Below are 111,478 nucleotides of genomic sequence, written 5' to 3'. Positions count from 1 at the left end.
GGGGCCGAGTTCGTCCAGGAGCGTGAAGTAAAGCAGGAAGCCGGCGGCGCCCGCGACGGCGCCGAGGTACGCGAGCGCGGCGAGCGCGTTTGGCGTCCACGTCGCGGCGGCGAAGCCGTCGCCGGGGACGACGAGACCGACGGCGTGCAGGAGGACGGCGCCGACGGCCATCATCCACGCTTGCGTCGCGGCGAGCGGGAGGCCGGGGTCGCGGGCGTGCGTGCCGACGGACGCGATTGCGAACGCGAGCGCGGCGGCGAGCACGAGCGCGACCCCGGTGACGCTGTCCGCGAGGTTCGCGGGGTCGGGGTTCGCGATGACGGCGACGCCGACGAACCCGAGGGCGACGCCGACGGCGGTGCGCGCGGTGAACTCCTCGCCGGGCGAGACGACTCGGGTGAGCGCGGGCGTGACGACGGGGACGAGGCCGAGGAGGACGGCGGCGACGCCGCCGGTGACGTACTGCTGGCCGGCGAACAGGAAGGCGTGGTGGGCGGCGATGGCGAACGTCCCGCCGACGGCGACGTACGCGTAGTCCTCGCGACCGGTCGGCCGCCAGTCGGTGTCCGTGACGAACACGTACGCGAACAGGAGGACGGCGGCCACGTCGAAGCGCACCGCGGCGAACAGCACGGGCGGGAGGTCGGCGAGGCCGGCGTCCGTGGCGGGAAACGCGGTCCCCCAGACGGCGGCGAGCAGGAGAAACAGACCGGGCGTTCGGTAGCGTCCCATTCGGCTAGTCGTCGCCGGCGGACGGCAAAAGGCCCGTCGAAGCGGGCAATCCGTCAGGCGAGTGCGTCCCGGAGGCGGGCGGCGACGGCGTCCATCGCGTCGTCGGCGACGCCCACGTCGTCGGTGAGGCTGAGGAAGCCGTGGGCCATCGACGGGTAGTGCTGGTGGTCGACGGGCGTGCCGTCGTCGGCGAGCGCGTCGGCGTACGCCGCGCCTTCGTCGCGGAGCGGGTCGTGGCCCGCCGTGACGACCGTGGCGGTCGGGAGGTCGCCGTGGTCGCGCGCCCGGAGCACGCTCGCGTAGGGGTTCGCGGCGTCGACGGGACTCCGGCAGTAGTTGTCCCAGAACCACTCGACGTCCGCTCGCGTGAGCAGCGGCCCGTCGCCGTGTTCGTCGTACGAGTCCCGGGACGTGTCGCGGTCGGTCATCGGGTAGAGGAGGGCTTGGTGGGCGAGCTCGGGGCCGTCGGTCTCGCGGGCGCGGAGCGCGACGCTCGCGGCGAGGTTCCCGCCCGCGCTCGTGCCCGCGACGGCGACGCGCTCGGGGTCGCCGCCGAACGAGTCGGCGTTGTCGACGACCCACTGGAGCGCGGCGTCGGCGTCGTCGTGGGCCGCCGGGAACGGGTGTTCGGGCGCGAGGCGATAGTCCACGCTGACGACGACGCAGTCGGCGCGCGCCGCGAGTTCGCGGCAGACGCCGCCGATGGAGTCGAGCGTGCCGAGCGTCCACCCGCCGCCGTGGTAGAACACGACGACGGGCGCGGGAGACTCGGGGTAGGGGTCGTCGCGGTAGACGCGAACCGGCACGTCGCCCGCGGGCCCGGCGAACGAGAGGTCGCGAACGAACGCTACGTCGCGGGCGTCGCTGGCGGCGAACACCTCGTCCTCGACGCGGCGCGCGCTCGCGACGGACAACTGGTGCCACTCGGGCACGCCCGCCGCCTCGATGCGGTCGATTTCGGCGGCGAGGTCGGGGTCCAGGTCGGTCACGTCCGCGTTCTCGGGTGGCGGCGACGTGAATCTTCGGCTCTCGACACGCGGGCAACACTACGCTTATCGGACCGACACGCGACGTTCGGAGTATGGACGACTTCGACGCGTCCCAGTCAGCCGCCCGAATGCGGGACGCCGAAGCCTCGCTGACGGGGCTCAGGGAGCGATTCACGACGCCCGACGACGGCGTCTACATGGACGGGAACAGCCTCGGTCTGCACGGCGAGGACGCCGACCGCGCGCTCGAACGCGCAGTCGACCAGTGGCGCGAGTTGGGCATCGAGGCGTGGACGGAAGCCGACCCGCCGTGGTTCGCGTACGGCGAGCGCCTCGGCGACCGCCTCGCGGACGTCGTGGGCGCGCTCCCCGCGGAGTGTGTCGCCGCGAACTCCACGACGGTGAACATCCACGCGCTCGTCGGGAGTTTCCTCGACGCCGCCGACGGCACCGACGTCGTCGTCAACGAACTCGACTTCCCGACCGACCACTACGCGATTCGCTCGCAGTTGGCCGCCCGCGGCCTCGACCCGGACGACCACCTCGTCGTCGTGGAGAGCGACGACGGCCGCACGATTTCGACGGACGCCATCGCCGACGCCGTCGACGACGACACCGCCATCGTGTTCATGCCGTCGGTGCTCTACCGGAGCGGCCAACTGTTCGACCTCGAAGCAATCACGGAACTCGCCCACGACCACGACGCCTTCGCGGGGTTCGACCTCGCGCACTCCGTCGGCGTCGTCCCCCACGACCTCCACTTCGACGGCGTGGACTTCGCGGTCTGGTGTAGTTACAAGTACCTGAACGCCGGCCCCGGCGCAATCGGCGGGCTCTACGTCCACGAGGACAACTTCGACGTCGAGCCATCGCTCGCGGGCTGGTGGGGGAACGACGACGCGACGCAGTTCGACCTCGACACCCGCTTCGACCCCGCCGAGGACGCGAGCGCGTTCCAAATCGGCACCGTCCCCGTGTTCTCCGCGGCGCCCCTCTTCGGCACGCTCGACGTCGTCGAGGCCGCGGGCATCGACCAACTCCGCGACCACTCGCTTTCCCTCACGCGGTACCTGATTAGCCTCGTGGACGAACGCCTCCCCGAGTGCTCGGTCGGCACGCCCCGCGAGGCCGAGCGACGCGGCGGCCACGTCGCCGTCGAACACCCGGAGGCGGGACTGGTGAGTCGCGCGCTCCGCGACCGCGGTGTCGTCGTCGACTACCGGCCGCCGGACGTCGTGCGCGTCGCACCCTCGCCGTACTACGTCGGTTTCGAGGACGTGTGGACGGCGGTCGACGAACTCCGCGACATTCTCGACGCGGACGCTCACCGCGCGTACGCCGACGACGACGCGACCGTGACCTGACTACGCGGTCGACTCGTCGGTGTAGAACTCGAATCGCGCGCCCCCGTTCTCGCTCTCGGCGAGTTCGACGCGCCACCCGTGCGCGTCCGCGACGCTCTTGACGATGGCGAGGCCGAACCCGGTGCCGTCCTCGCTGTGGGTCTTGCCCGACCGGAACACCTCCTCGCGGTGGTCCGGCGGGATGCCCGGCCCGTCGTCCGCGACGTAGAACCCCGCCAAATCGCCGCCGTCGCCGTCGATGGGGCCGACCGTCACGCGCACCGCGTCGCCGCCGTGCTCGACGGCGTTCCGGAAGAGATTCTCCAGCAGCGACCCGAGCCGCGACGGGTCGGCTGCCAGCGTCGCGTCGGCGGTCACCGTCACGTCGGCTTCGGCCGTCGTCACGTTCTTCCACGCCCGGTCGACGGCGTTCTCCAGGGACACGTCGACGGTCTCCTCCAGACTGCGGCCGTGGCGGGCGAGCGTCAGCACGCTCTCGATGATGTCGTGCATGCGCTCGAGCGCGTCGTCGGCGCGCTCGAAGTGCTCCTCGGACTCCGTCTCCGCGGCGAGTTCGAGGTAGCCGCGCGCGACGTTCAGGGGGTTCCGGAGGTCGTGGCTGACGATGCCCGCGAACTCCTCCAGCCGGTCGTTCTGCCGTTCGAGTTCGCGTTCACGTTCCTTCCGGTCGGTGATGTCCGTGTACATCGCGTAGCCGTGGACGTTCGGTTCGTCGAGTCGGAACGGCACCACGTCGAGCAGGAAGTCCTTCGGGCCGTCCTCGGTGACCCGCCTGACCTCCACGTTCACGTTCTGGCCCGCCATCAGTTTCTCGTTGTACACTTCGGCCTCGGTCTGGTGGTCGGCGGGCACAATGTAGTCGTCGATGTTCTCGCCGACGAGCGTCTCCTCGTCGTAGCCGAACACGCGCTCGAAGGCGGGGTTCACCGACTTCACGACCGGTTCGCCGTGCTCGACGACGAAACTCGCGGTCGGACTCGGGATGTTCTCGAACAGCGCCGCGAGGCGGTTTCGCTCCCGGCGGAGTTCGGCCTCCCGGTCGCGGAGCATCCGCACGCGCTCCGCGCGGTCGAGGGCGGCCTCGCCGTTCGTCGCGAGGACGCTCAACAGGTCGCGGTCCGTCTTCGTCAGGACGCCGACTTCCTCGGCGCCGACGAGCAACACGCCGTGTTCGCCGAGCGGGTGGATGAACTCCTCGACGACGATGGTGTCCTCGTTGTGGACGTGGTCTCGGCTCGCCACGTCCTCGAACATCCGGGGGACGCCCGCCTCGTACACCTGCCACGCGAGGCTCGCGCCGCGGCGCAACACCGGCGGACCCTCGTCGCCGACCGGACCGGAGACCGACGCCGGGCGGAGCGTCGCGTCGCCGCCGTCGAAGTACACGCCGACGTACGGCAGGCCGAGCAGTTCCTTCGCGGCGTCCACGATGACGTCGGCTATCTCCTCGGTGCTGTTCGCGGCGAGCATCCGTCGCGTCGCGTCGTGGAGGTGGGTAAGCGTCTGCTCGCGGTGGTGTTGTTCCGTGACGTCGCTGACGACGGCGAACGCGTCCGGGCCGCCGCCGTCGAAGAACGGTTTCACCGCCACTTCGAAGACGCGGTCGTCGCCGGTGGCCGGTGCCGTCTGGAACGTCGACTCGGCGCCGCCGGGGACGAACTGCTCGGGGTCGCCCGCGAGCAGTTCGTCGAGCGAGCGCTCGCGGAGTTCCGCCTCCGTCGCGTCGAACAGTCGCTCCGCGGCGCCGTTGGCGTGTTCGACCGTTCCCGGGCGGCCGAACGGCGTGTCGTACAGCAGGAAGGCGTCGTCGGCCTCCTCGAACAGCGCGCGGAAGCGCTGTTCGCTCTCCCGGAGTTCGCGCTGGGACCGGATGCGTTCGATGGCGTGGCCCGCGTGTGACGCGAGCAGTTCCGCGATTTCGACGTCCTCGTCGTCGAACGCGCGTGGTTCGTCCCGGCCCACTTGGAACACGCCGACGTCGCCGATGGGGACGCTGATGACACACCGGGGCGCGCCCTCCGGCGGGTCGGTCACGCGGTCGTCGCTGCGGACGTCCGGAACGCGGACCGTCTCGCCGGTCTGGTACGTGCGACCGGCGATGCCTTCGTCCGTGTCGATGCCGTCTACGCCCGGCGGCCGACCGCTCCACGAGCGAACGGAGAGGACGCCGTCGTCGGCGGCTTCCACGGCCGCAGACGAGAAGTCGAAGACGGAACTGGCGGCCGCCGCCATCTCGTCGTAGACGGTCTCGACGTCGTCGGCGCTCGCGACGGCGGTGGCGTACGCGAGCAGTTCGCTCCGAGTGTCGGCGAACTCACTCGTCATCGCCGTCCTCGGAGTCGTCGAGACGCCGGAACAGCACCTCGTAGTCCTCGTCTTCGAAGTCCGCTACCACTCGGTCGAGGTCCGACCTGAGGTCGGCGAGTCTCGCTTCGAGTTCCTCGAACTCCTCGGATTCCGTGACGCGCGGGTCTTCGGAGTCGGCGAGGAGGGCGTGCTTTCGGGACGCCGAGAAGTAGTCGCGGACGGCGTCGTCGTACGTGGAGCGGCGGCGGAGCCGCTCGACCGTCTTCAGTAGCGTTTCCTTGTCGACGGGTTTGCGGAGGTAGTCGTCGAACCCGAGGTCGATGATGTCGAGTTCGGGTTCGACGGCGGTGACCATCGCCACGCGGCAGCTGAGGTCGCGCTCCCGGAGCGTGTCCAGCACTTCGTCGCCGGACACGTCGGGCATCTGCCGGTCGAGTAACACGACGTCGACAGTGTCGTCGAGCGCGTCGAGCGCGTCGTCGCCGCTGTAGGCGGTGTGGACGGCGTAGTCGTCTTCGAGCCAGATGGTGTAGAGGTCCGCGAGCCCCTGTTCGTCGTCGACGACGAGAACCGTGGGTTCGTCCCCTTCGCGTCCCTCGACCGTGTCTTCGTCACTCATGGTTGTGGCGTCCCGCGGTCTGACCCGACAATTGATTCGGACGTATTTATCACTTGTTCCCCGACCCGATTATTTTGGCAAGCCTAAAATGGCTGCGGGGGCTACCGAACGGCGATGAGCGACACCGGCGCCCCCCACACGCTCGACGACGTCACCGTCGTGATGGGGACGTACAACGAGGAGGCCGCAATCGGCACCGTCCTCGACGACATCGACGCCGCGACCGACGGTCGCGCCAGCGTCGTCTGCGTCGACGGCTCCAGCGACCGCACCCCCGAAATCGCGCGCGACCACGGCGCTCGCGTCTACGAACAGGAACCGCGCGGCTACGGCGTCGCCGTCCACGCCGCGCTCACCGCCGCCGACACGCCCGTCGTCGTCACCACGGACTGCGACGACACGTACCCGATGGAGCGCATCCCCGACTTCCTCGACCGCATCAACGAGGGCTACGACGTGGTGAGCGGCGACCGCCTCTACTGGGGCGCCGACGAGATGCCCGCCGTCAACCGCCTCGGGAACGCCGCGTTCGCCGCCGTCGCGTCCGCGCTGGTGGGCGAGCGCGTCCACGACACCACCACGGGGATGCGCGCCTACCGCCGCGACGTCATCGAGGACATCGAGTGGACGCAGAACACCGGCCTCTCCGCGGAACTGCTCGTGCGCCCGCTCTGCCGGGACTACGACGTCCTGGAGACGCCGATCGAGTACGACGAGCGCCTCGGCGAGACGAAACTCGACCCGCTCTCGGGCGGCGCCGAGATTCTCGGCTCCATCCTGAAGGTCGCCGTCGAGGAACGCCTGCGCTGACTCTGCTTCGGTTCTCCTACGCGCACCGAGAGGTCCGAGAACGCCACTCGGGGCATAAGTATATGCCGTTCGGCGTCGTCCAGAACAGTATGGTAAAGTTATCAATTAATAGCCGGGCGAACAAAATTGGGCGAGCGGGCACGCGGAGCGTCGGGTCGCTCCACCGACACCTCTCCGGGTGGTACCACGTCGGCCTGCGAGTCGGCGCGTTCTACGCCGCGTGGATTCTCCTCGGCCTCGCCGTGAACACGTACGCCAGCACGGAAGCGTTCCGGCAGATCGGCGCGATGATGTTCTGGATGGCGTGGCTGTTCGTCGCCGGCACCGTCGTCTTCGCCGCGGGGCTCGGGGCGCTCGGCGCCGTCGGCGCGTACCGGCGACGCCGGAACGCCGCGCAGTACGGCCGCTGACTCGCTCTTTCTCTCGGTAGTCAGTTCGCGCGCACGCTGACGTTCAGTGACGCGCCCTCGGGGCCGACGCCCGGCACGTAGACGGCGCTCCCCTCGCAGGTCTGGAGGTCGGTACAGAGTTCTCGGTACGGCGTGAGCGCGCGGTAGCCGTCCGCCGTCTCCTCGACGGGCAGGCGCACGCCGTACGAGAACCCCGCGCCGTAGCCGCCGTCGACGAGCGCGCGCACCTCGACGGTGCCGTTCAGCGGAATCGTCGCGTTCCCCGTCGGCGACACCGGGCCGTCGAGGCCGACGCGGCCGTCCCGAACGACGATGTCGAACGCCGCGCGCTCCCTCGTCGCCGCGCCGTCGAGCGTGTAGTACGCGCTCCGGTCGCCCGACTCGAGCGTGAGCGTGACGCCCGCCGTCCAGTCAGGCAGGCCGACTTCGACGTCCGCGGTGAGCGCGTCCCCGGAGACCATGCTGACGCGGTGGAGGTCGGGGTCGACGGGTTCGGCGGAGTACGGCGACCACGGCCCCCGGTAGACGTACCGGTAGGTCTCGCGGTCGGGGTACGCGTCCCACACCTCGAAACTGTGGTCGCGGAGCGCGTACACCGTGTCGCCGTCGAACCCGGGGTCGTTCCGGAGGTACTGGAACGGGTGGTTCAGCCAGTCGCCGTAGGGGTCCGGCAGGAGCACGACGGCGTCGTCGGGCGGCGACGGCTCGAACGGTTCGTAGGCGACCTCGTAGTGGTCCGTGAACGCGGCGTTCTCGCGCACCGGCTCGGCGGTCGCTGACGCCGCCACACCGCCGAGCGCGGCGCTCCCGACGAGCAGGACGGCGACGGCGACGGGTCGCGCTCGCGCGTCCGAGAGTCGGGCGTCGAGGACGCCGCGCAGGCCGTCGAACGCGGCGAGAATTCCGACCGCGGCGAACGCGCTCGCGGGCACGAGCAGGTCGAAGTGGTAGTACGGACCGAGTGTGTCTATCAGGCCGTCGGAGTGGTCCGCGAGGTCGCCGAGGACGTTCCGGTTCCCCCAGAAGTAGACGTTCCCGACGAGGACGCTCGCGGCGACGCCGGCGAGCACGCGCTGGCGCCACGCCCACCCGCGTCGGTGGACGGCGACGCCGCCGAGGACGGCGAGCACGGGGCCGAGCGCGCCGAACGGCCCCCACTCGGCGAGGAACTCCCACGCGACCTCGGCGTTCGACCGGAGCGCGAGCCGAACCGTGTACTGTTGCTCGTAGCCGAGAATCTCGCGGTGGCCGAACCCGAGGCCGTCCAGCGGCGCGAACGCCTGATACGGGAACACGAGCGCGTGCCCGGTGACGACGGCGTTGTACCCGAGCGCGGTGGCGACGCCCGCGAGGCCGAGGCCGGCGGTGGCGACGCGCCGGCGGAACAGGGGCGTGACGGCGCGCTCGCGGAGCGGGCCTCGGAGCGTCCAGACGGCGTGGACGACGAACGGCGCGGCGAACAGCACCGACGTGAACGGGCGCGAGAAGAACGCCGCGCCGACGGCGGCGCCCGCGATTGTGGCCCAGCGCGCGCTCCCGGTGCGCTCGGCCCGGAAGTACGCGAACGCGAACGCGAGGTTCAGCATCGTCGTCGGCGCGTACGGCAGGAAGACGCCGGACTGCACGACGAACATCGGCGAGCAGACGAGACAGACCGCTGCGAGCAGGCCGGTGCGGTGGTCGAACGCCTCGCGGACGACGCCGTACAGCAGGCCGACGTTCGCGGCGGCGACGGCGGGCAGCGCGTACCGGTAGTCTCCGGCGAGTTCGCCGAGCGCGTAGACGACGGCGGTCGGCGGCGCGTACTTCGGGTAGAGACCCTGTGCGGACTCGACGAAGAACCACGGCCGGAACGCGCCGTCGACGGGCGGCCGGAGGAACAGTTGGCCGTCCAGCAGCATCGCGGCCTGCTGGAGGTAGACGGCCTCGTCGTGGTTCGTGGAGTGGTACGGGAAGACGAGGACGGAGACGGCGTACGCGAGCGCGCCGGCGAGCGCGGCGACGGCGAGCGGGCCGACGGGAGCGGCGGCGAGCGCGTCGCGGACGCGCCGCCAGCGAGTCATCGCGTCGGATACCACGCCAGCGAGTGGTCGGAGACGAGGTCGACCGCGACCGACTCGCCGACGTCCATGTCCTCTGCGTGGTTGTGCAGACAGCGCACCACGTCGCCGTTGTCGAGTTCGACGTGGTAGATGAAGGAGGGGCCGGTGTACTGGCGTTTCACGATTTGGCCGTTCGCGGTGGCCTCGTTCGCGGGGACGGCGCGCAGGTCGTCGGGGCGAACGAGCACGTCGACCATCGCGCCGGCGTAGCCGTCCGAGAGCCCCTTCAGGAGCGTGCGGTCGTAGGAGCCGATGCAGGTGTCGACCGTCTCCTCGCCGACGCGCCCCGAGAGGAACCCCGCCTGCCCGAGGAAGGACGCGACGAACCGCGACTCGGGGTGTTCGAAGACGCCCTCGGGTTCGCCGACCTGTTCGAGGCGGCCGTCGTTCAGGACGGCGACGCGGTCCGAAATCGAGAGTGCTTCTTCCTGGTCGTGCGTGACGGAGACGGCGGTGACGCCGGCCTCCTTGAGGATGCGCCGGACCTCCTCGCGCATCTCGACGCGCAGGCGCACGTCCAGATTCGAGAACGGTTCGTCGAGCAGGAGGATGTCCGGTTCGGGCGCGAGGCTCCGGGCGAGCGCGACGCGCTGTTGCTGGCCGCCCGAGAGTTGGTCCGGCGACCGGTCGCCCATCTCGGGCATGTCCACGAGGTCGAGCAGGTCGTCGACGCGCTCGCGGGTCGCGTCGGCGTCCCACTCCTTGAGCCCGAACGCGACGTTCTCACGGACGGAGAGGTGGGGGAACAGCGCGAAGTCCTGGAAGACGATGCCGACGCCGCGGGTCTCCGGGTCGACGAACGTGTCGTCGTCCGCGACCGTCTCGCCGGCGAGCGTGATGGTGCCCTCGGTCGGGCGTTCGAGGCCGGCGAGCATCCGCAGCGTCGTCGTCTTCCCGCAGCCCGACGGCCCGAGCAGCGTGAGCAGTTCGCCGTCCCGGACGTCGAGTTCGAGGTCCGTGACCGCGTCCTCGGCGCCGTAGGCCTTCGTCACGCCGTCGAGTTCGAGGACGGTGTCGCGGTCGGTCGCGTCGGCCTCGGGCGGCGACGCGTCGTCGGTTCGCGTGTCCGTCGCGGGTGTCGGGTCAGCCATTGTATCGTTCCTGAGCGAGGATGACGACCATCGAGAGCGCGGAGACGCCCACGAGCACGAGCGCGGGAATCGCCGCCGCGCCGTACGAGCCGGCTCCTCTGACGAGCCAGATGTAGGACACGAGGGTTTCAAAGCCTATCGGACTCAGCAAGAGCGTCGCCGGGAGTTCCTTCATCGTCGTGAGGAACACGAGCGCGGCGCCGGCGGCGACGCCGGGCGCGATGAGCGGGAGCGTGACCTCGCGGAACGCCGCGAACGGCGACCGCCCGAGCGTCTGGGCGGCCTCCGTGAGCTTCGGGTCGACCTGCAGGACGGAGGACTTGACGGTGCCGACGGCCTGCGGGAGGAAGCGCACGACGTACGCGAACACGAGCAGCGGGACGGTCTTGTAGACGGACTGGAGGAGGCCCGTGACCGACTCGGCGCCGACCGGCAGCCACCACGTCAGGAGGTCAGCGCTCGTCGTCAGGTAGATGAGCGCGAGGCCGATGACGACGCCGGGAATCGCGTACCCGACGTACGTGAGGCGGTCGACGACCGTCGACGTCAGCGAGTCCGAGCGCGCGCCGTAGCCCGCGACCGGGAGCGCCATCAGGGTGGCGACGAGCGCCGCGGCGACGGCGACCTTCAGGGAGTTCCACGCGACGGCGGGGTCGAACTGGAAGACGGTCTCGCCGCCGCGGTAGAGCCACCAGCCGAGCACGCCCAGCGGCACGCCGAGACAGAGGACGGCGACGAGCGCGCAGAACGCGAGCGCCGGCCACTTCCAGGCGCCGAGTTCGATGCGGTTGGGCTGCCGGGACCCCCGAGAGATGTACGACGTCGTCGAGCCGCCGATGCGGGACTCCAGTGCGAGCACGACGGCGACGACGGCGAGCAACTGCAGGGACAGCATCGCGGGGTAGCCCTCGGGCACGCCGAGGCTGCGCTGGGCGACGTAAATCTGCTGTGTGAACACCTGGTAGCGCATCAGCGACGGCGTCCCGAAGTCAGAGAGCGCGTACAGCGACGCGAGCAGGCCGCCCGCGGTGATGCCGGGGAGAATCTGGGGGAGCGTCACGCGCTTGAACGCCTCCCAGCGGGAATGATTGAGCGTGCGCGCCGCCTCGACGAGCGTGCCGTCGAACGAGAGGAGCGCGGCCCGCGTGGTGAGGAACACGTACGGGTACGTGAACAGAACCAACACGAGCGCGGCGCCGTGCAGCCCGTAGATGGCGGGGATGCGCTCGATACCGAGGGGCGCGAGCAGGTCCGCGAGTTCGCCCCGCGGGCCGAACGCCGCGATGAACGTGAACGCGCCGATGTAACTCGGGACGACGAGGGGGAGCGCGCCGACGATGGTCCAGAACCGCCGGAACGGCAGGTCGGTCTGGACGGTGAGCACCGCGAGCGGGACGCCGACGGCAATACAGCCGACGGTCACGATGCCGGTGAGCACGAGGCTGTTGACGAGCACCTGCACGCTGCTGGGCTTCGCGACGAGCCCGAGCAGGTGGCCGAGGCCGTAGTCGGAGGCGCGCGCCAAGAGGACGACCACGGGGAGCGAGACGACCGCCGCGACGGCGCCGGCGGTGGCGGCCAGCGAGAACCCGGTGTCTTCGTCGGCGTCGTCGCTGGCGTCGTTCCGGAGCCTGTCGAGGCGGTCGCTGGTGGCCATCTACGAGAGGATGCCGACGTCCCGGAGCAGTTCGAGGGTGGGCTGGACGTTCGACAGCTTCTGGAGGTCGAGTTCCGGCGGCTGGAGTTCGCTGAGCGGCGGGAGCGGGCCGACCGGGTCGACGCCCTCGATCATCGGGTACGCGAAGCCGCGCGTGGCGAGGAACTCCTGGGCCTCCGCGGAGAGCAGGTGACGGACGAAGTTCTCGGCGAGGTCGCTCTTGTTCGACCCCTTCAGGACGGAGGCGCCGGCGGCGTTCACGAGCGACCCGGCGTCGTTCTGCGTGAACGTCACGTCGAGGGGGGCGTCGGGCCGGCCGGCGAGCACGAGCATCGTGTAGTAGTGGTTCGCGAAGCCGGCGCCGAGTTCGCCGTTCGACGTCGCCTGCGCGACGAGGTACTCGTTGTTGTAGCGGTTGACGTTCTGGTCGAGCATCCCGTTGAGCCACTCGCGGGTGGCTTCCTCGCCGCGGATGAGTCGCATCGCGGTGACGAACCCGTGGAACGCGCCGTAGGTCGGCGCCCAGCCGACGTTCCCGGCGAACCGGGACTCGGTGGTGAACGCGTCGATGCTCGTGGGCATGTCGGACTCGCTGAACTCGTCGGTGTTGTACGGGATGGCCCGCGAGCGGCCCGCGACGCCGACCCACTGGTCGTTCGGGTGGTAGCGCTCGAAGGCCGGGGAGACGGTGTCACTGGAGAGCGTGGTGGTCGCGCCGTTCTCGGAGACGTACGCCAGCGACCCGATGTCGACCGACCAGAAGACGTCGGCCTGCGTGGTGCCGCTCTCGTGTTCCTGGACGACGGTGTTCGCGAGTTGGCTGGAGGGCTGGGTGTCCCACGTCGCCTCGAAGCCGTCGTAGTAACTGTTGAACAGTTCCATGAGGTTGACGTACCGGCCGCCCTCGCCGCCGCCGAGGTAGACCGAGAGGTCGCCTTCGAGGTCCGGGAGGTCTTCGATGGAGGTGCCGCCGGGGGCGGGGCGGTCGGAGACGAACTGCCCGGAGCCCCGGAAGTCCGCGAGCGTCGGCTTGTCGCCGTCGGAGCCGTCCGAGCCGCCGCCGAGGATGCCGGTACAGCCGGAGAGACCAGTCAGCGTCGCTGCGCCCGTCGCCGCGAGGAATCGGCGTCGAGACTGTCCGAATCGTTCGCTCATACTCTGAATTAGGTCGGCCTAAAACGTTTATAATTACCGGTTCGCGGGCGACCGCGAACGCCGTCAGTCGTCTGCCGGGACCGCGACCTCGCGGTCCGCCAATGCGTCCAGACACTGCACCCAATCGAGCAGGTACTCGCCGCACTCGTTCAGGAACGCGCCGTTGTTGTACTCGCCGTAGTCGCCGTCCGTGAGCCGTCGACCGACGGCCTGCGCGACCGCCGCGTAACTCGCCTCCTCGGGGTCGACGGCCGCGACCTCCTTCCAGAAGTGCTCGTTCAGTTCGAGGCCCGCGACCTCGTTCGCGAGGTCGTCGAACGTCGACCGCGGCGCCTTGTTGTGCTCGCAGAGCGGGTCGCCGTTGTAGACGTGGCCGCCCACCACGTCGGCCGCGCGCTTCAACAGGACGCCGCTCCAGATGTCGTCGAAGCGGCCCACGTCCCACGCGTTCTCGTCCATCGGGAACTGGTAGAACGCCGGAATGACCTCGCGGCGGAACGCGAGGTTCATCGAGCAGACGGTGAGGTAGTTGCCCTCCCGGGCGACGAAGTCCCGGTCGAAGTCCCCCGTCTCGGTGCGCGTCTGGGCCTGTCCCTGCAGGTCTCCGTCCATCAGGATGCGCACCGCGTCGAGGTCCGGAACGTTCGTCCAGAGGCCCTGCGACGCGACGACGTGGTCGACCTCGGTCGGTTCCGTCTCGACGGTCTCGTCCATCGCGGAGTACGGGTAGCCCCGCGGGTAGAGGTCGGTGTCGGACTGGTAGAGGACGTTCACCCACTCCTCGTCCGAGGCGACGCCCTCGGTTTCGCCCTCGAACGCGAGGTTCTCGAGGTGCGTGCCGAAGAAGCCGTGGTCGTCGTGGGGGAGCGTGTCGTCGTCGATGAACACGCCGTACTCGAACTCGTTGGCCCACATGTACAGCAGGCCGAAGGAGGTCTGGGCGTGACTCGCCGCGGGAATCAGGTGGTCGTACTCGGCGACGCCCTGCTCGGCGAACCACTCCTCGCGGTCCGACTCGTCGAAGACGGCGCCGGCGACGCCCTCCTCGTCGAGCATCTCGCGCATCCCGTCGGTGTCACAGAAGTCCTCGGTGACGAGGGCGACGAACAGGCGATCCAGGTCGAAGCCGTGGTCGCGCGCGTTCCGGAAGTACGAGCGCATGCACTCGTACTCGCGGATGGTGGGCACGACCACGCAGACGTCTCGGGTCATCCGTTACGCCACACTATTTAGGCCACCCTAAAGTAGGTGTCGTTGTCTACGCGAGGCTCGCTACGGACTGCTGGAGCCGAATCGTCGGCGGCACCAGCAGCCCGCCCAACAGCACGAGGAAGACGTACTCCATGCTGTCCGCGACGGCGCCCGGCGCGACCAGCGCCACCAGCCCCGTCGCCGCGACGCCCGTCGCACACACCATCACGATGAGCAGGTGGCGACGCAGCGTGTCCATCGTCGTGCCGTGCGCGAGCGCCTCCAAGCGCTCGCTGAACGCCACGCCGTACGCCGCGAACCCGAGCGCGCCGACGCCGCGCAACACGGCCGTCGTCGTCGTGTCGCCGAGCCACACCACGACCACCCACTCCAGCGCGATGACGACGACGAACCCGAACTCCAGCGCGCGCAGCGTCTCCAGGGACGTCTCACGCTCCTCGGGCGGCGGCGCGAGCGCGCTGTCGAAGTACACCTCCCGCATCGAGAACGCCACGAACGCAATCGAGAACAACAGCGCCACGTCCGCGAACGCTCGCACCACGACGCCGCCGCCGGCGACGAGACCGAGGCCGCAGACGCCGAACGCCGCCACCGCCAGCCCGAGATACGTCAGGTAGCCCCAGAACTGGTCGTACCCCTCCATCCGGTCGAGCGCGTAGTTCTGGAGCGCGTAGTACGTGAACGCCGCGCCCGCCACCACGAGGATGCCGTAGCCCGTGAACGCCACGGCGTCCAGCACGTCCGCCGGCGACGCCATCAGGCCTCACCTCCGACGTCGGCCGCGACGCCGTCGAGCGCGCGCTGGAAGTCCAACACGGTGTCGAAGCGCCCCGGCTTCTCGTCGACGACGGAGAGCGCGAACAGGTCGTCGGCGGACGCCGGGAGCGCCGGGTTCTGCCGGGTCGCGGGCACCAACTCGCCGCCGGTCACGGGCCTCTCGCCGGTCAACAGGAAGTACGTCACCGCGCCGAGGCCGAACACGTCCGTCGCCTGGTCGAAGCGCCCGTACGTCTCCGGCTCGCGGTGTTCCGGCGCCGCGAACGCGTCCGGCACGGGCGGCGTGTAGACGGCGCTCGCGGCGTGCGCGAACCCCCAGCCGCCCACGACGGGCGCGTCCCAGTAGCCCGACCCGGTGTCCACGAACCGAACCGCGCCCGGGTGGAGCCCCCCGTGGACGACGCCGCGAGCGTGCGCGTGACTCACTGCCTTCGTCACCGCGCCCGCCGTCCACACCGCCGCGCGCAGCGTCTCCGGCGCGCCCCGCCGGTCGAGCGTCGCGCCGTCGTCGTACTGGGTCGCCACCCAGTCGTCGCCCCGTCCCAGCACGGGCATCACGTGGTCGTGCCCGTCGACCGCCGCCCACGCGTCCACGCCGTCGCGGAACGCCGACCGGACCGACGGGTCGTCCACGTGCAGTCGCCGGAACGTCACCAGCCCGTGCTCCAGCGTGTCCTCGTCGACGGCCGCCCGGTGGTCCGTCGTCAGCACGCCCTCGCGGAGTTCCATGTTCGGGTCGAGTTCGTCCCGCGACAGCGAGAGGTCGGGCGGCGCCGGCACGTCTTCCGGCGGGCGGTCAGCGACCGACGACTCGTCGTCGTCCACCTGCTTCGGCGCGTCCTCGCCGAACGAGACGTACACCGGCTGTGGCTGCTCGTCCTCGGTCGTCGTGACGACGGAGACGCCCTCGGGGAACAACTCGGCGTACGCCGGGTGCGCGCGAACCAGCATCGGGTAGCCGGCGTCGTCGGCGCGCTCGGCTATCGCCTTCGTCACCTCGCGGACCGCCTGCTTCGCGTACCGCCGCAACAGCGCGTCCTCGGAGCGCGTCAGCGGCGCGATACTCGTCAGCCCCGCCGTCGCGCGCGCCGGATACGACTTCGTCACGCCCGCCACGGCGACCACGCCGTTCTGCCGGACGAGCGGGTCGTCGGCGCGCGTCAACTCCACGAGGTCCGAGAACTTCACGGAGAGCGCGTCGGGTTGCTCCTCCGCGAGTTCCGCGAGCACCCACGTCGCGCCCCGGCGCACCCACACGTCGTCGTCGCTCACGCACTCGACGACGCTGTCGAGGTGCGCGCGCACCGTCGTCGGTTCGCTGGTCGCGGATTCCACGAGGCGCCACGCGGCGCCGGCGCGCACGTCGGCGTCGTCGCTGTCGAGCGCCTCGACGAGCGATTCGACGCCGTCCGCGTCGACGGCGCCCCTGAGCGCGGCGATTTGGTCCGAGTCGACCTCGCGGCCTGCTGTGTCGGGGTCCATGCGGTGCTGTGTCTCCGCGTACTCGGATGTCAGGCCTCATTGAACTTTGGGTGTCGGACGCGAAGAAAACGTAAAGGAGCGGTCCGTCGTCGGTGGCGTATGGACCGCGTAGCGATAATCGGTGCGTCGATGACGCAGTTCGGCGACCGCGACGCGTGGATACGCGAGTTGCTGGCCGAGGCCGGCGACAGCGCGCTCCGCGACGCGGGCGTCGACGGCAGCGACCTCGACCACCTCTACGTCTCGAACATGGCGAGCGGCGAGTTCGAGGGGCAGACCGGCGTCCCGAACGCGCTCGCCCACGACCTGAACGCCGTGCCGGCGTACACGGCGCGCATCGACCAGACGAGTTCCTCCGGCGGCGCCGGCATCTTCGCCGCGTGGCAGTCCGTCGCGTCGGGCGCCAGCGAGATGACGATGCTCGTCGGCGGCGAGAAGATGACCCACCGCACCACGGGCGAGGCGACGGACGTCATCGCCAGCCTCACGCACCCCGTGGAGTACAAGCACGGCGTCACGCTCCCGAGTTTCGCGGGGATGACCGCGCGCAAGTACTTAGACGAGTACGACGCGCCCCGCGAGAGCCTCGGGAAGGTCGCCGTCAAGAACCACAAGAACGGACTGGACAACCCCCACGCGCAGTTCCGGAAGGAGGTCGACCTCGACACCGTACTCGACTCGCCAATCGTCGCGGACCCCCTGCGCCTCTACGACTTCTGTCCCATCACGGACGGGAGCGCGGCGCTCGTGTTCTGCCCCGAGTCCGTCGCTCGGGAGTACACCGACGACTACGTCGTGGTGTCGGGCGTCGGCGGCGCGACGGACACGCACGTCGTCCACGAGCGCGACGACCCGACGACGATGGGCGGCGTCGTCGAGTCCTCGCAAATCGCCTACGAGATGGCCGACCGCGGCCCCGAGGACATCGACGTGGCGGAACTCCACGACATGTTCACCATCCTCGAGTTCCTCCAGAGCGAGGACCTCGGCTTCTTCGAGAAGGGCGAGGGCTGGAAGGCCGTCGAGGAGGGCGTCACCGACCGCGACGGCGACCTCCCCATCAACACCTCGGGCGGCCTCAAGTCGAAGGGCCACCCGCTCGGCGCCTCCGGCGTCGCACAGGCGTACGAACTCTACCAGCAGTTGCTCGGCGACGCCGGCGCGCGACAGGTCGACGCGGAGGTCGGCCTCGCGTGCAACGTCGGCGGGTTCGGGAACTGCGTCTCCACCACCATCCTCGAACAGCCATGACACTCGACGCATACCGCTGCGAGAACGGTCACGTCACGTACCCCGGCCACACCCGGTGTCCCGACTGCGGCGAACCCCAGACCGACACCGTGGACCTCTCCGAGGAGACGGGCGAGGTAGTCACGTGGACCACCTCGACGGCGACGCCGCCGGGCGTCCGCGAACCGAACCACCTCGCAATCGTCGAGTTCGAGGTCTCCGAGTCACACTCGGATGGCTCGTCGGACTCGTCTGCCGGTGTCGACGGCGAGACCGTGCGCGCGCTCGGCCAACTCACGACCGCCGACGGCGTCGAAATCGGCGACGAGGTCGAACCCGTCTACGTCGAGGAACTCCGCGAACCCGGCGCGGGCATCCGCGAACCCGAGAGTCAGGAGTGGGACGGCTACCGGTTCGAGCCGGTCTGAGAGCCCACCGCGCCAGACTCAACACTCGCAGGTCGGCGGGTCGGCGACGGACAGCGTCTCGCAGTCGTCGCCACAGCCACACGGCACCACGTCGGCCATCTCCTCGATGCGCAGGAGCGCGCCGACGAACTCCGCCCCTTCCTCGGTGAGTCGGTAGGTCGTCCGCGGCGGCGTCGTCGCCTCGACCTCTCGCTCGACGAGGCCGGCACACCGCAGGTCAGAGAGGCGCGCGGACAGCGCCTTCGACCGGACGCGGAGGTCGTCTTTCAGTCCGTTGAAGCCGCGGTCGCCGTCGGCGAGCGCGCGGAGCACGTGGAACGCCCACTTGTGGCCGAGCACGTCGTGAACGCGGTGCCAGGTCTCCTGCCAGTCGTCCATGTCCGACGGGTCGCGCTCCACGGGCATCAATTGTCGGGCGCGGTTTCCGCGCGGAAACCTCGTATTCGGGCGGCTACTGCGGCTTTATCGGAGTCGCGGACCGAGTGAGAGACGCGATGCCAGCCGACTGCTGTGAACCGACGGACGCCGACGAACCGACCGCGAGTGACTGCTGTTGCTGTTGTGTCTGTCGCTGTTAGGATAGGAGCGCGCCTCAGAACCCCTCTCTGAGGAGCGTCGGGCGCTCGGGGAACGCGCTCGCGAGGAAGTCGGCGGCCTCGTCGCCGCCCGCGAGGTCGCCGACCGTCGCCAACTCCTCGGCGCTCCGGTAGCCGACGTACAGTTGCGAGAGCGCGCCGACGCCGAGTTTGACCGCCGGGTCGTCTGCGGTGGGCTCGACCCGTCCCTCGCCGTCCGCCACGGAGAGGCGGAACGTCTCGTCGTTCCAGTCGGCCAGCGGGTCCGCGACCGCGAGCGTCACCGACCCGGCGACGCTCTCGGGGTACGAGAGCGCTTCGAGGGCCGCGGGCACGTCCACGAGCCGGAACATCGGCCCGACGTGCAGGGACGCCTCGACGTCGTCGGCGTCCGGAATCACGTCCATGAGGTCGGCGTCGGCGGGCGTCCAGAAGCGCACGCGGTCGACCTGCGAGTCGTGGTCAGCGTAAAACTGGAGGAGCGCGAGCATCGCGTCGTGGTCGACGGCCGCCACGTCCTGCGCGCGCAGGACCTTCCCGTCGTCCTCGCCGTCCACGTCGTAGACGACGTACGCCGCGAGGTCGCCGTCGCGCTCGAAGCCGTACGCGTACGGGTCGTCGCCCCAGCCCGTCAGCACGCGTTTGCGCCACCACTCCTCGGTCCGATCCATCGTGAGTTCGTAGCGCTCGCCGTGCGCGTCGTGGACGGCGTCCATGCGCTCCCAGTCGTCGGCGTCCAGTCGCACGAATTCGCCGCCGTCTCGGTCGCGGGCGAACGCGAGGTCGCCGGGGTCGCACTCGTGTTCGACGCCGCGGCTACACGTCGCCCAGCCGTACTGCCCGTAGAACGTGCGCTTGAACGGCCAGAGCGCCGAGAGGTGGACGTCGTTCTCGCGGGACTCGCGGAGCGCGCCCGCGAGCAGGTCGCGGACGTACCCCTGGCGCCGGGACTCGGGCGGGCTCGCGACCGCCGACAGGCCGTCGAGCGCGTGGACGTCGCCGCGGACGCGCGTCTCGAAGTCGACGAGTTTGCAGACGGTGCGGAGGTCGCCGTCGTCGTAGAGGCCGTACCGCGTGCCGACCTCCCAGGCGGCGGGCGTCTCCTCGTCCTCGTCGTCTGGCGGGCCGGCCTCCGGGCGGAACGCGTACCGCACGAGGTCGCGGAACGTCTCGGTGTCGGCCTCGGGGACGCGTCGGAACTCGGGCATACGGGAGGACGCGGCGCCGGCGTGCTTGAAGGTACCGGGAGTTCAGAATCCGCGGCGGTACTGCGGCGGGACGTCGATGGCGTCCTCGCGGCCGAGGTCGCGGGCGGCGTGCAGCGGGAAGTAGGGGTCACGCAGGAACTCGCGGCCGACGATTGCGAGGTCCGCGCGCCCGTTGCGAATCACGTCGTCGGCCTGCTCGCCGGTCGTGATGCCGCCGACGGCGCCGACGGCGATGTCGGACGCCGTCTCAGAGCCGATGCGCTCGGCGAACCGCGTCTGGTAGTTCGGGCCCACCCAGTCGATGTCCTGGTCCGGGTGGATACCGCCCGAGGAAACGTCTATCAGGTCCACGCCGAGGTCTGCGAGGCGGTCGGCGAGCCGAATCGACTGCTCGACGTCCCACGACTCCCGGTCGTCTATCCAGTCCGTCGCGGAGATGCGGACGAGCACTGGCATCCCGTCGGGCCACTCCTCGCGCACGGCCTCGGTGACCTCGCGCAGGAGTCGGGTCCGGTTCTCGAAGTTCCCGCCGTACTCGTCGTCGCGACGGTTCGCGACCGGCGACAGGAACTCGTGGAGGAGGTAGCCGTGAGCGGCGTGGATTTCCGCCACCTCGAAGCCGGCCTCGCGAGCGCGCCGCGCGCCCTCGCGGAACGAGTCGACGACGCCCGAAATCTCGTCGCGGGAGAGTTTCCGCGTCTCCGTCGGGTCGTCGTCGTACGGGTACGGGACGGCGCTCGGCGCGACCGCGTCCCAGCCGCCGTCGTCGTAGTCGAGCACGCGCCCGTCCTCCCAGGGACGCGCGGTGCCGGCTTTCCGGCCGGCGTGCGCGAGTTGGATGCCGGGCGTGGCGCCCTGTGATTTCACGAATTCGGCGACGGGCGCGAGCGCGTCGCGGTGGTCGTCGCTCCAGATGCCGAGGTCCTCCGGCGAGATGCGGCCCCGGGGCTCGACGGCGGTGGCTTCGGTCAACACGAGACCGGCGCCGCCGACGGCACGCGACCCGAGGTGGACGCGGTGCCAGTCGGTCGCGAGGCCGTCGCGGTCCTCACAGGAGTACTGGCACATCGGCGACACGGCGAACCGGTTTCGCACCGTGGTTTCGCGCAGTTCCAGCGGCGAGAAGACGTCGTCTACCATTCGTCGCTCCGTACCGCCGCCAGCGGTATAGCGGTGGTGGCGAGGGAGCGTCTCGCCGCCACCTCTCGGATTTAATCCAACAGGTTGGTTACAAAATATTTATCAGAGTGTGTGCCGTGTGTTCGCGCAGCGATGGGAGACTCTCAGTCCGATGGCGAGTGGACGACGGCGCCCGACACGTTCACCGAGGCGCTCGACGACCTGAAGGCGGACGGCTGCATGCTGCTCGTCGTCGACGGCGCGACCGACCACGTCGGCTGTGACCGGATGCTCGGGGACGCGACGACCGAAGACCGCCGTCGGTTGTTCGTCCGCGCGGACACGGCGGCGTCACCCCACGTGGACGCGGCGGCTCCCGACGCCACGGCGCGCGAAACGGTCGTCTACCGAACCGGCGCGCGCACGGCGACAGCGGCCGCGTCGAACCGCGCCGACGCGCCGACCGCGGCGGTGGGCGACGTCGACGCGCTCGCCGGTGCGACCGAAGACGCCGTCCAGTCGCTCGCGCCGCCCTCCGGGTTCGAATCCGGCCAACTCCGCGTCTGCCTCGGCGGCGTCGGGGACCTGCTCGCCGACGACGACCTCGCCGCGGTCGTCTCCTACGTGCGACGCCTCCGCGAGACCGTCACGGCCGCCGACGGCATGGGTCACGTCCACGTCGACGACCGCGTGCCCGCGACGGCAGTCGAGGCGCTCCTCAAGCAGTTCGACGCGGTCGTCGAGGTGGCAGACGCCGGCGACGCCCGCCAGCGCTGGCACCTCCCCGACGAGTCCCTGTCGACCGAGTGGCTCGACCTCTAGTCCTCCTCGTCGAGCGTCGCCGCGTCCTCCATCTCCGGGTCCTCGTACGCTTCGTCTTCCGCTGCTTCTTCGGCTTCGTCTCCGTCGTCTTCCGTTTCGCTGTCGGCGTCCGCGACGTGTACCTCGGCTTCGACCTCGATTTCGAGGCCGGGCGCGTTCAGTTCGGCCTCGAAGGCCTCGGCATCGCCGTGTTCGACTTCGAGTTCGGACGAGTCCACTTCGACCTCGATTTCGGTGTCGACGTAGACGTCTGACATCGACCGACAGTTCGCGGCCCAGATAGAAGAGTGCGGGGGCCGTGTGGAGTTCTCTTTCGCCGAACTTGGTAGTGTAGTGTGCTATCATACAGCACTATCTCGCTGCCTGGGATACGACCCGTACACTCTAAAGCGCTATACAGAATTCTCCTCGGTCGTGTTCGGGACGGTGCTTATGCGGTGGCGCGTCGAACGAACGCCCATGGTCTCACGAGGCGACAGCGCACCCCGAATCGCGGCGACAGTCGGCACCAGCGACCACGAGGACTTCGCGCTCGGCGACCACCTCGGCGACGGCCCGGTCGTCCTCGCGTTCTTCCCCGGCGCGTTCACGCCGCCGTGTACGAACGAGATGGTCGCGCTGCAGGAGCGACGCGGCGAGTTCGCCGACGCCGGTGCGGACGTGTTCGGCGTGAGCGCCGACTCCCCGTTCTGTCAGGGCGCGTTCCGGGACGAACACGGCATCGAGTTCGAGTTGGTGAGCGACACCGCGGGGGCGGCGATTCGCGACTACGGGGTCGAAATCGACATCCCCGAGCTCGGCCTGTACGGCGTCGCGAACCGCGCGGTGTTCGTACTGGACGCCGACGGCACGGTGACCTACGACTGGGTCGCCGACGACCCGACGAACGAGCCGGACTACGACGCCGTCCTCGACGCGGTCCGGGCGGCGGCCGAGTAGGCGGCGTGGCGTCCCGCAAGGACTGGCACCTACCCCGAGTTATTTGGCGACGTACCACACACCGAGACACATCTAATGACGTCAGAGGAGATGAGCGCACACCACCGCACAGTGGGGCGTGCGCTCGATACGATTCGGTCCGCAGCGACAGAACTCGGCGTACCGGCCGCCACGGAGGAGACGGCGACGACGGTGTTTCGGCGCTACCGCGACCAACGCGACGGCCCGCCGAACTCCGTGCGGACGACCGGCGCGGCCTGTCTCTACGTCGCGTGCAAGGTCGAGCGCGTCCCGCGGACGGTCGACGAGGTGGTGGCGGCGGCGGACGTGGACCGCACCCACCTCCTGCGGCGCGCGAAGGACGTGACGAGCACGCTCGGCGTTGACCTCTCGGGGTTCGCGGACGCGACCCAGTACGTCGAGCGGTACGCCGACGACCTCGAACTGCCGACTGCGGTGCGAGAGCGCGCCGTCGAAATCGTGAACTGCTGTGAGGAAGCGGGTATCGCGGGCGGGAAGTCGCCGAGCGGGTGGGCGGCGGCCGCCGTCTACAACGCCTGCGTCGAGGCCGACCTGGACGTGCGACAGGACACGCTCACCGAACTCGCGGACGTCACCCACGTCACGATTCGGAACCGCTACCAGGACCAACGCGAGGTGCTCCGCGAGCGCAATCCGCCGCCGGAGCGCGCGGTCGCGGCGCTGGACTGGTACGAGACGTACCTGTCGACGTCGGAGTACGTCCACTCGTCGGCTCGCGACCTCTTGGAGCGCGTGGCCGACGCGGAGGACGTGGACGAGGCGCCGGCGGCGTGGGCGGCCGCCGCGCTCCGGGTGGCCAGCGACCGGGCGGGCCGCCCCATCGGGATGAAGGCGCTGAAGACGCCGTCGGGCTGTTCGTCGACCGAGATTCACGACCGCACGTCGGCGCTGAGCGCCGACTGAGCCGGTCACTCTTCTGCGAGGACGGGGATGAACTCGCGCTGTTCGGCGAGGACGTCGCTGTCGAGGTCGGCGACGAGCGTGCGTTCGTCGCGGTTGAGCGCGGCGCTGACGGCGCCGTCGGGGCGGACGACCGCCGAGCGTCCCGCGTAGTCGACGGCGGGCGAGTCGGGGAGGTCGCGGCGACCCGTGCGGCCACAGCCGACGACCCAGCGCACGCCGTCGAGCGCGCGGGCGCGCAGGAGGAGTCGCCAGTTCTCGCTGTACGCGCCGGGCCACGCGCCGACGACGAACAGGGCGTCGACGCGCTCGCGGGCGAACTCGGCGCTCACGTCCACGAAGTTCAGGTCGTAACACGTCACGAGGCCGGTCTCGCCGGCGGGCGTGTCGACGGTGACGGCGTCGTCGCCGGTCGCGAGCACGCTCGCTTCGCCCGCCCAGAGGTTGCGCTTCCGGTAGAAGGTGCGGTCGCCGTCCGGGGTGACGTAGGCGACCGTGTTGTAGTGGGCGTCGTCGCCGGCTTCGACGAACCCCGCGAGAATCGCGGTGTCGTGGTCGTCGGCGTAGGTCGCGAGGCGGGCGAGTTCGTCGCCGTCGCGGTCGAGCGCGGCGTCGTGGACGCGGTCGTCGGCGACGAAGCCGGTGAGCGCGTACTCGGGGAACAGCGCGACGTCCACGCCGTCGTCGAGGGCGGCGAGGCGTTCGCCGACGGTGGCGAGGTTGGCGGCCGGGTCGAGGTCCGTGAGGTCGGTCTGGCAGGCGGCGACGGTCGGGTCTGGCACGCTCGCGGGTAGGCGTGCGGCCGACAAGAAACGCGCGAACCACGCTTATTCGTTTGTGAGTAAAATCTTTACAGTCGGGCTGCCAAGGACCGTGGTATGGGACAGAGAGCAATTCGACGCCGGGAGCGCCCCTACGTCGGCGGGGAGTGGGTGTCCGGCGGGGACGCCGTGCCCGTCACGGACCTCGCTGACGGCGGCACGTTCGCGTCCGTCGCCGGCGCCGACGAGGACGACGCCGAAGCAGCGCTCGCGGCCGCCGAAGCCGCGAAAGCGCCGCTCCGCGAGACGACGATTCCGGAGCGCGTGGCGTGGCTGGAAGCCATCGCCGAGGGCCTCCGCGCCCGCAAATCCGAACTCGCCGAGGTCATCGTGCGCGAAGCCGGGAAGCCGATTTCGAGTGCGCGCGGCGAAGTCGAGCAGGCCGCCGAGCGCTTCGAGCGCGCGGTCGGCGAGATTCGCCACCTCAAGGGCGAGTACCGCGAGGGAACCACCGGCGGCCACGAGGGCTGGAAGGCTCTCGTCAAGCACGAGCCGGTCGGCGCGGTGCTCTGTATCACGCCGTACAACTACCCGCTCGCGACAACCGCGCTGCAGGTCGCGCCCGCGCTCGCCGCGGGGAACGCCGTCGTCCTGAAGCCCGCGAGCAAGACGCCCGTGAGCGCGGCCATCCTCGCGGACGTCATCGCGAAGACCGACGTGCCGGACGGCGCGTTCAACTTCGTGCCGGGGAAGGCGAGCGTCGTCGGCGACAAACTCGCGGGCGACGACCGCGTGAACGCCATCGCGATGACGGGGTCGTCGGGCGCCGGCAAACACGTCGCCAAACAGTCCGGCATCACGCGCCTCCACATGGAACTCGGCGGAAACGCGCCCGAGGTCGTCTTCGAGGACGCCGACCTCGACGAGGCCGCCGCGGCCGCCGCCAAGGGGTCGCTGAAGTACGCCGGCCAACGCTGTTCAGCCGTCTCGCGCGTGCTCGCCCACGAGTCCGTCCACGACGACCTCGTGGAGCGCATCGACAGCGGGATGGACGACTGGACGGTCGGTGACCTCTTCGACGAGGACACCGACCTCGGCCCCCTCGTCAGCGAGGAGCAGGCCGACTGGGTCGAGGAACTGGTCGAGGACGCAATCGAGCGCGGCGCGACGGTCGTTCGCGGCGGCGAGCGCTACGAGGAAAACGGCGTCCACTTCTTCGAGCCGACGCTGCTCGCGGACGTGCCACAGGACGCGCGCATCGTCCACGAGGAGCAGTTCGGGCCGGTCTGTGCGGTGACGACGTTCAGCGACGACGCCGACGCAATCGAGTTGGCGAACGCGTCGGACCTCGCGTTGGACGCCTGCGTGTTCACGAGCGACTACGACCGCGCGCTCGACGCCGCAGAGCGCATCGACGCGGGCGCGGTCCGCATCAACGGCGCGCCGAGCCACGGCCTCGGCGACATCCCGTTCGGCGGGAACGACGCCTCCGGTATCGGCCGGGAGGGCCTCGATTCGACCATCCACGAGTTCGTGCGGAAGAAGTCCATCGTCCTCTGAATCGGCGCGGTCGACGCCGCGCCGTCGCTTGCTCCGTTCTCACGCGACGAACAGCATCGGCACCATTCCGGCCACGCCCACCGTGAGACCGGTCACGAGTTCGCGCGTGCCGTCGTTCGGGAGACGAGCGCCGACCTCGCGGGCCTCGGGGATGAACTCGTGGAGGACGAGGAACACCATCGCGCCGCCCGCGAAGCCGTAGCCGACGGGGAGGAGGGTGCGCGCGACTTGCACGAAGCCGAACGCGAGCACCGCGCCGATGGGCTGGGGGACGCTCGTGAACACGGCGACGCCGACGAGTTTCCAGCGGCGCGCGCCGTGTTCGTGGAGCGGGATGGACACCGCGAGGCCCTCGGGGATGTTGTGGATGGAGATGGCGATGGTCATGAACACCGCGAGCAGCGGCACCGAGAAGCCGAGAATCGGGTAGCCGCCGTCAAGGCCCATGTCGGCGAAGGAGACGCCGACGGCGACGCCCTCGGGGAACGAGTGGACGGTGAGGACGCCCGCGATGAGGACGAGTTTCTTGAAGTCGGCGGCCGCGATTTCTCGGGGCGCGAACTCGTAGTCGTCGATGATCCGCTCGGCGGCGACGACCAGGAGGACGCCGGCGCCGGCGCCCGCGGCGACTTCGAGAGGAGTGCCGTAGTTGAGGCCTTCGCGGAAGAGGCCGAATCCGGACGCCGAGAGCATGATGCCGGACGCGAGTCCCCAGAGGCCGACGCGCCAGCGGTCGTCCACGTCGTCGACGAAGAAGAAGGGGAGTGCGCCGAGCCCCGTGGCGAGGTCCGTCAGGAGGCCGGCGAGGAAGACGAACGCGAGCGCACCCGTGAGTTCCATGCCCGAGGCTACGAACGTCTCGACAATACTCTTTTCCATCTCGGAAAGAAATATTTGGTTAACCTAAAATCGGGCGCCTGAAGGTGGCCGACTGCGACGCTCCCCGCATGGACGAACAAGCACGCGTCGCCGCGTTCCTCGACGAGGAGAATCTCCACGCGCCGCCCGCCAACCGCGTCCTCGACCTCGCCAGCGAAGTCGGCGAACTCGCGAAGAACGTCAACGAATCCACCGACTACGGCGCCGGCGACGGCGCGGACGTCGACCGCGACGAACTCGGCGACGCGCTGTTCTGCCTGCTCGCGCTCGCCGACGAACTCGACTACGACGCCGGCGCCGCCCTCGACGAAGCGCTCGCGAAGTACGAAGAGCGCATCGCCGACTCCGGGAGCGCCGGGTCCGGCGAGTGACTGTCACGCCGGCCCACGCCGAGTGACGACGACTCCCGCACGGCCCGCGACTCGCCCGGTTTTATGCTGGCTGCCGCCGTCGGTTCGGACGTGAAGACACCAAGCGATGCCGGCGGACTGTTCGCCCCCAACGCCGTCGCCGTGGTCGGCGCGACGGAACGCGAGGGGTCGATCGGTCGCGCCATCGTCGAGAACCTCGCGGACTTCGACGGGACGGTCGTTCCGGTCAACCCTAAGCGGGAGTCCGTCCTCGGGTACGACTGCTACCCGGACCTCGGCGCCGCGCCCGACGTGGACCTCGCGGTGGTCGTGGTGCCGCCCTCTATCGCCGTCGACGCGGTGCGGGACGCGGGCGAAGCGGGCGTGACCAACGTCGTCGTCATCACCGCGGGCTTCAGCGAGACCGGCGGCGAGGGCGCCGAACGCGAGCGCGAACTCGCGGCGGTCGCCGAGGAGTACGGCCTCAACCTCGTCGGTCCGAACAGCCTCGGCGTGCTCTCCACGCCGACCGGCCTGAACGCCACGTTCGGCCCGTCGAACGCGCTCCCCGGCAACCTATCCTTCATGAGCCAGTCGGGCGCATTCATCACCGCCGTCCTCGACTGGGCGAACGACCAGGGAATCGGCTTCAAGGACGTCGTCAGCCTCGGCAACAAGGCCGTCCTCGACGAGACCGACTTCATGCGCCAGTGGCGCGACGACCCTGACACGAACGTCGTCCTCGGCTACCTCGAAGGCATCGAGGACGGCCGCGAGTTCGTCGACACCGCCCGCGACGTGACACAGGACACGCCCGCCGTCGTCGTGAAGTCCGGTCGCACCGAGGCGGGCGCGCAGGCCGCGTCCTCCCACACCGGCACCATCGCCGGGAGCGAGGCCGCCTACGAGGCCGGCTTCGAGCAGGCCGGCGTCGTGCGCGCCGAGAACGTCCAGGAACTGTTCGACTTCGCGCGCGCCCTCGACGGCCTCCCGATGCCCGACTCCGAGAACGTCGCCGTCGTCACGAACGCCGGCGGCCCCGGCGTCATGGCGACCGACGCCGTCGGCGACTCCCGGCTCTCGATGGCCTCCTTCGAGGAGGAGACCCTGGACGCGCTCCTCGACTCGATGCCCGAGGAGGCGAACGTCTACAACCCCGTGGACGTCATCGGGGACGCCGACCTCGACCGCTTCGAGACGGCCATCGACGCCGTCCTCGCCGACGACAACGTCGGCTGTGCGGTCGTCGTCTCCGCGCCCACCGCCATCATCGACTACGAGGAACTCGCCGGCGTCGTCGCCGACCTCCAGAACGAGCACGGAAAACCCGTCGTGACGTGCCTGATGGGCGGCGAACGCACCGAGAAGGCCGCCGACGTGCTCGGCGAAGCCGGCATCCCGAACTACTTCGACCCGGCGCGCGCCGTCAGCAGCCTCGACGCGCTCGCCGTCCAGCGCGCGGTCGAAGCCCGCGAGTACGAGGCGCCCCGCGAGTTCGACGTGGACCGCGAGCGCGCCCGCGAGATTCTGACCGACGCCGCCGACCGCGGGTCGACCCGCCTCGGCGTCGAAGCGATGGACCTGCTCGACGCCTACGGCATCCCCACGCCCGAGGGCGAGGTCGTCGACGACCCCGCCGACGCGCGCTGGGTCGCCAACGACATCGAGGGCGACGTCGTCATGAAAATCGTCAGCCCGGACATCCTCCACAAGTCCGACATCGGCGGCGTGAAAGTCGGCGTCCCCGACGAGGAGGTCGCCGACGCCTACGAGGACCTCGTCACGCGAGCGAAGAACTACCAGCCCGACGCCACCATTCTCGGCGTCCAAGTCCAGGAGATGGTCGACACCGACGCCGGCACGGAGACCATCCTCGGCACGAACCGCGACCCCCAGTTCGGTCCCCTGTTGCTGTTCGGACTGGGCGGCATCTTCGTCGAGATTCTGGAGGACACCAGCGTCCGCGTCGCGCCCGTCTCCGAGCGCGAAGCCGGGGAGATGATTGACGAACTCGACTCCGCGCCGCTCCTTCGGGGCGCGCGCGGCCGCGACCCGGCCGACGAGGACGCCATCGTGGAGAGCGTCCAGCGGCTCAGCCAGCTCGTCACCGACTTCCCAGCCATCCTCGAACTCGACGTGAACCCGCTGCTCGCCACCGGCGACGGCGTGCAGGCACTGGACGTCCGACTGACCATCGACCCCGACGAACTATGAACACGCTACTCGTCACCTCGACCGAAGCAGGCACCGGCAAGACCGCCGTCTCGCTCGCGCTCGCGCGCCTCGCGCAGGAACGCGACCGCTCGGTGGGCTACATGAAACCGAAGGGCACCCGACTCCAGAGCAACGTCGGGAAGACCCTCGACGCGGACCCGATGCTCGCGCGGGAACTGCTCGGCCTCGACGCCGAGATGCACGAACTCGAACCCGTCGTCTACTCGCCGACGTTCGTGAAGGGCGCGATTCAGGGCCGCGAGGACGCCGACGAACTCCGCGAGCGCGTCCGCGAGGCGTTCGACGCCCTCGCCGCCGACCGCGACCTGATGGTCGTCGAGGGCGCCGACGACCTCGCCACCGGCGGCATCGTCGACCTCACCGACCCCGAAATCGCGGACCTACTGGACGCCCGAGCCATCGTGCTCGCGCGCTACGAGGAACCCGGCGACGTCGACGACGTGCTCGCCGCCGCCGACGCGCTCGGCGACCGGTGTGCCGGCGTCGTCTTCAACGCCGTCGCGGACGCCACCTACGACGACGTTGAGAGCGAAGTCGCTCCGTTCCTCGAATCGCGTGGCGTCCCCGTCCTCGGCGTGCTCCCGAGCGACCGCAGCCTCTCGGGGGTCACCGTCGCGGACCTCGCCGACGAACTCGGCGGCGACGTGCTCACCGAGGGCGCCGACGACGACGCGGTCGTCGAACGCTTCCTCGTCGGTGCGATGAGCGGCGAGAGCGCGCTCAGTCACTTCCGGCGCACGAAAGACGCCGCGGTCATCACGGGCGGCGACCGCGCCGACGTCCAGACCGCCGCGCTCGACGCGCCCGGCGTCCGGTGTCTCGTCCTCACGGGCGGCCACCGGCCCTCGGGCGCCGTCCTCGGGAAAGCCGCGGAGAAGGGAGTGCCCGTCATCGCGGTGCAGTCCGACACGCTCACCGCCGTCGAACGCGCCGAAGGCCTCGTCCGCGGCGGCCGCGTGCGAGACGAGAAGACCGTCGACGTGATGCAGGGGCTGCTCTACGACCACGCCGACGTCGACGCCCTCCTAGACTAGGGCGTCCGGGTCGACCCAGACGACGAACCGGTCGTCGCGGCGGAGGACGCCGCGCGTCGTCTCCGACGCCGCCGAGTCGTCCAGTTCCGCCTCGGTGACGGACTCGACCTCGTGGACGTCGTCGACCAGCAGGCCGGTGGCGTCGTGCTCCGAGAGCACCACGATGCGGTTTCCGGCCGGGTCGCCGTTCACGTCGAGTCCGACCCGCGGGTCGACGACGGTCGTCGTCTCGCCGCGGAGGTCGACGACACCGACGACGTTCGCGTCCGCGTTCGGAATCGACGTGATGTCCTCGGTGGCGTCGACGATTTCGTCCACGTGCGCGATGTCGATGCAGTAGCGACCGTCACCGAGAGAGAACTCCAAGACGTCGGTCTCGTCGTCAGCCATACGGGCGAATCTACCGGGCACCGAATTAAGCGTTTGGTTGACGCCAACCCCGACACTCTTTTTTCGCTCGATTCCCACTGTCATCTCGATGGACCCGGTGGACGTGTTGCGGGTACTCGGCAACAAGTACAACGCCGAGATTCTCGAAGCAACCCACGCGCCGAAGTCTGCGCAGGAACTCAGCGAGGAACTCGACATCCCCATCGCGACCAGTTACCGCCGCATCGAGGAGTTGAGCGAACACGACCTGCTCAAACTCGAAGGCAAGGAACTCTCCGACGAGGGCCGGCGCACCAAAGTCTACCGGCGACAGGTCGACGAAATCTCCGTGCAGTTCGGCGTCGACGAGACGACCATCGAGACCACCGAGCGCACGGAAGCGAAGAACGCGCTCGTGGACGTGTGGAGCGACCTCCGGTCGGAGGGGTAGCGGGCGATTCTACGAACTAATAATCACGGGGACAATTTTATACTGAATGTCCTAGACGTCGTGTACGAACGACCCGTATGCGACTCATCGAAGCACTCTACCTCGTATTCAGCGTCACCCTCGCGGTGGCGGGTCTCAGCATGGTCGGGTTCGCGGTGCGCGCCTACCGCGACACCGGCAGAGAAGCGATGTTGCACCTGTCTCTCGGGTTCACACTCGTCGTCGCCGCCTCCATCGGGACGACGATCTCCGCGTTCCTCGTCGGCTTCGAGGACACGCGCTCGCTGCTCACGCTGAACTACCTGTTCAGTACCGCCGGCTACCTGTTCGTGATGTACAGCATCGTCACGCCCGACTGAACGCGGACTACGAGAACTTCGATTTCACGCGGTCGAACAGTTTCACGCGTCGCTCCGTCGCTTCCTCGTCGTCCTCCAGTCCCGCCTCCTGAATCATCTCCTCCAGCGAAATCTCGTACACCGGGCCGTCTTCGACTTCCTCGTCGCCATCCTCCCCCTCGCTCTCACCGGTGTCGGGGTCGACCCACTCGAATCCGCCGTCCTCGGGTTCGGGCTCGGGCGGCTCCATGCCGACGCTGTCCGCGAGTTGGGCGGCGAGCCGGTCGTACGCGCGCGCCGCCGGGCTCTCCGGTTTGATGTCCACGACCGGACGGCTCTTGCGCACCGCGAGTTTCACGGCGTCGTCGTGCGGGACGCTCACCGTCACGGCGTCCGTCGTCCCGAGCGCCGCCGCGATGCCCTCCACGTCGTCGAACCCGCCGTCGCCGGTGCGCGTAAACACCGCGCCGACCACGGGTTTCTCCAACTTCGACACGAGTTTCCCCGTCTTCGTCGCGTCCGTCAGCGACGCCAACTCCGCCGTCGTCACCAACAACACGCCGTCCGCGACGCTCATCGCCATCGCGATGTCGTAACTCAGTCCGGCGCCCGCGTCCAGCAGGACGACGTCGTTGCGGTCCCGGAGGTACTCCACCACGCGGTGGAGGGACTTCGCGTCCGCCTCCGCGAACTGCTCTAACTCCGTCGACCCCGGTACGAGCGTGAGGCCGGTCGTGTCGTAACTCGCGTCCGCCGGCGACGCCTGCCCCGCGAGCACGTCGTGAAGCGTCTCGTCCGGATTCACGCCGAGCAAGCCCGCGAGGTTCGCCATCCCGAGGTCGACGTCCACGACGGCGACGTCGAACCCGTCGTCCGCGAGCGCGACACCGAGGTTCGCCGTCGTCGTCGACTTCCCGACGCCGCCCTTCCCGCTGGCGACGGCGAACACGTACCCGTCACCTCCGACCTCGTTCATCGTGAACCACGTAGCGGGCTACGATACATAAGTGTGGCTCCGCGGTTACACCGACAGCAGCGAGCTGACCAGCTCCAGGGTCAGCGACCCGATGACCGCGGAAATCCACGTCAACACCACGAAGTGAATGTACGCGTTTATCTTGTGGCCGCCGTCCACGACCCGAATCATCAGCGCCGACAGCACGGCGTTCACGAGAATCGTCAACACGAGCAGGTACTCGATGAGTTCGAGGTCGTACACCTGCGTGTTGATGAGCGTCCCGACGTTGAACGCCGAATTCGAGAAGTCGATGCCCAGCCCCGAGATGACGTCCACGATACCGAGACCGATGAAGAACGCGAACGTCGCCGCCGCCGTGATGCCGTACAGGACGCCGACGAGCGTCGACGCCGCCTGACTGCGGCGCTGACGGAGCTGGAGGACTTCGCTCATGTTGTTCGAGATGAGTTCGCCGAGGTGTTTCGGCTCGCCACCCATCTGGCGCCCGACGAGGTACATCTCGCTGAACTTCTGGATGAGATACGAGTGGGCGTCCGACGTGAAGTGCCGCCACGCCTGCGAGGCGTCCACGCGGAGGTTCAGGCGCTTGAACAGGTCGTCGACGAGGCCGGTCAGCGACCCGAAGTTCTTGTCGCGCAGCGACTCCAACACCCGCGTCGTCGTGGTCTGGCGGGCCGTCTCGCTCGACCCGAGCGCGCGAATGAAACTCGTAAAGGCGTCGTCGCGGTCTTTCACGCGCTCCTCGGCCGACCGCGCGACGATACCGGGAATGAGCAGCGGCGTCGTCGGGAGCGCCGCGTACAGCGGGAGGGGAACCGAGTCGGACTCGATGCCCGTCCACCCGAGCATCACCGCCAGCACCACGACGACGAGCAGCGCCGACAACAGCCCGCCGACCGCCGTCGAGACGCGGAGCTTCCACTCCGTGCGCGTCGTGCGCTCCTCCGGGAAGTACCACAGCGGGTCGCTCGGCGCGAGCGTGTAGATGGCGTACAGGAACCCGATCTGGATAAAGGAGTACAGCACGACGACCGACGACACCGTCATCGTCGGATTCGTTCCGGAGAGAATCGGGAGCACCGTCGCGAACACGAGCGCGAACGTCACGGACAACACCATCGACAGGTAGAGGTCTTTCATCACCTGGAGGTTCTCCAGTTTCCCCTCGTAGGACGTGGCGTAGTTCCGGATGATGGCGTCCTGCTCGGTAACGAGGTAGGACTCCAGGCTCTCACCGGAGTTGATGGTGTACGCGAGCCGGTCGAGGAAGTCCGCGAGCAGGTCACTCGGCACCTTGTCCGCGCGCATCCGGCACGCGTCGTCGAGGCTCTGATTCCACGCGTCGATGAGTTGAACGATGCGACGCGCCTCCTCCGCGAGAGGGCCGTACTCCTCCTCGGCGCCGATGCGCCGGAACACCTCCACGCGGTCGATGTTCGTCGTCGACAGGATGGTCATATGCGTCACGAACAGGTGGAACCGGTTCTCCATGCGCGTCCGGCGCTGGTCCTGTCGAATCTTCGGGTACATCACGGCCGTCACGACCGCCAGCAGGCCGAGCATCGGAATCGGGACGGTGAGGAACGTCGGCAGCGACACCACGAACACCGTCACCACCGTCGCGAGGAAGAACACCACCGACGGCACGACGATGAACAGGATGTACTGGAACGTCGGCATCGTCATCCGACGGTAGGACGCCAGCACCGAGTCGACGAGGTCGCCTAACTCGATGTTTTCGAGCGACGAGGTCGCTTCGGCTTCCTCCGCCGCCATGCTAGAACCCGCGAGATATCGTGAACGGGAGGCCCTCGACGCCGTCCCGCTGGAACGACGCGACGGCGTCGTTGAAGTCGTGGTACTCGATCAGGTCCTCCTGGATAATGCGCTCGATGATTTCCGCGCGGAAGTCCAGTTCGTCGTAGATTTCGCGCGTGTCCGCGTACCCGAGCAGGGTCGCAATCTGCTCTTCGAGCACGTAGGAGTTGTTCCGGCCCTGGAAGACGATTTCGTCCTCGACGGGGTCCCAGTAGAACGCCTGCCGCGTGACGACGCCGCCCATCTCCTTCGAGTACCCCTCGATTTCCTGCACGGAGGTGACGCGACGCAGGACGTCGTCGCCCTGCTTCACGCGGTTCTGGAACAGCGCCACGTCGGCGTTGTCCATGAACGTCTCCGGGACGTTGATGGGCTCCCCAGTGAAGCGCTGAATCATCGAGACGATGTCGCTCGCGTGGAACGTCAGCATCACGGGGTGACCGGTCTGTGCCGCCTGGAACGCCATCCGACCCTCCTCGCCACGCACCTCACCGACGATGATGTAGTCGGGACGCGAACGCAGCGCGGCCGCGACCAGGTCGAACATGTCCACGTCCGCGGAGTTCTCGCCCTGCCCCTCCCGGGTGAGGAGTTGCTGCCACGTGTCGTGTGGCGGGATGACCTCCGCGGTGTCCTCCGCGGTGTAAATCTTCGAGTCCCGGGGGATGAACGCCATGATGGAGTTCAGCGTCGTCGTCTTCCCGGACGCCGTCTCCCCGACGACGAACACCGTCTGCTCGTTTTCGAGGCAGAGCCAGAGGTACGCCGCCAACTCGGGAGACAGCGTCCCCCACTTCGTAATCTGGCCGACGGACAGCGGCACGTCCTCGCCCTGACGGATGGTGAGCGACGGCCCCTTCAGCGACACGTCGTCGCTGTAGATGATGTTCACACGCGACCCGTCCGGGAGCGTCGAGTCCACGATGGGGTCGGAGTCGGACACCGGGTCGCCGATGCGCTCGCCCATGTTCCGGAGCCAGCCGTCGAACTCCTCGGGCGTCCCGAAGTCGACGGTGGTCTCCAGCATCCCGAACGTCCCGTGGTCGACGTAACAGCCACTCGGGCCGATGACGTGAATGTCCTCGTTGTACGGGTCGCGCATCACCGGCTCCAGCGGTCCGAACCCGACGATGTCGCGGTTCAACTGGTACCGGATGTTCTCGTACGTCGCCTGCGAGACGGGGATGCGACCGAATCCGAATGCCTCCTCCATCGCCTCGCGGAACATCGGCACGGCGCGACGGAACGACTGCGCGAAGTTCTTCGGCGCCGAGGCGACCTGTCGCGCGCCCGCCTTCACCTGCTTGGTGGAGAGGTCGCCGGAGTCCATCGACATCTGCCCGCGCTCGTCGCCGGTCATCCGGTCCGCGAGCGTCGACGAGTCGAAGTCCTTCACCAGCGACCCGAGGTTGTTCGGGAGCTGGCGGACGCGGTGGAACACGCCGTCGTCCTCGTCGCCGTCGATGCGCACCGTCTCCTGGAGCAGTTCCTCGATGCGGTCGTCGTACTCGGCCTCCTCCTCGGGCGCCGGCTTCGTCACCGACTTCTCGAGGATGCGCTCTTGGACGTTCTTGAAGACCGCGGCCTCGGGGCCCGACAGTTCGGGTTCGATGGTGTAGTACTTCGTGTCCTTCCCCAGGTCGCCGTACACGTGACAGAAGATGGGGCCGCCCACGGGGTAGAGCACGTTCGGCTTCGCGGCCTCCCAGTCGTCGGTCGGCTCGTCGATGAGCTCCGGGAACTCGCCCGTGAACTGCTTGAACCGCTGGAGGTACTCCCGGAGGTGGGTGTGGCGACTCGACGTCTCCCGGAGTTCGTGCCCGATCTGTCTGCTCCCGTGGTCTGCCATGAGGTGTCCCTGCTATGCCACGCTGCGGCTTTCGATGACGATTCCCGTGCCGGACCGCACCGAGTACCCGATCGTGTCACCCACCTGCTCGCCCATCCCGGCGAACCGGCGAACGGCGATGGAGCGCCGGACGTCGTTCCCGACCTCCACCATCTGTAACTCCAAGTACACGTCGGCGATAGACCGGAACGGCCCGATTGCCTCCTCGTCGACAGTACTGGGGTCCACGGTCAAAACGATGACCTTTCCTTGCGAGACCAAATCCCTAAAGAACGATATGATTTCGAGGGCGGCCTGCCGCTCGTCGTTCTGCCGGACCAGCGCCTCGAACTTCGGGTCGTTCCGGAGGATGGCGTCGAACGTGTCGATGACGACGGTGTCGGCCTGCCACATCTTGTCGGCCTCCATCAACCGCTTGAGCAACTGCTTGCGGTTGCCGTCCTCGTCGTCGACGGCCCCGGTACTCCGGAGCGCGCTCTTCCCCGTGTCGACGTCCGCGTGGAAGAACAACAGGTTCTCGTTCAACAGGTGCTCTTCCATGTCGTAACTCAGGGAGTGCATTTGGTCGATGAACCCACGGACGGTCAACTCCGTCGACACCAACGTCACGGAGTGTCCCTCCTCACAGAGGCCGTACGTGAACCGCTGGCTCATCGCGGACTTCCCCGCGCCGTAATCTCCCTCGATGAGGACGATGCTCCCGCCGGGAATGCCGCCCCCGAGCTCGTTGTTCAGTCGGTCGTGCTCGTCCAACCCGAGCGAGTACAGTGTGTTCGTGCTCATGTTCTGAACTCCAACACCTCACGGTCGCCGTGAACGATGACGACCGCGCGGTGGTCGCCACTCGACAGATCCACACCCGACGCCGTCACCCGGACGACGTTCCCCGGCCCCCAACTGGAGCCGTCGACCACGGACAGCGACACGTTCGTCACGTACGTCCCGTCGACGATGACGTCGACGACACTCGGGTCCGCGGCCAATCCGCCTGAGCCCGTATTCTTCACGAGCAGCGTCAGATTACCCCCGTCGTAGATGGACGACGAACTCGCGGAGTCGCTGATTATCTCCACGTCCGTCTGAATCTCCTGGCTGACGTCGACGCTCCGGTCCCCCAACGCGTCGCTCAACCGCTGGACGCCGTTCGTCATCGTCCCCGCGACGGACGCCGCCACGAGGATGCTCGCGATGAAGATGATGAGCGTCGAGGATGAGACACTGGCCACTCAGACCACCTCCGTCGCCGCCACACCCGACGACGTCACCACTTTCACGCGGTCGGGCTGGCTCGCCGTCGTCACGGTGACGCTGTACGTCTCGCCGGGGAGCCACAGCGTCGTATCCGTCTGCCCGCCGACGCTCCAGCTGTCGTAACCGCTCCGACTCCGGAACTCCCCGTCCAACAGCAAGTCGGTCTCGTTCACCGACAGCGACGTCGCCCCCGAGTTCGTCACGTTCACTGTCAGTTCGTCCGAGGTCGTGTTGTACGTTACGTTCGTCACGTCGACGACCGTGTTGCGACGCTCCAGGACGCGCTCCCCGTGTCTGTCGTCGGCGTCCTGTACGCGCTCGTACCCGTTGAACGCCGCCGAGTACAGGATACCGACACTCACGAACGCGGCGATGAACAGTATCGCCGCCGAACCACTAACGCTGAATCCCATTTCTATGGAGGTCCTCGCACCGGTCCACGATTGCTCGCTCTATGTCCTCGCTCGCCAACTCCTCGATGTAATCGAGACTCTTCAAGTGGTCGTCCATGGTCAGTTCGGTCGTCCCGAACTCCTCGCGGTAGAGGTAATCGGAGTCGGTCAACCCCTCCAAGTAGTCGAACAACTGGTCGCGGGCCGGCTCGCCGATCCACCCGATGCGCTCGTAGTAGTTCAGCGTCCGCACCGTGTTCTTCGGCCCGAACTCCGCGAGCAAGTAGTTCAGCCACTCCAACGAGACGACGTCCGCGAGGTAGCCGTTCGGGTGCTCTTCGAGGTGCGGGCCGTCTCCGCGCGTCCGCAGGCCGAGCGCGGGTGCCGTTCCGGACGACTCGTCGATGTCCGTCCCGGACTCGGCGCCGCCCGCGTCTTCGGTCTCCTCTTCCTCGAAGTCGAAGCCGTCGTCCTCGGCCACCTCGTCCGTCGCTTCCTCGTCTTCTTCGAGGTCGGAGTCGTCGAACCCGAGGTCGGGTTTCTCCTCGGCGTCTATCGCGTCGTCTCCACCCTCCTCGCCTTCCGCCCAGTCGGCCTCGCCGGATTCGTACTCCTCTTTCAACTCGTCGAAGGACGTCCCGCCACCGTCGCCGGCGGCCTCCTCGCCGCCGTCCTCGTCCTCGAAATCGCCGAATCCGTCCATCTCGTCGTCCGCCCCTTCTTCCTCTTCGAAGTCGTCGAAGCCGCCCATGTCGTCGCCTTCCTCCATCCCGTCGTCGAACGCGTCGTCCTCGAAGAAGTCGTCGGCGTCCGCGTCCGCGATGTCGGCGTCGAGGTCCTCCCCACCGCCGCCGCCGTCACCGCCGTCCTCTTCCTCGTCGTCGAAGAGCCCGAAACTCTGGCCACTGGCGCCGCCGCCCATGGCCTCGGTTTCGACGTCGTCCACGAACGGGTTCACGCCGCGCGTCACCATCTCGTAGATCTCCAGGAGCTTCCGGACGTTCTCCTCGACGTCCTCGACGCTCTCGCTGATCTGTTCGTTCTCGCTCCGGACGGTGTTCGCTTTCGACGCGACGTTCGACACCTCGGTCTCGAGTTCCTCGATTCGGTGTTCCAGTTCGTTCACCGAGGCGTCCGCACCGCCCGCCCCGCCACCGCCGTCCTCCATGTCGTCGAAGGAACCGAACTCGTCGTCGAAGTCGTCGTCGAAGTCGTCGTCCATCTCGAACTCATCGTCCCCTCCGGAGTCCCCCGACCCCTCGTCGTCGTCGAGCCAACTGGCCATACCGACGGCCAGCGCCCCGAACTGCAGGAAGACCAGGGCAGTCGGGGTGAGGTGGATAAACTTCATCGGGATAATACACGAGAGCCCCGCGTAATTAATGTTCTCCCCCAGTTCTCAATTCGATTAATCGGGTAGGCTCGCCTTACTCCATCGACGCCAGCCGTGCGATGAACACCAGACTCAGGACGTGGTCGGCCATCTCGAAGTCCGAGTGGCTCTCCTCGTCGGCCGGCCCCGCGAACCCGCGAACGTGGTTCCGAAGTTTCTCCGCTGCCTCGTCCCCGACCCAGCCGATGTTCTCGTAGTACTCGATGGCTTCCAGCGAGCGCTTCACGCCCCCGCGCTCCAGCAGGAAGTCCAGCCACTCGAACAGCGTGATTTCAGCGGCGTACTTCCCCGGCATCGACTCCAGGTACGGACGCTGGAGACGCTCCTCGTCGGCGCTCGAGTGCATGAACAGGAGCTGTTTCAGTTGCCCCGAACGAACCGCCTCGTCCGCGGTCTGCTCGTGTTCCGCCAGCCGCTCTTTCAGTTCCCGGATGTTCTCGTCGTCGCTCTTCCGGGCCGCACTGCGCAACTCCTCTGCGTCGTACTCGCGTGGATTCAGGGTCATCAGTTATCCTCCTCCGTGGTGAGTTGATCAACCCGCGAATTCAGTTCCTGGACCGCACGGGACTGCTCCTGGGTAGCGTCGACGATGCGCTCGGACGCCTCGGACGCCTCCTCGGCTTGGTCTTGGACCTCCTCGATGGTGACGATGACGTCCTCGACGGTCTCGGCCTGTTCGTCGTTCGCGCGCGCGACCTCCGTGATACCCGTCGCGGCCTCGTCGACGGCGTCGGCGATCTCTTCGAGCGCCGTGAGCGCGTCGTCGATCTCGTCGCCGGCGCGGTGAATCTGCTGGTGGGACTCCTCGACGGCGACGACGGTCTCGTTGGCCTGCTGTTGGACCTCGTCGATGCTCCCCGCGATGCGCTCGGTGTGCTCGCGGGTCTCGTTCGCGAGTTCCTTCACCTCGTCCGCGACGACCTCGAAGCCGCTGCCCGCTTCGCCCGCGCGTGCGGCCTCGATGTTCGCGTTCAACGCGAGGAGGTTCGTCTGGTCTGCCACCTCCGCGATGACCTCGACGACGCCCTCGATTTCGTCCATCTTCTCCTCCAACTCGGAGACGCTGTCAACGAGGTCGTCACTGATGTCGATGACCTCGTTCGTCGCCGTACTCGCGCCCTCGCTGGCCTCCAGGCCGTTCTCCGCGGCGGTCTGTGCCTGCTCGGCGGCCGCCGCGACCTGGTCGGAGCTCGCGGCGACCTCCTGCATGCTCGCGGAGAAGTTCTGCATCTCGCTCGCCGCGTCCGACAGCATGTCGTTTTGCTCGCCGACCACGTCGGCGATGTCGTTGGCCTCCGCCGCCGCCTTCTGAATCGAGGACGCCAACTCCTGAGTCTGGCCGTCGACCTGGCCGACGAGTCGCTCGAACTGGTCGGCCATGTCGTTCAGGTCGCTCACGACGCCGACGAGTTTGTCGTCGACGTGCGCGTTGCCCTCGAACGACGCGCGCGACTCGAGGTGTCCCGCCTGCAGCGCCTGCATCGTCGTCCGCAGTTCCGTGACGAGCGTCTCGATGGCTTCGGCGCGCTCGACGTCCTCGGTCCGGTCGTCGACGGTCTCCACGACCGCGAGGAGGTCGCCGTTGTCGTCGAATATCGGGCGCGCAGAGAACGTGATGCGGCGTTCGTTCCCGTCCCGGTCGACCATCGTACTGGAGTCCTCGTAGAGCGTGTACTCCGTGTCGGCGCGGTCCACGTCGAACTCGGCGGCGGCGTCCTCCGGCGCCTCGCAGATTTTATCGGCGAGCGTCTTGACGCGACGCCCGTCGGGGTAGAACGCCTCGCTGACGTGACTCGACCCGACGGCCTCCGACTCCGGACAGCCGGTCAGGTCGACGAGCGCTTTGTTCCACGCGACGACCTCTCCCTCCGCGTCCAGCATGAATACCGGCATCCCGATGCCGTCGAGGAGTTCGTCGTCCTCGACGTTCAGTTCGTCCTCGTCTTCCTCGCCAACGTCGTACGCTGCGACGCCCGCCGCAGCGTCCTCGACGACGGTGTCGAGACCGACGCGGAGTTCCTTCTCCGCGCGGTCCAGCGAGGACTCGTCTAACCCCTCCTCGCGGAGCCGGTCGAACACCGCGTCGACGACGGCGTCGACCGACGCACCGTGAGCAGAGACGAAGTCGGCGGGCGTCACGCCCGCACTCTGGTACGCGGGCACGTACGTCGCCGTCTCGGGCGCGTTCTCGTCGAACAGACCAGCGAAGTGTTCGCGAGCGTCGTCCGGCAGTCCCGGGTCGAGTCTCGCCGTGTCGACCTCGTACCGTTCCCGAACCGCGCTCGCGTGTCTATCGTGGTCGCCGAAGGAGAACTGGCCGGCGTCGGTACCGCCGTCCGTCGCCGCCCTCTCGGACCCCCCACCGAGTAGTTTGCGGAGCGTACCCAACATTCCTGACGTAATTCGTCCCAAGTAGGTATAAAAGGTTTCCCCCACGGTTACCAGTTCTAAGAATCAGGTAAGCGCGGATTACTCACGCGTGCGTGAAGATGAATAATTGGTCGTCGTCTCGAGCCAGGCAAAGCCGAACGCCCCCGCCCGGCGTGACCTGTCGCGACGAACACTCCGTTACTAACCCCTCGTCGAACGGCTCGTCACAGACCGGGCACGCCACGCCGTCACGATTCTCGTACAGTTTCGTCTCGCCCGAGTCCCGCACGAGTTTGACGCGGTGGCGGACCGCCTCGAAGTCGATGACAGTGGACACGTCACCCTTCGCCCGGCGGACCGGCTTAGGTGTTTGGTAAGCGACGGCTGAGAACTTTTCATCGCTGATAACCGGGGGCGTACCTTTTAGTAAAGGTCCATCAACGTTCGAGTCGAGCCCCAGGAAACCCGCTACGGGTAGGGGGGCAGCAAACCAACAATGTTCGAGTTCATCAACGACGAAGACGAGCGCGGTCAGGTGGGGATCGGGACGCTCATCGTGTTCATCGCGATGGTCCTGGTCGCCGCGATCGCCGCGGGCGTCCTCATCAACACGGCCGGCTTCCTCCAGTCCAAAGGCCAAGCGACTGGCGAAGAAGCCTCCGCGCAAGTGTCGAACCGCATCAACGTCGTCTCCGCCTACGGCAACGTTACGAACGAAAACGTTGACGAGGTGAGCCTGGTCGTGCGGCAGGCCGCGGGCGCCGACAATATCAACCTCTCGAAGACTACGATCCAGTGGATCGGCCCGGACAAAGCAAAGACGCTGACGTACAACGGTTCCGCTGATGCCGGGAACTTCACGACGAACCAAGTCAAGGGTGAGAACAACCCGGTTCTCGTCGACCAGTCCGACCGTCTTGAGGTCATTATCGACGCCAACGCGGTGACCAGTAATCTCGAAGCTGGCGACGAAGTGCAGCTGACGATTACGACGCAGTACGGTTCGAAGACCACCTACTGGGCGAACGTGCCCGAATCGCTGAAAGACAAGAACGCAGTCAAGCTGTAAATTAGTTCAATGTTCGAGTTCATCAACGACGAAGACGAGCGCGGTCAGGTGGGGATCGGGACGCTCATCGTGTTCATCGCGATGGTCCTGGTCGCCGCGATCGCCGCGGGCGTCCTCATCAACACGGCCGGCTTCCTCCAGTCCAAAGGCCAAGCGACTGGCGAAGAAGCCTCCGCGCAAGTGTCGAACCGCATCAACGTCGTCTCCGCCTACGGTAACGTCAACGACAGTGACACTACGGAAGTTGTCGACTTCGCGAATCTGACGGTGCGGCAGTCCGCGGGCGCCGACAACATCAACCTCTCGAAGAGTACGATTCAGTGGATCGGCCCGGACACCGCCACCACCCTCACCTACGACAGCTCCGCCGCGAACGGCACGGAGTTCACCACCGAGTCCATCAAGGGCGAGAACCCCGACGTGCTCGTCGACCAGTCCGACCGCATCAAAGTCGTGCTTGCTGCCGGTCAGATCACCACGGACGGTCTCTTGGCTGGCGAGGAAGTCCAGCTGACGGTCACGACGCAGTACGGCTCGAAGACCACCTACTGGGCGAACGTGCCGGAGTCCCTGAAGGATAAGCAGGCCGTCACGCTGTAACGCGGCCGCTTTTCGTTCACTTCCCGTATCGCTTTCTGAACGTCATCATTTTGTAGACGCGTACCTAGCATCTAGGTGTGCCATCGCTGTACGGACTGGAGCGCTCCGGGGACGTCGAGAAGTTAGTGGAGTTGCTCCAGGAGAGCGGGAAGGAGACGGTCCGGCAGCGGGCCGCCGAGATTCTGGGGAACCTCGACGAGCCCGGGTCGGAGGGTATCGACGCGTTGGTCGACGCGATGAGCGACGAGGACGAGGTCGTTCGGGCGGAAGCCATCGACGCGCTCACGCAACAGGAGGCCGTGGACGCGCTGATGAAGGGGCTGGGACAGGAGGTCCCGGATTCTGGCGCGACGTGGGCGCAGGCGGAGGTGTTCGTGGAGAATCTGTCGTCGGACACGCCGGAGTTGCGGATGGCGGCGGCGAACGTGTTGGGGTTGTTGGAGGTCTCGGAGTCGGCGCGGCCGCTGGCCGAGCGCTTGCAGTCCGAGCCGCACCCGGGGGTGCGGGCGCGCATCGCTCGCGCGCTCGGACGGGTGGGCGACCCGGCGGTGACGGGGATTCTCGTGGAGTGTCTGCACGGGCAACCGTTGAAGGTTCGGCGGGAGGCCGCCGAGTCGCTCGGGCGGTTGACGAACCCGGAGTCGCTCCGGGGGTTGTTGTCGGTCGTGGAGGACGACAGCGAGGCGTTGCGTCGGACGGCGGTGAGTTCGCTCGGGCAGTTCGGGAACGCGAAGCCGGTGGACGCGCTCGTGGAGCGGCTCGGCGACCAGAGCGACCTGGTGCGCCGGGCGGCGGTGTTCTCGCTCATCGAGATTCTGTCGAACGTGCCGCCGGACAAGAGCCACGAGCTCCGGGAGACCATCGTCGACCGGATGTCGGCGCGCAGCGACCCGAGTATCGTGGCGTCACTCATCGAGATCATCGAGGAGGGGACGCAGTTACACCAGCGGCGGAACGCGACGTGGATGCTGGGACGGGTGGCGGGCGACAACGCGACGAAGATGGACGCCATCGACGCGCTGTGTGACGTGCTCGGGGAGGACGACGACCTCATCTCGCAGTTCGCGGCGACCGGGCTCTCGGAGATTGGTGGGCGGTCCGTGGAGACGCGTCTGCTGGAGGTCATCGAGACCGACCAGTACGGAGAGGACGCGGTGGCGATGGCGGCGTTCGCGCTCGGGAAGGTCGGCGGCGACCGGTCCCGGCAGCGCTTGGAGAAGCTGGTGGACGAGACGGAGAACGCGGAGGTGCGTCGGCGCGCGTTCTCCGCCATCTCGAAACTCGGCGGGCACACGTAACGGACTGCCCGCCGTCGATTTCACTCGCGAGAATCGCACGCAAAGCATTAAATACGCCACCTGAATACGTAGCACAACGATGAGTCGGGACGCGTCGCGTGGGCGCGGGAATCGGGGGGACACTGCGTGCGGAACGACGGCCACAGGTGAGGAATGAGCGAGTCCGAGTACAAAGTCGCCGACGGCGCGGGGAAGTTCCTGCAGGCCGTCAAGGACGGTCGTCGCTTGAAGGACGCCGAGTGGACGAACGGTCGCATCCTCCTGTCGAACAAGCGCATCGTGCTCGCGGGCAACGACGGGAAACGCAACCTCCCGCTGTCGGAGATTGCCAGTCTGAGTGGCCGCTACGACGTGAACCAGACGGTCGCCCAGGTCAGCGACTACGTGAGCATCCAGATGAACAACGAGAGCGTCGTGTTGCTCTCGCTGGGGGAGAATACCGAGCAGTTCGAGAGCAAACTGTACGGCGCGCTCTTAGACCAGACGGAGATGCTCGTGAAACACCCCGCGGTGCAAGGCGGGGTGGTACAAGACGAGTCCTTCGAGCGCGCGCGCATCAAGGTCGACGAGGACCAGTTGAGCGTCGCGATGTCGAACGGGTCGTTCGTCTCCGTGGAGTTAGACGACGTTGGGTCCGCGGAGGCGGCGTCGCTGGAGGTGCAGGGCGAGAAGAGCCCGGTGTTGAAAGTCGAGCACACAGTCGACGACACGAGCGTGCAGACGTACTTCTCGAGTGACTCGCACACGTGTTCGATTCTCGAATCGCTGTTGAGTAAGGAGGCTCGAAAGAGCCAGGGGTCGGTCGACCTCTCGGAGACCGAAAAGCGCGTGTTGATGGCGCTGTACTCCGGTGTGTCGTCGTTCGAGATTCCGGACTTCCTCGGGATGGACGTCGACGAGGTGGAGTCAATCTTCGAGCGCCTCGTCGAAGTGGACGTCCTCGAGGAGGTGCGCAAGCGCCGCGAAGTGTCGATGAAGACGCGCGGCCGGAACATCGCGAGCGAAGCCATCAACGAGGAGTAGCGAGCGCTACTCGGGAGGCGTTTTTCGAGAGTGGAGTCGACGCCGACGTCAGACGTTGACGTCTTCGATGTGTTCGCTGACGGCGGCTCGCCCCATCGACGTGAGGTGGAGGCCGTCCTCGTCTTTCACGAGGTCCTTGTCGATGAGGTCGTTGAGGAACATCGTGACGCGGGAGGCGTCGACGCCGAGGACGGCCGCGAGACTGGCGTTCGGGCCACTGGAGTAGATGGCGACGAGCGCCTCGATCTCCTCCTCGGTGAGGTCGACGTCCTTGAGGTTCTGTTTGAGATGCGTGTACTTCAGGCGGATGTAGCGCCCGAGGAGATTCATCTTCCGCCCGGAGTCGAGGACGAGTTCGGTGGTGACGGCGCCGGCGTCGCCCATGTGTCGGACGGAGAGGAGCGGTCGCGTGGAGCCGTTGACGTCGCGTTCGACGCGTTCGAAGTGCGTGACCGTCGAGAGGTCGATGCGGCCGCCGACGTCGCCCCGGAGTTCGACCGCGCCGGGGACGAGAAAGAGGCTCCCGGACTCGAACGATTGGTCGGTGACTCTGCCGCCGCGTCGCGCCGGGTCTTTGGCGTAGACGGTGGTGCCGTTCAGCAAGCCCTTGAACACGAGCGTGACGAACTTGTCCACCGTGCTGCCGGCGCCCTCGATGACGGCGACGCGTTTCTCGCCGTCGCGTTCGTAGGCGACCGTGACGGTGTCGTCGAAGAACTCCGCGAGGTCGCCGGGCGCGGTGTCGTGTTGGACGTCGAAGACGCCGCCGAGGGGGATGGTTGTCTTAGCGTCGTCCGTCGCGAGGACGATGCGGCGTTTGCTCATCACCACGCGTCCGCGTACCGGTTCGACGTGCGTGGCTGTGTTCGGGATGAACGACGTGACGAAGTCCGCGATGGCTGATTCCGACATGGTCCCCCTCAGGTACGAGCGTGAATGGTCGGCGGGAGCGAATAAGCGTTACTCCTCGCGAACCCGATTCAGTCCTCGGGTTGGCGGCGGTAGACGCGGATTCGGGGGTCGGCGGCTTCGAAGCGCTCCTTGACTTCGCCGGGCAGCGTCTCGGTCTGTCCGAGCACGAGGTGGCCGCCCGTCTTGACGGACGCGCTGACGGTGTCGAGAATCGGTCGCTTGTACTGTTTGTCGATGTAGATGCAGACGTTCCGGCAGGCGACGACGTCGAACCCGGACTTCGGGTCGTCCGTGATGAGGTCGTGGCGCTCGAAGGTGACGAGGTCTTTGACGTGGTCGGCGACGACGAACCCGCGGTCGCCGTCCTTGTCGACGTACGCGCCGGGATCGTCGAGGAAGTCGAGTTGTTCGCGGATGTCCGCGGTGCGCGTGCTCTCGTAGCGCCCGGCTCGCGCGCGAGCGAGCGCGTCCTCGTCGATGTCGGTCGCGAGGATGTCGATGCGGCGCGCGGGGATGCCGGCGTCGAGCGCGAGCATCGCGATGGAGTAGGGCTCTCGGCCGTCGGCACAGGCCGCCGACCAGACGTTCAGCGACCGCGTCTCCTCGGCCGCTTCGAGGAGGACGTCCCTGAGCGCCGTCCAGACCTTCGTATCGCGGAAGAACTGCGTGACGTTCACGCTGAGCGTGTCCAGCAGTTCCGCCCGCTCGTCCTCGTCGTCGCGGAGCACGTCGAGGTACGCTTCGTAGGTCTCGGTGCCACAGCGACGCATTCGCGCGGAGATGCGGCGGTCGAGGTAGTCGTCGTCGTAGTAACTGCTCGCGAACGTCGTTTCGCGTTCGACGAACCGCAGTAAATCCTCGAACGCAGTCAAATTACTTGCACCTCGGAGTCCACCCGGTCTATGGTAACGTCGCCGCTCGTGGGACTAAAGGACACCGACCGGCCGTTGTTCCCGCCGGTCTCGGCGGCGACGAGGTCGACGTCCGCGTCGGCGAGCGCGCGCTCGGCGGCGGCGACGTTCCGGTCGCCGATTGCGTCGCCGACGGAGATGTCGAGCATCGAACTGCCGCCGGCGAGTTTCCCCGAGAGGTTCTCGGGGTCGGCGCCGAGCCCAGAGAGCGCTTCGCGCATCTCGTCGAACCCCGAGTCGACGTACTTCGCGGGCGTGTCGACTGGCGCGGGGGCCTCCGGGAGCATCGCGTGGAGTAGCCCCCCGATGCCGGCGTCGGGGTCGTAGACGACCACGGCGACACACGACCCGAGGCCGCTGGTGACGAGAATCGAGTCGTCGTCGGCGACTCGCCAGTCGGCGACGCCGACGCGGACCGTGGACGTGTCGGCGGTCACTCCGTCTCACCCGCGTTCGCGTCGAGCGCCGCCGCGATTTCGCCGAGCGTGTCGGCGTCCTCGGGGTTCGGGAACGCACACACCCGGCAGACGAGGTCGTCGCCGAGCGCGACAGTGGTGTTGACGACGGCGATGGTGTCGGCGTGTCGGCCGTAGGCCGCCGCGACCGTGTCGAGGACGGCGCGCCCGTCGTCCCGGACATGAGACGGCGTGGACACGTCGATGGTGGTGTCGAGGGCGTTGGCCCACTCGTCGAGGAAGCCACTCGCGGTGACGTTGCCGAGTTCGGCGACCGCGCTCTCGGCGAGGTCGGGGTCCGGGTCGTCGCCGAGCATCGCGCCCGCGACGGCGCCCGGTTCGGCCTCGTCGAAGAGGATGGCGATGACGCTCTCGACGGCGCCCTCGCTCTCGAAGACGGCACCCTCGTAGGCAGCATCGTCCAACAGCGACGGCACGCGCTCGACGGGCACGAAGTCGACGTGGGACTCCACCAGCTCGGCGTCCACGCCCGTCATCGCGGCGAGGTGGGACTGGACGTTCGCCGCGCTCTCTGACGCCAACCGGAGGTACGCCGAGAGGCCATCCCACGACATCGCGTCGTCGTCGGCGGCGAGGAACTCGGCGAAGGATTCGGCGTCGGGTACGACGGCGAACCGGCACTCGCCGGCGCCCGCGAACGTCACCTGGCTCTCGAAGACGAACGCCGCGCCGTCGACGACGCTGGCGTCCGGCGCGAGCGACTCGTCGTCCTCGACTTCGACGGGCGGGTGGATATCGATGGTGTCCGGGGCGCGTTCCGCCCACACGTCCACGAACCCGCTGGTGAGGATGTTCGCGATCTCCGGGAGCGCCGCCTCTCCCATCGCCAGTTCGTCGGCGACGTTCCGGGCGAACGCGCCGTCGAAAGAGACGTACGCGCGCCCGGAGAGCGCGCCGCCGAACTCGACCTCGAATCTGGTCGGTTCGTCGCCGAGAAACGCTTCGAGGCCGTCCGCGTCCACGAGCGTCGTGCGCGTCAAATCGCAGTTCGCGGCCACGCCGGTCATCGTCTCCAGCGACTCGGCGGCCCGGCGGCCGCCCTCGTCGCCGGTCTCGCTGAACGACGCGACGGCGTCGAGGTCGACTCGCATCAGATGTCGTTGATCATCGCGACGAACTCCTCGACGTCGGGGAACGAGTAGATTTTCGCCTCGACGTCGGCGTCCGGCGCGTGGAGCGTCGCGTCGAACACCATCGCTATCTCGTGTTCGCCGGGGTCGACGCAGTGGTCGGCGATTTCGTGGCCGTCCGCGCGGATGAGTTGTGGCGTCGAGATGTCGATGGTGCGCCCGAGGACGTTCGCCCAGCCGTCGATGAAGCCGCTGGTCATGATGTTCCCGACCTCGCGGATGGCCGAGCGCTCCATGTCACTGTACCCGCCGCCGCTGCTCTCGATGCCGCCCATCATCGTGGACGCGACGCGGCGCGCGCTCTCGTCGTCGAACAACACGAGCACGGAGCCGTAGGGCTGTTCCTGCAGGGGGACGTTCACGCCGACCTGTTTCTGGTCGCCGAGGTGAGCGCCGAGGTCTTCGACGTCGATGACGTTGATTTTCGTAATCTGCATCTCCGTCTCGACGCCCGTGAGCTGGCTGAGGTTGTCCGCGACCGTCGTCGCGCCCGCTCGGGCGAGTTCGTTCACCGTCTGTAATCGCCGGATGTCGATCATCGTACTCATGCTTTTAGAGCGTCGCAACGTCCAGAATCGTGACCACGTCGCCTTCGCCGAGCACCGCCGCGCCGGACAGGCCGGGGATGCCCGAGAGGATGCCCTCGAATGGCTTGACGACGACTTCCTCCTGTCCGCGGACGTCGTCGCAGTGAATCGCGACCTGCCGCTCGGAGTCGCGGATGCGCACGAGCATCCCGTCGCCGTTTTTCGTCTCGCCGGGGACGTTCAGCGCGCCGCCGAGACGCACGAGCGGGTAGACCGTCTCGTCGTAGGTGATGACTTCCTCGCCGTCGACGGTCTTCACGGGCTTCATCCGCGAAATCTCGTCGACGGTCTTGATGGGGATGCCGTACTCCTCGCCGCCGCTCTCCACGAACAGCACCTTCACGATGGCGACGGTCACCGGGAGCGTCATCGTGAACGTCGTCCCCTCGCCGGGGACGCTGGAGACGGAGACGGAGCCGTCGAGGCGGGTCACGGTGTCGCGCACGACGTCCATCCCGACGCCGCGCCCGGAGACGTCCGTGACCTCCTCGTTCGTGGAGAAGCCGGGGTGGAAGACGAGGTCCTCGACTTCCCCGTCGGGCATCTCTTCGACTTCCTCGCGGCTCTTGACGCCCTTCTCGACGGCTTTCTCCCGCATCGTCTCGTGGTCGATTCCGGCGCCGTCGTCCTCGACCTGGATGAGCACGCGGTCGCGGTCGCGCTCCGCCGAGAGCGTGATGGTCCCCTCGGGGTCTTTGCCGTTCGCCTCGCGGACTTCGGGCGGTTCGATGCCGTGGTCGACCGCGTTCCGGAGCAGGTGCATCAGCGGGTCGCTGATTTCGGTGAGGATGGTGCGGTCGAGTTCCACGTCGTCGCCCTCCACGACGAAGTCGATCTGTTTGTCCTGCTCGCGCGCGAGGTCGCGGACGAGCCGCGGGAACTTCCCGACGATTTTCTTCATCGGGACCAGCCGCATGTCCATCACGGTGTCCTGCAGACTCGACGTAATCTTGTCGAGTTCGTCGAGTTCGTCGAGGACCTGTCGCTCGCTGTCCTCGACGCCGCGCCGGAGTTTGATGCGCGTCGTCACCAGTTGCTCGACGAGGCCGTGGAGTTCGTCGAGTTGGTCGACGTCCACGCGCACGGACTGAATCTCCGTGTCGGTGGACTGCACCGCAGACTCGTCGTCCCCGCTGCCGTCGTCGCTGGCGGGCGCACTCTCGTCTGCGTCCGGCGTCGCGTCGGTCGCGTCGTCGGTGTCGACGGTGTCGTCCGCGTCCTCGCCGTCCTCCTCGTCGGTCGCGCCGTCGAAATCGGTGACCTCGGTGACTGACGCGCCCGTGAGTTTCGGGAACGACTCGACGGTCGCTTTCACGTCCGTCATCTCGGTGGCGACCACGAGGTCGAAGCCGTCCTCGAACTCGCCGTCGTTGATGGCGTCCGGTTCGGGGTCGGCGCCGAGCAGGTCGAAGGACTCGGTCGCCGCCTCCAACACGAACATCCCGTCGACGCCCTTCATCTCGGAGTCGGACATGTCCACGCGAACGTGGTAGACGCCGGCGTCGACGTCCGCGACCGTCGCTTCGTCGACGACCGAGAGGGGGTCGAATCCGGCGGCGGTGTCCTCGTCGTCGCTGGCGGCGGCATCCGCTTCGGCTTCGGCCGCCGCCTCGTCGAGGACGGCGCGCACGGACTCGATGGTGTCTGTCACGTCCCGCTGGACTTCGCCGTTCGCCTCGATTTCGTCGAGGCAGGCTTCGATGGCGTCGATGCCCTCGAAGATGCGGTCCATGCGGTCCGCGGTCACTTCGAGTTCCCCCTGTCGCATCTCGTCTAAGAGGTCCTCGACGGCGTGCGCGAGGTCGCTCGCGCCCTCGAACCCCATCGCGCCGAAGTTCCCCTTCAGCGTGTGGGCCGTCCGGAATATCTCGTCCATCGCCTCCTCGTTGCCCGGGTCCGACTCCAGTTCGAGCAAGGCGTTGTTCAGGTTCGTGACGTGCTCTTCGCCCTCGCGCACGAATGCTTCAAGATAGTCGTCCATTCACGTACTCCTCCGTATCGAGTCGGTGATCGCTTCGGTCAGCCGTTCGGCCGGCAACACCTCGTCCACGCACCCCGTCTCGATGGCGCGCTCCGGGATGCCGAACACGGCGCTGGTCTCCTCGTCCTGTGCGAACGTGTGGCCGCCCGCGTCCTTGATTGCGCGAACGCCCGCGGCGCCGTCCGTCCCCATCCCGGTGAGGACGGCCGCGACCGTCGGGTCGGTCACGCGCTCGGCCGCGCTCTCCATCGTCACGTCGATGGCGGGTCGCACGCTGTGGCGTCGCTCGCTCTGGTCGAGGCGCACGCGCAGGCGGCCGTTCGAGTAGCCCGAGACGCGCATGTGGTAGTCGCCGCGCGCGACCAACCCCTCGCCGCCGCCGATGCGCGCGCCGTCCGCCGCTTCCTTGATGTCGTAGTCGCTGGACTCGTCCAGTCGCTTCGCGAACCGCGACGTGAACTGGTCGGGCATGTGCTGGACGACGAGAATCCGGAAGTCCGCCTCCCGCGGGAGCGACGCCAGAATCGACTCCACGACGTTCGGCCCGCCCGTGGACGCGCCGACGAGCAGCGTCGGGTCGTCCACGAAATCGTCCCCGCCGGCCGTGGACGTCGTCTGTTGGACGTCGTGGCCCGCCGTCGGGTCCGCGGCGGCGACGTCCTCGACGGCCGCCACGAGTTCCTCGCTGTGGCCGGAGAGCTCCGTCGAGATGGTGCCGCCGGGCTTCGCGAACGTGTCCACGGCGCCCTTCTCCATCGCTTCGAGGGTGGCGTCCGCGTCCTCGGTGGTGAGCGCGGACAGCATCAGAATCGGCACCGGGTGGTCGTCCATGATGGCTTCGACCGCTTCGATGCCGTTCATCTCCGGCATCTCCACGTCCATCGTCACCACGTCCGGGTCCACGTCGGCGACTTTGTCGACCGCCTTCGCGCCGTTCGACGCGGTGTCGACGACGTCGATGCCTCCGGTCTCCAAGATGTCGCTGATGACCGTTCGCATGAAATGCGAGTCGTCGACCACCAGCGCACGCGTCATGCCGTGAGCACGTCCGAGATGGCGTCCATGACGCTGGGCTTCTGGAACGGCTTCGTGATGTAGCCGTCGGCGCCAGCCTTCACCGCCTTCTTCATCTTCTCCTCCTGCCCGATGCTCGTACACATGATGATGTGGGCGCTGCCGTCGTACTCCTTGATTTCGGAGGTCGCTTCGATGCCGTCCCGAATCGGCATCACGATGTCCATCATCACGAGGTCCGGCTCGTACTCCTTGTACATCTCTACGGCTTCGACTCCGTTCTCGGCTTCGTCCGCGATCTCGAACTCCTCTTCGAGAATCTCGCGGAGCAAGTTCCGCATAAACTCGGAGTCGTCCACCAGTAGGACCTGCTTCGCCATGCTAAGCGTCTTTGGCAAAGGGGCTAATAAAGTCTCCTGACCGATTATCAGCGCTGATTGTCGCCGTTTTCGCCCGCAGACACCGACTCGATGAGCCGGTCGATGTCGAGCCACAACACCAACTCGACGTCGTGGTCTTCGTCCTCGTCGTCCTCGGTCGCGCCCTTCCGGATGACGCCCTCGACGAGTTCGCGCTCGATGGCCGACGTGCCGATGCGAGACACGCGGTCACCGCGGTCGATCTGGTGGTCCGCGTAGCCCGACACTTCCGTCACTTCGGCGACTCGGAGGCCGATCTTCTGTTTGTCGTCGGCGCGGTCCAACACGAGGATGTTGTCCGAGTCGTGGTCGCCGCCGATGGCGAGGAACTCCCGCGGGTCGACGATGGCGGTCGTCTCGCCGCGCAGGTCCATCACGCCCTCGACGGCCTCGGGGGCGCGCGGAACGCGAGTCACTTGCTTCGACTCGACGATGCTGTCAACGGCGTCGATGTCGATGGCGCAGACCTCGTCGCCGAGTTGGAACTCGACGACGTGCGCGGCGTTCTCGGCCACGCGGTCCGCGTCTTCGAGGTTCATCACTGCCGGAACCACGGACGACCACGACTAAAACTGTTTCGCGGCTACCGCCGGCGCGGGAACGCGAGGCCGTCCTCCTCGGAGACCGCCGACACGAGGTCCGAAATCGAGTCGTCGGGGCCGAGGTCGTGGGCTTCGAGATACGCGACGAGCCGCGAGGTCGGGTACCGCACCTGCACGCTGGACTCGCCGAGGAGGATGCCGAGGGCTTCGTCGACGGGCGTGTTGCCCGCGAGTTGGCGCGCGTACCAGACGAGCAGGCCGTCGAACGCGGCGCCGACGTCGTCTGTCGCGAGTTGCTGATGGGTGACGTCGTCGCCGTACTTCGCGGCGATGTGGTAGGCGTACTCGCTGTCGTGGCTCGCCAGTTCCTCGCCGAGCCACTCCTTGACGTCGCGGCCCGTCACGGTCGGTTCGGGCTCCGGTTCGGGTTCGGCCGCGGGCTCGGCTTCGGGGGCTGGACCGGGGTCGGCTGCCGGTTTGCGCGTGGGGTCGGGCTGTTCGGGTTCGGGCGGCGCGTCGCCCGATTCGTTCGACTCGCTGGCCGCTGGGGGGCCGTCGGAGCCGATGACGTACCGGCCGTCGCCGATGGACGCCACGTCCTCCTCGTCCTCGATGTCGAGTTCGTCCGGAGAGAGAACGCGCTCGTCGCCGTCCTGGCTCCCGTCGCCGCTCATGGTCGCCCGTTCGCCGGCCCCGTTCTAAAGTCTATCGCGGCGGTTCGGGCGGCTTCCACGCTATCGACAGCCGACAAACAGTGTATCTACAAGTAGAATCCAGTTGGAAAGAAATATGTGCGCACGAGTGGTGTGTGGTACCACGCCATGGCGAGATTCGACAGGCGGACGTTTCTGAAGGGTACAGGTGCGGCGCTCGGGGGACTGGCATTCGGCACGGGGGCCGGAGTCGCGTCGGCGTCGGGGGACGCCGAGCGGTTCCTCGTCGACCTGCGACAGGTCGACCGGAGTGCGCTCCCGGACGACGCGACGGTCGTCCACGACATCTCGGAGATCGACGCGCTCGTCGTGCGCGGCGACCCGGACGCGGTGCCGAGTGGAACAGCGGTGGTCCCCGACGTGGCGGTGTTCCAAGACGACGCCGGGCCGGCGGCCGAACACGCCGGTCCGAGCGCGAACGGCGCGGACAACCACAACTTCGACGGGCCGGCGTCCAACGCCGAACTCCAGTGGGACAAGCGCGTTCAGGACGTCGAGAACCTCACCGACAAGCCCGGCAACGGCCGCGTCGTCCACGACACCACGGAGGGCGAGGGGACGCGAATCGCGGTCGTGGACTCCGGCGTCTACGACGCCCACCCGGACCTCGAAGCCGTCGTGAACGAGGACCTCTCCGAGAACTTCACCACCGACGGCTACGACTTCCGGCCGAACGGCGCGGGGAGCCACGGCACGCACGTCGCCGGCACCATCGCCGCGACGAACGACAACGACGGCGAGGCCGGCGGCGTCCTCGGCACCGCGCCGAAGACCGAAATCGTCGCGCTCCGCGTGTTCTCCGGCGTGAGCGGAGCGACCGGCGACACCATCGCCGCGCTCGTCGACGCGGCGAACAAGGGCTGTGACGCGGCGAACATCAGTCTCGGCTACCCGCGACCGTACATCGACCCGGCGGAGTACCCGTGGCTGTTGCTCGTTCGCGAGATGTACCGGCGCGCCGCTGAGTACGCGCGCGAGAACGACATGGTCATCGTGAACTCCGCGGGCAACGGCGCACTCGACATGGACCGCGAGGGCGTGCTCAGCCTCCCGACGGAGGTCGAGGGCATCTTCGGCGTGAGCGCCACCGGTCCTATCGGGTACGGCTGGGGCGACAAGCACGACGACAACGAGGAGAAGTGGCTGACCGGCAACCGACTCGAAGAGCCGACCACGCAGCCAGCGAACTACACGAACTACGGGTCGGCCGTGGACGTGAGCGCGGGCGGCGGGAACTACGACCCCGAGGCGCTGGCGTCGGGGCAGGCGAAGTGGTACTACGACCTCGTGTTCTCGACGACCGTCACGACGTACTACGAGGACGGCCCGGACGAGGACGACACGGGCGACAAGCCCAGCGAAATCGTCGACACAGAGCCGTCCTACGGCTGGAAGGCGGGGACGTCGATGGCGGCGCCGCAGGTGTCGGGCGCGGTCGCGCTCGTGCGGTCGCTCCGCCCGGACGCCAGCGCCGCGGAAGTCGAGGACCTGATTCGCGAAACCGCGAGCCAGCCCGAGGAGGGAGAGCGGTACCACGGCGCCGGCCACCTCGACCTCGAAGCGCTCGTGAAGGCGGCGAGCCGCGGCGCCTGACCCGATTCCGCGGGCAGACACGCCACACCCTGTTTTTATCGCGCGTCGTGTCGAACAGTCGACCATGAGTTGGTACGCCGTCGACGCGCTGGACCGCGCCCTCTCGGAGACCAAGGAGTTGCTGTTGCCCTTCGACCTCGGGACGTGGGTACGGCTCGCAGTCATCACCGCGTTCGCCGGGCTCTCGGCGCCCCAGACGCCGACGTTCTCGTGGGAGTCGTCGCCGAACGCGGCCGTCGAGACGGCCCGAGAGGTGTCGTTCTCGGAGTTCCTCGCGGTGTTCGCCGTCGTCGCTGTCGCCGTCCTCCTCGTCGGCTTGGTCGTGGCGGTCATCGGCGCCGTGATGGAGTTCGTGCTCGTGGACGCCGTGCGCTCGCGGGATGTCCGCATTCTCGGGCCGTTCCGGGAGCGACTCGGCGTCGGCCTGCGACTGTTCGGATTCCGCCTCGCGGTGATTCTCGCGGTGCTCGTCGCCGTCGCCGGCGTCCTCGCGCCCGTCGGTCTCGCCGTCGCGTTCGACGCGCCGCTGGCGCTGCTCGCGTTGCTCGTGACGCTCCCGTTGCTCCTCGTCGTCGGGTTCGTGGCCGCTCTCGTTTCGGAGTTCACGACGGCGTTCGTCGTCCCGCTCGTCGCCGAGGAAGGCGGCGGCATCGTCGCGACGTGGCGCGAGTTCTGGCCGCAGGTACGCGCCGACTGGAAGCAGTTCGCGGTCTACGCGCTCGTGAAGGCGGTGTTGCTGTTCGCGGCGAGCGTCGTCTTCGGGTTCGCCGTCGCCGTCGTCGCGGTGCCACTCGGCCTGTTCGGCATTCTCGCCGGCGCGCTGTCGGGCGCGGCGCTGGTAGCCGTCGCGGTCGCCGCCGTTGTCGGACTGGTGGTCGTCGGCGCGGTGAGCGTTCCCGTCGTGACGTTCCTCCGATACCACTCGCTGTGTACGCTCGACGCCGCCGAGGTGCCGTTCAGTCTCCGGTGAGCGCGGCGAGCAGGGTTATCGCGAGGCCCTTGTCCAGCGGGTCGTTTGCGTTCCCGCACTGCGGGGACTGCACGCACGCCGGACAGCCCGCCTCGCAGTCACACGACCGGAGCATCGAGAGCGTCGTCTCGGCGAGACTCCCGATGGCGTCGAACCCCTCGCGCACGAGGCCGACGCCGCCCGGGTAGCCGTCGTAGATGAATATTGTCGGGCGTCCCGTGTGCGGGTGGACGGGGGTCGACAGGCCGCCGATGTCGCCGCGGTCACAGAGGAACTCGGTCGGGAACATCGAAATCATCGCGTGCTCGGCGGCGTGAATCGCGCCCGGCAGGTCGCCCGCCTCGCGCAGTTCGGTCTCCACGTCGGGCGGGACGGTGTAGTAGAGCGCTCGCGTGTCGAGGGTCTGCTCGGGCAGGTCCAGCGAGAGCGTGTCCATCGTCTCGCCGCGCTCGGCGTCCCGTCGCTGGTAGCCGGTGACGGCGGTCGTGAGCGTGATGTCCGCGAACCGAACGGGCACGTCGCCGGCGAACGGCCAGCGCTCCTCGTGGTCGGCCTCCACGTCGATTGTCTTGTCCGTGAGGACGCGCGTGTAGTAGTCGGCCCACGTCGGCTGGAGGCGCGCCGTCAGGCGGTCCACGTCGAGGTCCGACACCTCGTAGCGCTGGCCCTGGTGGTGGTAGATTGCGCCCGGGTGGGCGTCCCGCAGGGCGTCGTCCAGTTCGAGCGTCGCGAGCGTGTCGTTCGACGAGTCCAGCAACCGTACCTCCCGGTCGTCGATGGTGCGCAGGCTCATCTCGTGTTGGGGGCTGCCGTCGCCACCGTCCACCCAGCGCGTGCCGTAGTCGGTGTCGCGGCGCTCCAACAACCCTCGGTCTTCGAGTGCTTCGACGCGCTCGTCGAACCGCGGGAAGTACGCGTCGTCGTCGGGGTTCAGCCAGTTCTCGCTGGCGGCACAGCGCAGGTGGTCGTCGAGCAGGTGTTCGTTCGCGGGGTCGACGATAGCGCGCTCGGGGTCGCCGTCGAACAGTTCTTCGGGGTGGTCCATCACGTACTGGTCGAGTTGGTCCTCGCCCGCGACGAGGACGACGGCGGCGTCGTCGGTGCCGCGTCCCGCGCGCCCGGCGCGCTGGAACGTGTTCATCCGGGTGCCCGGATAGCCGTCGAGCAGGACGGCGTCGAGGCCGCCCACGTCGACGCCGAGTTCGAGCGCGCTCGTCGACCAGACGCCGCGCGCGTCGCCGTCGTGGAGGTCGGCTTCGAGGTCGCGTCGGCGGTCGTCGGTGAGCGACGCCTGGTACGCCGCAATCGAGTCCGCGAGGTCGGCGTTTCCGCGCTCCCGTAGGTAGTCGGCGGTCTCGGTGGCGTTGCGTTCGGCGCCCTGCCGGGAGCGCGTGAACGCCAGCGTCTGGTGGTCGTCCGCCACGAGGTCGGCCATCAGGTGGCGCGTCTCCACGTGTGAGGAGCGCCGCCGGCCCTCGCCGCCGCCCTGCTCGGGCGGATTCCAGAGCGCCCAGTGCGTGTCTCCGGTGGCGCTCCGGTCGTCGTCCACGAGCGCGAAGCCGTCCTCGGGCCGGCCCGTGACCCGGGACGCGTGCTCGACCGGATTCCCGATGGTCGCCGAGCAGCAGACGAACTGCGGGTCGGCGTCCCAGCGCTCGCAGACCCGGCGGAGGCGTCGGAGGAGCAGGGAGACGTGCCCGCCGAACACGCCCCGGTACTCGTGGACCTCGTCCAAGACGACCGTTTCGAGGCCCGAGAAGAACCACTCCCAGAGCCGGTGGGCGTGCGGGAGCAGGGCGTAGTGGAGCATATCGGGGTTCGTGAGCAGGACCGTCGGCTGGCGGTCCCTGACGCCTCGCTTCTCGGACTTCGAGAGGCGTCCCGTGTACGTGTCGACGTGCACGCGACTCCCGAACCCGAGGTCGCGCGCGAGTTCGGAGAGCGTGTCCTGCTGGTCGGCGACGAGCGCGTTCTGGGGCGCGACGTACAGCGTCCGGCCGCCGTGGTCCATCGCGCGCTCGAACGCCGGCACCGTGTAGGTGAGGCTCTTGCCGCTGGCCGTCGGCGTCGCCACCACCACGTCGTCGCCGTCCCGCACCGCCTCGACGGCGTCGGCCTGGTGAGCGAAAAGCGAGTCGATGCCCCGGTCCGCGAGCGCCGACTCCAGCCGCGATTCGAGGGCCACGTCCCGCGTCTCGCCCTCCCGGCCGGGGCGCGTGCGCTCGTCGGCTATCTGGTCGTCGTAGTGGTGGCGGCCGCGGAGCCAGTCGGCGAGGTCGTCCACGCCCACACGTGGGGACGCGGCGACCTAACTGCTTCCGGTGGGCGCGCCGAAGCGGTAACTACTTTCCCGCCAGCCGACCCATCCGGAAGCATGTTCCCGCGGCTGGAGTACTTAGAGTGGATTTCCGGACGGCCCGAGGTGGCGCTGTACGACCTCGGTTCGAGCGACCTTCGCGGCGACCGCGACCACGACCCCGTGGTCGTCCCCGAGCGCCTCGACGGGCTCTCCGACCCGCCGACCGGCGCCTCACTCGAAACCCAGATCGCGGGCGAGTACGGCGTCCACCCCGAGCAAGTGCTGGTGACGCCGGGCGCGTCGACGGCGAACTTCGTCGCGGCGGCCGCCGCGCTCTACCCCGACCCCGACGAGGACTGGACCGACGCGGAGTCGGAAGCGAGCCAGCCGACCGCGCTCGTGGAGAAACCCGGCTACGAGCCGCTCGTGAAGGCGCCCGCCGCCGTCGGCGCTGACGTCGACCGGTTCCTCCGCGAGGACGACTACCGCCTCGACCCGGAGCGCGCGGAGAACGCGCTCACCGACACCACCCGGCTCGTCACGGTGACGAACCGTCACAACCCCAGCGGCCGACTCGCCGACCGCGAGACGCTCGCGGACCTCGCCGAGCGCGTCGACGACGCCGGCGCGCGCCTGCTCGTGGACGAGGTGTACGCGCCGTTCGGCACCGAATCCGTCGACGGCGCGTTCGGCGGCCCGACCGCCGCAGGTCTCGACGCCACCGCAATCACGGGGTCGCTCACGAAGTTCCACGGCCTCGGGGACGTTCGCGTCGGCTGGCTGGTCGCCGACCGCGAGTTCGTCGACCGAGCGCGCTCGGTCGCCTACCACGTCCCCGGGATGTCCGGACCGGGCCGCGCGCTCGGGATGCGCGCGCTCCACAACCGCGACGCGCTCGCGAAGCGCTCTCGGGACCTGATTGCCGAGAACCACGCCCTGCTCGCGGAGTTCGTGGACGCTCGCGACGACGTGGACGGCGTCGTGCCGGAGGGGAGCACGTACGCGTTCCTCGACCCCGCGAACGTCGACGGCGACGAACTCGCGGCCGCCGCGTGGGAGGAGGGCGTGCTCGTCGTCCCCGGTCGCTTCTTCGACGACCCCGAGCGCGTGCGCGTCAGCCTCGGTCGCGACCCCGACCAGATGGCGGCCGCACTCGACGCGCTCGGCGCCGTCCTCGGCCGCCAGTAGCCCACGCGAGCGCGCGTGCCGCCCCACCGTTCTCGCCGCCGCGCAATCGCGCCGAGACGCGCGTCTGACGCCGGCCTTCAACACTTAAGGTTCCCCGCGCACATCGGGGAGACATGGACTCCGAAGCAGACGAAATCACCTCGCTCGTCGGGCGCGAGGTCTACTCCAACAACGGCGTCTTCGTCGGCGAAGTCGAGGACGTCCGCCTGAACCTCGACACCGAGACCGTGAACGGCCTCGCGCTCAGCGAACTCAACCCACAACTGTTCTCCCAGAGCATGACCGGCGAGAAGGGCGTCATCGTCCCCTATCGCTGGGTGCGTGCGGTCGGCGACGTCGTCCTCATCAACGACGTCGTGGAGCGCTACGAGAACCCCGAAGCGGACGAAGAAATCGCGGCCTAATCTCCAGGGCGTAGTTTTCGCGGTCTCGATGCAGTCGAGTCGGCGCCCGCCGTCGGCGCCCGGTCAGTTCCCGTTACTCCCGCTCTCGCTCTCGACGCCCATCGCGTCGAAGAGTTTGCGGGTGACCGCTTCGCCGGTCAAGGAGAGGAGGGTCTCTCGGTTGTCCTCGGTGGTCTCGATGCCGGTGAAGATGCCGAGGGGGATTTCGGCGGACGCCTGCGTCGAGTGGCCGGCGGCCTCACCGATGTCCGCGAAGGCGTCGGCGAGCACGCGCCCGATGTTCAGGCGGATGTCCTTCGAGCGCGCCGCGAGGTAGATGGTGTCGTCGACGATGCCGAAGACGGCCGTCGTCGTGATGCCCTCCAGATTCAGGAGTTGGGAGGCTGCCTGCGAGAGCGCGTCGCGGTCGCTGATGAACCCCGCGTTCGACACGAGGTGGCTGCCTTGGACCTCGCGGCTGGTGATGGCTTCCGCGAGCACGTCCAGGGTCTCCGGACTCATGTTCGGGGACTCGACCTGTTCGAGCGTGTCGTGGTCCGCGAACGGGTAGAGGTACGCCGCCGCCGTGAGGTCAGCCGGCGTCGTGTCCCGGCGGAAGTCCAGCGTCTCCGCGCGGATGCCGTAGAGGAGCGCGGTCGCGACCTCCTGGCTCACCGAGAGGTCGAACTCCTGGATGTACTTCGTGAGGATGGTGGAGGTGGCGGAGACGTTCGGGCGGACGTCAGCGAACTCCGCGTCGAACGTGTCCTCGACCTCGTAGTGGTCGATGAAGATGTCGACGTCGTGGTCGATGTTCACCTCGCCGGCCTTCGCCGGGTCGATGAGCGCGACCGTCTCGTAGTCGTGGATGTCGACCTCGTCGTACGCCGTCAGTTCGATGTCGAGGAGGTTCACGAACGCGCGGTTCTCCTGGTGGCCGATGTCCCCGAAGTAGAGGATGTCCGCCTCGACGCCGAGGTGGTCGGCGATGGACTGCAGCGCGGCCGCCGCCGCGATGGAGTCCGGGTCGGGGTTGTCGTGCGTGACGATGGCGAGGCGGTCGCTCGTCCCCTCGATGACGTCCGCGAGTTGGCGGGCCTTGTACTCCAGTTCGCCGGACTCCAGCGCGCGCAGCGCCGCGTCGGAGATGACCGACGACGGATTGATGACCACGTCCGCTCCGAGTTCCGTGAGTTCGTCGCTGGTCACCGGGTCGCTCGCGCGCACGACGACGAACTGGTCGTCGTTGCGCGACCGGATATTCTCCACCGCGGCCTCGTTGGCGTCCACGTCCGACGCCATGATGAGGACAACGTCTCGGTCGTCGACGAGGCCGGCGACCTCCTCGTCGCGGATGTCCGCGACCTGCGCGTTCAGGTCCTGGTCCCTGAGTGCCTCCACGCGGGATTCGTCTCGGTCTACGATGAGGACGTCTTTCCCACGTTCGACCAACTCCTCGGCGACGGCGTGCCCGACGCTCCCACAGCCCAGAATGGCGTACGTGGACATCGAGGAGATGGTGGCCCGGCTGCTCATGATGTGCCCGGATAACGGGGGCCGTTACTTAACCTTCCCGACCTGTCCTCGCGGCGGCTCAGCGCCTCACTCGTACGTCAGCGTCATCCCGTCGTCGAACCGCAGGTCGCCGCCGTTCAGGTGGCTCCCCAACTCGGAGAACCCGAGCACGAAGAGGTTCGCGACGTCCACCGGCTCCATCATCTCGGTCGCCCGCGACTGCCCGAGCATCACGTCCTCGACGACCTCGCGCTCGCTGATGCCGCGCTCCTCGGCGGTGTCCGGAATCTGGTCGACGACCAGCGGCGTCTTCACGTACCCCGTCGACACCGAAAAGGAGCGCACGTCCCCGTCGCCCTCCGCCGCGATGGACTGCGTCAGCCCCCGGAGCCCGAACTTTGCGACGTTGTACGCGACCTTGTCCGACGTGACGTAGTGCCCGTGTACGGACGCCATGTTCCCGACTGCGCCCCCGCCCGACGCTCGGATGTGCGGGAGCGCGTGTTTCGCAATCAGCGTCGGCGCGCGCACCATCACCGCCTGCATCGTGTCGTAGACGTCCATCGGGAACTCCTCGAGGGGCGCGACGTGCTGGAGGCCCGCGACGTTCGCCACCCACCGCAGGTCGCCGAGTTCCGCGGCGGCCTCTACCGCCGCGATGACCTCGTCGTCGTCCGTCAAGTCCGCGGGCGTCGCGTGTACGTCGCCCTCCGCGCCGAGGTCGTCGGCGTCCGCGACGGTCTCCGCGAGCCCGTCCTCGTCCACGTCCAGCGCCGCCACGGTCACGCCGTTCACAGCGAGCGCGAGCGCCGTCGCGCGCCCGATGCCCGACGCCGCCCCCGTCACCAGCGCCACGCTCTCCCCGGTGAACCGCTCGTCGGCAATCTCGTGTACGTCCTCTCGCTCGAGTGTCGGCGGCTCCACTGACATGGGTACAGCGTGTACCCGCCGCGCCTTAAGCCGTCCCGTCACCCGGTCCGAATCAGAACGTATTTTAGTGCCACCCCGCAAGAAAAGGATGCGTTGGGCCGGTAGCTCAGTTCGGCAGAGCGACGGACTCTTAATCCGTCGGTCGCGTGTTCAAATCGCGCCCGGCCCGCTACCCTAATTACCCTTTTCCAGGGTTCTCTGACACGAACAGCGGTATCTCGGGGTGGTCGGTGTGACCCTGGAGCGTATCTCCTATCCGGGACAGCCTGTCGTGCAGGTCCGGTTGGAGACGTGCCCGTGCGGTCACGAGTTCGACGACGGCGAGTCCCGTAGCCAGCACTTCCTCGACGACCACACGCCCGCAGACTTCGGGCTCTCGCCGCGCCTCGCCGCCGACGGCGGCACTTGTCTCGACTGCGGCCGCAACTGTCGCGGCGCGCGCTGCTCGACCTGTAGCGTCGAGCACGGCGCGCCCGAGTACGAGTCCGGTCCGTGTCCCGACTGCGGGCAGGAGACGAAGCCCGCGGGCGCTCGCTGTGGCGACTGCCTCGGAGGTGACGGCGCGTGACGGACACCGACGAGAACACGGTTGAAGTCTTTCGGGCGACGTGCTCGTGCGGCGAGGTCGTCGTCGAGCGCGACGCTGACCGCGCGAACCTCCCGCGCGAGGTCAACTTGGAGATTGCCGAGTCGGTTGTCGGCGCTCACGAGTTCACGCACCAGTGGAGAAGCGAGGAGTACACTATCTCGCGGGGGTGGACCGATGACGAGTGACGACCCGACGGAGTACTACGACCGGCCGCTCGCGCCGGCAGCCCTCCGCGACGAGGCCGGGCACACGTACACGCCACCACACAACTCCTACCGCCGCGACGGCCACGACTGGCCGTATGGCGACGAAGACGATGTCGCCGAACGCGTCACCTACCGCCTCGCGGTCCTCCCCGACGGCGTGCTCCTTCGACTGAACCCGCCCGAACAGCCGTCCGTCGACGATGTCCTCAACGCCGGAAGCTTGGTTCACGCGAGTCACCACCACGAAGGCCGCGTTCGAAAGGTTTTCCGGGTGCGTGAGCGCCGTTACTACGGCATCCCTGCGTACACGGTCGCGCTCGGTGACCCCGGAGACGAGGCGCGGGCCGACGGCCTTCCGAAGAACTACCAGGGGGCGAACATCAAGGAACTCGTCTACCAGGACGGCGCCATCAGGAAGCTCTTCCACCGGAACGACACTGTGCTGGAAGTCCGCGGTTACGAGGCGATTGCCGAGGACTATCAGGCCACGCTTACCGCGGGGTGGTCTGCGTGAACGACGAGTCTGGTCGTGGTATCGAGCACGCGGTGGAGTTCCTCACGGGTCGCGAGGTCGCGCGCCTCGACGCCGACCCGGTTCTCGACCGCCGCGACTACTGGAGGCGGTCACAGTGAGCCGCTCGGACACGCCTCCCGCGGTCTCGCGCGTTCGAAACCCCTACGAGAGCCTCGACCTCGACCGCGCCGAGGGCATCACCACGACACGCTGCGTACTCCCGCAGGGCGCGCGCCATGGTGGCGGCGGCAAGTTCGTCCTCGCCGACACCGACCGCGCCGGCGACGGCGTTACCTCGAAGTTCGACCTCGGTGACGACGGTCGCCGCATCCCCAACGGGAGCGTCTACCAGCACGCCCGTGCGGCGTGGTACGCCCACGAAGACGACTTCATCACCAACCCCCACACGGGGCGCGACTACGCGGTACTCACGCGCTCCTACGAGCATCCCGCCGAGGACGAAGACGACGAGTACGCCGTCACGCTCCGGTCGAGCCCGTGGAAGGCAGGCACCGGCACCAGCGACGACTACAGTCCCTGGTACAGCTACGACCTCACCGTCCAGCCAATCAACGACGACGGGAGCATCGCGTGGAAGCGCACGCCACCGCGCTCCCTCTCGCTGAAACTGGAACCACAGGACGAAGCTCTCGTCTACCCGGACGGCAACGACTTCCGACTCCCACACGGCGAGGGTACGCTCGTGCGCGTCCAGAGTACCTGGGTCGACCAGACCGAGGAGTTCCTCGAACGCGCCGCCCACCTCCTCGGCCACACCCTCAACTACGGCGTTCGTCAGAAAGACGTCGTCACCGAATCGGCCGGCTTCGGGAAGGCCGAAGTGCATCACCGCGCCGACGAGACTGTCGAAGGCGACATCGTGCACACGATTCGCCAGAGTGCGGAACTCCTCGCGAAACACGACGCCGACGTCGAGACCACTGGCGTGCACGAGGACTCGAAATGGCTCGAAGCGAAGATTCGCACGAGCGAGTGGGAGCAACTCGGCTTCCCGCGCCTCGACGCCGAGATTCTCATCAAGCTCTACTACCCGAAAGACCCCGACCGCGTCGACTACCCGCTCGACCAGCCGAAACTGGAGGTCGCGCTCAACGGGAAGGAGACGGTCGTCGACGAGGAGACCGGCCAGCGCTCCGAGAAGATGATTCCCTGGGAGCGCTGGGACGAAGTCATGGCTATCCTCGACGAGATTCTCCTCTCGCACCTCCAGTGGGCCGACGTGACCGAGGCGGACCTCGTCGCCGACGACTACAGCGACGGCCCCGAGAACCCACGCGTCCAGTGGAACCACCCCGAGGGCCGCCGCTACTGGCTCCGCAAGCACTACGAAAGCCTCCAGCCCGCCCTCTACCGCGAGGCCACGCGGACGCGCACCGACCTCGTGCTCGACATCCTTGACGTCGTCCGTCGCCGCGGTCAGGTGACCTACGAGGATCTCGTCGCGGAGACCGGCGCCGCGAAGCGAACCATCCGCGAGCACGTCCGCCGGCTCGCCGACGGCGTCGGCGGCGACGACGCCCCCGGCCTCCTCTCACGGACCCGCGGCGCGAAGACGCTGGTCGCGTTCTCCAGTCGCTACCTGGAGGACCTCGGCGCCGACGCGATCGACGCGATTCAGGCCGACCGCGAAGAGTTGGCCGAGGACCGCAGCGACCGCGCCGACGACCGCGTCCACGACCACCTCACCGACCTTGGCCTCTCCGATGATGACGCCGACACGCTCGTCGAGGCCGTCCGCGAGGACGCCGTCTACACGCGCGACGACCTTCGCGACGCCGACGAGCCCGACGACCTGGAGGGAATCGTCGACGACCTCGGCCTCGACGTCGACCTGTCCACGACCAGCGACGAGGACTCCGACGATCGGGCCGACGAGCCCGACGCTGACGACGTCGCGAACTGGGAACCGTTCGACGAGGTGCCGATCGACGGACAGGCACTCGGCTACGCGCTCGACGAGGACGCCATCGACGCCGAGCACGTTCGCGTTCGCGTCGACCCGTACCCGAGACTGACCGACTGAGCACGCGCTCGCGGCCGGGTTCGCGGTGCGGTGTAGTGGCGACGCTGCGCTCTTCTCGCTCAATTCGTTGATTCACGCGCTGTTCTCCACGCTCCCCACTCGTCGCGGCGCCGTCGACGCGGCCGCTTCACTTTCACATAGGTGTAAACGGCACGGTTCCCCTTCTATCCGTGCCAGTTTCGCGCGAAACAACACCCCATGTCGGCACGGTCGAGGCGGTCTCGACGGGCCCAGAGCGCGCCTCACGGCGGCTCGGCCGGCACGGGGGTCCGCCGCCACCCCTCAGCCATAGTGCCCCTAAGGGGGTCGGGGTAAACCGGGCCGGCGCAAACCGCGCCGGCCCTCACCGCACAGCCCCAGCCACTGCTACCGGCTGTCCGGCGGGCGGAGAAACGCTGTACGTACAGATAGGGGTTAGAAGGTACTTCGGCGTTCCAAACCGCCGAAGGGTCTTACCCACCCCAAACCGTCGCTGTCCTTATGCCAACCCTATACCATGTCAGCCTATGACCGACGACATATACGAAGCCGCGAAGAATCCAGACAATCCCGAAGGTGTCGCCCGATTATCTGAACTCGCGAGACCGATTCTTGGCCAGCAAGCCAACACGATTCAATCGCTCAACCGAGCGTTGTCTCAGCTAACTCGGACGGCTTTGGTTATGATCGGGTTGGTCGTTTCTGGACTAACTCTCACCAAGTCTGGAGCAGGAATAGAGTTCACCACCATAAAACTGGGTTTGCTATTCTTCTCAACCGCATTCCTGCTTCTCGGAGCCCTCTTGGGGCTGTTCACCCGAAATTATGCCCACGGTATCGGCGCGAGCGATAAACTGTATCGAGACGCCATTGAAGACGGCTATTCGAAATCAGAAGTAAACGGCCGAATCTCCCTGATATCTGGTTCACATATCAGTAAGAACTCTGCGGCAATTCGTGTCCTGATGAATAGAATTCAGTTTGTGCAGTTGTTCGTCGGCATTGGTACCGCACTGCTATCGTTTACTGTAGTTCTCTTCTTGTTCCCAAAGACTCCAGAAGCGGTTCTATTCGTTTTCTTCGAGATTCTCGGCGTCAGTGCCATCCTGTACCGATGGAACCGAGACCTCAAAAAGAAACGAGAGAATATGGAACGCGCCGAATTTCCGGAGTTTCATTAACACCGGGTAGGTCGCTTTCGCTTCTATAGTAGTACAAACGGTCAATCACGTAGCCGCCCGCAATTCAGACAACGCCCCGCGTGGTGACCGTACGGATGCGCTGCGGCGACCGCGCACCGAACACAGGCCACAGGCGGCACCGTCGAGAGACGGACTGGCGGGGAACTCACGTCGCGCCCTCCAGCGCCGACTCGACGACGTCCACGACGAACGTCCGAAAGACGTGTTCGGCCTTCGAGACGGCGTTCATGATAGCGCCCATCTGCGGGTCGAGCCAGCCAGCCGCGAGCGCCACCGCCAGCACGACTGCGGTCACGACCGCGTACATGATGCCCGAGGACACGGCCACGCCGAGCGTGCCCGCCATCGAAAGCGCGCGCAGTAGATACCACGCGACGACGAGCATCAGGCCCGCCGCGAACAACTGCTCGCCGAGCCCGAGCCCAGAGAGGAGTCCCCAAATCACTGACTGTCACCTCCCTCGTTGCTGAGGTCGAGCGTGACGTTCGTCGGGTTGTCCGGCTGGCGGACGCCCTGCACGAACTTGTACGCGAGGTAGAGCCCGCCGAAGGCGAGAATCGGCCAGACGCGACTCTGGACGATGGCCGTGAGCAGCGACTCCTCGCTCATCGTCTGGAGCGTCACCAGCGTCGTCGCGACCATGATGACCGCCCAGCGCTCCGTCGTGAACTCCCCGAACTCCCGGAGCGCCACCAGCGAGTAGATGCCGATGCCCGCGACGACGATGAGCGTCAGGCTCGACTGCGGCACCTCGATGATGCCGCCCTGGACGGCGCCGATGAGGATGGCCGTCACGATCGACATCGCGACCGTCCGATTCCCCGCGATGCCCTCCGCGAGCCCCGCGGTCGATTCGACGACGCCGCCGATGCTCTTCCCGAGAAGCGGGCCGGCGACGGGGATGCCGCCGAGGGTCTCCTCGATGCCGTCTGCCGCGTCTTCGCCCGCGGAGGCGACGAGCCCGTCGTTTCGGGACGCCACGATGACGAGGCCCGCGAGGATGGACAAGCCGATGAGCGCGACGAGGTTCGTGCTCCCGCCGGTCGTCGGCTCCGCGATGATACCCGGACCACTCCCATCCGAGTCGCCACCGCCGCCGCTACTGCCGCCGGTCGTGTCGAGGCGAATCTGGAGCGTCTCGACGTTGTCCTCGTCGTCGGTCAGCGTCACCGGACTTCCGGCGGTCGCGGAGTCGAGGACGACGTTGTTCGTCTTGCTCCAGAGGATGTAGTCCTCGCCATCCTCCGCGTTCAGGAACGTCGCGTCGTACGCGTTCCCCACGGTCTCGCCCGGTTGCACCGCGAACACGGGCGCGGTCCGGTTGACCTGTCCGTCCGGAATACGCGCCCGAATCTCGCCGGCCTCCGGCGAGAGGTCGACAGGGAGCGTGTGGACGCGGAACGAGTCGCCCGAGGTGGCCGCCGGGAAGTAGAGTTGGTTCGCGCCGCTGGCGTCGAGGACGGCGTGCTCGCTGGCGTCCCACGACTCGTTCGTCGTGTAGTGAAGCCGCGAGCCCCGCGGCGTCCCGGAGAGCGCGAGCGCCGCGTCCGGCCCCCACGAGTCGAGCGAGACCGTGGAGTTCAACGCCTGCCCCGGCGCCGTCGGCTGGGTGACCGTAATCGAGGAGTTGATGGCGTCGACGGAGATGCCGGTCGTTCGAACGTCGACCGTCGTTCCGGACGGGATGTCGCCGCCGTTCACGTCGTCGAGGTCGACTGCGAGTGTCGTGTTCGAGAGGCTGTAGTTCTCGGGTTCGACCGACGACCAGCCCGACCCGTTCACTTGCGCCTCGATGGACTGGATGGCGACGACGTCCGTCTGGAACGGAATTGTCAGGCTCGCCTCACTGCGGGCGCTCGCGTACGTCTCGCTGACGTTGTACGTCTCGCGCCACTGGCCGCCGTCGTAGGTGACCGACTGCTTGTTCGTCGCGTCGTGCGTAAGGTTCACCGCGACTGCCGGCGCTGGCGCGTCAGCCGACAGCGTCCCGTCGCCCACGGAGATGTTCACGTAGTTCGTCCCCTCGCGGAGCACGTCCTTCGAGAAATTCCGCGACACCGTCTCGCCCTCCGCGAGCGTGCCGGAGACGGATTCGGTGTGGCCGTTAAGTTCGATGGCGGGGTCGAACGTTTCCGTATACTCCCGGTACTCGGCGGTCACGTCGGCGGGTGCGCTCGGTGACGTGGATACCGAGAGACCCGACGAGTTGAGATTAATGGGCATCCGCGCGGAAACCGTCTCTCCCGCCGTGAGGCTCGTGAAATCGTGGGAATTACCGTAGCCGTCACTCACGGACACCGAGTCCGGTGCCTCGCCCGGACTGTACCACACGCCGAACACCGTATACGCAGACCCCGAGTCAGCGCCTTCCTCATACTCGAAGGTCGGCGCACCGAAGTCCGCGACCGTGCCGCTGTCCTCGCCAATCTCCCACGTTTTCGACGTGTCCACCGAACTCACGGATTGACTGACGAGCGAGAAATGCGCGTTCGTACACCCGGAAGTGTCCACCGAGAAGCCGTCTATCGTCCAATTCCCGGTATAGCCGTCCACGGGTTTGAGGCCATCAACGACCTGCGTGCCTCCGGTGTAATCGCCGTCCGATACTCCGCACTCAACGTAGGCATCGTATCGCCATCCTCCGGCGTCTGTGGGCGCGCTCCGTAGGTTGAGCGTGACGCTATCAACCGACTGCCCCACGTCTTGCAGGACTATCTCGGTTCGCCGGTGGTCGCCGCCGAGAACAGCCCGGCTTGTGTCCTGTGAATATCCGCCTTCATGGGCTCGCGTTGGCGTATCAGACCGATACGGCGTCACCGAGACAAGCGGACTCGTTCCCGTCCCGTTGTGCCCCGTAACCGTTGAATCCGACGCGAGACTCAACGACACCGTGCCCGACCCCGAGATAGACCCGGATTCGGTGTCGTTCTCTCCGGTTTCCACGCCGGTCACATTGAGCAGCGGGTCAGACGCCGAGTCCAAATTCGAGAGTTCGTACTGGACAGACGAGCCGTTGCTGTACGTCCCGCCGACGGAGACCTCGCCGCTGAACGTGACCGTGTTCGTACTGAATCCCTGGACGTAGAACGCGGCGTCGCCGCCCCTGACGCTAATCTGGGACTCGTACTCGCGGCCGGACTCGTGCTCGATGTACGCGACCTCGGGCACGTTCCCGAGCGCCTCGCGGAACCACTTCGCGGGCACCGACACCCAGCGCCCGTCGTGAATCCGGTCGTCCGTCAGTTCGAGCGCCACGTCGCCGTCGCGCTCGGTGACGGTCACCTGCATCGTTTGGGCGCCCTGACTCGCGCGCACCTGCGACCCGAGGCCCGCCGTCTCCTCACTCGCCGTCCGCGTGTGGTCGTCCGGCACCGCCATCAGCCCCGACTCGGTCCCGTCGTACGTGCGGCCCGCGGACGCGTCCGTGTCGTCGCCGCCCGTCGGGAACACCATGCCCGGCGTGATGACCACCGCCGACAGCACGAGCACCACCGCGAGCACGACGACCGAGAGTTGGTCGCGGCTCAGTTTCACCACGCGGAATCACCTCCTGAGCGAGGGGGGTGGGGCTGAATCGCAAATCTACGCGCGCGTGTACGTGTCGGTCGCCGCCGAGTGAACCCGCCGCGAACGACCGGGACCCCGGTCATCGGCCGCCACCTCCCTCGATTTCGACCGAACCACTCCCCGACTCGGCGCCGTCGAGGCCGGCATCGTGCATCGGGATGCGAGCCACGACGATTTCCTCCTCGTCAGCCCGCGTTCGCATCGACACGAGACGCTCGTCGCCGACCTCTCGGATGCCCGTGAACTCCAGGCCTTCCTTCGGCGATTCGAGCGCCTCGACCTCGGCGCCGGTGACGGCGTCCACGTAGCCCGCGCCTGGGTCGCGCACGTACAAGCGGTCCTCGTCGCCCGCGCTCCAGCGCTTGAACACCGACGAGTCGTACTCCAGCGTCGGCCCGGACTCCTCCTCGGTGCCGGTCGGCTCGTCGAGGCGAATCTTCAGCCATCGGTCGTCGCCGTCCCGCCGCGAGAGGTCGGGCCAGCGGTAGAGCTGGAACTCGCTCTCGTCGAACATGAGCGCCGTCCCGACGTCGCGGCCGCCCATCAGGTCGCTAATCATCGGGACCGTGTCGAAGCCGAGCGGCACCGACCGCGAGCGGTTCGTGGTCGGATTCGGGCTTCCGTCCGGCATCGAGATGTAGCGCTCGACCTCGCGCCGGAACTTCGGATGGAGGTTCGCCTCGTAGTGGGCGCTCCAGTACATCGAGAACCGGAACTTCCGGCTATCGGCGTAGATGGAGCGGAGCATCGACACCTTCGCCCACGTCCGATGGTCGTCTTCCTCAGCGTCTTCGGGCGCGAGGTCGCCGGCTTCGTCGAAGATGAGGGACAGCCAGTACTGCGCGCTCCGGTAGTCGACGGCCGCGAGCGCGAACGCGAACCACCAGTGCTGGAGCGGCGTCGCCGTCTCCTCGCCCATCGTCTCCCACGCGGCCGTGAACGGGAGGGACTCGGAGACGCGGTCGGAGTCCGCCGTCAGTTCCTCGCAGCGCGTGAACGACGGGTCCGGGTAGACGACGTGGAACGTCCCGCCGGGCTGCTCGCCGAGCTGGTCGAGCAGGTCCACCGGGTCCTCGTACCGCCGCACCTGCCGAACAACGTCGTCGAGGTTGACGTCCTCCGGGGCGACGCCGCGGCGTTCCGCGCGCCACGTCGCGTCGACGCTCGCGTTCTCCGGAAGCCAGACAGTCGCCCACTCGCGGAGGCCCGCCCACCCGGAGCGGGACGGGCTACCGCGCCAGACGACGATTTCGTCCGGGTTCGCTTCCATCACGCGGAGCGCCCAGAAGCGGTTGTGTGTCGTCTTCCCGGCGCCGCGCTTCCCGAGCGCCAGCCAGTCCGTCCCGCCCGCCGACGAGGTCTCCTCGGCGGGCTTCTCGTGAACGAGCGTGTCCGGGTAGACGTCCCAGTTGTAGTCGTCCATGTCGAACTCGCCCGGCACCGCCTCGAAGAGTTCGGACGCGAGGCGAATCTCGTGAGCGTCCGTCCAGACGGTGCCGTCCTCGAAGACGGCGTCGTCCTCATCGAGGGCTTCGCCGCGCTGGCGGCGGGCCTGCCGGGTTCCTTCGCCCCAGTCGTAGTCGCCTGGGGGCGTCCAGTACGCTCGGTCGTCGTCGGTGTCAGTAGGTTCGTGTTCCTGTGTGCTCATCCGGATGGCACCTCCATCTCGCTCAGCTTGTCCGGTTCCTCCGTGCCGGTCTCCATCGCCTCCCGCAGCGCCTCGTTCATCGCCGGCAGCACCGTCTGCGCCAGCCGTAGTTGGAGCCAGACGCTGCTCTCCGACTGCCGAAGCACCGCCCACCAGTCCGAGGACGGGTTCGTCACCGTCGACGGGAAGCCCGCCGGCAGGAATCCGAGCGTGGCGTAGTCGAGGTGGTCGACCCAGTCGAGGACCGCCCGCCGCGACTGAAAGGCGGTGAACGCGCTCCTGAGCGCGCGGTGTTGCTCGACGGCGATTTGGTGGAGGCGTGGCCGCATCCCGAGGAAGCGTTGGCTCTCCGGGTCGCCCACGCCGCCTTCGCCGTCCGTGAAGTCCGCGGCGGTCGCCCGGATGTCCGCCCGGCTCGCGCGGAACGCCTCCGAGAGCGTCGCCTGCTGGATGCTGTCCCGCACGAAGTCGGCTTGGCTGTCGTTCGGCGGATGCGTCGCCATCCGCTCGCGTGTGTTCTGGTCGTCGAGGAGCGCGGCGACGCGGAACCGGTCGCTCAGCAACTCGAAGAACCACGCGTCGGGAACGTGCCCGAACGAGAGCGCGGCGACCGCGTGCGTCCAGAGGAACACGTCCTCACGGGTCTCGAAGCCGCTCCGGAGTCGATTCACCAGCTCGTTCTGCTGGGCGCGAAGCGTCGGGAGCCCCGGCACCCACGCGTGCTGGGAGTCGTGGCCAGCGTCGTCGCCGTGGGGTTCGAGGAGATCGGCGAGTGCGGAGTCCGGCATCAGTCGTCACCCGCCTCCCGGCTCCGCTGCGGCCGCCGTGGCCGCTCCCGACTGGTCTCGTCGCCGTCGGTTGGGTCCTCGACGCCGAGCATGTCGTCGAGGAGTTTGCTGCTGTTCTGCCAGTGGGACTCCAGCACGTCGAGCACGCGCTCGTGGCCGTCCATGTCCATCTTGGCGACCTGCTTCTGGAGTTGCTCGAACGTCGACGCCTCGTCGTACTGCGCGCGCTCGTCGGCGAGAATCGCTCTCGCCTCAGAGAAGTGGTACGGGGCCTCGACGATGTCCAGCGAGCCGTCGTGGGCCGTGTAGCCCGTCACGACTGCCGGCATGATGCCGGCCAGCGCTGCAATCGACGGGACACCGAGCCACGCCTTCACCCCGAAGTAGACGAGCGCCCCACCGAGGATGGCCGGCCCGAGGAACCCGAGGTTCAACGTACCGAGCCCGCCCGCGATGGAGTTCACCACCTGGTGCGGCGTCGACAGCGACTCCGTGTCGTCTTCCGGCTCGAAGACTGGCTCCGGCTCCTCGTCGGTCGTCAACGCCGGCTCGAACGCGAGGCGGGCCGGCGTCCGCACGAGCGGGTCGTCGGCCTGCGGGTCGAGTTCGTACTTCTTCGAGACGTCACCGCTCGTGTTGTTCACCGTCTTCAGGTCCGTCTCGTCGACGTGCGCAGGGTCCGCCCAGTACCGCGCGAAGAACGGCCGAAGACCCGGCGCTGGCGTGTAGATTTTACCGTCCCGCCGGATGATGTCGAGAAGTTGGATGTCCTCGTGGCGGGCGCGCTTCGAGTCCTCGCCGGAAACCGAGGTGACCGTTTCGAGGTCCTTCTGGTTGAACTCGGCGCGCTCGACCTCCTGGTCGCGGAACCCGAGGAACGCCGCGAACGAGAACATCGCGACGAACAGGCCCGCGACGTACGGGGCTCGCGAGAGGACAGCGGCGGTCTGCCACGTGCCGACCGCGAGCGCGACCAACAGGAGGCCGGCGAGCACGATCGCCCACCAGAACCCGCCTTTCTGCGGCCCGACAATCGTCCGGTCGAGAACGTGGCCCGCCGCACGCCGGCCGATGAGGATGCCCGGAACGCCGGGCAGGAAGATGTTGATGGCGGCCCACCGCCAGATGTCGCTCTTCGAGTTGATGGGGTACCCAGGTGAGGCGGTGAGCGGGTTACTGCGGTGTTGGAACCGCCAGCGTGCGCCCTCAACCTCTTCGCCGTCGCGTTCCAGCCACGCCGTCACCTGCTTCTTCGAGTCGTAGTGCGACCGCAGTTCGACCTCTTGGGTGGCGTAGCCCTCCTCGACGTCGAGCGTGATGCGCTGGACGGACTGGTCGGCCGCGTACGTCACCTGCGTTCCGTTCACGCGCTTCGATTCCTCGTTCCAGTAGACGAGTACGAGCGTGTACTCGCCCGCGGCGTCGCCGAAGGCAGTCGAGTAGAACTCCATCCTGTCCGACTGGAGCAGTTGCCCAGAGTCGAGGTACTGCGTGCTCTGCTTGAGCGGACTGACGGGCGTGTACCGCCACGCCGCCGACCCGCGAACCGGGTTTCCGAGCATCCGCGCAGAGTCGGGCGCGTCCGGGTCTTGTGCGCCGCCCTGCCGGAGGTCCTCGATGGGGAACTGACCCGGCGGCTCCCAGCCCTCCGGGCTCTCCTGAGCGGCGACAGCGCCGACGCCCGCCAGCACCGAGAGCAAGACGAGCACCGAGACGCCGATAGCCGCACGACGCGAGGTCATGCGCCACCTCCGCCGCCGCTGGCGTTCTGGCCGCGAACGCGCTTCCAGAGGACGATGAGGCCGAGCGTGCCCGCAGCGGGCGACCCGATCATCGCGAGCGGCTCGCCGAGCAGCGGGAACGATTCGAGAGCCTCGACGCCGAGGTCGACGAGCGCGTAGTAGTCGCCCGCGTTCGCGACGACGCCCTCGACCCACTCGACGACCTCGCCGCGCGTCACCGAGAAGCCGACCATCGACGCCGCCGACGCGGCCGCCGCGTACGGATGCGCGCCGACCCACGCCGCCGCACGCTGGAAGCGTTCGACCTCCGTCACGGCGACACCTCGCGGAGCTTCCGGTCGACGACCCAGAGGTTCACCAGTCCGAGGACGAGGAAGGCCGCCGCGAACGCGAGACCGCCGGTTGCAATCTCCTGGCCTGCCAGCGCCAGCGTCACGAGACCCATGACGAAGTTCCCCTGATTCACCGGGTCGAGGCGACGGACATCTCGGAGCCGGATGTCGTCTTGGAACGAGAGGGTCATCGGGACCACCTCGGTTCGAGGACCGACATGGTCAGTCGCCTCCGTTCGTGAGGGCCGCGTACCCGATGAGCATCACCAGCACGATGAGCGCGTACTGGAGTGGCGTGAGCGACACGCGCCCGGCGAGGCCGAGCGTGCCGAGCAGGCCGGTGACGCCCGCGATGGCGACCGCGGGGTCACTCGCGAGGTACTGCGCGAGTGCGTCGCCCGCGACGAGCCCGCTCATCGCGCCGCCAGCGAGCATGGTGCCGGTGCTGGTGGCGAGTCCTTTCGCTTTCGATGCGCCTGTCTTCGCGCCTCGTGCGGTCCGCCCGAAACCGAGGGCGTACACGACAACTGCCACGAGGCCGATTCCGAGTACGATGGTGAGTGTGTCTGGCATTGTTAGAGTCTCTCTTGTGCGTCTTTGGCGACACCGTACACGAGCTTCCCCGCGTACCCGAGCCCGAGCAGAATCGCGGTCACCTGCGCTGTCTCTCCGAGCCACGCTGGCACGGGCAGCCGCGGCACGATGGTGAACGCGCCGACAGAACTGGCCGTGAACAACGTCGAGATGTTAGCGTAGACGACCGCGAGCATCGCGTCGAGAAACGGCACGGTGAACAGTTGGCTGGCGCTCGTGAGCGCCGCGCTCGCCACCGTGACGGGATGCGTGACGATGTCTTCGAATTTGCTTATCATAGTGGTACGATCACGTCTGCAAGCCGATTGTACAGCCAGCGCGCCGCGAGCGCTGACCCGACGATGAACCCTGCGAGAATCACCCCGAGAAGGACCGGCGCCGCAGGCCCAGCCGCCGCGACGACGCCCCGAAGCGTCAGGAGCAAGTCACCGACGGCGGTGATGAGGCTGGTCCCGACCCAGCCTCCGGCGCCCGTGAGGAGGTTTGCCGCCAGCCGTGGAATGTCGACGATTCCGAGCATCCCGGCCGTCGAGCCGACGGCGTCCCCCTCAACGACGAAGAGCACCGCGTCGAGCGTCGCTGTGACGACGACTTCCAGGCCGTCGAAAAACACGCTCAGGAACGCCCCGAACATGAACGCGACCGGTGCCGCGATGAACCGCTTGAGCGGGGTCGGGACGTTGACGATGCTCTTCCACTTGATTTTGACATCCGGCACCTGGCTGGGAACCCACGGAGGCACGCTACAGCACCTCCTCGCGGGCGTACGCCAGCGCTCGAATCGGCACGTACAGCGCGATGAGGATGCTGGCGACTGCGAGCGGGTAGCTCAGCCAGCCGAACCCCGCGTACGCGGTGAACGTGGCGTCGATGATGTCGAGAAGCCTGCCCTCGATTTGTGGAATGAGTCCGGTGAGCGGCTCCAGCGTGCGCTTTCCACCGGGATACCGGAAGACAATTCGCGGGTCGTAGAGCCACTCTCTCAGCCCTCGGAAGATGCCGACAATCGAGCCGACGACAGCGTCGATGCCGTACTGGAGGCCGAGAACAATCGTCCCGAGGAACGACGAGACGAGTGCCTTCGTCAGGCCCGTCCAGTTGACAGGGTTCGCGACGTTGACGAGTTCGAACCCGACGCCGGAGTCACTGGTCGTGTTGAGGAACCGGTCGAGGATACTCACGGCTCACCACCCCGCTGAACGGTCGAAGGAGCGGTGAGCACCAGCGTCATTGCTCGTCTTCTCCCTCCTCGGTCACGCCGATCTCGAACGGGCCGAGGTCCGGCGTGTCGAATGGCAGCCCGACGAACGTGTCCCCGGTCTCCTCCTGTTCGAGGTACTGGGTCACCATGTACAGCGAGCCCAGTACGACGGCGACACCAACGGCGAACGCGAGCCAGCCGAACTCCTCGGAAATCCGGACGCCAGTCGTTTGCGCCGTGATTTCGAGGATTTCTGCGGGGGATGCCAGAATCCCGGAGATGAGCGTTCCGATGGCGTTCGCGCCGGACTCGAAGGGAGTCGTGATGAACGTGACGACCGCGTTGATGATGCGGCCGACGCCGATGTAGAGGGATGCTCCCATGCCGAACACGAAGCCCGACAGGAGATTCCCCAGCTTCCCGCCAGCGGAAATGAACGATGTCACTCCCGACAGGACTGCGGTCGGCGAACCATCCCCCAGACTTAGCTGGGCCATCAAATCACCTCGAACTTGCGACCGGTGAGGAGTCCAGCTATAGCCGTGCCGATGGCGCCGATGGGGCTGAAGAGCATCGACCAGAAGCCGCCGCCCTCGCCCTCCATGACGCCGGGGCCGCCCGCGGACTGCATCGCGGACGCCTCGTCGCCCGTGAGCTTGATTTCGTAGTGGAGCGCGTACTCCGTGCCCGGCGACACCGTCGAGTCCAGCGTGATGTCCTTGTCCTGCGCGTCGAACGAGGACGTGAGCGACGTCCACGACTCGATGTCCTCGAAGTCCGTGTCGCCGGCGCCCTCGACCATCTCGACCGAGACGTACCGCGTGCCCGGCCACTCGCTCGTCTGCGAGAGCTCGACGTTACTGTAGGAGAGGTCGTACGCGTCCGGGAGCGTCATCCGGTAGTAGATGTCCGCCACCGAATCCCACTGCGGGTACGCGTTGTCGCCCTTGAACGTCGCATCCACGTCCTCCGCCGGTAGCATCGCCGCCTCGACGTGCGCGGGGTAACTCAGACCCTTCACGACCGCGTCGTCGAACATCGCGCCGAGCGTGTCCACGCTGTGGACGCTGTACTCGCCGTGCGGCTCGCGGATGGTCTCCGTCTCCAGTTCCTCGTCGTCGTCCGTCTGGACGTACCGCTCGCCGAACGTGTACGGCGAGGTGCGCTCGACGTTCACGAGCGAGAAGTCGACCGTCGCCTGCCCCGTCACGTTCAGCGCCGCGATGTCCGTGATGGTGCCGTCGCCGGAGCCCTGCACCGCGAGGGAGCCGACCTGAACCTGCATGACGTGGCCCTCGCCGGTCTGGTTGGCGAGCACGCCGTCCGCGCTCTGGTTGGCCGACGAGTTGTACAGTTCAACAGCGACGTAGTCGCCGTCCTGGTCCTCCACGCGAAGTTCCGGAGTGCCAGACGCCGAGGTGACGTCCGCGGCAATCTGGATGTACCGCTTCTCCGCCGACGACGAGATGCTGAAGTTCCCGTAGGTGGCGGCGTCCGAGGTCGCCGAGCCCGTGTACCGGATGGCCTCGACGTTCGGCGCGGTCGTCACTTCACTCGTGCTCGCGCCCGAGGTCGTCCACTCGGAGGCGTCGAGGAACGACGCCACGTTGTCGCCCTCGTCTTTCCGAGGGAACTCGCCGAACTCGGCGATACTGATGTCGGTCGCCGTCAGCGAGATTGGGTTCACCGTCCCGGTGCCGAGGTCGTCGACGTCGGTCGAGCGGTTCAGTTCACCGCCGAGCGTGGCGGCGTCACCACTGTCGTCGTAATACTCCAGCGGGCTGTTGAACTCGCCGTTGTCCCAGGAGTCGACCGTGACGTCCGTGGAGAACTGTGGGTTCGGTGCCTGTCCGTCGTCGTAGTTGAGTGTCGATGCGGCTACGGCTGGCGTCGCGGCTGCCGAGACCATCAGGAAGATGGCCGCGAGCGCGACGCCGACCTTCGTGAGTGCGTTCGTGTTCATGTGTTGGATGAAAATCGGTTAGCGAGCGATGCGACTCCGTGGCGCGTCACGGCTTGATCCTCCGCAGGAGACGGGCGAGAGCGGCTTTCGCGCGACCGCGGATGCGGCCGGAGTGCCGCATGTGGGCGGCGCGCTCGTGCTGACTCGACTTCCCGGAGGTCATCGAACAGCCCCCGCGACCGCGCCCCACGCTTCCCGTGCAGCGTCAGCGAATCGCCGGCCTGCCTCCTCGAAGTACGCGGGCATGGGCTTGCCGCGCTGGTACGTCGAGGCGTCGGCGAAGACGGCGTCGTCGCCGCCGACCTCCTGCTTGATTTGGTGGGCGATACGCACTGCGGCCAGCGAGTCCGTCGTCTCCGCGCGGTACTCGACGAACTTCTCACCGCTGTGGCGTTCCTCCAGCCAGTCGACCTCCTGAATGGGTGGGTCGTAGCAGAGGTTCCAGAGCGGTGGGATGCTCTCGCCGAACGCGGTGGCGTACTGGATGCCGAACGAGTCGCCGTCCGCGGTTTCGACAGTGAGCGTTACCGTGTCGTGGCGGTGGTCGGTGTCCAGAACACGGACGAAGGCGTCGCCCGCGTTCACTGTGCGTCACCTCCGAGAAGCCGCCGCAGGTCGTCACCGAGCGCGGCGACGTCACGAAGCTGGAGGCGCGTCGCTATCTCGCTGCGAGCGCCCGTTTCAGAAACGTCGTGTGGACCACCCGTCGGTGGCCCCGATTGCGATGTGGCCATGGGTTCGGGCGTCGGCTGCTGGCTCGGACCACGAGGTACAGCGCGACGCTACCCTCGAATTGGCGAGTCCCGGCCTTAGTGGGCGAAAATTAATCGCAAAATGACCGCACTCTGCTATTATATTAAGTCCAGAGAGCGCCCCTTCCGGAGTATGGCAACCGGTTCAGAACGACCGAGCACGATTCCCGACATCCTCGACAAGGGCCACCGAGAACTCCGCGACCTCGGGAACGACCAGCCCGGCATCAGTCTCCCGAAGGACTCGATGCGGAAGCTCGGACTCCTCGACGAGGACGGCGTCGAAACCGAACAAGAAGTGCTGCTCGTAACCTACCGCGACGGACGCGTCGTCATCGACCTTCAGACCGAGTAGTTCGGATTTGTTGAATTATCTTGGGACTGGGAGAACCGACCGGACAGCTACAGACTCCTTATCCGTCGAATGCCAGCGTTGAATTGCTAAGTACGGGGGCTGGAGTACACTAAGTCAACTCATCTGCTGCGTTTCTCGGATTTCAGCATATCCATTGAGTTGACCGATACATCTTGAGCAATTGTGAAAAACAGATCCATAGCTTGCTCCGTTATTGACTCTACACCCCCGCCACGGTTCGCTGCGCCCAACATCAACTGCTTAAATTCACTCGAATCCCACTCAGTTATTATCTCCTCAACTTCCTCCGCAAACTCACCACGCCCTCCGGAGATGTTCTGTTCAACTGCTCCGATTAGATTACCGAACGCGGGCGATTCACCTGCTGCTTGAGTTATTGCCTCCTCAAAATCTACTCGCTCCTGGGGTTCTTTCTGAGCCATCTCAAATAACTCTTGCAGCAACTCAACACCTTGCTTTTCACCCTCGACCTCCGCTACCTTACTTGCCTTCGCATACACTGTAGAGACTCGCTGAACGTGACTTACAGCCGAATCCGATACACCATCCGGGGGATTCTTTGCCTTTACGTGAAGTCCCTCTGAGTACACGGCCAAATCGTCTAGAATCCCCTCATAGTCCGGATCGCTACGGTGCTGTGCTGTTTGGATCGCGTGTACGCCACGGCCAATTAGCCCAAGCGACTCGTCAAACCAAGTTTCCAGAGCATTGGCTCTCTCCCGAGATTCTTCACGCCGCCGCCGATACTCATATCCTCCAATGGTTCCCAGAAGTGATCCCACGCCCAGTACCGATAATATCTCCCCCAGCGGCATACACTATCTGACAACGAGGAACTCATTAGGTGTTTTGCAAATCCTCTCGAATAATAACGATAGGTACGTCAAATAGGCGTTCTATGGGCTTGTTGAACCCTCAATTGATGATAGATCCAGTAGTTCGTAGTCAGAGCCACGGCACTTTCTCGCGTGCTCGCTGCTGAGCCTTCACGCTGTACTGACCGAGGTAGTGCTCACGGAACGTGTCCCAGTCCTCCCAGCCGCCGTACTCCATCACGAGTCCGGGCTCGACCTCGCGCTCGCAGAGGAGCGTGCCCCACGTCCGCCGGAGGTCGTGGGGCGTGAGATACGTCCAGCCGTCGTCCTCGTGCTCGGCGAGGTCGTCACGGGCGCTTTCGACCCACCGCTCGACCGTGCGCGTCGAGACATCGACGAGTGGGACGTCGTCGGGCTCGTCGCGGAGGTCGCCGACCGTCTGGATGGTCGTCGCGAGGTCCTGAGGGAGTGGCGTCTCGCGATACTTGCCGCCCTTGCCGTGCTCCACGCGCAGGAACGTCCCGGCGGGGCCGTCGGTCACGTCGCGCGGGGTGGCGTCGACGATTTCCTTGCAGCGCAGGCCGCAGCGGAGGCCGAGGCCGAACGCGATGCACTGCTGGGTGTCGTCGGCGGCGTCGAGGAACTGGTCGGCTTCCTCCTCGGTGAGCCAGACTTTGCGCCCGTCGTCCTCGTTGTGGTCTTCCATCTGCATGTCGTTCTTTTCGAGAAGTGCGACGGAACTCCTAGAATCTTCCCCCTGACGGGGCCGATTCGGGCGTGAATCGGCGCGAATGTGTCGCACTCTCTGAGGGAGTGCGACAATGTCATGAGGAGTTAGGAGTTCGTTCTTCTCTCAATAGACAGAACATTCATTATCTCATGACGCAATGCCCTGTTGAATACCTCATGGCGATTCCGTCCTCACAGTTGGAAACTTGGACTTCCCAGGGTGCTATTCAATCCTCCAGCACCACATACAGCTCAGTAAAGAATGCGATAGACCAGGATCGGTACGGACTAGGTCGTGATGGGTTCTCCCACTCCTATGAGGTTTACTTGCAAGGCTCCTATGCGAATCATACGAACGTCTATGGAAACAGCGATGTAGATATTGTAGTGCGGATTACTATGCCATTCGAGGAGGATCTTTCTGACCTGTCTTCTGCCGAAAAAGAGCGATTTTGGGATGAGTATACCGATCTTGGTTACGAATGGGAAGATTTCCACAAAGAGGTTGTTAGGGCTCTCCGAGGCTACTATGGGCGAGATAATTTGGAAATCGGAGAGAAAGCAATAAAAGTGGACTCAAACGATGAAACACCCATTCCGATTGATGCAGATGTCGTAGCCTGTGCAGAATACAGGAAATATCACAAGTTCACAGCAGATGGTGAGGAAGAGTATACGTCAGGTATGTACTTTAAAACTAAAAATTGGCTAAGTAGGGAGATTGTAAATTATTCCAAAGAGCACAAGAGAAACGGTGAAGAGAAGAATCAGGAAGAGAATACTGACGGAGAATACAAAAGAACAATCCGGATGTTCAAGAATGCGCGCAATCGTGCTGTAGAATACGGTATTTTAGACGGCGAAACCGCTTCATCGTATTACCTTGAGGGGCTTCTTTACAATGTCCCAGATGATTATTTCACCGAGACGGACTTACCGACTCGATATTTGGACATCGTAGATTGGTTGGATGACGCTGATGTCAGCTCTTTCAGTGAGCAATCTGGGATGTACTCTCTCTGTGTCGATGGCGATCCTGACCGTTGGACCGTTGAAGACGCCAATGCTACAATTGAGGCATTCCAAGAGGTGTGGGATTCATACTGATGCATCCGTATTCAAGTCCGGGTTCGAGGTGGAGAAAGGTGGGCTATTTGATGCTATTTGCTGTCCTCTTCACTTGGTTCTACCAGGCTAGTTTGGTAGGCCTTTTCGAAAAATTGCCATTACTGTCAGAAGACACCCTACCGCCGGGCCTTCCTACACTATCTATATTCACATTAACATACATTATCTGGGACCGGTATCTCTGGCGATTCCCAGTCATTCGGAAATTTACTTCTATGCCTGATTTAAACGGAGAATGGTATGGAGGATTGCAATCCTCGTATGAACAAACCACAATGGGCGACTTCCAAGCTGATGGAGGAACGGAAAAACACGGGCCAAAAATGACGATTGATCAGACCTGGACCAGTATTCAGGTGACAATAGAATTCAAGAACTCTGTGTCCTCGAGTCAAACTGCGTCTATAATGCACGATATGACGACACCCGTTCTTAGACTCACATATCAAAACCGACCGACGGGTGATTCACAGGAATCGATGACCATCCACGAGGGTACCAACGACCTTCATCTACGACAACAGGGTGATGAGAGATTCCTTGAGGGGAAATACTACACAGATGAGCATCGCAACAACCATGGCCAAGTTCGCTTCAAACAGGACGAGCGAAGCTTGGGACAACAGATTTTAGATTAGCGCGAACCGGCACGTCAGTCTTCAGTAGAGGAATTCGCCAATTGCTCGTGCCTCAACCACATAGATTGGATCGCGAACGTCGTTCTCCTCGACGAATTCTTCAGCGACTTCCTTCTGGCCCGCGGGCATCGCCAGCACGGTCTGGTAACCGCTAAGCCGGTAGTCCTCCAGTTGCTCCAGGACGTGACTCTTCTGTGTCGTCAGCGCCTCGGCGGTCTCGACCTCGACGATCATGCTCCCGGTCGGTCCGCCGACATCCGAGTAAATCAGGTCCGGGTCCCCGTCGATTGCGGATAGGACGTTGCGCGTGTTCCCGTCTTCCGCATCGACACCGTATTCATCACCGTCGATGTGAGCGAGGTAGAGGCTCGCGCTCTTACCACCGCGTTCGTCGGCAATTTCGTTGGTCGCTTGCGCCGCTCGAAGAAGCGCACTGTGGTGTTCACTGAGACCGTCCTCTGCGGCTTCCTGCTGACTGTCGAGCCACGATGCGATGGCGGCTCCTGCGGCCGCACCGGCCGGTCCACCGATAGCAAAGCCTGCTCCGCCACCTATGACCGCCGCAGTAAAACTGGAGCTACTATCCGACTCGTCTTCATCGCCTTCTCCCGGCATATTCTACAGTCAACACGGCAGTGATTTAATGATTTTCAAAACTACAGTTAGAGAGTAGTTCCACTTTCACCACGGACGGCTGGCGTTCATCCCGCAGACGCGTCTACGCTCTGCCATGATTACCGACGCCCGCGCCTTCCAGCAGGAGTTCGTCCCGCAGGAGCTCTACCATCGAGACGGTGAAATCGACGCACTCACGTCTACACTCCAGCCGCTCGCCGACGGCGTAGCCGGTGGCGACGCCTTCATCTTCGGACCCTCAGGAACCGGAAAGACGACGCTCGCACGCCACGTCGTCGAACTACTCCAGCGCGAGAACCTCACGCTCACCTCCACGTACCTGAACGCGATGAGCAACTCCAGTCGCGCCGACGCGTTCCGGGCGTTGGCGAACGACGCGGGCGTCGCCAACGACCTCCGCCGGGACGGGACGCCGGCCTCCGCGTTCGCCGACCGGCTCCGGGAGATCGACGGGCAGGTCATCGCTATCGTGGACGAAGTCCACGTCCTCGACGACTACCGGACCCTCCAGTCGCTCTGGGAGATGCGGAACCTCACCCTCCTGATGGTCTGTCTCGACGAGGACCGACTGTTCGCCGAGTTCGACGGCCAACTCCAGAGCCGATTCGGGTCCGCGCGAACGATACGGCTCGACCGGTACAGCATCGAGGAGATGACCGCCATCCTGCGAGGGCGCGTGAAGGCCGGCCTCCAGCCGGGTGTCATCCGCGACGACACGCTCCGGTACATCGCGGACCTCGCGGCCGGCGACGCCCGCCGCGGCATCGCCCTACTCCGGGCTTCGGTCGAGCACGCCGTCGACGACGAACGCGACGAGATTACTGCCGACGTGGTCGAGGCCGCGAAAGAATCAGCGCGTGGTGCCGTCCGGCAGAGTCGCGTCCGACGGCTCGGGACGGACAAGCGCCTGCTCTATGAAATTATTCGCGACGCGGGCGACCTCGACGGCGGCACGCTCCACGCGCGCTACGAGGATCGCGCCCAGGACCCCGTGGCTCGCGGCACCCGACGGAAGTACCTCGCGCGCCTCGAAGAATACGACCTCATCGCCTCAGAGGGCAACGGCCGCGGGAAGACGTACGCCTACCCGCACCAGTAGAAGCGGAGTTAGCCGTCCGTGCTGATGGTCGTCGACGTAGAGGCGACGACTTCGCCGCCGTCGAGCACTTCGACGGTGAGTTGGTGTGACCCGTCTTCAATCGTGATGTCCGGGCTGAGGTAGACCGTGTTGGATGAGCCCGGCGACAGACTGGAAATCGGGCTCTCGGAAAGCGTGTTGCTCACCCCGTCGACCTTGAGTCGAACGCTGTCGTAGTCCATAGGCACGTCACCAGTGTTCCGGAGCGTGAAGTCCACGCTCGACAGGTCAGACGTGTTCGAGTCGTAGTTCGAGAACGACATCGTAGACACGTCGAGAATCTCGCCTTCGACTCCGGTGAACGTCGCTTCGGTGGATTCCGAATCAGTCCAGCCGTCTCCCGAAATCTGGAGCGTGACGTTGTACGTTCCGCCGTCACCACTCGGTGCGTAGAGCGGGTCCGAGAAGTAGCCCGCTTCAATACTGAACTCAGAGGACGTCTTCGGATCCAACCAGAAGGTTTCGGTCGCGACCTGTTCGCCGTTCACCAGCACTTTTGCGTCGAACTCCGACTCGACGGCACCGTTGTTCCTCGCGGAGAACGGCACACCCGTGAGTTCACCCTCTTGCCACGCCGTCTTCATCGACTGAAGCTGGACGCTCGCTCCCTCGACCTCGTGGGTAATCTGCTCAGTCTTGAAGCCAGACGAGGAGTTGAGAACAACGTCGAACGTCAGGTTCCCGCCGGACTCCGCCTGATAGATGTACCCGAGGGCGCTCGCTTCGAAGTTCACCGTCGCACCCGCAGGAAGGTCTTTGTCGTACGAGGAACCGACTGTCTCGTCGCCGTAGTTGACCAGCACCTCAGCGCTCGTCGGGAGGTCACCGGTGTTCTTCACGGTCACGTCGGCCGTCTCGAACGTGTTCCCGTTCCAGTTGTCGGTCACGTCGACGATGGAGAGTTTCGGGCCCTCGAAGGTCTTCTCGAACGACCCGGTGAGAGTCGAGTCCGTGGTGTTCACCTCGACGGACCCGCGGACGTCGCCCGGCTTCTCGATCGCCATCGAAGCCCCGTAGGACGACGTGATGTTCACCGTCTCAGTCGTTCCTGCGGGAACCCACTCGTAGAGCATCGTTTCGCTCACGCCATCGCCCCGAGCCGTGGCAGTCGCGTTCATCAACTGCACCGGCACGTCACCGGAGTTCTCGACCGTGACCTTCACGTTCTGCACTTTGTTCCCCGACCAGTTCGCCTCGACCGACTGGACCTCCGCGTTCGGGCCGTCGAACGTGACTGACTTCGTGGCCTTTGTGTCGCCGCCCTGCTGGAGGACGACCGTGTACTCGCCACCCTTCGGGTCGTAGAGATAGAAGCCAGTGCGGTTGTTCTCCGGCGATACCTCGCCAGAGTTCAGAACCGTGCCACTTGGCCCTTCCAGTAGCACCTTCGAGTAGTCGTTCACCGAGTAGTTGAACGCCAGTACGGGCTCGTCGTCTTCTGACATCTGAATCGCGGGGTCGGACACCGAGGGTCCGCCCGACCCCATGATGCCGCTACACCCCGCGAGCGCGACGAGCGCGCCAATTGCCACGAGCGCGAGCACGAGCTTCGCACGCGGCGTCCCAAGCCGATTCTTCCCCTTTTCCAGATTGTTCCGCACCTTCATAGATGCCGCTTATCTGGCAGATGCAATATTCTTCCGGACCGGACCAATCGCGCTTCCGTTCGCTTTCCGTTCGCACTTCCGTTCGCAGGTAGCGCCTCTGACGCACCACCCTTCGAGAGGTAGAGCCGGTTCGGGGTGTTTCCGTTCGTTCCCGCGTCTGCGCTTTTACCAGGGCGTTCTTCGCTCTCGACGTGATGCTCGTAGCAGCAACAATCAGTCGTCTTCGAGGGCGTCCGTCGGCAGGTCGCCCTCCAACCACGCACGACCGCGCTCCGAGAGCTGGTAGACACCGCGAGTTTCGTCCGCGTGTTCAATCAGGTCGTGTTCCCGGAGCGTCAGAACGTGCTCACGAACTGCTTGGTGGCCCCAATCGACGTTCTCGGCTATCATCGCGGGAGTCAGTCGCAGTTCCCGGTTGCCTTCGTTCCAGAGGCGTTCGAGGATGTCTCTGTCGACGGGAGTCATCCAATCAGCCAACCGGGGCATCGCCATGTGAGTACCGACCAACCGGGAGCCGTATTACTATTTTCATGCCGCCGGTTTGGCAAACCATTCAGTCAATGCAACAAACTGGACAGTTGGTAAAGACTAAGTGGGCGACAAACTGTGTGGTTTGTAACGAGGTGACTTGCGGACCCGTCGCTCCCCGATGGGTCCTTCGAGAGAAGTCGCGGACCCCGCTGCTGGGACAGCGGGCCCGCATGGAGCCTCGTAGATCAGGTACGAGACTCATGTTCGAATCCAACGACGACAGGGAAGAGTTTTCTGTTGCACAGCGCCGCGACCACCGACACGACGACGATGGCTGTCCGAAGTGCGGCGGCCCGATTCAGGCGGTCACTCGCTGCGGGCCGACGGATGTCGTGATTCAGCCCTGCGGGCACAGCGTCTCGCAGACCCTCGCTCGTGACTTCCCGCGAGCCCGCGACGAGCGTGCTCGCGCTGATGGCGGCGAAGTCGAGTGCGAGGTGCCGGAGGTCGACGAACACTGCGGCTCGGTCCAGATCGTCCTCGACGAAGAGGATAACGTGGTCGCGATGTGCTGGGAGTGCCGCCGCCGGTTCGGCTACCAGCGCGTCATCGACGAGGACCCGGACCCGGCGATGGCCGACGGTGGCGAGGTGATGGAGTGATGTCGGCTGACGCTTCCGAATCCGAGGGTGTTGACTGGGCGCAGTACGGCTACGTCGAAGCTTCCGACCACCGCACTCGGGTCGTCGACGCGCTCCACTCCGAAGGGCCGGCGACGCCCACGACGCTCAGCGAGCGCACCGGTCTCGACGTGACGCACGTCTCCCGGACGCTTCGTGACCTCAGCGAGGAGTCGATTGTCGAACTGCTTGTGCCCGAAGAGCGCACGAAGGGACGCATCTACGGGCTCACCGACGCGGGCGAGGCGGTCGCCGTGGAGGTGGCCGCATGACCGACGACCAGTGTGACGGCTGCGGACTCCGCGACGGGTCCGTCCGCGAACTACTCGTGGAGAACCCGGACGGCACCGTCACGGTCTGCGACGACTGCGAGGACGACCTCCGCGCCAACGTAGTCCGCGAGGTGGAAGCATGAGCGAGTCCTACCAAGACCAGTACGAACGCCGGCTCCTCGGAGAGAAGATGGTGACGTGGCAGTGTGGCGTCGCGGCGAACCCCGAGTTCGACGAGGACGACCCCGAGTTCTGCGACCACGAGCCGGAGGAAATCGAACTCGATGAGCCCGCGTACCGCGACGGTCAGAAGATCGTCGTTCCGGGTCGACCGAGTCACTGTCCGGAGTGCGGGAATCCGCACGACTTCCGATTCAACGGTTGCTCGGTGGTGTTCGGCGTATGACCGGGCTCGACTGGCCGACCGGCTTCGAGCGTACGGAGCCCGTAAACCGGGAGCGCACGACGAAGTTCCAGGCGTCGATCGCGTCGACGACGAGCGCCATCGAGACGGAGATGGGTCGCCTCGACCCGAGCAACTGGAAGGTCTCGACCGGCAGCGGTGGGGCGCACACGAAGCGGAGCGGGCTTCCGAAGCACTCCGCGAACCCGAGCGACCCCGGCGTCGTGCTCCGGTGGACGAAGGACGGCGAGCAGTTCGCCGTCGCCTGCGACGCCTACGCGAAGCTTCGGGACAACCTCCGGTCGGTCTACCTCTGGGTTCACGAGACCCGGATGCGGAGCCAGCGTCCCGTCGAGACCGGCGAGAGCGAGTTCGCCGCCGCACGCCTCCCGCCAGCCGACGAAGACAGTGAGGCGGTCGTCGCGGCCGCTGAGCCCGCCCACGAAGTCCTCGAAGTCGCTCCCGACGCCGACGACGGCGTCGTCAAGGCGGCGTACCGAGAGAAGCTGAAGGACGCCCACCCAGACCAGGGCGGGAGTAGCGCCGAGGTACACCGAATCCGGAACGCGAAGGAGGCGATGCTCGATGAGTAAGCGCCGCTACCGGCTCGTCTGCGACGAGTGCGGCGTCATCGAGTCGGACATGACTTCGGACGGCCTGTTCACGCGCCCGAAAGCCGAGCGTCGCGCTGGCTTCCACGAGGGCGCGCTCGAACACGAGGTGGACGTCGAGGTCGCCGAGGAGACGCCCGAGTTCCTCTGTCCCGGTTGCAACCTCAAGCTCACTGGAACTGACGAGCGCGACGAGCACGCCGAGGTTGAGCCCGGCATCAAGCCAGAAGCGTTCGTGAGGGTCTGACCATGTCACGAACACCTATCTGGAAGAGTGAGAACGCGACGGTCGTCCTCGACGACGAGGGGGTAACGACTCGACACGAGGACGTCACCGTTCGCGTTCACCACGGCTGGGTCATCGTCGAGGACCTTGGCGAGACGCAGGGCATCCCACGGCGGCGCGTCGAGGAGGTGTACGAGCGGTGAGCCGCGACCGGCGGCCGGAGCCGTCCGAGATGGAGATTCGCGATGCCATCCGCCGATACCTCCGGCGTCGAAAGCCCGATGCCACCGACAAGAGCATCGAGGGCTGGCGGTACCGGCTAAAACTCTTCGCGGAGTGGTGCGAGGGCGTCGACATCTTCCGTGTCGGCCAACTCCAGGCCTACGACCTCGACGAGTACTACGAACTCCGCTCCGCGGAAATCGCGCCCGTCACCTTGGAGGGCGAGATGTGGACGCTCTCGATGTTCCTGGAGTTCCTCGAAGACATCGACGCCGTCGACGACGGCCTCTCTGACGCCGTCCGCATTCCCGACCTCGACCCGAGCGAACGTAGCTCGGACACGAAGCTCGCCACCGACGACGCGCTGGCGCTCCTGAACTACTACCGGAACAGCGACCAGTACGGAAGTCGCGGCCACGCCTTCCTCGAACTCGCGTGGATAACTGGTGCTCGTCAGAGCGGACTCCGCGCACTCGACATGCGGGACGTTCATCTCGACGACGAGCCGTGGGTCGACTTCCGCCACCGACCGGACACCGACACCGGTCTGAAGAACAAGCTCGCGGGCGAGCGTCCGGTTGCGCTTCCCGAGGAGGTTGCCGACGTCCTTCGGACGTACCTCCAGGTGTACCGCCACGACGTTCACGATGATCACGGTCGCCAGCCGTTCCTCGCGTCCCGAAGTGGCCGCCCGCGAGAGAACACGCTCCGGAACTGGAGTTACCTCGCCACGCAGCCGTGCCTTCACTCCGAGTGTCCGCACGGGAAGGACCGCGAGGGATGCGAGTGGACGAACTACCACGAAAGTTCGAAGTGCCCGTCGAGTCGCGCGCCCCACCACGTCCGGACGGGCGCTATTACGTGGATGCTGAACCGCGGGTGGCCGCCTGAGGACGTGGCCGAGCGCGTGAACGCGACTGTGGACACCATTGAGACACACTACGACAAGGCTGACCTCGACGAGCGGCGTCGGCGGCTCCGCCAGCGGATGGAGCAGCGCCGCCGCCCACTTCTCGACGACCTCGACATCACGGAGGACACCAATGAAGACTAACACTCAGAACCCGGCGAACAGCACCCGAAACCACACGACAGCGCGATGTTTCTACGCGCGCCCGGCCCGCTTCTGCGAGGAACGTAGGTGACGAGCGGAGCGGGTAGCGATTTGAACCCGGACAGACGCAGCGCGAACGGCGTGAGCGACCGTCTGTCTTCGGTTCAATATCGCGCCCGGCCCGCTTTTCAGTGGCTCGCGACGGAGAGTGCCGCGTGTGTCGCTCTCCGAGCGGTCGCGGTGTGACGTTGGCAAGCGATTTGGACGAGACGAGTCCCAGTCCGCACAGCGTAGCGAGCAGGAACGCCTCGGCGTGGTTCGATATCTCGTTCGGTCCGCTTCGCTGACGAACTCCTCGGCGAGCACCGCGTAGCGTGGGTGTCGGGTCGTCGGTTCGCGTTTGGGGCGCGGTAGTTGGCTGTCGGTCGTCGGTCGACGGCGGGGGTGCTGGTGTGTCGTTTGCCCCGAGGCCGAACGTTTATTCGCGGGCGGACGTAGTGGGAGGCGAATGGTTGGCGAGGAGCGGGTGCCGAGCGACGGCGAGCGCGTCGAGCCGCCGGCGTCGTTCGTGGCGCAGGCGAACGTGAGCGATGGGTGCGTCCGGGCCGAGTTCGCGGATAACTGGCCGGGGGCGTGGGAGCGCGCCGCCGACCTGCTGGACTGGGAGACGGAGTACGACACCGTGTTGGGCGGCGACGGGCCGCCGTTCCGGTGGTTCGAGGGCGGCGAACTGAACGCGAGTTACAACTGCGTGGACCGCCACCTCGACGAGCGGAAGAATCAGGTGGCGTTGACGTGGGAGGGCCGCCTCGGGGAGTCGCGGACGTACTCGTATCTGGAGCTGTACCGGGAGGTCAACGAGTTCGCGGCGGCGCTGCGGGAGTTGGGCGTCGAGGAGGACGACGTCGTCACACTCTATCTGCCCGTCGTGCCGGAGTTGCCGATTGCAATGCTGGCGTGTGCGCGCATCGGCGCGCCCCACTCCGTGGTGTTCGCGGGGTTCTCCGCGGACGCGCTCGCGACGCGCATGGAGGCGGCGGACTCCGAGTATCTCGTGACCTGCGACGGCTACTATCGGCGCGGGGCGCCCGTCCACCAGAAGAACAAGGCGGACAACGCGGCCATCGCGGTGGACGGCGACGTGGAGGCGACCGTCGTCGTGGACCGCCTCGGGGACGACACGCCGCTGGCCGAGAACGAGTACGACTACTGCGAGTTGGTGACGGCCCACAGGGGCGAGACGGTCGAGCCGGTGCCGCGGGACGCGAGCGACCAGTTGTTCCTCATCTACACGTCGGGGACGACGGGCGAGCCGACCGGCGTGCGGCACACGACGGGCGGGTATTTGTCGTACGCGGCGTGGACGAGTCACGCCGTCCTCGACATCGAGCCCGCGGACACGCACTGGTGTTCGGCGGACATCGGCTGGATTACGGGGCACACGTACACGGTGTACGGGCCGCTCGCGCTCGGGACGACGACGATGCTGTACGAGGGGACGCCGGACCACCCGGAGAAAGACCGCGTGTGGGAACTCATCGAGCGGAACGCCGTGGACGTGTTCTACACGGCGCCGACCGCCATCCGGGCGTTCATGAAGTGGGGGGAGGAGCATCCGGAGCGACACGACCTCTCTTCGCTGCGCCTGCTCGGTACGGTTGGCGAACCCATCAATCCGCGGGCGTGGAAGTGGTACCACGAGCACATCGGGAACGGCGAGTGCCCCATCGTGGACACGTGGTGGCAGACCGAGACCGGCGGGACGATGGTGACGACGCTCCCCGGCGTGGACGACATGAAGCCGGGCGCGGCGGGGCCGCCGTTGCCGGGCGTCGGCGCGGCGGTCGTGGACGCGCGCGGGAATCCGGTGGAACCGGGCGAGACCGGCTACCTCGTGTTGACCGAGCCGTGGCCGGGGATGCCGGTGTCGATGGCGGAGAACGAGGGATGGTTCGCGGAGCGCAGTTCCGTGCGGCCGTCCCTGGACGGCTACGACTGGGCGTACTTCACTGAGGACGGCGCGACGGTCGACGAGGACGGCTACGTCACGCTGCTCGGGCGCGTGGACGACGTCATCAACGTCTCCGGCCACCGGTTCGGGACGATGGAGATAGAGAGCGTGCTCGCCGACGTGGCGGGCGTCGCGGAGGCCGCGGTCGTCAGCGGCCCCCACGACTTGAAGGGCGAAGCCGTCTACGCGTACGTCAGCGCCGCCGAGGGCGCCGACGCCGACGAACTCAGAGCGCAGGTGACGGACGCCGTGGAGGCGGCCATCGGCCCCATCGCCGTCCCGGACGCGGTCGTGTTCACGCCCGAGTTGCCGAAGACGCGCTCCGGGAAGGTGATGCGTCGCCTGCTGGAGGCGGTGACCCACGGCGACGACCTCGGGGACACGAGCGCGCTCCGGAACCCCGAGGTCGTCGGCGAAATCGAGTCCTCGCTCGACCGGTCGTCCTGACCCTACGTTTCGCGGACGTTTCGTATCACGAAACGGAATTCGGGCTGTCGGCTGCAATTTCTGCTGAAAAACTCCGTTTCGCGCCGGAGCGCAATATTCATGTTTCGCGTCGATGTACGCAGACGAAAGATGTCCGAGTCGCCGCAGTCCGCGGTGTCGCTGTCGACGGACGACTACCGGCGACTCCGGCGCGCCACCGAGACCCACCGCGAGGAACTCGTCGTACGCCTCGCGGGCGAAGTCGGCCTCCGGCCGGCCGAAGTCGTGCGCGTCCGCCCGTCGGACGCGACGACCCACCGCCGGAACGGCGTCGACCACCACCTCCTCTGCGTTCCAAACGGCGACGGCGACACCGCGCGGCGCGCGTACCTCCCGGCGGACGTCGAACACGACCTGCGCCAGTACGCCCGCACCGCCGGCGTCGCGGCCGACGACCCGCTCGTCGACGTCTCCGCGCGACGCGTGCAGATGCTCGTCTCGGAGGTCGCCGACCGCGCCGCCGACCGAGCGGGCGACCCGCGACTCCGCGAGGCGTCCTCGCAGACGCTCCGCGCGTTCTTCGCGCGCCGACTGCTCGTCGACGAGGGCGTCGACCCGCGCGTCGTCGCGTCCGTGGGCGGGTGGTCGAGTCTCGCGAGCCTCGACCAGTACCTCGGCGACACCGACCCGGAGCCGGAGGCCGTCGCTGACGCGTTCGCGCCGACGGCGCTCGCACCGCCGGACGCGACGGCGGCGACGGCCACGTCCTCCGGGCCGCGATTCGAAGCGGTGTTCGACCGCGCTCGGGCGGTCGCCGACGCGCTCGACGCGGCGTCGACCCGCGAGGAGGTCGAATCCCGAGTCTGCGAGACGCTGGTCGAGGACGGCGCGTACGCGGCGGCGTGGGTCGGCGCGTCGCGCGGGGAGGCCGTCGACGTCGCGGCGGCCGCGGACGCCGGTGCGCCCGACGGAGTCGGGGACGGCGCGGTCGCGGCGGCGCTGCGGACCGAGCGCGTCCACACGACGGGGGACGTCGGCGCCGACGCCGAGTTCGCGGCGTGGCGCGAGCACGCCGAGCGAGCGGGGTACCGCGCCGCGGCCGCGGTTCCGGTGGTGGACGGCGAGACGACGTACGGCGTCCTCGGCGTCGGCGCCGACGTCGGCGAGTTCGGGGAGCGCGAGCGCGCGCTGCTCGCGGACCTCGGGCGTCGCGTCGGGCGCGCGCTGACGGTCGTCGAACAGCGCAAGCTCCTGCTCGCGGACACCGTCGTGGAGGTCGCGTTCGAGACCGACGCCGGGCGTTCGTTTTTCGCGCGAGCGGCGGCCGAGCACGGCTGCGAACTCGAACTCGACGGCGTGGTGCCGGGCGAGGACCAGTCGCTGCTGTACTTCGTGACGCTTCGAGGGGCGGCCGCGGGCGACGTGTTGTCGTGGGCGACCGACGAGTCGGCGGTCGACGACGCCCGCCTCGTCCGAGACTACGGGGACGAGGCGCTCCTCGAAGTCGTGTTGTCGGGGCCGGACGTGGCGAAGGCGCTGACCGAACGCGGCGCGACCGTGCGGGAGTTGGTGGCCGACGCGGACGGTCAGCGCGTCGTCGGCGAGGTGCCCGCGGACGCCGACGTGCGGGCGCTCGCGGACGACTTGGCGGGGGCGTTCCCCGGCGTCGAGCTGGTGTCGAAACGCGAGCGGGAGCGCTCCGGGGAGACGCGGGGCGCGTTCCGGGCGTCGCTCCACGAGTCGCTGACCGACAAGCAGGCGGCGGTGCTGCAGGCGGCCTACCACGCCGGCTACTTCGAGTGGCCGCGCGGGAGCACCGCAGAGGAGTTGGCCGACGCCATCGGCATCACGTCGCCGACGCTCCACAACCACCTGCGGCGCGCCCAGCAGAAACTCCTCACCGCGTTCTTCGAGGACGACGACCCGACGCTCGACGCGGAGTCGCCGTGGCCCGACCGCTAACTGTTTAGTGTTCCCCGCGGCGCGCGAGCGGCTCGCGGGACGCCGGGGCGCCGTGGCGGCACCGACCTGTGGGCCGTCGGCGCCACGCGAGGTGCGCGCTATCCGCCGATTGCACCGTTCTACGGGCGTTTCTATTCGTCCGTGCCGACGGTTGGCATAATTAGCGGCGTCACTTAACATGGATGTTCCAATGGGTAGTGATGGATCATGACAGAGCAGGACGCGGCCGGCGAACTGGAGGCGCGCCTGACCGAGCAGGACAGTTTCGAGCCGCCGGAATCCTTCGTGGAGCAGGCGAACGTCTCGGACCCCGGCATCTACGAGGAGTTCGAGGAGAACTGGCCGGGGGCGTGGGAGCGCGCCGCCGACCTACTCGACTGGGAGTCCGGATACGACGAGGTGCTAGACGACTCGAACCCGCCGTTCTACGAGTGGTTCACCGGCGGCGAACTCAACGCGAGTTACAACTGCGTCGACCGACACGTAGCCGAGGGCCGGGGCGACGAGGCCGCCATCGAGTGGGTGGGTGAACCGACCGAGGAGGACGACCGCACGTACACGTACGCGGAACTCCAGACCGAAGTCGAGGAGTTCGCGGCGGCGCTGCGGGAGTTGGGCGTCGAGGAGGACGACGTCGTCACCCTCTACATGCCGATGATTCCGGAGTTGCCGGTGGCGATGCTGGCGTGTGCGCGCATCGGCGCACCGCACTCCGTCGTCTTCGCCGGCTTCTCCGCGGACGCGCTCGCCACGCGCATGAACGCCGCCGACTCGGAGCACCTGGTCACGTGTGACGGCTACTACCGGCGTGGCGACCCACTCGACCACTTCGAGAAGGCCAGCGAGGGGCTGGCGGGCGTCGAACACGACGTGAGCGACGTCGTGGTCGTGGACCGCCTCGGCGACGACGGCTTCGGCCACGACCTCGCCGACAACCACCACGACTACGACGACCTCGTCGCTGACCACGAGGGCGCGAGCGTGGAGCCGGTGACGCGGGACGCCGAGGACATGCTGTTCCTCATGTACACGTCCGGCACCACCGGGGAGCCGAAGGGCGTCAAGCACACGACCGGCGGCTACCTCTCGTACGCGGCGTGGACGAGTCACGCCGTCCTCGACATCAAGCCCGAGGACACCTACTGGTGTTCGGCGGACATCGGCTGGATTACCGGCCACTCCTACATCGTGTACGGCCCGCTCGCGCTCGGCACGACCACCGTAATGTACGAGGGCACTCCCGACTACCCCAACGAGGACCGCCTCTGGGAAATCGTCGAGGAGTACGAGACGACCCAACTGTACACGGCGCCGACGGCGATTCGGGCGTTCATGAAGTGGGGCGCGGAGTACCCCGAGCAACACGACCTCTCTTCGCTGCGCCTGCTCGGCACGGTTGGCGAACCCATCAATCCGCGGGCGTGGAAGTGGTACTACAAGCATATCGGCGGCGAGGACTGTCCCATCGTGGACACGTGGTGGCAGACCGAGACCGGCGGCATGATGGTCACCACACTCCCCGGCGTGGGCGACATGAAACCCGGTTCCGCGGGTCCGGCGCTCCCCGGCGTGGACGCGCGCGTCGTGGACACCAAAGGCGACGAGGTAGAACCCGGACGCGCGGGCTACCTCACGGTAGACAAGCCGTGGCCGGGGATGTTGCGCACGCTGTACAACAACGACGAGCGGTTCGTCTCCGAGTACTGGACCGAGTACTCGGATACGGAGTCGAGTGACGCCGAGGACTGGGTGTACTTCCCGGAGGACGGGGCGAAAATAGACGACGACGGCTACATTACGGTCTTGGGGCGCGTGGACGACGTCATCAACGTCTCCGGGCACCGCCTCGGCACGATGGAAATCGAGTCCGCCATCGTCGGCGTCGAGGGCGTCGCCGAGGCCGCCGTCGTCGGCGGCGACCACGACCTGAAGGGCGAAGCCGTCTACGCGTACGTCCTCACGGAGGACGGCCACGATGGCGACGAAGACCTGCGCGAGGAAATCATCGAGGGGGTGGAGGACGCCATCGGCCCCATCGCGCGCCCGGAAGCCGTCGTGTTCACGCCGGAACTCCCGAAGACCCGCTCCGGGAAAATCATGCGCCGCCTGCTGGAGGACATCGCCAACGGCGAGGACCTCGGTGACACCTCCACGCTCCGCAACCCCAGCGTCGTCGACGACATCCAGGCGAAGGTCAGCGAGGACTGAACCGCTTCTCGACTTTCACAGGACGACACCCGACAATCGAACACACCACCGACAATGACAGACAACGACACGCACGATACGACGGACGAATCGACCGCCGAGACCGACGGCGGCACGGTCACCGGGACCGGGCAGAGCCACGGCGAGACCGACTACCTAGACTCGGAGGTGAACCTCCTCCGACCCAGCACGCCGTTCATGCGCGACCACCTCCGCGTCATCTGGACGGGGTTCGCCATCTGGGCCGTCGTCGTCTTCGGTCCGGTGACGCTCACCGCCGTCGCGCCCGACGTGATGACGACGACGATGCCGGTGATTGGCTTCCCGCTGCACTACTTCCTCGTCGGCATCGGCGCGCCCGCCGGCGCGCTCATTCTCGCGTTCTGGTACGCGCGCAAACGCGACGCCCTCGACGAGAAGTACGGCATCGAACACGGCGCTGACGGAGGTGCGTCGGAATGAACACCATCCTCGCGCAGACCGGCCTGCTCCCCGAGGGGCTGAGCGTCTCGTTCAAACTCCTCCCCGCGATTCTCGTCACGGCGATGCTGGCGCTGTTCCTCGCCATCGGCTACGTGTTCAAGGTCGCCGACACCGAGGGCATGTGGGTCGCCGGGCGCTCCATCGGGAACGTCGAGAACGGCATGGCAATCGGCGCGAACTGGATGTCCGCGGCCTCGTACCTCGGGATGGCGGCGCTCATCGCGCTCTCCGGGTTCTACGGGCTCGCGTTCGTCGTCGGCTGGTCGACCGGGTACTTCATCCTCCTCATCTTCATGGCCGCCCAGATGCGGCGGTTCGGGAAGTACACCGCGCCCGACTTCGTCGGCGACCGATTCAACTCCGACACCGCGCGCGCCATCGCCGCAATCACCACGTTCCTCATCGGGTTCGTGTACGCCATCGGGCAGGCCCGCGGGATGGGTCTGGTCGGCCTCTACATCTTCGGCGACCTCGGCATTCTCGGCCTCACGGGCTACCAGTCGATGGTCGTCGTGATGATGACGATAACCGTCGGCTACCTCACCCTCTCGGGGATGCTCGGCGCGACGAAGAACATGGCCGTGCAGTACGTCATCCTCATCGTCGCGTTCCTCGCCGGCCTCTACGTCGTCGGGTTCGTCAACGGCTACTCGACGGTGCTCCCGCACGTCGAGTACGGCGCGATGTTCGACCAACTGGCCAGCGAGTTCAGCGAACCGTTCGTCAACGAGGGCTACTACCTCTGGATCGCCACCGCGTTCTCGCTCGTCGTCGGGACGTGTGGCCTCCCGCACGTCCTCGTGCGGTTCTACACCGTCGAGAACGAGCGCACCGCGCGCTGGTCGACGGTGTGGGGCCTGTTCTTCATCTGCCTGCTGTACCTCTCCGCGCCCGCGTTCGCGGCGTTCGGCACTGACCTCTACGCGAACGAAATCGGCGCCGTCTACGGCGACCCCGGCATGACGACCGCCGCCGGCGACGTCATCGTCGTGCTCGCCGCCCAACTCTCGAACCTCCCGACGTGGTTCGTCGGGTTCGTCGCCGCGGGCGGCATCGCGGCCGCCATCGCGACCACCGCCGGCCTCTTCATCGCGGGGTCGTCGGCCATCTCCCACGACATCTACAAGGGGCTCATCAACCCCGACGCGACCCAGCGCCAGCAGGTGTTCGTCGGTCGCGCGAGCATCGTCGCGCTCGGCGTCATCACGACGCTCGCGGCGCTCGACCCCGCAGCGCCCATCGCCGCGCTCGTCTCCTACGCGTTCTCGCTCGCCGGCGCCGTCCTCTTCCCGATGTTCTTCCTCGGACTCTGGTGGGAGAACACGAACCGGCAGGGCGCGCTCGCCGGCATGATCACCGGCCTCGTCGTCTGGACGGTGCCGATGATCAACGAGGTGGTGCCGAGTTACGGCATCCTCTCGGGGGCCGCCGGCTCCGACGGCGTCATCTCCGCGACGCTCGCTCAGTGGGTGCCCGCAATCGGCTCCGCGCTCATCGCGGTGCCCCTCGTGTTCGCCGTGACAATCGCCGTCTCGCTGGCCACCTCCGAACCGCCGATGGAGACCAAGAAGATGGTCCGTCAGTGTCACAGCCCCGAGCCGATGGACCGCCAGCAGGCAGCCGAGGACGTCGTGAACACGGACGACTCCACGCCCGCGGACGACTAAGACAATGTACGACAACATCCTGATTCCGACTGACGGCAGCGAGGCAGCCGAGAGCGCGGTCGAACAGGCGGTCGACCTCGCGGCGAAGTACGGGGCGACCGTCCACGCGCTGTACGTCGTGGACGTGGACGCCACGAACCTCTCGCTTGGCACCGAGCAAGTAGACCGCATCCGACAGGGGCGCATCGACGAGATGCCCGAGGTGAAGGCCGAGGCCGAGAAGGCGACCGGCTACGTCGCCGAGGCCGCCGGCGAACGCGGCGTCCCCGTCGAGGAACACGTCAGCGCGGGCAGTCCGGCGCGCGCCATCCGGAAGTTCGTCGAGGACGAGGACGTCGACCTCGTCGTGATGGGAAGCCACGGCCGCTCGGGGCTCTCCCGGGTCGTCCTCGGGAGCGTCGCCGAGAAGGTCCTGCGGCGCACGCGCATCCCCGTGTTAGTCGTGGACGCGCACGCCGACGAGGAGGTGGACGAGGAGTGACGCTCGCCGAGACGGTGCGCGACCACGTCGCCGAACACCACGACGGCATGCTGTTCGACCTCGTGTTCGCCATCATCTGGGTTACCGTCGTCACCATCGTGTTCGGCGCGCTGGACGCGCCACAACTGGTCTACTACGGCGCGCTCGCGAGCGGCGTCGTCGCCTACTACGGGTTCGCGATGTCGATGGACCTCGCGCGCGAGATGAACTGACGCCCCGCTTCCGCTGTTTTCTCCGCCTCACTCGGTCGCGACGTCAGCCGGGTCGAACCGGTGTACTAGCCCGTCGAAGTCGTCGTCGAAACTCAACACGCCGTCGATGCCGCGGCGCTCGCAGAGCGCGACCGTCGTCGCGTCGGTGAAACTCAGCGACTGGTCGTCGTACCGCTCGAAGCACTCCACGGCCGCGTCGAACGCCTGCAGGTCCACGTTCACCAGTTCGTAGACGCTCGGGTACTCGCCCGCGCCGCGGAGGCGCCTGCCGAGGGTCCGAGCGGGCCGGTGGGCTCCGGCCCGCGTCATCGTGAGTGTGACCGCCTCGTCGTACAGGAAGTCGCTGACGTACGGCTGGCCGAGGACGCCGTCGTAAACCGCGTCGAGCGCCGCGCTCGCTGTCTCGTGTCGCGTCGCGTCGGTGTCGTGGTCGGCGTACAGCACGCCCGTGTCGACGAGTACGGTCATCCGTACAGCGCGTCGTCGATGTCGTCCTCGTCGGTCTCGACGCCCGACGAGAACCGTCCCTCCCGCATTCGCTCCTTGTCCGCGTCGGAGAGCGGAACGGTCGAACCACGGAACGATTCGATGACCTCCTCCCGAGAGCCGTACGCGTTCTCGATGAGTCGAGAGAGGAGTTCCTGCTGGGTGACTGACTCGCCCGTCTGCAGGCGAATTTCCGCCTGCAACTCTTCGAGGCGGTCTTTCGCGGCCTCGTCCACCTTCACTGCCGTCGCCATACGTTCAGTTGCGTCCGAAACTCAGTAAACGTTTCCACCGGACTGGTGGGTGGTGGGCCGCGCTACAGACCCGCGTACGGGCCGCCCTTCGACACCGTGAGTCGTTCGACCTGTTCGTCCGAGAGGTCGATGCTCGCGGCCGCGAGGTTCTCTTCGAGTTGGTCGACGGTGCGCGCGCCGACGATGGGCGCCGTCACGCCGTCGCGGTGGCAGAGCCACGCGAGCGCGACCTGCGCCGGGGACGCGTCGACCTCGTCGGCGACGGCGTCGAGTTCGTCGTGGACGTCGAAGTTCTCGTCCGTGAGGTAGTTGTCCGCCCAGCGACTGGACTCGCTCGCGCGGGACTCCCCGGTGAGACCGTCCTCGCGGTCGTACTTCCCGGTGAGAAAGCCCTGCCCGAGGGGGCTCCACGGGCAGACCGCCAGCCCCTCCGAGCGCGCGAACTCCAGGTAGTCTCCTTCGATTTCGCGGTCGACGAGGTTGTACCGGGGCTGGAGGACGGTGAACGGCTCCCAGCCCTCGTTGGCGGCGATTTCGTTGGCCTTCGCGACCTTCCACGCGTTCGGGCGGAGCGTCGACGCGCCGAGGTAGTGGACCTTCCCGTCCTCCACGAGACCGTTCAGCGTCTTCATCAGTTCCTTCGTGGGCGTCTGGTCGTCCCACCGGTGGATGTACAGGACGTCCACGTAGTCGGTGCCGAGGCGGTCGAGCAGCGCGTCGATGCGGTCGCGGACGTTCTTCCGGTTCGTGCCGCGGCTGTTCGGGTCGCCGTCCCGAATCTGCCAGAATATCTTCGACGCGATGGTGTATCGCTCCCGGTCGCGCTCCGAGAGCCAGTCGCCGATCCACTCCTCGCTCTTCCCGCCGCCGTAGATGTCGGCGGTGTCGATGTAGCGCCCGCCCGCCTCGTCGTAGGCGTCGAGGAGTTCGTGGGCGCGCTGCTCGCCGATTTCGACGTTGCCCTCCTCGGTCTCCTTCCCGAAGCGCCACGTCCCGAACTGGAGTTCGCTCGTCTGCAGGCCGGTGTCGCCGAACTGCACGAAGTCGATGGCGTCGTCGCTGTCGCTCATGGTCGTCCCCGTCTACGACCGACCGGGGAAAAAGCGTTCAACAACCGGCAACCGCCCGCGGCCGACCCCCGAGGTGTAGGGACACCCACTAAGGGCGTTCGGGACACTGCGGTACGTGGGGAGTGCGGCGAGGCAGGTGTCAGAATGGTACGTGACCGAGGGACGGACGACGCGACGGTCGAACGGTTCGTCACCGAGCGTGCGTTCGGCGACAACCGGACGCCCACGGAAGCCGTCGTGGACGCGATAAGCGACGCCACGGGACAGGCGCCGACAGACGTCGGACCGCTGTCGGCGGTACTCGACCCGGACGCGTTGGACGCCATCCTCGGCCCGGACGGTCCAACGCCGACGGCTAGAATCTCGTTCACGGTGGATTCGTGTGCGGTGACGGCACACGCCGATGGCCGCATCGTCGTCCTCCCGCAGGGCGGCGAGAACGCGTGACACCCCCCGTCGCGCGTTCCGACCGTCCGCGTTCCCGCTACCGGTCGTTCTGCGAGGCGAACAGGACAGCACAGAGTTTCCGCTCCGCCGCGTGGATGTGCTCGGAGAACGTCGCGGACGTGATGCCGAGTTCGTCGGCGACCTCCTCGCCCGTCGCCTCCCGCGGCCACTCGTAGTAGCCGGCTTCGAAGGCGGCGCGCAACACGTCTCGCTGTCGGTCGGTGAGCTCGGCTCGCGCGACCTGCTGGAAGCCGGTGGCCGAGAACAGCGGCGACACGGCGTCGCGGTCGTGCTTGCGCTCGAGCGACGCCGACGGCATGTCGCGGAGGAACGACTCGACGACGTTCGCGGCGTCGCGCTGGGACGGGATTTCGGCGACGATGCGGCCGTCGCCGTCGGCCGCGTACACCTCTCGGGGGAGCGCGCCGAGTTCGGCGAGGCTGACGGCGGGACACTCGCCGACGACGCGGAACTCGAAGAGCGCGCCGTCGTCGTACTCTCGGAGCAGCGAGGCGGTCACCGTCGCGTGGTCGTCGGCGAGCGCGAGGATTCGGTCCGGGTCGCCGCCGCGGACGTTGAAGAACTCGGCGTAGCGACCGGGACCCCGGGGCGTCATCTCGGCGAGTTCGAAGACGCAGTTTTCCGCGGCGGACGCCCCGACGAACGGGTACGTCTCGTCGGACAGCGAGAACTCGACTTCGGTCACCGACCCGCGGTCTCGAGTCCGCGTTGATTCGGCCATGTCTCGGTCGGGCGGTTCGCGGCCCGCCAGTGTCAGTCTTTTGGCAACGCCTGCACGCGCTCAGGGAGTCGAAAGCCACGAATTCGTCGGTATGGGCGACTGACGACGGGTCCAGCGGGGTCGGTCGGCGGTCACTCGACGAGCGCGGCGTCGAGCAGTTCGAGCGGGTGGCGAATCTCGTAGCCGGTGCCGTGTTCCATCTGCATCGCGCAGGTCGGGCACTCGGTCAGCCCCGTCTCGCCGTCGGCGGCCTCCATGTGGTCGAACATCTCGTCGCCGATTTTCATGGAGGTGTCGTACTTCTCGGCCTTCCAGCCGTAGGTGCCCGAAATGCCCGAACAGGAGTTGCCCACGTCGGTGACGCCGACACCGTCGAGGTCGCCGAACAGTTCGACCGCCTGCCGTTCGAGGCCCTGGTTCCGGGCGTGGCAGGGCGCGTGGTACGCGAACTCGTCGGCGAGGTCGCCCCCGATGTCGGCGTCCGATATCTCGCCCCGGAGGTCCTCGTGGATGCGGAGGTACTCCACGGACTCGAACGTGTTCGACGCCACGTCCTCGATGCCGTCGATGTCGAACAGTTCGGGGTACTCCTGTCTGAGCGCCATCGAGCACGACGTACAGGACGCGATGGCGTCGTAGCCTTGCTCGACGAGGTCGCTCATTGACGAGACGTTCACCTCTGCGTGGCGGCGCGCGTCGTCCAGCATCCCGTTGGCGAACATCGGCGTGCCCGAGCACTTCTGCTCGGGGACGACCACCTCGTAGCCGAAGTGCTCGTACACCCGGACCATCGCCTTCCCCACCTCCGGCGTGTTGTAGTTCGAGTAACAGCCGTGGAAGTACGCCACTCGTTTGTCGGCGTCCGCGGGGAGCCCCCGGACCTCGCGGCGCTCGCGGGCGCGCTCCCGGGAGCCGGCGGCCGCGCCCCGTCGCTCCCACCACTCGCGGAACGTCTCGGTGGCGAACTCGGGGAAGTCGCGCTCGCTCGTGATACCGAAGGCCTTCTCCATCGCCCAGCGCGCCGGCCCGAAGTTCATCGCGAAGTTCGCGACCCGGGGGACCTTGCTCGCCAGCCACGCCGACGCCCGGTAGTTCGCGAGCACGCGATTGCGCCAGTACTCCACCGACGTCTTCGACATCTGCTCGCTGACGTACTCGCCGCGGGCGGTGTTGTGCATCTGGGAGAGCGGGACGCCCGACGGGCAGGCGTCGTCACACCGCATGCAGTTCGAGCAGTCCATCACCGAGTCGTCTATCTCGTGGTCGTCCTCGTCGTCCTGCTGTTTCAGGCGCCACTGCTCCGGCCCCTGGAACTTCGGGCCGGGGAAGTCGTCGTCGACCTCCGCGACCGGACAGTTCGTGTCGCAGGCCGAGCACTTGTAACAGGAGTCGGCGCCGGGCCGCAGGTCGAAGTCGTCGCTGTCGGGGAAGACGTCGACCGGGTCGAAGTCCTCGCCCGCGTTCGGTGCCACCGGGTCGAAGTCGCTGTGGGGTTCTGAGTCACTCATCGTGTGGCCTCCGCCGCCGCCAGGCCGGCCGCGTAGCCGGTCGCGAGCGAGACGCCGCTGCCGGATTTTTCGGCCGCGAAGTCGTAGCCGCCGAGCACCGCGCCCGCCGCCCGCACGTTCTCGAACTCCGGTTCTCCTGCCGAATCGGTCGGTCGCAGGTCGCCGTCCGTCCGCACGCCGAACCGGGCGAAGTCGTGGTCGCCGAACGCGTCGCCGTCGAACCAGTCGTAGCGGTCGTCGGCGTGGGGCACGTGACAGTCGAAGACCGGTTCGTAGACGCGCTCCCGGTCGGATTCCACGCCCTTCCCGACGAGCCCGCCCGTCGCGAGGACGTACTGGTCGGCGCTGTTCGGGATGCGCGCGCCGTTCTTCTCGACGTAGACGCGCTCGACGCGTCCCTCGCCGTCGTAAGCCACGACCGGGTTCCCGGTCTCGATGCTCGCGCCGGCGGCGTCGAGCGCGTCGAACAGCGCGTCTTCGAGGCGTAAGCCGGGGAGCGAAGGCGGCCCCATCGGCACCTCGAAGACGTCCGCGCCGAGTCGGTCTGCGAGGTGAGCGCGCACGCCCGCCGCGTCGTCGTCGCCGAGGACGGCGGGGAAGCCGACGCGCGCCTCGCCGTCTCGCTCGGTGTTCACGCGGTCTGCGAGCGCGTCCCGCGCCGGGCGGTCGCGGCCCCTGACGGCCACGTCGGCGTTCGTATCCAGCAGTTTCGCGTACCGCGTGACCTTCGCGTCGGCGCGCAGGTCGCCGGGGAACGGAACCGTGACGCCTCGCGCGTCGAAGGGGACGCCCGCCGCGTCGAGGTGCGCGGCGGCCCGCGGCGCGTCGAAGTCCACGAGCGACTCGAAGCCCACCAAGAGGACGTCCCGGTCGGCGCTCGCGAGGCCGGCGCTCGCGCTCGCGGGGTAGCGCGCGGTCGGCTTCACGGTGCCGCCGTGGGTCGGCACGAGCGCGTTCCGGTCGGTGTGGGCGCCGAGGTAGTCGTCGGCCGCGTCGTCGAACAGTTCGAGGGCGTCCCGCACCGCGTCGACGCCGACGGTCCGGTACGGGTGGCTCTCGGGGAGGTCGGGAATCGCGTCGAACGGGTCGACGAGCGGGCCGTCGCCGTCGGGCGTGTACCCGAGCACGTCCACGAGCCCCGACGCGCTGGCGAGCGTACTCTGCTTGTAGGAGACGAGACGCACGTCCGCGCCCTCGCGTGCGGCGGCGAGCGCGCTCGTGAGGCCCGCAAGACCGCCACCGACCACCAGCACCTCGGACTCAATCGCCATGCTCGCCTCCGCCGTCCGCGACGGCGTCTCGCTCCGGCCCGGCGTCGAACGCGTCGAAGTCCACGGACTCGCCGTCCGCCGGGTCTCGGTCGCGGTTCTGCGTGGTCGCGTGGAGCGCGTAGTTCAACATCGCCTGCGAGAGCTGTTCGCCCCAGAGCGCGTGGCGCTGGCCCTTCCAGCGCTCCTGGAGGAGTTCGTCCCACGCCGCCCGCGTCGTCGCCTCGTCGAAGTTGCCGTCGCCGGTCGGGTCGTCGGCGCCGTGGAGTTCGTTCGCGAGCCGATGCGAACAGAAGCCGCCCTGACAGTTTCCCATCGACGCTCGCGTGCGGATGCGGACGGCGTTCAGGTCCGACCCGGACTGCGAGATTGCGTCCCCGACTTCGGCGCGCGTGACGCCCTCGCAGTCGCAAACCACGGGGTTCGGTCGGTCGGTCTTCAGCACCTCGTCCGCGCGAGAGCCGAGTCGTTCGACGCTCCGCCGGCCGATGGGCGAGCGCAGACCGAACTCGTCCATGTACTCCCGGAGCACGCTGAACTCCTCGCTGCCCGGGAGTGGCACGTCGGCCGTCTCGCAGTCCGCGCGCACGCCGAACTTCGCGCAGACGTGGTCGCTGATTTCCTCGGCCATCATCCGATAGGTGGTGAACTTCCCGCCGACGATGCTCGTCATCCCCGGCAGGTCGTCGCGGTCCTCGTGGTCGAGGAGGAAGTAGTCCCGCGTGATGTCCGTGGGGTCTTCGCTGCCCACGTCCGGGGGTTCGTACAGCGGGCGCACGCCCCAGAACGACCGAATCGTGCGGGCGTCCGCGAGCATCGGAATCAGCTCCGAGAGCGTGTCTATCATCATGTCGACCTCCCACTGCTCCTCGGGGTAGTCCTCGGGGTCGTCGACCTCCTCGTCGGTCGTCCCGAGGATGGCCGTCGTCTCGTGTGGCACCACGATGTCGGCGTCGCCCTTCGGCCGACAGCGGTTGATGACAGTGTCGACCTGTCGGGTGTTCATGATGGTCATCACGCCCTTCGACGGCCGCACCGCGATGTCGACGCCCGCCATGTCGCCGATGCGGCCCGCCCACGCGCCCGTCGCGTTCACGACGTGGTCGGCGCGAATCTCCTCGGTGCCGCCCTCCGTGCCGTGGACGCGCTTGCCCGCGCCGGAGTCGTGTTCGATCTCGACGCCGACGACCTCACCCGATTCGACGAGCAGGTCGGTGACCGTCGAGTGCGTCTCGATGCGCGCGCCGTGTTCCTGCGCGCTCGCCGCGTTCGCCACGACGAGGCGGAACGGGTCGACCGCGCCGTCGGGCACCCGAATCGCCTTCTCCACGTCCTTCGCGAGGTGCGGTTCGACCTCGCGGGCCTCGGCGCCGGACAGGACCTCGGCGGGAATACCGCAGTCCGCACAGCCCTCCAACTTCTCCTGGAAGTACGCCTCGGAGTCCTCCGGGCGTTTCACGAACAGGCCGCCGGTCTCCTCGACGCAGTGCGCGGCGATGTCCCGGAGCACGCGGTTCTCCGTGATGCACTCCTCGGCGCTCGCGGGGTCGGCGACGGCGTACCGGCCGCCGCTGTGCAGCAGGCCGTGCATCCGCCCCGTCGTGCCGTGTGTCAGGTTCCCCTGCTCGACGAGGGTCACGTCGACGCCGCGCATCGCGAGGTCGCGGGCGACGCCCACCCCGGTGGAACCGCCGCCGACGACGAGGACGTGTGGTGCCGGTGCCATCTGTACGAACGTGGTTCGTGGCCGACCGACTTTATTTCATCGGCGAGCAGCAATCCGCGGTAAACATTTGGGCGGGGGCGCGAGGCCGACCCGTAGCGACGCGACACCGGCGTTCGACTGCGGGGCGGCGCGTGCGAACGGTTTGCTGGCCGGCGAACTAGACGGCGACGTCGCGTTCGGCTCTCTCGCGGCTCGAACCGTGATTCGCGTTCGCCTCTCCGTGTTATCCGGTGACGTGGCGGCGACGCGGGCCGCAGCCCGGCCACCGGTTATCTTTACCTTAACCCCGGAACCACGAGTAATTTTTATTGTGTGTTACGACAACAGTTAGCACGACGGCGGCCGGAACGACGCGTTCGCCGCCCGACGGAGCACACACCCATGCCAGACACATACGTCGGCGCCATCGACCAGGGGACGACGGGCACCCGATTCATGGTCTTCGACCGGAACGGCCGCGTCGTCGCCAACGCCTACGAACGACACGAACAGGTGTACCCCGAACCCGGCTGGGTCGAACACGACCCGGTCGAAATCTGGGAGAACACGCAGACCGTCGTCACCGACGGCCTCGACGACGCCGGCCTCGACGCCGACCAACTCGAAGCACTCGGCATCACGAACCAGCGCGAGACCACCGTCGTCTGGGACGCCGACAGCGGCCGACCCGTCCACAACGCGCTCGTCTGGCAGGACCGCCGGACCACCGACCGCGTCGAGGAACTTCAGGAGGCGGGCAAAGTCGAGGAGATACGCGAGAAGACCGGCCTGGAGTGTGACGCCTACTTCTCGGCGACGAAAGCCGAGTGGATTCTCGACAACGCCGAACCCCTGAAACTGGAGACCTCCCGCACCCGCGACCTCCGGGAGCGCGCGCGCAACGGCGAACTCCTGATGGGCACCATCGACTCGTGGCTCGTCTACAACCTCACGGGCAACCACGTCACGGACGTCTCGAACGCCTCCCGGACGATGCTGTACAACATCCGGGACCTCGCGTGGGACGACGACCTCCTAGAGGAGTTCGACGTGCCCGAGGAGATGCTCCCGGAAGTCCGGCCGTCCTCCGACGAGGACTTCTACGGCACCACCGACCCGGACGGCTTCCTCGGCGCCGAAGTCCCGGTGGCGGGCGCGCTCGGCGACCAGCAGGCGGCGCTGTTCGGACAGACGTGTTTCGACGCGGGCGACGCCAAGAACACGTACGGCACCGGGTCGTTCTACCTGATGAACACGGGCAACGACGCCGTCGAGTCCGAGCACGGCCTCCTGACGACCATCGGCTTCCAACTCTCGGACGAACCGGTTCAGTACGCACTCGAGGGCTCCATCTTCGTCACGGGCGCCGCCATCGAGTGGCTCGAAGACATCGACCTCATCAACAACGCGGCGCAGACGGCCGAACTCGCTCGCTCCGTGGATTCGACGGACGGCGTCTACATGGTTCCGGCGTTCACGGGCCTCGGCGCGCCACACTGGGACGGGCGCGCCCGCGGCACACTCGTCGGCATGACCCGGGGCACCCGGAAACCACACATCGTACGGGCGACCCTCGAATCCATCGCGTACCAGACGCGGGACATCGCGGAGGCGATGGAGGCCGACTCCGGCGTCGACACGACGACGCTCCGGGTGGACGGCGGCGCGGTGAAGAACAACTTCCTCTGCCAACTCCAGGCCGACATCATCCAGACCGACATCGTCCGCCCGGAGGTCGACGAGACGACCGCGCTCGGGTCGGCGTACGCCGCCGGTCTCGCCGTCGGCTACTGGGAGAGCCTCGACGAACTCCGCGAGAACTGGCAGGTCGAACGCGAGTTCGACCCCGAGATGAGCGAGCGAGACGCGGACAAGAAATACAGCCGTTGGGGCGACGCCGTCGAGCGCTCGCTCGACTGGGCGCGCGAGGACGAGGAGGCGTGACCGATGTACCCCGTCGCGCAGACGATTCCGGTCATCGGCATGGAACTCGAACCGTTCGTCATCCTCCTCATCACGGCGCTGGCGGGCGGCGCGTTCGGCGCCGCCATCGGCGCGCTCCCCGCGTTCATCTTCACGGGGTTCGTCGTCTTCCTCGGCGAGGGCGTCGCGATTCTCCAGCGGCAGGTCGCCGGCCTCGAAGCCGTCCCTGAGGGCGAACTCGCCGCGGGCATCACCGGCGTCATCGGGTTCGGCGCCATCACCGGCCCGCACATCGCGTTCGCGGGCGGCGTCGCGGCGTCGGCGTACGCGGGCAAGAAGTACCCCGAGATGGAACCCGAGGGCTGGGACTACCACTTCGGGAAGAACATCCTGTACGCGTTCGGCACCAAGCCCGACATCCTCGCGGTCGGCGCAATCTTCGGCGCAGTCGGGATGCTCATCACGCGCGTCTCCGGCGGCCTCGGCGTGCCGACGGACGGCATCGCGCTCTCGGTCGTGTTGACCGCGCTGCTCGCGCGCCTCGCGTTCGGCTATCCCCTCGTCGGGTCGCCCGCCGGGTCGGGCTACCTCGACATGACGCCGTTCGAGCGCGGCGAGAAACGCGCGGCCACCGACGGCGGCACCGCCCAAGCCGACCGACTCGCGACCGAACCGTGGCTCCCCCACCAGTACAAGTGGGCGGGGGTCGCCGCAATCGGTCTGGTCGGCGGCGTCCTCTCGGGGTACATCTGGCTCCAGACGGAGAGCATCTTCATGGGGTACGCCATCTCCGCGATGAGTCTCCTGTTCCTCGAACTCGGCGTCGAGAAGATTCCCGTCACCCACCACATGACGCTGATGGGGTCGGTCGGCGCCATCGTCGCGCTCCCGATGACCGAGAGCGCGCTCGTCGCGTTGCTCGCCGCGGGCGCGCTCGGCGCAATCA

Annotated in this window: 117 protein-coding genes and 1 tRNA gene (2 of these 118 cut by a window edge); 51 read left to right on the top strand and 67 right to left on the bottom strand. The window is 67.2% G+C overall.

The features are described 5' to 3' along the window. Positions 1 to 732: the 5' portion of a DMT family transporter gene (locus tag LT972_RS07800; RefSeq protein ID WP_232569177.1), read on the bottom strand. It extends 186 nt beyond the left edge of the window; 732 of the gene's 918 nt are visible here — the first part of the coding sequence; it begins with the start codon at positions 730 to 732; its stop codon lies beyond the left edge, outside the window. A 53-nt stretch (positions 733 to 785) separates the two neighbouring features. Next, positions 786 to 1,721 (bottom strand): alpha/beta hydrolase, encoded by a 936-nt coding sequence (locus LT972_RS07795; RefSeq protein ID WP_232569175.1) that lies wholly within the window; start codon positions 1,719 to 1,721, stop codon positions 786 to 788. Between the two features lie 92 nt (positions 1,722 to 1,813). Here LT972_RS07795 and kynU point away from each other — a divergent pair, with 92 nt between their 5' ends. Then, positions 1,814 to 3,085, top strand: coding sequence for a kynureninase (kynU, locus tag LT972_RS07790; RefSeq protein WP_232569173.1), 1,272 nt, complete (start codon positions 1,814 to 1,816; stop codon positions 3,083 to 3,085). On the opposite strand, the gene LT972_RS07785 is transcribed toward kynU, so the two are convergent. Further along, complete coding sequence (locus LT972_RS07785; protein WP_232569171.1) at positions 3,086 to 5,410, bottom strand: GAF domain-containing protein; 2,325 nt, start codon at positions 5,408 to 5,410, stop codon at positions 3,086 to 3,088. It abuts the gene before it with no gap. Then, entirely contained in the window at positions 5,400 to 6,011 is a 612-nt protein-coding gene (locus LT972_RS07780) for a response regulator (protein ID WP_232569168.1), read from the bottom strand. Before LT972_RS07780 ends, LT972_RS07785 begins: the two co-directional genes overlap by 11 nt. A 114-nt stretch (positions 6,012 to 6,125) precedes the next feature. Here LT972_RS07780 and LT972_RS07775 point away from each other — a divergent pair, with 114 nt between their 5' ends. Together LT972_RS07775 and LT972_RS07770 are read left to right on the top strand one after the other, a co-directional pair. Continuing rightward, entirely contained in the window at positions 6,126 to 6,821 is a 696-nt protein-coding gene (locus LT972_RS07775; RefSeq protein WP_232569166.1) for a dolichyl-phosphate hexose transferase, read from the top strand. An 89-nt stretch (positions 6,822 to 6,910) separates the two neighbouring features. After that, positions 6,911 to 7,231, top strand: a complete 321-nt coding sequence (locus tag LT972_RS07770) for a hypothetical protein (protein ID WP_232569164.1) — start codon at positions 6,911 to 6,913, stop codon at positions 7,229 to 7,231. Positions 7,232 to 7,251: 20 nt separating this feature from the next. Here the strand turns inward: LT972_RS07770 and LT972_RS07765 are convergent, their stop codons facing one another. From LT972_RS07765 to LT972_RS07735, 7 genes are all read right to left on the bottom strand, one after another. Continuing rightward, positions 7,252 to 9,309, bottom strand: a complete 2,058-nt coding sequence (locus LT972_RS07765; protein WP_332839495.1) for a DUF7846 domain-containing protein — start codon at positions 9,307 to 9,309, stop codon at positions 7,252 to 7,254. Then, positions 9,291 to 10,424, bottom strand: a complete 1,134-nt coding sequence (locus tag LT972_RS07760; RefSeq protein ID WP_232569116.1) for an ABC transporter ATP-binding protein — start codon at positions 10,422 to 10,424, stop codon at positions 9,291 to 9,293. Before LT972_RS07760 ends, LT972_RS07765 begins: the two co-directional genes overlap by 19 nt. After that, positions 10,417 to 12,081, bottom strand: a complete 1,665-nt coding sequence (locus LT972_RS07755) for an ABC transporter permease (protein WP_232569114.1) — start codon at positions 12,079 to 12,081, stop codon at positions 10,417 to 10,419. Before LT972_RS07755 ends, LT972_RS07760 begins: the two co-directional genes overlap by 8 nt. After that, positions 12,082 to 13,236, bottom strand: a complete 1,155-nt coding sequence (locus tag LT972_RS07750) for an extracellular solute-binding protein (protein ID WP_232569112.1) — start codon at positions 13,234 to 13,236, stop codon at positions 12,082 to 12,084. It lies immediately after the preceding gene. A gap of 63 nt (positions 13,237 to 13,299) precedes the next feature. After that, entirely contained in the window at positions 13,300 to 14,448 is a 1,149-nt protein-coding gene (locus LT972_RS07745) for an alpha-1 4-glucan-protein synthase (RefSeq protein WP_232569110.1), read from the bottom strand. A 46-nt stretch (positions 14,449 to 14,494) separates the two neighbouring features. Further along, positions 14,495 to 15,205 carry a hypothetical protein gene (locus LT972_RS07740; RefSeq protein WP_232569109.1) on the bottom strand — a complete coding sequence of 237 codons (711 nt, stop codon included), beginning with the start codon at positions 15,203 to 15,205 and terminating at the stop codon, positions 14,495 to 14,497. Then, on the bottom strand, positions 15,205 to 16,707 hold the full coding sequence (locus tag LT972_RS07735; RefSeq protein WP_232569107.1) for a HEAT repeat domain-containing protein: 1,503 nt from the start codon (positions 16,705 to 16,707) through the stop codon (positions 15,205 to 15,207). Before LT972_RS07735 ends, LT972_RS07740 begins: the two co-directional genes overlap by 1 nt. 99 nt (positions 16,708 to 16,806) lie before the next feature. Here LT972_RS07735 and LT972_RS07730 point away from each other — a divergent pair, with 99 nt between their 5' ends. Beyond that, entirely contained in the window at positions 16,807 to 17,958 is a 1,152-nt protein-coding gene (locus LT972_RS07730) for a thiolase family protein (protein WP_232569105.1), read from the top strand. Next, positions 17,955 to 18,365: a Zn-ribbon domain-containing OB-fold protein gene (locus tag LT972_RS07725; protein WP_232569103.1), complete on the top strand. Its 411-nt coding sequence runs from the start codon at positions 17,955 to 17,957 to the stop codon at positions 18,363 to 18,365. Before LT972_RS07730 ends, LT972_RS07725 begins: the two co-directional genes overlap by 4 nt. An 18-nt stretch (positions 18,366 to 18,383) precedes the next feature. Here LT972_RS07725 and LT972_RS07720 read toward each other — a convergent pair whose 3' ends face one another. The 3 genes from LT972_RS07720 to LT972_RS07710 form a co-directional block, all read right to left on the bottom strand. Further along, positions 18,384 to 18,770, bottom strand: a complete 387-nt coding sequence (locus LT972_RS07720; protein WP_232569102.1) for a winged helix-turn-helix transcriptional regulator — start codon at positions 18,768 to 18,770, stop codon at positions 18,384 to 18,386. Between the two features lie 187 nt (positions 18,771 to 18,957). Beyond that, positions 18,958 to 20,148, bottom strand: a complete 1,191-nt coding sequence (locus LT972_RS07715; protein WP_232569099.1) for a GNAT family N-acetyltransferase — start codon at positions 20,146 to 20,148, stop codon at positions 18,958 to 18,960. Between the two features lie 42 nt (positions 20,149 to 20,190). Further along, positions 20,191 to 21,288, bottom strand: coding sequence for an NADH:flavin oxidoreductase/NADH oxidase (locus LT972_RS07710; protein WP_232569098.1), 1,098 nt, complete (start codon positions 21,286 to 21,288; stop codon positions 20,191 to 20,193). 132 nt (positions 21,289 to 21,420) lie between these two features. Here LT972_RS07710 and LT972_RS07705 point away from each other — a divergent pair, with 132 nt between their 5' ends. Beyond that, positions 21,421 to 22,089 (top strand): DUF7504 family protein, encoded by a 669-nt coding sequence (locus tag LT972_RS07705; protein WP_232569096.1) that lies wholly within the window; start codon positions 21,421 to 21,423, stop codon positions 22,087 to 22,089. Here LT972_RS07705 and LT972_RS07700 read toward each other — a convergent pair. After that, complete coding sequence (locus LT972_RS07700; protein WP_232569095.1) at positions 22,086 to 22,346, bottom strand: hypothetical protein; 261 nt, start codon at positions 22,344 to 22,346, stop codon at positions 22,086 to 22,088. The genes LT972_RS07705 and LT972_RS07700 overlap by 4 nt on opposite strands. A 202-nt stretch (positions 22,347 to 22,548) precedes the next feature. Here LT972_RS07700 and LT972_RS07695 point away from each other — a divergent pair, with 202 nt between their 5' ends. After that, positions 22,549 to 23,028, top strand: coding sequence for a redoxin domain-containing protein (locus LT972_RS07695; protein ID WP_232569093.1), 480 nt, complete (start codon positions 22,549 to 22,551; stop codon positions 23,026 to 23,028). Positions 23,029 to 23,103: 75 nt separating this feature from the next. Next, on the top strand, positions 23,104 to 23,973 hold the full coding sequence (locus tag LT972_RS07690) for a transcription initiation factor IIB family protein (protein ID WP_232569091.1): 870 nt from the start codon (positions 23,104 to 23,106) through the stop codon (positions 23,971 to 23,973). Positions 23,974 to 23,978: 5 nt separating this feature from the next. On the opposite strand, the gene LT972_RS07685 is transcribed toward LT972_RS07690, so the two are convergent. Next, complete coding sequence (locus LT972_RS07685) at positions 23,979 to 24,752, bottom strand: carbon-nitrogen hydrolase family protein (RefSeq protein ID WP_232569089.1); 774 nt, start codon at positions 24,750 to 24,752, stop codon at positions 23,979 to 23,981. Between the two features lie 96 nt (positions 24,753 to 24,848). On the opposite strand from LT972_RS07685, the gene LT972_RS07680 reads away from it, so the two are divergent. Further along, the gene (locus LT972_RS07680) at positions 24,849 to 26,291 is read left to right on the top strand and encodes an aldehyde dehydrogenase family protein (protein ID WP_232569087.1); all 1,443 of its coding nucleotides are present in this window, start codon (positions 24,849 to 24,851) and stop codon (positions 26,289 to 26,291) included. Positions 26,292 to 26,330: 39 nt separating this feature from the next. On the opposite strand, the gene LT972_RS07675 is transcribed toward LT972_RS07680, so the two are convergent. Further along, complete coding sequence (locus tag LT972_RS07675) at positions 26,331 to 27,131, bottom strand: ZIP family metal transporter (RefSeq protein WP_232572662.1); 801 nt, start codon at positions 27,129 to 27,131, stop codon at positions 26,331 to 26,333. Positions 27,132 to 27,238: 107 nt separating this feature from the next. Between LT972_RS07675 and LT972_RS07670 the strand changes: the two genes are divergently transcribed. The 3 genes from LT972_RS07670 (at position 27,239) to LT972_RS07660 (ending at position 30,789) form a co-directional block, all read left to right on the top strand. Then, on the top strand, positions 27,239 to 27,541 hold the full coding sequence (locus LT972_RS07670) for a MazG nucleotide pyrophosphohydrolase domain-containing protein (protein WP_232569085.1): 303 nt from the start codon (positions 27,239 to 27,241) through the stop codon (positions 27,539 to 27,541). A 90-nt stretch (positions 27,542 to 27,631) separates the two neighbouring features. Further along, on the top strand, positions 27,632 to 29,734 hold the full coding sequence (locus LT972_RS07665) for an acetate--CoA ligase family protein (RefSeq protein WP_232569084.1): 2,103 nt from the start codon (positions 27,632 to 27,634) through the stop codon (positions 29,732 to 29,734). After that, entirely contained in the window at positions 29,731 to 30,789 is a 1,059-nt protein-coding gene (locus tag LT972_RS07660) for a phosphotransacetylase family protein (protein WP_232569082.1), read from the top strand. The genes LT972_RS07665 and LT972_RS07660 overlap by 4 nt, the downstream gene beginning before the upstream one ends. On the opposite strand, the gene LT972_RS07655 is transcribed toward LT972_RS07660, so the two are convergent. Continuing rightward, the gene (locus LT972_RS07655; RefSeq protein WP_232569081.1) at positions 30,781 to 31,179 is read right to left on the bottom strand and encodes a chemotaxis protein CheW; all 399 of its coding nucleotides are present in this window, start codon (positions 31,177 to 31,179) and stop codon (positions 30,781 to 30,783) included. The genes LT972_RS07660 and LT972_RS07655 overlap by 9 nt on opposite strands. 88 nt (positions 31,180 to 31,267) lie before the next feature. Here LT972_RS07655 and LT972_RS07650 point away from each other — a divergent pair, with 88 nt between their 5' ends. Then, the gene (locus tag LT972_RS07650; protein ID WP_232569079.1) at positions 31,268 to 31,609 is read left to right on the top strand and encodes an ArsR/SmtB family transcription factor; all 342 of its coding nucleotides are present in this window, start codon (positions 31,268 to 31,270) and stop codon (positions 31,607 to 31,609) included. Positions 31,610 to 31,686: 77 nt separating this feature from the next. Next, positions 31,687 to 31,968 carry a DUF7521 family protein gene (locus LT972_RS07645; RefSeq protein WP_232569078.1) on the top strand — a complete coding sequence of 94 codons (282 nt, stop codon included), beginning with the start codon at positions 31,687 to 31,689 and terminating at the stop codon, positions 31,966 to 31,968. 7 nt (positions 31,969 to 31,975) lie between these two features. On the opposite strand, the gene minD is transcribed toward LT972_RS07645, so the two are convergent. From minD to LT972_RS07595, 10 genes are all read right to left on the bottom strand, one after another. Continuing rightward, positions 31,976 to 32,923: a MinD/ParA family ATP-binding protein gene (minD, locus tag LT972_RS07640; RefSeq protein ID WP_232569076.1), complete on the bottom strand. Its 948-nt coding sequence runs from the start codon at positions 32,921 to 32,923 to the stop codon at positions 31,976 to 31,978. Positions 32,924 to 32,968: 45 nt separating this feature from the next. Continuing rightward, positions 32,969 to 34,702: an archaellar assembly protein FlaJ gene (flaJ, locus tag LT972_RS07635; protein WP_232569074.1), complete on the bottom strand. Its 1,734-nt coding sequence runs from the start codon at positions 34,700 to 34,702 to the stop codon at positions 32,969 to 32,971. A 1-nt stretch (position 34,703) separates the two neighbouring features. Beyond that, positions 34,704 to 36,593 carry a type II/IV secretion system ATPase subunit gene (locus LT972_RS07630; RefSeq protein WP_232569072.1) on the bottom strand — a complete coding sequence of 630 codons (1,890 nt, stop codon included), beginning with the start codon at positions 36,591 to 36,593 and terminating at the stop codon, positions 34,704 to 34,706. A gap of 12 nt (positions 36,594 to 36,605) precedes the next feature. Then, positions 36,606 to 37,376 (bottom strand): ATPase domain-containing protein, encoded by a 771-nt coding sequence (locus LT972_RS07625; RefSeq protein WP_232569071.1) that lies wholly within the window; start codon positions 37,374 to 37,376, stop codon positions 36,606 to 36,608. After that, complete coding sequence (locus tag LT972_RS07620) at positions 37,373 to 37,819, bottom strand: flagellar protein G (RefSeq protein ID WP_232569069.1); 447 nt, start codon at positions 37,817 to 37,819, stop codon at positions 37,373 to 37,375. Before LT972_RS07620 ends, LT972_RS07625 begins: the two co-directional genes overlap by 4 nt. Further along, positions 37,820 to 38,257 (bottom strand): fla cluster protein FlaF, encoded by a 438-nt coding sequence (locus LT972_RS07615; RefSeq protein ID WP_232569067.1) that lies wholly within the window; start codon positions 38,255 to 38,257, stop codon positions 37,820 to 37,822. Further along, positions 38,241 to 39,587, bottom strand: a complete 1,347-nt coding sequence (locus LT972_RS07610; protein WP_232569066.1) for a FlaD/FlaE family flagellar protein — start codon at positions 39,585 to 39,587, stop codon at positions 38,241 to 38,243. The genes LT972_RS07615 and LT972_RS07610 overlap by 17 nt, the downstream gene beginning before the upstream one ends. A 76-nt stretch (positions 39,588 to 39,663) precedes the next feature. Next, on the bottom strand, positions 39,664 to 40,134 hold the full coding sequence (locus LT972_RS07605; RefSeq protein WP_232569065.1) for a FlaD/FlaE family flagellar protein: 471 nt from the start codon (positions 40,132 to 40,134) through the stop codon (positions 39,664 to 39,666). Then, complete coding sequence (locus LT972_RS07600) at positions 40,134 to 42,020, bottom strand: methyl-accepting chemotaxis protein (protein WP_232569063.1); 1,887 nt, start codon at positions 42,018 to 42,020, stop codon at positions 40,134 to 40,136. Before LT972_RS07600 ends, LT972_RS07605 begins: the two co-directional genes overlap by 1 nt. An 82-nt stretch (positions 42,021 to 42,102) precedes the next feature. Then, positions 42,103 to 42,336 (bottom strand): DUF7385 family protein, encoded by a 234-nt coding sequence (locus LT972_RS07595; RefSeq protein WP_232569061.1) that lies wholly within the window; start codon positions 42,334 to 42,336, stop codon positions 42,103 to 42,105. Between the two features lie 159 nt (positions 42,337 to 42,495). Between LT972_RS07595 and LT972_RS07590 the strand changes: the two genes are divergently transcribed. The 4 genes from LT972_RS07590 (at position 42,496) to cheF1 (ending at position 45,989) form a co-directional block, all read left to right on the top strand. Beyond that, complete coding sequence (locus LT972_RS07590) at positions 42,496 to 43,068, top strand: archaellin/type IV pilin N-terminal domain-containing protein (RefSeq protein WP_232569059.1); 573 nt, start codon at positions 42,496 to 42,498, stop codon at positions 43,066 to 43,068. Between the two features lie 9 nt (positions 43,069 to 43,077). After that, positions 43,078 to 43,668 (top strand): archaellin/type IV pilin N-terminal domain-containing protein, encoded by a 591-nt coding sequence (locus tag LT972_RS07585; RefSeq protein ID WP_232569050.1) that lies wholly within the window; start codon positions 43,078 to 43,080, stop codon positions 43,666 to 43,668. A gap of 77 nt (positions 43,669 to 43,745) precedes the next feature. Next, positions 43,746 to 44,966 (top strand): HEAT repeat domain-containing protein, encoded by a 1,221-nt coding sequence (locus LT972_RS07580; RefSeq protein WP_232569048.1) that lies wholly within the window; start codon positions 43,746 to 43,748, stop codon positions 44,964 to 44,966. A 153-nt stretch (positions 44,967 to 45,119) separates the two neighbouring features. Next, positions 45,120 to 45,989, top strand: a complete 870-nt coding sequence (gene cheF1, locus LT972_RS07575; RefSeq protein ID WP_232569046.1) for a chemotaxis protein CheF1 — start codon at positions 45,120 to 45,122, stop codon at positions 45,987 to 45,989. A 48-nt stretch (positions 45,990 to 46,037) separates the two neighbouring features. On the opposite strand, the gene LT972_RS07570 is transcribed toward cheF1, so the two are convergent. The 10 genes from LT972_RS07570 to LT972_RS07525 all read right to left on the bottom strand — a co-directional run bounded on the left by LT972_RS07570 (position 46,038) and on the right by LT972_RS07525 (position 54,635). Beyond that, complete coding sequence (locus LT972_RS07570; RefSeq protein WP_232569045.1) at positions 46,038 to 46,901, bottom strand: CheF family chemotaxis protein; 864 nt, start codon at positions 46,899 to 46,901, stop codon at positions 46,038 to 46,040. A gap of 68 nt (positions 46,902 to 46,969) precedes the next feature. Continuing rightward, a complete protein-coding gene (locus tag LT972_RS07565) occupies positions 46,970 to 47,773 on the bottom strand; it encodes a CheR family methyltransferase (RefSeq protein WP_232569043.1) in 804 nt (267 codons plus the stop codon). Then, positions 47,770 to 48,249, bottom strand: coding sequence for a chemotaxis protein CheD (locus LT972_RS07560; RefSeq protein ID WP_232569041.1), 480 nt, complete (start codon positions 48,247 to 48,249; stop codon positions 47,770 to 47,772). The genes LT972_RS07565 and LT972_RS07560 overlap by 4 nt, the downstream gene beginning before the upstream one ends. Then, positions 48,246 to 49,379 carry a chemotaxis protein CheC gene (locus tag LT972_RS07555; RefSeq protein ID WP_232569039.1) on the bottom strand — a complete coding sequence of 378 codons (1,134 nt, stop codon included), beginning with the start codon at positions 49,377 to 49,379 and terminating at the stop codon, positions 48,246 to 48,248. Before LT972_RS07555 ends, LT972_RS07560 begins: the two co-directional genes overlap by 4 nt. Continuing rightward, a complete protein-coding gene (locus LT972_RS07550; RefSeq protein ID WP_232569037.1) occupies positions 49,379 to 49,966 on the bottom strand; it encodes a chemotaxis protein CheC in 588 nt (195 codons plus the stop codon). Before LT972_RS07550 ends, LT972_RS07555 begins: the two co-directional genes overlap by 1 nt. 4 nt (positions 49,967 to 49,970) lie before the next feature. Then, positions 49,971 to 51,986, bottom strand: coding sequence for a chemotaxis protein CheA (cheA, locus tag LT972_RS07545; protein ID WP_232569035.1), 2,016 nt, complete (start codon positions 51,984 to 51,986; stop codon positions 49,971 to 49,973). Further along, on the bottom strand, positions 51,987 to 53,021 hold the full coding sequence (gene cheB / locus LT972_RS07540) for a protein-glutamate methylesterase CheB (RefSeq protein ID WP_232569033.1): 1,035 nt from the start codon (positions 53,019 to 53,021) through the stop codon (positions 51,987 to 51,989). After that, entirely contained in the window at positions 53,018 to 53,380 is a 363-nt protein-coding gene (gene cheY, locus LT972_RS07535; RefSeq protein WP_232569031.1) for a chemotaxis protein CheY, read from the bottom strand. Before cheY ends, cheB begins: the two co-directional genes overlap by 4 nt. A 47-nt stretch (positions 53,381 to 53,427) precedes the next feature. Further along, a complete protein-coding gene (locus LT972_RS07530) occupies positions 53,428 to 53,958 on the bottom strand; it encodes a chemotaxis protein CheW (RefSeq protein ID WP_232569029.1) in 531 nt (176 codons plus the stop codon). 44 nt (positions 53,959 to 54,002) lie between these two features. Beyond that, positions 54,003 to 54,635 carry a DUF7500 family protein gene (locus LT972_RS07525; RefSeq protein WP_232569027.1) on the bottom strand — a complete coding sequence of 211 codons (633 nt, stop codon included), beginning with the start codon at positions 54,633 to 54,635 and terminating at the stop codon, positions 54,003 to 54,005. A 147-nt stretch (positions 54,636 to 54,782) separates the two neighbouring features. On the opposite strand from LT972_RS07525, the gene LT972_RS07520 reads away from it, so the two are divergent. Together LT972_RS07520 and LT972_RS07515 are read left to right on the top strand one after the other, a co-directional pair. After that, positions 54,783 to 56,267 carry a S8 family peptidase gene (locus LT972_RS07520; protein ID WP_232569025.1) on the top strand — a complete coding sequence of 495 codons (1,485 nt, stop codon included), beginning with the start codon at positions 54,783 to 54,785 and terminating at the stop codon, positions 56,265 to 56,267. Positions 56,268 to 56,331: 64 nt separating this feature from the next. Continuing rightward, positions 56,332 to 57,237: a DUF7544 domain-containing protein gene (locus LT972_RS07515; RefSeq protein ID WP_232569024.1), complete on the top strand. Its 906-nt coding sequence runs from the start codon at positions 56,332 to 56,334 to the stop codon at positions 57,235 to 57,237. Here the strand turns inward: LT972_RS07515 and LT972_RS07510 are convergent. Then, positions 57,224 to 59,521 carry a DEAD/DEAH box helicase gene (locus LT972_RS07510; RefSeq protein ID WP_232569022.1) on the bottom strand — a complete coding sequence of 766 codons (2,298 nt, stop codon included), beginning with the start codon at positions 59,519 to 59,521 and terminating at the stop codon, positions 57,224 to 57,226. The two genes, LT972_RS07515 and LT972_RS07510, sit on opposite strands and share 14 nt — an antisense overlap. A gap of 90 nt (positions 59,522 to 59,611) precedes the next feature. Here LT972_RS07510 and LT972_RS07505 point away from each other — a divergent pair, with 90 nt between their 5' ends. After that, the gene (locus tag LT972_RS07505) at positions 59,612 to 60,724 is read left to right on the top strand and encodes a pyridoxal phosphate-dependent aminotransferase (RefSeq protein ID WP_232569020.1); all 1,113 of its coding nucleotides are present in this window, start codon (positions 59,612 to 59,614) and stop codon (positions 60,722 to 60,724) included. A 113-nt stretch (positions 60,725 to 60,837) separates the two neighbouring features. Continuing rightward, positions 60,838 to 61,128 (top strand): PRC-barrel domain-containing protein, encoded by a 291-nt coding sequence (locus tag LT972_RS07500; RefSeq protein ID WP_232569018.1) that lies wholly within the window; start codon positions 60,838 to 60,840, stop codon positions 61,126 to 61,128. A 63-nt stretch (positions 61,129 to 61,191) separates the two neighbouring features. Here LT972_RS07500 and LT972_RS07495 read toward each other — a convergent pair whose 3' ends face one another. Both LT972_RS07495 and LT972_RS07490 read right to left on the bottom strand, forming a co-directional pair. Continuing rightward, the gene (locus LT972_RS07495) at positions 61,192 to 62,643 is read right to left on the bottom strand and encodes a DHH family phosphoesterase (protein ID WP_232569016.1); all 1,452 of its coding nucleotides are present in this window, start codon (positions 62,641 to 62,643) and stop codon (positions 61,192 to 61,194) included. Between the two features lie 66 nt (positions 62,644 to 62,709). Next, on the bottom strand, positions 62,710 to 63,552 hold the full coding sequence (locus tag LT972_RS07490; protein WP_232569015.1) for an SDR family NAD(P)-dependent oxidoreductase: 843 nt from the start codon (positions 63,550 to 63,552) through the stop codon (positions 62,710 to 62,712). 95 nt (positions 63,553 to 63,647) lie between these two features. On the opposite strand from LT972_RS07490, the gene LT972_RS07485 reads away from it, so the two are divergent. From LT972_RS07485 to LT972_RS07460, 7 genes are all read left to right on the top strand, one after another. Further along, a tRNA-Lys gene (locus LT972_RS07485) sits at positions 63,648 to 63,721 on the top strand. A 63-nt stretch (positions 63,722 to 63,784) separates the two neighbouring features. Continuing rightward, on the top strand, positions 63,785 to 64,120 hold the full coding sequence (locus tag LT972_RS07480) for a hypothetical protein (protein WP_232569013.1): 336 nt from the start codon (positions 63,785 to 63,787) through the stop codon (positions 64,118 to 64,120). After that, complete coding sequence (locus LT972_RS07475; RefSeq protein WP_232569012.1) at positions 64,117 to 64,326, top strand: hypothetical protein; 210 nt, start codon at positions 64,117 to 64,119, stop codon at positions 64,324 to 64,326. Before LT972_RS07480 ends, LT972_RS07475 begins: the two co-directional genes overlap by 4 nt. Beyond that, complete coding sequence (locus LT972_RS07470; RefSeq protein ID WP_232569010.1) at positions 64,316 to 64,861, top strand: hypothetical protein; 546 nt, start codon at positions 64,316 to 64,318, stop codon at positions 64,859 to 64,861. Before LT972_RS07475 ends, LT972_RS07470 begins: the two co-directional genes overlap by 11 nt. After that, a complete protein-coding gene (locus LT972_RS14875) occupies positions 64,858 to 64,980 on the top strand; it encodes a hypothetical protein (RefSeq protein WP_269780525.1) in 123 nt (40 codons plus the stop codon). The genes LT972_RS07470 and LT972_RS14875 overlap by 4 nt, the downstream gene beginning before the upstream one ends. Next, on the top strand, positions 64,977 to 66,905 hold the full coding sequence (locus tag LT972_RS07465) for a DUF7845 domain-containing protein (RefSeq protein ID WP_232569008.1): 1,929 nt from the start codon (positions 64,977 to 64,979) through the stop codon (positions 66,903 to 66,905). The genes LT972_RS14875 and LT972_RS07465 overlap by 4 nt, the downstream gene beginning before the upstream one ends. Positions 66,906 to 67,411: 506 nt before the next feature. Continuing rightward, complete coding sequence (locus tag LT972_RS07460) at positions 67,412 to 68,065, top strand: hypothetical protein (protein WP_232569006.1); 654 nt, start codon at positions 67,412 to 67,414, stop codon at positions 68,063 to 68,065. A 166-nt stretch (positions 68,066 to 68,231) separates the two neighbouring features. On the opposite strand, the gene LT972_RS07455 is transcribed toward LT972_RS07460, so the two are convergent. From LT972_RS07455 to LT972_RS07390, 14 genes are all read right to left on the bottom strand, one after another. Continuing rightward, positions 68,232 to 68,531 carry a hypothetical protein gene (locus tag LT972_RS07455; protein WP_232569005.1) on the bottom strand — a complete coding sequence of 100 codons (300 nt, stop codon included), beginning with the start codon at positions 68,529 to 68,531 and terminating at the stop codon, positions 68,232 to 68,234. Continuing rightward, on the bottom strand, positions 68,528 to 71,623 hold the full coding sequence (locus tag LT972_RS07450) for a hypothetical protein (protein ID WP_232572598.1): 3,096 nt from the start codon (positions 71,621 to 71,623) through the stop codon (positions 68,528 to 68,530). Before LT972_RS07450 ends, LT972_RS07455 begins: the two co-directional genes overlap by 4 nt. 109 nt (positions 71,624 to 71,732) lie before the next feature. Continuing rightward, a complete protein-coding gene (locus LT972_RS07445; protein WP_232572597.1) occupies positions 71,733 to 73,301 on the bottom strand; it encodes a hypothetical protein in 1,569 nt (522 codons plus the stop codon). After that, positions 73,298 to 74,089 (bottom strand): hypothetical protein, encoded by a 792-nt coding sequence (locus LT972_RS07440; protein WP_232572596.1) that lies wholly within the window; start codon positions 74,087 to 74,089, stop codon positions 73,298 to 73,300. The genes LT972_RS07445 and LT972_RS07440 overlap by 4 nt, the downstream gene beginning before the upstream one ends. Then, complete coding sequence (locus tag LT972_RS07435; protein WP_232572595.1) at positions 74,089 to 75,831, bottom strand: hypothetical protein; 1,743 nt, start codon at positions 75,829 to 75,831, stop codon at positions 74,089 to 74,091. The genes LT972_RS07440 and LT972_RS07435 overlap by 1 nt, the downstream gene beginning before the upstream one ends. After that, on the bottom strand, positions 75,828 to 76,145 hold the full coding sequence (locus LT972_RS07430; RefSeq protein WP_232572594.1) for a hypothetical protein: 318 nt from the start codon (positions 76,143 to 76,145) through the stop codon (positions 75,828 to 75,830). The genes LT972_RS07435 and LT972_RS07430 overlap by 4 nt, the downstream gene beginning before the upstream one ends. Further along, positions 76,142 to 76,354 carry a hypothetical protein gene (locus LT972_RS07425; RefSeq protein WP_232572593.1) on the bottom strand — a complete coding sequence of 71 codons (213 nt, stop codon included), beginning with the start codon at positions 76,352 to 76,354 and terminating at the stop codon, positions 76,142 to 76,144. The genes LT972_RS07430 and LT972_RS07425 overlap by 4 nt, the downstream gene beginning before the upstream one ends. Positions 76,355 to 76,385: 31 nt before the next feature. Then, positions 76,386 to 76,736, bottom strand: coding sequence for a hypothetical protein (locus LT972_RS07420; RefSeq protein WP_232572592.1), 351 nt, complete (start codon positions 76,734 to 76,736; stop codon positions 76,386 to 76,388). A gap of 2 nt (positions 76,737 to 76,738) precedes the next feature. After that, complete coding sequence (locus tag LT972_RS07415; protein WP_232572591.1) at positions 76,739 to 77,035, bottom strand: hypothetical protein; 297 nt, start codon at positions 77,033 to 77,035, stop codon at positions 76,739 to 76,741. Beyond that, on the bottom strand, positions 77,032 to 77,499 hold the full coding sequence (locus LT972_RS07410; RefSeq protein ID WP_232572590.1) for a hypothetical protein: 468 nt from the start codon (positions 77,497 to 77,499) through the stop codon (positions 77,032 to 77,034). The genes LT972_RS07415 and LT972_RS07410 overlap by 4 nt, the downstream gene beginning before the upstream one ends. Position 77,500: 1 nt before the next feature. After that, positions 77,501 to 77,938, bottom strand: coding sequence for a hypothetical protein (locus tag LT972_RS07405; protein ID WP_232572589.1), 438 nt, complete (start codon positions 77,936 to 77,938; stop codon positions 77,501 to 77,503). A gap of 46 nt (positions 77,939 to 77,984) precedes the next feature. Next, entirely contained in the window at positions 77,985 to 78,455 is a 471-nt protein-coding gene (locus tag LT972_RS07400; protein WP_232572587.1) for a hypothetical protein, read from the bottom strand. After that, positions 78,455 to 79,921, bottom strand: a complete 1,467-nt coding sequence (locus LT972_RS07395; RefSeq protein ID WP_232572585.1) for a hypothetical protein — start codon at positions 79,919 to 79,921, stop codon at positions 78,455 to 78,457. Before LT972_RS07395 ends, LT972_RS07400 begins: the two co-directional genes overlap by 1 nt. Positions 79,922 to 80,080: 159 nt before the next feature. Beyond that, positions 80,081 to 80,506 (bottom strand): hypothetical protein, encoded by a 426-nt coding sequence (locus LT972_RS07390; RefSeq protein WP_232572583.1) that lies wholly within the window; start codon positions 80,504 to 80,506, stop codon positions 80,081 to 80,083. Between the two features lie 300 nt (positions 80,507 to 80,806). Between LT972_RS07390 and LT972_RS07385 the strand changes: the two genes are divergently transcribed. After that, positions 80,807 to 81,028 carry a hypothetical protein gene (locus LT972_RS07385; RefSeq protein ID WP_232572581.1) on the top strand — a complete coding sequence of 74 codons (222 nt, stop codon included), beginning with the start codon at positions 80,807 to 80,809 and terminating at the stop codon, positions 81,026 to 81,028. A 119-nt stretch (positions 81,029 to 81,147) separates the two neighbouring features. On the opposite strand, the gene LT972_RS07380 is transcribed toward LT972_RS07385, so the two are convergent. Beyond that, on the bottom strand, positions 81,148 to 81,864 hold the full coding sequence (locus tag LT972_RS07380) for a hypothetical protein (RefSeq protein WP_232572580.1): 717 nt from the start codon (positions 81,862 to 81,864) through the stop codon (positions 81,148 to 81,150). A gap of 130 nt (positions 81,865 to 81,994) precedes the next feature. Then, the gene (locus LT972_RS07375; RefSeq protein ID WP_232572579.1) at positions 81,995 to 82,576 is read right to left on the bottom strand and encodes a tyrosine-type recombinase/integrase; all 582 of its coding nucleotides are present in this window, start codon (positions 82,574 to 82,576) and stop codon (positions 81,995 to 81,997) included. 416 nt (positions 82,577 to 82,992) lie between these two features. Between LT972_RS07375 and LT972_RS07370 the strand changes: the two genes are divergently transcribed. Both LT972_RS07370 and LT972_RS14925 read left to right on the top strand, forming a co-directional pair. Next, entirely contained in the window at positions 82,993 to 83,700 is a 708-nt protein-coding gene (locus LT972_RS07370) for a hypothetical protein (protein ID WP_232572578.1), read from the top strand. Beyond that, positions 83,700 to 84,359 (top strand): Cap15 family cyclic dinucleotide receptor domain-containing protein, encoded by a 660-nt coding sequence (locus LT972_RS14925; protein WP_408610822.1) that lies wholly within the window; start codon positions 83,700 to 83,702, stop codon positions 84,357 to 84,359. Before LT972_RS07370 ends, LT972_RS14925 begins: the two co-directional genes overlap by 1 nt. A 21-nt stretch (positions 84,360 to 84,380) precedes the next feature. Here the strand turns inward: LT972_RS14925 and LT972_RS07365 are convergent, their stop codons facing one another. Beyond that, complete coding sequence (locus tag LT972_RS07365; RefSeq protein ID WP_232572577.1) at positions 84,381 to 84,974, bottom strand: hypothetical protein; 594 nt, start codon at positions 84,972 to 84,974, stop codon at positions 84,381 to 84,383. Positions 84,975 to 85,089: 115 nt separating this feature from the next. Between LT972_RS07365 and LT972_RS07360 the strand changes: the two genes are divergently transcribed. Continuing rightward, the gene (locus tag LT972_RS07360) at positions 85,090 to 86,094 is read left to right on the top strand and encodes a Cdc6/Cdc18 family protein (protein WP_232572576.1); all 1,005 of its coding nucleotides are present in this window, start codon (positions 85,090 to 85,092) and stop codon (positions 86,092 to 86,094) included. 8 nt (positions 86,095 to 86,102) lie between these two features. On the opposite strand, the gene LT972_RS07355 is transcribed toward LT972_RS07360, so the two are convergent. After that, positions 86,103 to 87,740, bottom strand: a complete 1,638-nt coding sequence (locus tag LT972_RS07355; RefSeq protein ID WP_232572574.1) for a CARDB domain-containing protein — start codon at positions 87,738 to 87,740, stop codon at positions 86,103 to 86,105. A gap of 213 nt (positions 87,741 to 87,953) precedes the next feature. Then, positions 87,954 to 88,205, bottom strand: coding sequence for a helix-turn-helix domain-containing protein (locus tag LT972_RS07350; protein ID WP_232572572.1), 252 nt, complete (start codon positions 88,203 to 88,205; stop codon positions 87,954 to 87,956). Between the two features lie 266 nt (positions 88,206 to 88,471). Between LT972_RS07350 and LT972_RS07345 the strand changes: the two genes are divergently transcribed. The 15 genes from LT972_RS07345 to LT972_RS07275 all read left to right on the top strand — a co-directional run bounded on the left by LT972_RS07345 (position 88,472) and on the right by LT972_RS07275 (position 101,129). Beyond that, complete coding sequence (locus LT972_RS07345; protein WP_232572570.1) at positions 88,472 to 88,873, top strand: hypothetical protein; 402 nt, start codon at positions 88,472 to 88,474, stop codon at positions 88,871 to 88,873. Beyond that, positions 88,873 to 89,163 carry a winged helix-turn-helix domain-containing protein gene (locus LT972_RS07340; RefSeq protein WP_232572569.1) on the top strand — a complete coding sequence of 97 codons (291 nt, stop codon included), beginning with the start codon at positions 88,873 to 88,875 and terminating at the stop codon, positions 89,161 to 89,163. The genes LT972_RS07345 and LT972_RS07340 overlap by 1 nt, the downstream gene beginning before the upstream one ends. After that, positions 89,160 to 89,306, top strand: a complete 147-nt coding sequence (locus LT972_RS07335; RefSeq protein WP_232572567.1) for a hypothetical protein — start codon at positions 89,160 to 89,162, stop codon at positions 89,304 to 89,306. The genes LT972_RS07340 and LT972_RS07335 overlap by 4 nt, the downstream gene beginning before the upstream one ends. After that, positions 89,303 to 89,569, top strand: a complete 267-nt coding sequence (locus LT972_RS07330) for a hypothetical protein (protein WP_232572566.1) — start codon at positions 89,303 to 89,305, stop codon at positions 89,567 to 89,569. Before LT972_RS07335 ends, LT972_RS07330 begins: the two co-directional genes overlap by 4 nt. Further along, positions 89,566 to 90,159 (top strand): J domain-containing protein, encoded by a 594-nt coding sequence (locus LT972_RS07325; protein ID WP_232572565.1) that lies wholly within the window; start codon positions 89,566 to 89,568, stop codon positions 90,157 to 90,159. Before LT972_RS07330 ends, LT972_RS07325 begins: the two co-directional genes overlap by 4 nt. After that, entirely contained in the window at positions 90,152 to 90,424 is a 273-nt protein-coding gene (locus LT972_RS07320) for a hypothetical protein (protein ID WP_232572564.1), read from the top strand. The genes LT972_RS07325 and LT972_RS07320 overlap by 8 nt, the downstream gene beginning before the upstream one ends. A gap of 2 nt (positions 90,425 to 90,426) precedes the next feature. Then, positions 90,427 to 90,606, top strand: a complete 180-nt coding sequence (locus tag LT972_RS07315; RefSeq protein WP_232572563.1) for a hypothetical protein — start codon at positions 90,427 to 90,429, stop codon at positions 90,604 to 90,606. Next, positions 90,603 to 91,679 (top strand): tyrosine-type recombinase/integrase, encoded by a 1,077-nt coding sequence (locus LT972_RS07310; RefSeq protein WP_232572562.1) that lies wholly within the window; start codon positions 90,603 to 90,605, stop codon positions 91,677 to 91,679. The genes LT972_RS07315 and LT972_RS07310 overlap by 4 nt, the downstream gene beginning before the upstream one ends. Positions 91,680 to 92,187: 508 nt before the next feature. Further along, entirely contained in the window at positions 92,188 to 94,137 is a 1,950-nt protein-coding gene (gene acs, locus LT972_RS07305) for an acetate--CoA ligase (protein ID WP_232572561.1), read from the top strand. A gap of 129 nt (positions 94,138 to 94,266) precedes the next feature. Beyond that, positions 94,267 to 96,078, top strand: coding sequence for a bacterio-opsin activator domain-containing protein (locus tag LT972_RS07300; RefSeq protein WP_232572560.1), 1,812 nt, complete (start codon positions 94,267 to 94,269; stop codon positions 96,076 to 96,078). Positions 96,079 to 96,285: 207 nt separating this feature from the next. Beyond that, positions 96,286 to 98,286 (top strand): acetate--CoA ligase, encoded by a 2,001-nt coding sequence (gene acs / locus LT972_RS07295; protein ID WP_232572557.1) that lies wholly within the window; start codon positions 96,286 to 96,288, stop codon positions 98,284 to 98,286. Positions 98,287 to 98,340: 54 nt separating this feature from the next. Beyond that, on the top strand, positions 98,341 to 98,748 hold the full coding sequence (locus tag LT972_RS07290; protein WP_232572555.1) for a DUF4212 domain-containing protein: 408 nt from the start codon (positions 98,341 to 98,343) through the stop codon (positions 98,746 to 98,748). Continuing rightward, complete coding sequence (locus LT972_RS07285) at positions 98,745 to 100,436, top strand: sodium:solute symporter family transporter (RefSeq protein ID WP_232572553.1); 1,692 nt, start codon at positions 98,745 to 98,747, stop codon at positions 100,434 to 100,436. The genes LT972_RS07290 and LT972_RS07285 overlap by 4 nt, the downstream gene beginning before the upstream one ends. 4 nt (positions 100,437 to 100,440) lie before the next feature. Next, the gene (locus LT972_RS07280; protein WP_232572552.1) at positions 100,441 to 100,917 is read left to right on the top strand and encodes a universal stress protein; all 477 of its coding nucleotides are present in this window, start codon (positions 100,441 to 100,443) and stop codon (positions 100,915 to 100,917) included. Continuing rightward, the gene (locus LT972_RS07275; protein WP_232572550.1) at positions 100,914 to 101,129 is read left to right on the top strand and encodes a hypothetical protein; all 216 of its coding nucleotides are present in this window, start codon (positions 100,914 to 100,916) and stop codon (positions 101,127 to 101,129) included. The genes LT972_RS07280 and LT972_RS07275 overlap by 4 nt, the downstream gene beginning before the upstream one ends. Positions 101,130 to 101,156: 27 nt before the next feature. On the opposite strand, the gene LT972_RS07270 is transcribed toward LT972_RS07275, so the two are convergent. The 3 genes from LT972_RS07270 to LT972_RS07260 all read right to left on the bottom strand — a co-directional run bounded on the left by LT972_RS07270 (position 101,157) and on the right by LT972_RS07260 (position 102,939). Continuing rightward, entirely contained in the window at positions 101,157 to 101,597 is a 441-nt protein-coding gene (locus tag LT972_RS07270; RefSeq protein ID WP_232572548.1) for a type II toxin-antitoxin system VapC family toxin, read from the bottom strand. Further along, a complete protein-coding gene (locus LT972_RS07265; protein WP_232572546.1) occupies positions 101,594 to 101,869 on the bottom strand; it encodes a hypothetical protein in 276 nt (91 codons plus the stop codon). Before LT972_RS07265 ends, LT972_RS07270 begins: the two co-directional genes overlap by 4 nt. A gap of 62 nt (positions 101,870 to 101,931) precedes the next feature. After that, entirely contained in the window at positions 101,932 to 102,939 is a 1,008-nt protein-coding gene (locus LT972_RS07260; protein ID WP_232572544.1) for an aldo/keto reductase, read from the bottom strand. Positions 102,940 to 103,083: 144 nt separating this feature from the next. On the opposite strand from LT972_RS07260, the gene LT972_RS07255 reads away from it, so the two are divergent. Then, positions 103,084 to 103,386: a HalOD1 output domain-containing protein gene (locus LT972_RS07255; RefSeq protein ID WP_232572542.1), complete on the top strand. Its 303-nt coding sequence runs from the start codon at positions 103,084 to 103,086 to the stop codon at positions 103,384 to 103,386. A 37-nt stretch (positions 103,387 to 103,423) separates the two neighbouring features. On the opposite strand, the gene LT972_RS07250 is transcribed toward LT972_RS07255, so the two are convergent. From LT972_RS07250 to glpA, 4 genes are all read right to left on the bottom strand, one after another. After that, positions 103,424 to 104,092: a helix-turn-helix domain-containing protein gene (locus tag LT972_RS07250; RefSeq protein WP_232572541.1), complete on the bottom strand. Its 669-nt coding sequence runs from the start codon at positions 104,090 to 104,092 to the stop codon at positions 103,424 to 103,426. Between the two features lie 167 nt (positions 104,093 to 104,259). Then, positions 104,260 to 105,636 carry an anaerobic glycerol-3-phosphate dehydrogenase subunit C gene (locus tag LT972_RS07245; protein ID WP_232572538.1) on the bottom strand — a complete coding sequence of 459 codons (1,377 nt, stop codon included), beginning with the start codon at positions 105,634 to 105,636 and terminating at the stop codon, positions 104,260 to 104,262. Next, the gene (gene glpB, locus LT972_RS07240; protein ID WP_232572536.1) at positions 105,633 to 106,907 is read right to left on the bottom strand and encodes a glycerol-3-phosphate dehydrogenase subunit GlpB; all 1,275 of its coding nucleotides are present in this window, start codon (positions 106,905 to 106,907) and stop codon (positions 105,633 to 105,635) included. Before glpB ends, LT972_RS07245 begins: the two co-directional genes overlap by 4 nt. Beyond that, on the bottom strand, positions 106,897 to 108,630 hold the full coding sequence (glpA, locus tag LT972_RS07235) for an anaerobic glycerol-3-phosphate dehydrogenase subunit GlpA (protein ID WP_232572535.1): 1,734 nt from the start codon (positions 108,628 to 108,630) through the stop codon (positions 106,897 to 106,899). Before glpA ends, glpB begins: the two co-directional genes overlap by 11 nt. A 381-nt stretch (positions 108,631 to 109,011) precedes the next feature. Here glpA and glpK point away from each other — a divergent pair, with 381 nt between their 5' ends. After that, positions 109,012 to 110,553: a glycerol kinase GlpK gene (gene glpK, locus LT972_RS07230; protein ID WP_232572534.1), complete on the top strand. Its 1,542-nt coding sequence runs from the start codon at positions 109,012 to 109,014 to the stop codon at positions 110,551 to 110,553. 3 nt (positions 110,554 to 110,556) lie between these two features. Continuing rightward, positions 110,557 to 111,478, top strand: the 5' portion of a protein-coding gene (locus LT972_RS07225; RefSeq protein ID WP_232572530.1) for a hypothetical protein. 155 nt of this gene lie beyond the right edge of the window; the window shows 922 of its 1,077 coding nt (coding positions 1-922); the start codon lies at positions 110,557 to 110,559; its stop codon lies beyond the right edge, outside the window.

Origin of the sequence: Halobacterium litoreum, assembly GCF_021233415.1 — an archaeon.
Classification (GTDB): Archaea; Halobacteriota; Halobacteria; order Halobacteriales; family Halobacteriaceae; genus Halobacterium; species Halobacterium litoreum.
This window is presented reverse-complemented; position numbering and strand designations above follow the sequence as displayed.

Coding starts and splice junctions, on each gene's coding strand:
- kynU (WP_232569173.1), top strand. CDS start 1,814: ATGGACGACTTCGACGCGTCCCAGTCAGCCGCCCGAATGCGGGACGCC.
- LT972_RS07785 (WP_232569171.1), bottom strand. CDS start 5,410: ATGACGAGTGAGTTCGCCGACACTCGGAGCGAACTGCTCGCGTACGCC.
- LT972_RS07780 (WP_232569168.1), bottom strand. CDS start 6,011: ATGAGTGACGAAGACACGGTCGAGGGACGCGAAGGGGACGAACCCACG.
- LT972_RS07775 (WP_232569166.1), top strand. CDS start 6,126: ATGAGCGACACCGGCGCCCCCCACACGCTCGACGACGTCACCGTCGTG.
- LT972_RS07770 (WP_232569164.1), top strand. CDS start 6,911: ATGGTAAAGTTATCAATTAATAGCCGGGCGAACAAAATTGGGCGAGCG.
- LT972_RS07760 (WP_232569116.1), bottom strand. CDS start 10,424: ATGGCTGACCCGACACCCGCGACGGACACGCGAACCGACGACGCGTCG.
- LT972_RS07755 (WP_232569114.1), bottom strand. CDS start 12,081: ATGGCCACCAGCGACCGCCTCGACAGGCTCCGGAACGACGCCAGCGAC.
- LT972_RS07750 (WP_232569112.1), bottom strand. CDS start 13,236: ATGAGCGAACGATTCGGACAGTCTCGACGCCGATTCCTCGCGGCGACG.
- LT972_RS07745 (WP_232569110.1), bottom strand. CDS start 14,448: ATGACCCGAGACGTCTGCGTGGTCGTGCCCACCATCCGCGAGTACGAG.
- LT972_RS07740 (WP_232569109.1), bottom strand. CDS start 15,205: ATGGCGTCGCCGGCGGACGTGCTGGACGCCGTGGCGTTCACGGGCTAC.
- LT972_RS07735 (WP_232569107.1), bottom strand. CDS start 16,707: ATGGACCCCGACACAGCAGGCCGCGAGGTCGACTCGGACCAAATCGCC.
- LT972_RS07730 (WP_232569105.1), top strand. CDS start 16,807: ATGGACCGCGTAGCGATAATCGGTGCGTCGATGACGCAGTTCGGCGAC.
- LT972_RS07725 (WP_232569103.1), top strand. CDS start 17,955: ATGACACTCGACGCATACCGCTGCGAGAACGGTCACGTCACGTACCCC.
- LT972_RS07720 (WP_232569102.1), bottom strand. CDS start 18,770: ATGCCCGTGGAGCGCGACCCGTCGGACATGGACGACTGGCAGGAGACC.
- LT972_RS07715 (WP_232569099.1), bottom strand. CDS start 20,148: ATGCCCGAGTTCCGACGCGTCCCCGAGGCCGACACCGAGACGTTCCGC.
- LT972_RS07710 (WP_232569098.1), bottom strand. CDS start 21,288: ATGGTAGACGACGTCTTCTCGCCGCTGGAACTGCGCGAAACCACGGTG.
- LT972_RS07705 (WP_232569096.1), top strand. CDS start 21,421: ATGGGAGACTCTCAGTCCGATGGCGAGTGGACGACGGCGCCCGACACG.
- LT972_RS07700 (WP_232569095.1), bottom strand. CDS start 22,346: ATGTCAGACGTCTACGTCGACACCGAAATCGAGGTCGAAGTGGACTCG.
- LT972_RS07695 (WP_232569093.1), top strand. CDS start 22,549: ATGGTCTCACGAGGCGACAGCGCACCCCGAATCGCGGCGACAGTCGGC.
- LT972_RS07690 (WP_232569091.1), top strand. CDS start 23,104: ATGACGTCAGAGGAGATGAGCGCACACCACCGCACAGTGGGGCGTGCG.
- LT972_RS07680 (WP_232569087.1), top strand. CDS start 24,849: ATGGGACAGAGAGCAATTCGACGCCGGGAGCGCCCCTACGTCGGCGGG.
- LT972_RS07675 (WP_232572662.1), bottom strand. CDS start 27,131: ATGGAACTCACGGGTGCGCTCGCGTTCGTCTTCCTCGCCGGCCTCCTG.
- LT972_RS07670 (WP_232569085.1), top strand. CDS start 27,239: ATGGACGAACAAGCACGCGTCGCCGCGTTCCTCGACGAGGAGAATCTC.
- LT972_RS07660 (WP_232569082.1), top strand. CDS start 29,731: ATGAACACGCTACTCGTCACCTCGACCGAAGCAGGCACCGGCAAGACC.
- LT972_RS07655 (WP_232569081.1), bottom strand. CDS start 31,179: ATGGCTGACGACGAGACCGACGTCTTGGAGTTCTCTCTCGGTGACGGT.
- LT972_RS07650 (WP_232569079.1), top strand. CDS start 31,268: ATGGACCCGGTGGACGTGTTGCGGGTACTCGGCAACAAGTACAACGCC.
- LT972_RS07645 (WP_232569078.1), top strand. CDS start 31,687: ATGCGACTCATCGAAGCACTCTACCTCGTATTCAGCGTCACCCTCGCG.
- minD (WP_232569076.1), bottom strand. CDS start 32,923: ATGAACGAGGTCGGAGGTGACGGGTACGTGTTCGCCGTCGCCAGCGGG.
- flaJ (WP_232569074.1), bottom strand. CDS start 34,702: ATGGCGGCGGAGGAAGCCGAAGCGACCTCGTCGCTCGAAAACATCGAG.
- LT972_RS07630 (WP_232569072.1), bottom strand. CDS start 36,593: ATGGCAGACCACGGGAGCAGACAGATCGGGCACGAACTCCGGGAGACG.
- LT972_RS07625 (WP_232569071.1), bottom strand. CDS start 37,376: ATGAGCACGAACACACTGTACTCGCTCGGGTTGGACGAGCACGACCGA.
- LT972_RS07615 (WP_232569067.1), bottom strand. CDS start 38,257: ATGGGATTCAGCGTTAGTGGTTCGGCGGCGATACTGTTCATCGCCGCG.
- LT972_RS07610 (WP_232569066.1), bottom strand. CDS start 39,587: ATGAAGTTTATCCACCTCACCCCGACTGCCCTGGTCTTCCTGCAGTTC.
- LT972_RS07605 (WP_232569065.1), bottom strand. CDS start 40,134: ATGACCCTGAATCCACGCGAGTACGACGCAGAGGAGTTGCGCAGTGCG.
- LT972_RS07600 (WP_232569063.1), bottom strand. CDS start 42,020: ATGTTGGGTACGCTCCGCAAACTACTCGGTGGGGGGTCCGAGAGGGCG.
- LT972_RS07590 (WP_232569059.1), top strand. CDS start 42,496: ATGTTCGAGTTCATCAACGACGAAGACGAGCGCGGTCAGGTGGGGATC.
- LT972_RS07585 (WP_232569050.1), top strand. CDS start 43,078: ATGTTCGAGTTCATCAACGACGAAGACGAGCGCGGTCAGGTGGGGATC.
- cheF1 (WP_232569046.1), top strand. CDS start 45,120: ATGAGCGAGTCCGAGTACAAAGTCGCCGACGGCGCGGGGAAGTTCCTG.
- LT972_RS07570 (WP_232569045.1), bottom strand. CDS start 46,901: ATGTCGGAATCAGCCATCGCGGACTTCGTCACGTCGTTCATCCCGAAC.
- LT972_RS07555 (WP_232569039.1), bottom strand. CDS start 49,379: ATGCGAGTCGACCTCGACGCCGTCGCGTCGTTCAGCGAGACCGGCGAC.
- LT972_RS07550 (WP_232569037.1), bottom strand. CDS start 49,966: ATGAGTACGATGATCGACATCCGGCGATTACAGACGGTGAACGAACTC.
- cheA (WP_232569035.1), bottom strand. CDS start 51,986: ATGGACGACTATCTTGAAGCATTCGTGCGCGAGGGCGAAGAGCACGTC.
- cheB (WP_232569033.1), bottom strand. CDS start 53,021: ATGACGCGTGCGCTGGTGGTCGACGACTCGCATTTCATGCGAACGGTC.
- cheY (WP_232569031.1), bottom strand. CDS start 53,380: ATGGCGAAGCAGGTCCTACTGGTGGACGACTCCGAGTTTATGCGGAAC.
- LT972_RS07530 (WP_232569029.1), bottom strand. CDS start 53,958: ATGAACCTCGAAGACGCGGACCGCGTGGCCGAGAACGCCGCGCACGTC.
- LT972_RS07525 (WP_232569027.1), bottom strand. CDS start 54,635: ATGAGCGGCGACGGGAGCCAGGACGGCGACGAGCGCGTTCTCTCTCCG.
- LT972_RS07520 (WP_232569025.1), top strand. CDS start 54,783: ATGGCGAGATTCGACAGGCGGACGTTTCTGAAGGGTACAGGTGCGGCG.
- LT972_RS07515 (WP_232569024.1), top strand. CDS start 56,332: ATGAGTTGGTACGCCGTCGACGCGCTGGACCGCGCCCTCTCGGAGACC.
- LT972_RS07505 (WP_232569020.1), top strand. CDS start 59,612: ATGTTCCCGCGGCTGGAGTACTTAGAGTGGATTTCCGGACGGCCCGAG.
- LT972_RS07500 (WP_232569018.1), top strand. CDS start 60,838: ATGGACTCCGAAGCAGACGAAATCACCTCGCTCGTCGGGCGCGAGGTC.
- LT972_RS07495 (WP_232569016.1), bottom strand. CDS start 62,643: ATGAGCAGCCGGGCCACCATCTCCTCGATGTCCACGTACGCCATTCTG.
- LT972_RS07490 (WP_232569015.1), bottom strand. CDS start 63,552: ATGTCAGTGGAGCCGCCGACACTCGAGCGAGAGGACGTACACGAGATT.
- LT972_RS07470 (WP_232569010.1), top strand. CDS start 64,316: ATGACGAGTGACGACCCGACGGAGTACTACGACCGGCCGCTCGCGCCG.
- LT972_RS07460 (WP_232569006.1), top strand. CDS start 67,412: ATGACCGACGACATATACGAAGCCGCGAAGAATCCAGACAATCCCGAA.
- LT972_RS07445 (WP_232572597.1), bottom strand. CDS start 73,301: ATGAGCACACAGGAACACGAACCTACTGACACCGACGACGACCGAGCG.
- LT972_RS07440 (WP_232572596.1), bottom strand. CDS start 74,089: ATGCCGGACTCCGCACTCGCCGATCTCCTCGAACCCCACGGCGACGAC.
- LT972_RS07435 (WP_232572595.1), bottom strand. CDS start 75,831: ATGACCTCGCGTCGTGCGGCTATCGGCGTCTCGGTGCTCGTCTTGCTC.
- LT972_RS07425 (WP_232572593.1), bottom strand. CDS start 76,354: ATGACCCTCTCGTTCCAAGACGACATCCGGCTCCGAGATGTCCGTCGC.
- LT972_RS07420 (WP_232572592.1), bottom strand. CDS start 76,736: ATGCCAGACACACTCACCATCGTACTCGGAATCGGCCTCGTGGCAGTT.
- LT972_RS07415 (WP_232572591.1), bottom strand. CDS start 77,035: ATGATAAGCAAATTCGAAGACATCGTCACGCATCCCGTCACGGTGGCG.
- LT972_RS07400 (WP_232572587.1), bottom strand. CDS start 78,455: ATGGCCCAGCTAAGTCTGGGGGATGGTTCGCCGACCGCAGTCCTGTCG.
- LT972_RS07395 (WP_232572585.1), bottom strand. CDS start 79,921: ATGAACACGAACGCACTCACGAAGGTCGGCGTCGCGCTCGCGGCCATC.
- LT972_RS07385 (WP_232572581.1), top strand. CDS start 80,807: ATGGCAACCGGTTCAGAACGACCGAGCACGATTCCCGACATCCTCGAC.
- LT972_RS07380 (WP_232572580.1), bottom strand. CDS start 81,864: ATGCCGCTGGGGGAGATATTATCGGTACTGGGCGTGGGATCACTTCTG.
- LT972_RS07375 (WP_232572579.1), bottom strand. CDS start 82,576: ATGCAGATGGAAGACCACAACGAGGACGACGGGCGCAAAGTCTGGCTC.
- LT972_RS07370 (WP_232572578.1), top strand. CDS start 82,993: ATGCCATTCGAGGAGGATCTTTCTGACCTGTCTTCTGCCGAAAAAGAG.
- LT972_RS14925 (WP_408610822.1), top strand. CDS start 83,700: ATGCATCCGTATTCAAGTCCGGGTTCGAGGTGGAGAAAGGTGGGCTAT.
- LT972_RS07365 (WP_232572577.1), bottom strand. CDS start 84,974: ATGCCGGGAGAAGGCGATGAAGACGAGTCGGATAGTAGCTCCAGTTTT.
- LT972_RS07360 (WP_232572576.1), top strand. CDS start 85,090: ATGATTACCGACGCCCGCGCCTTCCAGCAGGAGTTCGTCCCGCAGGAG.
- LT972_RS07355 (WP_232572574.1), bottom strand. CDS start 87,740: ATGAAGGTGCGGAACAATCTGGAAAAGGGGAAGAATCGGCTTGGGACG.
- LT972_RS07350 (WP_232572572.1), bottom strand. CDS start 88,205: ATGACTCCCGTCGACAGAGACATCCTCGAACGCCTCTGGAACGAAGGC.
- LT972_RS07345 (WP_232572570.1), top strand. CDS start 88,472: ATGTTCGAATCCAACGACGACAGGGAAGAGTTTTCTGTTGCACAGCGC.
- LT972_RS07340 (WP_232572569.1), top strand. CDS start 88,873: ATGTCGGCTGACGCTTCCGAATCCGAGGGTGTTGACTGGGCGCAGTAC.
- LT972_RS07335 (WP_232572567.1), top strand. CDS start 89,160: ATGACCGACGACCAGTGTGACGGCTGCGGACTCCGCGACGGGTCCGTC.
- LT972_RS07330 (WP_232572566.1), top strand. CDS start 89,303: ATGAGCGAGTCCTACCAAGACCAGTACGAACGCCGGCTCCTCGGAGAG.
- LT972_RS07325 (WP_232572565.1), top strand. CDS start 89,566: ATGACCGGGCTCGACTGGCCGACCGGCTTCGAGCGTACGGAGCCCGTA.
- LT972_RS07320 (WP_232572564.1), top strand. CDS start 90,152: ATGAGTAAGCGCCGCTACCGGCTCGTCTGCGACGAGTGCGGCGTCATC.
- LT972_RS07315 (WP_232572563.1), top strand. CDS start 90,427: ATGTCACGAACACCTATCTGGAAGAGTGAGAACGCGACGGTCGTCCTC.
- acs (WP_232572561.1), top strand. CDS start 92,188: ATGGTTGGCGAGGAGCGGGTGCCGAGCGACGGCGAGCGCGTCGAGCCG.
- LT972_RS07300 (WP_232572560.1), top strand. CDS start 94,267: ATGTCCGAGTCGCCGCAGTCCGCGGTGTCGCTGTCGACGGACGACTAC.
- acs (WP_232572557.1), top strand. CDS start 96,286: ATGACAGAGCAGGACGCGGCCGGCGAACTGGAGGCGCGCCTGACCGAG.
- LT972_RS07290 (WP_232572555.1), top strand. CDS start 98,341: ATGACAGACAACGACACGCACGATACGACGGACGAATCGACCGCCGAG.
- LT972_RS07285 (WP_232572553.1), top strand. CDS start 98,745: ATGAACACCATCCTCGCGCAGACCGGCCTGCTCCCCGAGGGGCTGAGC.
- LT972_RS07280 (WP_232572552.1), top strand. CDS start 100,441: ATGTACGACAACATCCTGATTCCGACTGACGGCAGCGAGGCAGCCGAG.
- LT972_RS07270 (WP_232572548.1), bottom strand. CDS start 101,597: ATGACCGTACTCGTCGACACGGGCGTGCTGTACGCCGACCACGACACC.
- LT972_RS07265 (WP_232572546.1), bottom strand. CDS start 101,869: ATGGCGACGGCAGTGAAGGTGGACGAGGCCGCGAAAGACCGCCTCGAA.
- LT972_RS07260 (WP_232572544.1), bottom strand. CDS start 102,939: ATGAGCGACAGCGACGACGCCATCGACTTCGTGCAGTTCGGCGACACC.
- LT972_RS07255 (WP_232572542.1), top strand. CDS start 103,084: ATGGTACGTGACCGAGGGACGGACGACGCGACGGTCGAACGGTTCGTC.
- LT972_RS07245 (WP_232572538.1), bottom strand. CDS start 105,636: ATGAGTGACTCAGAACCCCACAGCGACTTCGACCCGGTGGCACCGAAC.
- glpB (WP_232572536.1), bottom strand. CDS start 106,907: ATGGCGATTGAGTCCGAGGTGCTGGTGGTCGGTGGCGGTCTTGCGGGC.
- glpA (WP_232572535.1), bottom strand. CDS start 108,630: ATGGCACCGGCACCACACGTCCTCGTCGTCGGCGGCGGTTCCACCGGG.
- glpK (WP_232572534.1), top strand. CDS start 109,012: ATGCCAGACACATACGTCGGCGCCATCGACCAGGGGACGACGGGCACC.